The organism is Leptospira weilii serovar Ranarum str. ICFT, from assembly GCF_000332415.1.
GTDB classification, from domain to species: Bacteria; Spirochaetota; Leptospiria; order Leptospirales; family Leptospiraceae; genus Leptospira; species Leptospira weilii_A.
Genome location: NZ_AOHC02000029.1, coordinates 1 through 115,097, shown reverse-complemented (window position 1 = coordinate 115,097; position 115,097 = coordinate 1). Strand labels below are relative to the sequence as shown.

Genomic DNA, 115,097 nt, shown 5'->3' with positions numbered 1-115,097 from the left:
AAATCTCCGTTAGGCGCCACCGCAAGGGAATGGCCGTTGTGAGGAACACTTTTGTCGTGTCCCGCGATTCCGATCCGATTGACACCGAAAACGTAAGCCTGATTTTCGATCGCCCTCGTTTTTAAAATCAGTTCCCAGTGATGAATTCTCGAGGTCGGCCAGTTTGCGTGAACGGTAAATATATCCGTTTCTCCCGCGAGTCTCCGAAAGATTTCCGGAAAACGAATATCGTAACAGATAAAAGGAGTGATCCTAAAACCGTTCAGATCGTAACTTATGATTTCCGAACCGGAGTTATAGTGACGATCCTCTCCGCCGAAAGTAAACGGATGAATTTTAGAATAACGTAATACGATTTCTCCGTTCGGACTTACGACGCTGACCGTGTTGAACGGTTTTCCTTCCGGATTTTTTCGAATCCAACCCGCGCAGATCGTCGCACGAGTATCTTTTGCGATTTCTCTTAAGAAGGTTTCGGTCGAACCTTCGTCCGGTTCCGCGATCCTTTCCGATCTCATCGTAAATCCGGTCGCAAAGGTTTCGGGAAGCAAAATCAAATCCGGATTTTCGTCCGACTTTTTTTTAAGAGTGGAATGAATCAGATTTCGAACGTGTTCGTAGTTGGTTTCCCGGTTTTCCCAAGAAAGATCGCATTGTACGAGAGCGACGTTCAGTTCGCCGCGGTTCAATTTTTTTCCTCCTTCGGATCGTTTTCATCCTTCTGAACAAAAGTTTCGGTTTTGCTTTTATCGAAAGTTTCGGACTTGTTTTCGTTTTTACGAACGAAAGGTTTTTTCGAAACGCGATGGTATCGGGGACGAATCGTAATTTCGGTAAAACCTAAATTTTCCGGACTTGAAAGAGCATACTCGAACGCGTTCAAAATTTCGGAAACGTTCAGATAAGAATCCGGATCCGAATCGTTTTCGAAATCCAGTCGTTCGTAAAACTCGGTGTTTACGATGTCAGGGTTGATGCTTATCAATTTGACTCCCGACTTTCGGATTTCCTCGAATAAATTTAATCCGAAATGCCTGAGTCCCGCCTTGGTTCCGGCGTATGCGGCTCCTCGAACGGATTCTTTCAAGGCCGAGATCGAATGAATTTGAAAGATCCAACCTTTGTTCTTCTTTAAATCCCTTAGAAATAATTTCGTGATGAGAATCGGAGAAACAAAATTGACGACGAGCATCCTTTCCAATTCATCGAAAGGAATTTCCTCATGCGGAGAAAAATTACCCGAACCCGCGTTGTTTACCAAAATTTTCAGAGGAGGTTCTTTTTCTATAATATTCAATAATTTGAATTCGATTTCCTTTGTGTTCGAAAGATCCAATACGACGTGTTTATACAAAGGGGAATCTTTTAAAACGGATGAATTCGGTTCCGTTCTGGAAATCCCGATTACTTTGTAACCTTTGGAAACTAAAAATTCCGAAATCGCTTTTCCGATTCCTTGGGAAGAGCCGGTTACGATCGCCAAAGAGTAGTTAGTTTTTAAGTCGGGATTCATTCGGAGCTTGCGGGTAGTTTGTGGATTTTTTCCGGAGGAACGAAATTTTCGAGTTCTTTTTGGACGACTGCGAACATTTTTTTTTCCAACTCCTCCGGATACGATTTTACTCCTTCGCGAGTACTCATCGGAAGATAAAATAAGTAAGAATCCGGTCTGCGTTTTTTGGAATTCTTAAAATAATCCGAATTCATCCGAAAGGACCCAAGGCTGACTTCCCTCAGTTTTTCTCCCGGAATTTCCTCGAAAATTTTTCGAATCGATTCCGAATAAACGGATTTCCAATTCGGGACGTTCAAGATCGGATCGATACAAATACGAACCTGCCAACCCGCGTTCAAAGCGTCCCTGATATTTTTCAATCTGGATGAAAGTCTCGGAGTCAACGGTTCGTGTTCCTCGACCACACAATCCGGCGAAAGGGTCCAAGCGAGAATAACGTTCGAAGTCGGTTTCAGATCGGAGATGGATTTGAAGTTGGCGCTTTTGGTTCTGATTTCAACGATTAGGTCCGGATTCGAATTCGCAAACAAAATCCATTCTTTACAATATCCTAATGTATTTTCCAAAGCCAAAAGATCCGTATCGTAAGAAATACAAAGATAAAGGGGATTTGAAAGTTTGAGTTGTTCCTCGGTTTTTCGGATGTATTCTTCGTTGTTTACGAAAACCACCAGATTGGCGGAGGAATACATTCCTTGAAGATAACAATAAGAACAGTTGTAAGGACAATTCAAAACAAGAGCGTTGTAATAAAAGAATTTATAACCGAAGTCGGGAGCGACTCCCGAACCGGAATACAAAAATTGTTCTTTCCGTTTTGCTAATATGAGTTTCGGACTTCTTTTCTGGGCCTGAAAATTTTGAGAGGAGGGATTGAATACTTCCTTGTAGGAATCGATCGGGATCGTAACCGACTCGGGAAATTTGGAAAGAATCTCCGAAGTTTTCGGATGGTCCTTTGCGGAATCTTCCACATAAATATGAGAGAATCTTTTAGGACTGATAAAATTGTTTGAGTGCATGTAGTCCCTTTTTACCTTCCTCTCTCGTTTTGACTCCGATTTTTTCCGAGTTCAAGATCCCGTTTTGACTTTTCAAAATAGCAAGACCTTGTTTGGGAGAATTTCCGGTTCTGATTTTATAACCGATCATCCAGTCTTTCAACTGAATCGTTTCCGTTTCCGATAAACGTAAAATTTCGATTATATGCAAAAATGCGGATGTTTCATCCGGTTTTAAATCGATCTCGGCGCTTCTCGACACGGGGATTACAAGAATCGAATGAATTTTAGGAATCGTATCTTCGATGATCCGCGAAATCTTATCGGAAACGTTTGTTTCTCGGGAAGATTCCAATTTCGTAAAATGATCCGAAACCGTTTTTACGATCCGAATCCTATCCGAAGAAAAGAATTTTCTGGAAGCTTGAAAAAAACCGAAGGCTTCCATGTCGACTAACGTGTCCGGAAGTTCGGAAGTTTCGTTTTCGAATACGGGTTTATCTACGGTTAATAAAGGCGATTCGAGGATCGGAGATTTAAAAAGAATATCGGGATAAACGCTTTTGGACGAACCTTCGTCCGTGATTTTATGGATCAAAAAGGATTCTCCGATTTTGGAAAATACTTTCGGGGCGCCGCAGGTTCCGAAGTTCAAAATCCAGGAAGAATCTATGATCGAATTTTTGAATTCGTTTAACAAAAATGCGACGGACATGGCCGAATGAATTTTGCCCGTTCCGGAAACGACCAACGTATGACTTTCGTTTTGGAAGACCGGAAAGGGGGTTTTGTCCCGGAAAATTTTCAACCCCAACGTTTCGATCAAGGGTTTCGCTTCCGAGAAAAGTGCGACGGAAATAAAAATCATCTTTCTTTCTTGATATCCGGACGTAGAATTTGGGACAAGAGAGAAATCATCGATTTAAAAGAAAAGGAACCTTTTATGGATTTGATTGAAAATGTAAAAAGGGAATTTTGGCCGAAATTAAAATCCGTAATGTCCAAAATACCGTTTACGGAAGATCTTGTGGCCCTTTATTATTCCATGATGGATTCGGAAACACCTCTTCGAACCAAACTTATCATCGCGGGGGCACTCGCTTATTTTATTTCTCCGCTTGATGCGGTTCCGGATTTTATACCGGGCGCGGGATTTCTGGATGACGCGGGAGTGATTGCGGCCGTACTGGCAAGTGTTCAGTCCGCGATTCGAGAAGAACACAGAGAAAAGGCCAGAAAATTCCTGGAGAAAGAATGAGCTTAGACAACGAAATCAAAATCAGATACGAACATTTCCTGAACTTTGTTCCCAAGGTGATGGAATTTTTGGCGACCACTCAGGAAGAGGCCGATCTTGAAATTGTTTACAAAGGAGAAATCGATCTCGTAACGAAAGCGGATCAGGGATCCGAAAAGAGAATCATAGACGAAATCGAAAAAATGTTTCCCGAGGACGGTATCTTAGGAGAAGAAGGAACCGATAAAAAAGGAAGTTCCGTTTTTAAATGGATCATCGATCCCCTGGATGGAACTATCAATTATTCTCATAAACTTCCTTTGTACTGCGCATGTATCGGATTGGAAAATCAGGAAAACAAGGAGGTTGTAATGGGAATCGTTCCGCTTCCCGCGATGAACGAAATCTATCATGCTCGCAAAGGTTACGGGGCGTTTAAAAATCAAAAACGAATCGCCGTTTCGAATACGAAAGTTCTGAAACAATCCTTGCTCTGTACGGGATTTCCGTATGATCGAGAAAAGAAAATCGATCGTCTTATGTTTTTTTATAGAAACTTTTTATTGAAGACGAGAGGCGTTCGAAGAACCGGAGCCGCCGGACTTGATCTTTGTTGGGTCGCGGAAGGGAGGTTCGACGCGTTTTGGGAAGAGGGTTTAAAACCTTGGGACATGGCTGCGGCGTCCGTGATTCTTGCCGAAGCGGGGGGAAGGATGTCGACATACGACGGTAATACGTTTACTCCTTATATACCGAACTTAGTCGCGAGCAACGGACACATTCACGAAAAGATGATGGAAGGAATGGGAATGGGGGATTATCTTTACGATTTGAGTTAGGATCATCTCATAAGTAAATTATAATAGAGTGTAACGAAGTCGGTAGCTTAAACTAAAGTGTTGTTTGCCCGGATGTCGATCCATAGAGAGGCGTTTAGTAAGTTCGACGTTGGTTTTATATCCCGTATTTCGTAAGGTTTTAGGATAAATTTTTAATATAACCCCAATTTTGCGGACAATTATTTAATTTGAATATATAAAATTCATAAAGTATAAAAAGATATTTTATGAGCCCGCGTATTTTTTCTGAATCGTTCTATCGATCAATCGCAGCAATTTTTCCTTAACGGTTTTCGGATTAAAATTTTGTTCCACGTATTTTTTTCCGTTCGCGCCCATTTCGATCGATTCATTCGGGTGGTCCAAGATGTAATCCAAGGTCGCAAAAAAACTTTTTCGATCGGAATAAAAAAGTCCGCCGTTGCTTCTGAGGCAATGTCCTTTGAGAACGTCCGATCTACCGTTAACGAGCGCCGGTTTTCCGTTTAACCAAACTTCCATGAGAACGATGGAAAAACTTTCCAAAGGGGAGGAGTTGATCAAACACGCGCAACTCTGAAGAAGTTCGAGTTTGATCGGTTCCTCTACGAACCCCAAAAAATCTATATTTTGATTTTCTAATATTTTGCTCGGGATTTTGGAGACGATCTTTCCGGCGATTTTGAGTTTGTGAGGAAATTCCGTGTTCTTTTTCCATTCCACGAACCATTCCGCCATTTCCAAAAAACCCTTACCTTGATCCACGCGACCGACGTAGAGTAAAAAAGGGACCTCCTTAGAAGCGGACGAAATTGTTCTCGTATTGGAAACTTTCGAACGCTCTTGCGAATTCGAGCTTTGTATGTTTTTGGAAGAACTCGAGGTTTTGAAATTTTCGGATGGATTTGAACTTTCAAAAATATTAAACTTCCTTTTTGAAACCGATTCGTCCCAGTATCGATCCAAGTTGAGATTCATTCCGATGATAGAATACGTACTCGGTTCGTATCCGAGAACGTTACGAAAAACTTCCAATTCTTCCGGGGTGTTGAACGAATACGAGCTTTGGTCCGTTAGAACTTCCTTATATATCGGAAGATAAGCCGCCGCCTCGTCGTGAAACGTAGGAATTACGACGGATTTTTCGGCGACCAAAGGTAACCCGAAGACCAAAGGATAATAAAGATAACTCACAAAGAAAAAAAGGTCGTACTCGCTTTTTCTAGATTCGATAAATTGAATCAGTTCCGGAACGTAAGGGCCTTGTTCCCGTAACCAGTGACGGACGTTTTCCTTGTTTTGATGAGCCAAAATCTTTTTGGAAAGCCGATCGAATTTTTCTATGTTTCTTTGTTTTTCAACGGTGAACCGAAGAACCTTATATTTTCCGCCTAAGGAAGAGGATCTTTTTTCGAAACGAATCGGTTTGGAAAGATTTGTTCCTTCGTGAAATAAATTTTTTTCCTCGATCGGAATCGAATTTTTCCAAGTGATATAATCCAAACTGCGAGTCGTTAAAACCGTGATTTCGAAATCCGCGGCCAACAATTCCACGAATTGAAAGATGAGTTTTTCCGAACCTCCGGAAACCTGGTCCGAAAAAATCGGAGAAACGACCGCGATTTTTTTAAGAGAGGGTTTCAATGGTTTTCTTAAGAACGGATTTCGAATTCGTTTTTTTGAATTCTTTCAAACGAATGTCTTGGTTTGTTAAAATTTTATTTTGAAAGGAAAGATCGGTCAAAATCTTATCGAGCAAAATTGCAAGGTCCGGAAATTTTTTTTCCGTAAAAATAATTCCGGCGCCGTTCAAAGTTTCGGGAACCGCTCCTCCGGAATATGCAAGAATTGGAATTCTATGAACCATGGCTTCAATCAAAGGAACGCAGAAGCCTTCGTGTTCGCTCATGGAAACGAAAACGTCCGCTTCTTGATAGAGATTGTTCAATTCGACGTCGGAAAGAAAACCGGTGATCAACACGTTTTTTCTCAGATCGTAAAAGTCCAACATCCTTTCCAATTCTTCCCGATAAAGATACAACTCCCTCGAACTGAAACCCGCGAGATAAAATTGAAATCGATCCGAGATCATGGATTTATACGCGTAAGCAAGTCGGATTAAATCGTCCTGTTTTTTATTGGGAGTGATCCTCCCGACAAATAGGAACTTCTTGACGGGAGAATTGGACCTTTCGATTTTCGGGAAATTTTCGGAAAGTTGATACGTGATCGGAAGAATTCCTACATTCTGAAATTCTAATTCTTCCAATTCTTTTTGATTGAACTTGGAAACCGCAAAGACGAGATCGAATCTCTCTTTCATTTTTTTTAAATCTTCTCTTCCCTTTTTTAAAAGGTAACTCATTTTTAAGTCGTAGAACTCGAAAAAATGATGCGGAGTCACGTTATGATAAATCAGAACTCTGGGAGATCTGAAACTTCTTAAAAAATCGAAAACTCCCGAATGAATCGAATGATGATAGAATAAAATATCTTTCGGAGATTTACCGTATGTTTTATATTTTTTTACGAAAGGAAGTTTGGACGCGCCTATATTTTCGGAAAATATATCTCCTTTATATTCCAAATCTCTTAAGTAGTTTCGGATCTCGAGCATTTGATTGCTGATCGCATCGCCGGGATTAAAACCGGCCGAAAATTGCTGAACCTGTCTCATACCAGAACTTTCTCTCTGAAAAGGTTCTCGAACGGAAAGGAATTGTATTCTTCGACGATCTCTTGTTCCTTTTCAGAGATTCGTTCTCGTAACGTTTTTTTTTCCAAAAGGTTATCGATCAAACCTGCGAGCAGGTTCATGGCGGCGGAGGATTTATTTTTGAAAAGAATTCCCCCGGTTTTCATCGTTTCCGGAGTCGCCGCGGCGTAATAAGAGATCACGGGAATCCCGGCTCCGAACGCGTCCAAAACGGGAATGTTGAAACCTTCGTGTTCGCTCATACAAACGTATAAATCCATGGAGTTAAGAAAGGATTCCATTTCGGCGTCGTTCGCGTTCAGACGGATTTGAACGTTCCCCGTCAGTCGTTTGCGTAAGATAATATTCTTAAGAAAATTATAATATTCTTGGAAAGCCCGGGGAACGTTTCCGCAGATCAGGAGTTGAACGTTTTGTCTGAGTTTTAAAATCGATTCGAGTAATTCCAAAAGGTCTTCCGTTTTTTTATTGGGCGAAATCCTTCCGATAAATCCGATCGTAAATTCTCTTTTGTCCTTTGTGATTTTTTCCCGAATCGAATACTTTTTTACGATGGGAAGAACGAGTGTGTTTTCCGCTCCTAGGGATTGTAGGAAGTTCGCATTAAATCGGGAAGAAGGTAAAAACAAATTCGTTTCGTTTTTAAGCGAATACAATTCCAACAGGGAACGTTTTTCTTCGAGTTGAAGGGTGTTGTAAATTTCAGGACTTACAAAATTCTTAAAGTAACTCGCCGGAGTAAAACTCTGATAACGAAGGATTTTTTTTCCGGGAAGATTCCGGAACCAATTCAGAGGATAACCGGAACCTCCGTAGTTCAGTATGTGCACGTCGTTTCGGGAAAAACGGGAAGAAGTCGGATGAACTTCGATAGGAAAAGATTCTTTCGAAAAATTTTTGAGACAAACGACTGAGTTCGAAACTCCTAAGTTTTCGAGGACGTTTCTAATTCCTTTGATGTCGTTTCCGATTCCGTCTCCGTCCCGAAATTCGGTTACGTGTTGATAAACTTTCATTTTCGAAACGAAAGAACGGTGAAACCGTCTTCCGATTTTTTTTCTATGATGTTCCTAAAACCGAGTTGTTTGAGATAGTCCCGGATCAGAGGTTCCTGAATTTTAGTGAGTCTCAAGGGCAAAAACGGAGAAGGATAATTGGAATTCTCGTTTGAAAATCGGAAACGAATTTCCGTTCCGGATGAAACGTGGAGGCTGAGAGCTCTGAGGGTCTTTTCAATCAGCCAATGAGGATGAATCGATAAGTTTTCATATATTATAACTTTAGAATATTCTGAACAATCTTTCGGAATCGATCCCGGCTCTTCCAGTTTGACGTTTATCGTTACCGAATTTCCGATAAATTCCGAACAGGATTTGTTCCAACTGACCGAATCGAATTTGAAACCCGATTTTAAAAGTTGTTTGAGTATTTTTCCCCAACCCGGAGATAAAACTAAAATTTTTTCGGAAGGATCGATGGATTCCAATAGGAAATTTTCGCTTTCTTCAACCGAATCTTCCGAGTAAAGATTTTCGTTGGCCCAAAGAAATTCGGGTCTGACTTCTTTTCCGACGGCTTGGTTCCATTCTAAGAATTCGGAATAAAAAGATTCCATCTTTCTTTTTAGATTTTGATTTTCGCAGCGGATTAAAATCAATTCGTGTAACACACTGTAGAAAGCGCGGGTTCTGTTTTCGGAAAGTTTTTTATCTAAAAAAGAATAGAATTCCGCAAAACGAATCAAAAGCCATTTGAGCGGTCCGCGTACGAATCGAAGTTTAGGATTGGAAAATTTCGGAGGAGCGATTCCTTTTTCAAAAAGATGGGCGATTTCCGCCGGATCGAAATCTCTGTAACCCTCCGGACTTGGGGGTGAGAATTTCCAATGAGTGAGTTTTTCTATATCTTCTTTTGTGGAAGGATTTTTCTTGAGCTTGGATTCGATTTCTTCCATGATCTCGCGCACGTTGATCCTAGAATCTCTGATTTCGAATAGTTCCTGAAATTTATCTTCCATGCTCAAAAGGGGAGAGAATTTTATTCGATTGTTTTTTATTCATTTTCTAAAACAACAGTATTTTTACGGAAAAGCAAGAATTCTATGAAGTGCCTTATTACGGGAGCGGCAGGGTTTGTAGGCGGTTATCTGCTGAAGGAATTAAAACATTCCTATACCGATTTTTTAGGGATCGGAATTCAACCGGGACCCGATAGAGAAGGTGATTTTGAATTTCCTAGATCGTATCGATCCGTAGTTTGTGATATACGAAATTTAGATCAGGTTCGTTCCATCGTTCATGAGTTTTCACCGAACGTTGTCTTTCATCTCGCCGCACAACCTTTTGTTCCTAAGGCGGTGGAAGATCCCGGTGAGACGTTGGACATTAACGTACACGGAACGTTGAATCTATTGGAATCTTTACGTTCCCTAAAAAAGAAAATTCGTTTCGTTTACGTTTCCTCTTCCGACATCTATGGAAACGTTCCCGAGTTTTGCCTTCCCGTTCAAGAGTCCGTCTCTTCTTCTCCTCTCAATCCGTATTCTTCCTCGAAGTCTTGTGCGGAAATTTATTGCCTACAATATCATCGATGGATTCCCGAACTTGAAGTTGTCATTGCGAGACCGTTCAATCATACGGGTCCTAAACAAAGTCTTAATTTTGTGATTCCTAATTTTTGTTCACAGGTTTTGGAGGCTCTTAAACGCTCCGAGTCCGAAAGAAAAATTCTAGTCGGAGATCTATCGTCTACGAGGGATTTTTTGGATGTGAGGGACGTTGTGCGCGCGTATCGGATCCTGGCCGAAAAAGGGAAACCCGGAGAAATTTACAATATTTGTTCCGGCAAGGAAGTCGTAATCCGAGACGTGTTGGATAAAATCATTTCCGCTTCCGGTACGAAAATTCCAGTGGAAGTCGATCCTTCTCGTTTTCGTCCTGCGGAAATGAAACGTCTTTTCGGAGACAATAACAAACTTCAACAACTCGGATGGGAACCTAATTACGATTTAACGGATACGATTCGGGACGTTTATCAGTGGTATCGAACGATTTGAACGGTTCCCGGCGTAGCCCGGGAAATTCGACGGTATTTAAGAAAACCGATATATTCCTGTTTTATAATATTCGTTGCATAATGATTTTTCACGAAATCGATCGATCATTTTATCCGCCGTTTTTGTCGCAGATCGGGTTCCTAACGTTTATCCGCCGGTCTCTGAAATTATGAAACGTCCTTTTCTTTTTCCTTACACGATCATTCTATTCTGTCTTTGTCAATGCGGGTGGAACATGAAAAATCAAACCTTGAACGAACAGGCAAAAATAAAAGAATATTTACGAGCGGAAATCGAAAATAATAAGTTTCCTGCGATCCAATACGTAGTTGTTTCCGATTCCGAGATATTTCAGTTTAACGAAGGCCTTTCGAATGTTTCGGAAAATACTCAAATCACGAATGATACGACGATGATGATTTATTCGATGACAAAGGCGATCACGGCGATTTCGATTCTTCAATTGGTCGAACAAGGAAAAGTATTTCTCGATGATTCGGCGATTCAATATATCCCTGAAATTCCTTACGGAAAAGAAGTGACGATACGCCGTCTTTTATCCCAAACTTCCGGAATTCCAAATCCGATCCCTTTGCGATGGGTTCATCTTAGAGAAGAGCACACAACTTTCGACGAACAATCGAGTTTACAATCCGTTTTATCCGCGTATCCGGAATTGGAATTTAAACCGGGACAAAAATATCGTTATTCTAATATTTCCTATTGGTTGCTCGGACGAATCGTCGCAAAAGTATCGGGACTTTCCTTTGAAAATTATGTGCGTAAAAATGTTTTTCAAAGATTGAATCTCAAAGAACACGAAGCGAATTTTATTATCCGGGATTCGTCCAAACATGCGAAAGGATATTTGCCCAAATGGTCGATCTTGGATATTCTGAAATCATTTTTAATCGATAAAAAATTTATAGGCCCGTATGAAAACGGCTGGTTGCTAATTAACGATCATTATATGAACGGGCCTTCTTTTGGCGGAATGATAGGCTCCGCATATGCTTTCGGTTTGATCCTTCAGGATTTGTTGAAGGATCATTCCAAACTTCTCGGAGCGAACGGAAAAAAACTACTTTTTGAACCACAACAAAATCTCGCGAACAAACCGGTAGAAATGACCTTAGGTTTGCATATTGGGTCTCGGAATAAAAAAGAATACTACTTTAAGGAAGGAGGAGGAGCCGGATTTCACTCTGAAATGCGTATCTATCCGAAAGAAAAGATCGGGACCGTTCTTATCGTAAACAATGGAGCCGCCAACGCCGATTCTTTGATGAACACATTGGACAATGTATTCTTGAAATGATTCGAGCTTGTTTTGTTCTCTAAAATAGAAGTTCCGGTAAAATTTTCAAAAATCCATTCTAAATTAACGTGAGTTGTTCGTTTGAACTCAATGTTGCTGCCTGCGGTCGCAACATAAGGAAAAAATCGCAAAAAGATTTCTTTGATTGAAAAACAAATCCGAATTCCTTTTTCAAAACGGACTGCGGAAGCCGCCTAAGATGGATCAAAATATTAATAAATTCTAATGCTTTGAAATCAAGGAAGATTTTTGCGGTCGTACGAAATTTAAATGTTACGTTGGAAAAAATCTCAAAGTTATCGTACTGAAGCCGCAACCGCGTTTTGCGGTTAGGTTTTTATCTCAGAGAAGTGAGCTCTCTGTAAGCGCGGACGACACCGTCGGCGATCGTCTTTGTAAACGTCAGAGCGACTCTCGCTTTTTCGGAAGCGATCATCACTTCGTGAGCGTCCACCGAGTTCGGATCAAAAACCATTTTCTGAGTCATTTCATCCGCGTCGACTTGAAGATCGTTCACCGAAGTCAGCGCATTTTTCATGGCTTCCGAAAAACTTTCCGCGACGTAATCGGGAGAAACGGGTTGTTTTACGTCTTTGTAATGTCTTTCTTCCGTAATGGATACGTTTACCTTATCGCCTTTCGGGCTGAGAGGATGCGCTTTGCCTCCGTTGTAACCGGAGTTATACGTATACCAAAGAGAAGAATTAGAATTGATTTCCATGATTAAGCTCTACCTATTTCCAAAGCCTTGTTGAACATCGCTTTAGACCCGTTGATCATTTGTACGTTTGCTTCGTAGGATCTGGACGCCGAAATCATATCCGTCATTTCCGTTACGATATTGACGTTAGGCATCTCGACGTATCCTTTTTTGGGACCGATCTGAATCGAGTCCGGGTGAGTCGGATCGTAAACCAATCGAAGAGGGGTCATGTCCTTTTCGATCTTCATCACCTTCACACCTTTTCCTTCCCCCGGAGAAACTCCGAACGGATACACGGGACTATTCCATCTGGTTCGGAGATTGATCGGAGTCATCACGACTCGGTCTCTTCTAAAAGGACCGTCCCCGTTCGTATTGCGAGTTGTAGTCGAGTTTGCTATGTTATTGGAGATAACATCCATTCTCAATCTTTGAGCGGATAAGCCGGTTGCGGAAATATTGATCGATGAAAAAAGTCCCATGTCTACTTCCTAAAGTGTAAAAGTATGTCTCATTAAAATAAATTCAAGAAGATTAAATCCGAATTTTTAAGCCATTCTCATGACCTGTTTGATGTCCCTGTAGTTTTGATTGATTCTTTCGGACATCATCATGTATTGCATTTGAGAATTGGAGGCTTCCACAACTTCCTTTTCCACATCTACGTTATTTCCGTCCGCTCTCATCGTCGTTAGGTAGTCGATGTTTGCTTTCGGTTGAACTTCTCGATAATCCAAGGGTTTGAAGAATTGAATGTGGCGTTCGTCCGAGATTTGGGTCGGAGCCTCTTTGATTGCTTCGATTTTTTCGGATTCGATCGCTCTTTTTATCATCGATTCGAAGATTACCTCGGATCTTTTGAAATGAGGAACGTCCGCGTTCGCGATATTGTCCGAAATCACTTTTCTTTTGAAAATAGAGTTATTCATTCCTCTTTCCAGCAGATCCTGGGTTTTCATAAAATGGGTTTTCTCAAACATTATTTTTCTCCCCTCCAAAAAATCGGTTGAATTTGCGATTTCCAGGAGAGATTTTTTGAGTGAAAAAGTTTTTTTCCGAACTTACAAAAATATACGGAAAACTTTGAAATGAATTTTCATGTCGGAAACACCCGAAACAATCGAAATCACTCCGGATCTTGCGACCCTCTTTAACGATTATTATGCGTTCAGGACGGTGCTCATGGACGCAGTCGCTAAAAAACCGAAAAATATCGTTCTCAATCTGGGTGGTATTCCTATGATGAATTCCGTTGCCATCAGTTCTTTAGTCTGGTTCTTAAAGAATGCCCGTTCGCAAGGTATTTCCTGTACGATCAGCGCGATTCATCCCGATCTTCTCAATACGTTCGAGATTCTAAACTTAAAAGAATATTTGGACGCTCAGTAATTCCCCCGAATTGCAATCCTTAGAAAGCAATTCATTGAATGCAGAGGGCAACTCGCTGAGTTTTTACTTTATCGAATGCCAAGTTGAGGAACTCAGTATCACAATTTTCTACGGGTCGCCGTGTCAGATTCTTGCGAATTCTTTTTATCTTACGGAGTTCTTCGTTTTGTTCGAAACGATTTTCATTGGACAACAAGAGCCGGATCTCTATGTTTGAATCTATGAAAAAAATCGTCCTCATTTCTTCTTTGATTCTGTTCCTATTCGCCGCTTGTAAAAAAAAAGAAGAGTTGATTTTGGGAAATTGGGCAAAGGTCAAAGAATGTTCCGAAAAAGGGGAATGCGCCGATATAAATAAGGAAAAAAGAAACCGTCTCCAAATTTTTCCGCAGGGTCTTGCAAAGTACGACACTTTTCATCTTACGTATAAAATGCAAGGAGACGATATCCATTTCAATCTGGCCGATCTTGCGTTTGAGTTGGAGTATAAAATCCTAAACGTGAACGAAAAAGAATTACGACTTCTTAATAAAAAAACCCACGGTGTAGAGTATTTTGAAAAAAACTAATTCGTATAACACTTTCATTTTTTCCTGAGTGATTCGGTTCGGATAAAAGGAACGTATGAAACGTATCTTTCATTTACTCCTATTGTTGTTCTTTTTTTCGTGTGTTCTTTTTGCAAACGACGAAGACGAAAGTTTTCCCGACAATTCCGCCTCCAATCAAGATAACGTTCCTTTAAGCCCGACCGAGGCCGCTCGACGTAGGGTTCAAATCGCCGCTTTGAACACGGAGACCGTAAATCTCATCCGCGCCAACAATCTTTCCAAAGCTTCCGTTAACATCGATAAAATCAAAAGATTGGATGGGAATTCGGTTGAATATCATTATCTGAAAGGTTCTTATCTTTACGCGCAAGGCAGATATCCTCAGGCGAAAACTTCTCTTTTGAAGGCGATTCAGATTCATCCGGGTCACGACCCTTCTTACTATTTGTTGGGAATGGTTTTTGTTCAAAGAAACAAATGGGCGAGGTCCCTGGAATACTTTCAGAAAGCGGTGGAGCTTTCCAATTACAATCCGTTTTATAGAATCAATTTGGCGCTCGCTTACTTTGAGACCGGAAATTATCTTAGAGCCAAAGCGGAAGCGGAAAGAGCGATTGAGCTCAAACCGAATTTTAGGGCCGCTAAACTTCTTCTTTTAAAATCCAATTTTCTTTTGGGCAACAAAGCGGACGCTTATTCTCAGTGTGTGGACTTCGTTAAGGAAGGATTTGTTTCTCGGGAATATATGTTGATCCATGCAAGACTTGTAATGGACATTCATCAGAATTACAGAAAGGCGATTAAGATTTACGCTCAATACGGGGAACTCCCTTTTCAGGAGAAACGATTCTTAGCTCACGCGTATTACAATACCGGAAACTATCGCGCGGCGGCGGCGACCTATCAAGCTGTGGTTCAATTGAAAATCGCCGATGAAGAAGACAAAATCGAATACATTCGTTCTCTTTCCTTCATCAAAGATTATAAAAGATTGGAAACGTTTGTGACGTCATGGCTTCAGGAGGAACCGGATAAACGAAGAAAGGTTCAAGAGGCTTTGGATATCGCCGAACTTTTGAAAGAAAACGATTCCAAAGTTTTCCACATGTTTCCTTCCCGTTCGCCATACTGAGCGCCGCGCCCGACAAATCTTTTTCGATTGAACGCCTAATACAACGAAGTTATTTTGGCGATCTCGTATTTTAAACAATACTTATAGAGCAGGTAGAAACTTGAAACATTTTCCGAAGATTTTTTGCAAAAATTCGATAGAAAAATCCTGATCGCAGACATGCTTTTGCAATATTATTTTTTACTTATACATGGTATATCTTTTCTTTTCCTCCTGACTAAAGATTAGGATTTCGTAACATTCCGTTTTGGTTTGCCTATCTCGTCGTTTGTGTCGGATTTATTTCTATTTTTTCCAAACTTCTCTCGTTTTTTATGGAAAAAAGAAAAGCAAAGGATTTTTCCATAGCGATTATTTTGTTTTTCTTTTCGATCTATTATTCAATCGGAATTTATAATCTATACTATTGCTTCTTTCAATTTCGATACGTTTTTTATATTTGGGAATCACCGATAAAGGTTTGGAAGAAACGTCTTCTGAATCGATTCAAAAAGAATTTAAAAAAAATTTGAGAGAAATGATTAAATCAGCTCAAACCGATACAACGGGCGAAAGAGAACAAATCGAAACTCTTCCGAGTAAAACGGAATATAAGGACGACGGATTTTTTCATACATTCACCATTCGTTGGATGTCGTATCTTATGTTGATTATGTTATCTATCCCTATATATGTATCGATAGGTTATATATTTTTTTATACCGGTTATGAAAGTTTATTTTTATATCAAAATAGGAACCCTACGATCTTAGAAATTATCGTTATGCTTTTTTTTCTATTCGGAATAACGGGTATTGTTTTGATTTCGTTCAATCAAACCGTTATCAAGTTGAATCGCGCTTCCTGTATCATTTACAATTCCCCGATCCGGCGGCGGCCGATCAAAAAATTGGAACTGACGTCTTTTAAAGACTATTCTATAAAAGAAAATCCTACGTTTTTCGGGAACGAACTTTGGGCGAAAGATTTAGAAAATAAAGATATATTTATGGAGAGATTTGATTCCTACGATCAGGCGATTTTTTTTAAAAGATTTATAAAAAACATAACGCAACAATAGAGTAGAGTGATGAAACATTATAAAAATAATTCGATCCAAAATTACAAAATCATTGCGAGATTTTGGAAATCAATGATTTCAAATTAAAAATACATACGCCTCTGATCCGGAATTTTGTCGAAACGTTAGACGCGTTCCTTGATTTCAATTCTTCCGTTTTGTAGGAATCCGTATCAAATAGATCACGACGAGAATTCCGATCAGACAAACGAGAAACTTCACCGCTAAAATCGGAATAAAAAAGAACACGCTCGTTCCGATCGTCACAAAAATCATGGAAATCGCTATGATCTTGGCTCTCAGAGGAATCATTTTGTGAATTCTCCAGTCGCGAATGTAAGAGCCGAAGTATCGATTGTTCATGAGCCAGTTGTAAAATCGATGAGAAGCCCTTGCGTAACAGGCTGCTGATAAAAGCAGAAACGGCGTGGTGGGAAGAATCGGCGTGAAAATTCCGATAATCCCCAAAGCCAAAGAAACGGAGCCGGCGATAAAGAGTAAAAACCGAATGATCTTCGATCGATGCAAACGGACCTCGTCGCTGTAATCTTTTTTCTCCATATGGAATAGAATCGATATCGTATATTAGAATTCAATTCTTTATTAAGAAATGATACATTACCGTTTTCGTATAAGTTTGTCCGGCGGTTCCCGTTTTTCCGTATGACAACTAATCTCCAGAAACCTCAAGGATTGTACAATTGAAAGAAGTTAACCGCTTCTTGATCCGCGTTCGGTTTTGCCGCCACGTCGTTTGCGTCGAATTTGGACGATACCACCTTGGCCTCGTCAAAGCTATGATGTGTGTTCGGATAAACGGTCATTGCGATCGAGTTGTTGGTCGCTGCGCTTGCGCCTAATGTTTGTGCTCTTGAGATTCTTGTATTACAATATCCGCCAGTATAAAGCGGGTCCGCGCCCGCCGCGAGAATCTTAATATGCGTGTAAGGCAGATAAGTACTTGTGGAAATTCCCCCGAATGCGTTATTCAATCCACAACCGGGATAGAAGGAAATTACGGCCTTAAACGGCCTTTGATTTTCGGAACGATATTGCGAAGTGGAATTCGTATCGACCGTGGAGAACACGCTGCTTCCTCCGTGAGACCATCCGAGTAAAACGATTCGATCGTTGTTGACGATCTTGGATCTTTTTACATAGTCTAACGCCGCGTAGGCGTCGGTCGGTCTGTCGGTTACTTCCGAAGTTCCGACGTTGGCTCCGTTACTACATTGATTTTGAGGAGCGTTTCTTGAGGTAAAACTATCGATTAGGAGAGTAGCGTAACCCAAATCCTTTCCTCGATCGGCCCATTCCGTATAGAGCGAAGAAACACCTTTGGTTGTGTCGCTATTTGAATGTGCTCCCGCACAACCGTGCATCATAACGATCAACGGAAACCGTCCCATTCCCGCAGGTTTTGAAAAGTAAGCTTCCAAAACGAATTTTTGGGTCGGATTATAGATTTTAAATTTATAGTTTGTAAGTTCCGCTTCTTGATCGATTAACACGGGGCCTGAGATTAACTTTGAATCTCCATTTGTTGCGCGATCGCAACGGAAGCTGCCGCTAAAAGTAAAGCTGAGTCTTCGTTTGAATTTTTACAGTTGAAAAGAAAAAAGAGAAGGATCAGTCGTGGATTGATTCTAAGTGACTTCATGTGAGATACAACAAGCTCAAGGGAAAATCTTTCGTTGAAAATGAAAAATACTTGAAATTGTCAAAAAGTGAACACGACACAAAAAAGGACGATTACAAAAAAATAATTCGAGTATGAATGGTAAGCTTTGTTTCAGATGATTCGAACTTCATCGCGTAGTAGCTTTTCTGTATAGCAAATCGTTTTAATGCGAATTCTTAAATATACATTTTTCCCAAAGATCGAAATAAAAAAATACATTTCCCGTGTTGATTTCTTTGGGACGTTCGCTTTCGCTCAACCATTGTGATTCTAAAAATTGCTTAGGAGAGGCAATTATATCGCTCCAGTTATGTCCTGGAAAAACCGTCAATTCATAATGGCTCATGTCCCAAGAACCATAAGTATTCAATTCGGGTAACCAAACCAATATTCCATCGGGCTCATAGCTTGTTGATGCCAAAAGGATATCTAATGCAAGCAATTCATAATATCCCTCTTTTTCTTCGTTTGGATCTATTTTATGAATGATTTCCGCAACGTCCATTTCGTCATTGAAGGGGGAAACGAGAAGGTTGATCCACTTTAGTTGTTCGATTTTTCTTAACAAAACAGTATCCGGACTGTTATCCGTATCGCCTAGGCTCCAAATGATATTATTATTTTTGCAAGTTTTTAAATATAAAATCAGATCCGTTGGAACGTCGGGAAAGGATTGGCGATTTTTTGAATCATAAGCTGATCCGGAAAAATAAATTGTTTGGCTCTTAAAAGTCATGTTGAGTCCGGATCAAGAATCACTGATAACTTTCTATCGGCAAACAGGAACAAACCAAGTTACGATCTCCGTACACGTTATCCACCCTTCCCACGTAAGGCCAAAATTTATGATCTTTCAACCAGGAAGCGGGATAAGACGCGCGCTCCCTTGAATAAAGATGATCCCAACGATCCGAAGTCGTCATAGCCGCGGTGTGCGGAGAATTTTTCAGAGGGTTATCGGTTTTGTCTAACGTTCCGTTTTCAACGTCGATGATCTCCCGGTGAATGAGAAGCATCGCTTCGCAGAATCGATCCAATTCTTCTTTGGATTCGGATTCGGTCGGTTCGATCATAAGCGTTCCCGGAACCGGAAAAGACATCGTAGGCGCGTGGAATCCGTAATCGATCAATCTTTTTGCTACGTCTTCCACTTCGATCCCCGCGGATTTTTTAAAAGGTCTTACGTCTAAAATACATTCGTGCGCTACAAAACCGTTTTTCCCCTTGTAAAGAACCGGATAAACTTTTTCCAAACGTTTCGCAATGTAGTTTGCGTTTAAGATGGAAGTTTGAGTGGCGTTTGTTAATCCTTCCGCACCCATGAGCGCGATATAAATCCAAGAAATCAAAACGATACTCGCGCTTCCCCAAGGAGCCGCGGAAACCGCTCCGTGTTCGTTACCGGTTGTATTGTCCACCAACACGTGACCCGGTAAAAACGGAACGAGGTGTTTTGCGACTCCGATCGGGCCCACACCCGGACCTCCGCCTCCGTGAGGTATGCAAAAAGTCTTATGTAGATTGAGATGGCAAACGTCGGCGCCGATTTCTCCCGGACTTGTTAATCCGACTTGCGCGTTCATATTCGCGCCGTCCATATAAACCTGACCGCCGCGAGAATGAACGATAGCGCAGATTTCTTTTACGGATTCTTCAAAAACTCCGTGAGTGGAAGGATAGGTGATCATCAAAGCGGCGAGATCATCCTTGTGTTCTTCCGCTTTGATTTTTAAATCGTCCAGATCTACGTTTCCATTTACATCGCAGGAGACGACCACAACTTTAAAACCGGCCATTGCAGCGCTTGCAGGATTGGTTCCATGAGCCGAGATCGGAATCAAACAAACGTTTCTATGAGATTGGTTCCTACTTTCGTGAAATCTACGAATCGCCAAAAGACCGGCGTATTCTCCTTGGGAACCGGCGTTCGGTTGTAAGGAAACTCCCGCAAAACCCGTAATTTCGCAGAGCCATCTTTCCAATTGTTCAAAGATGATTTTGTATCCTTTCGTTTGATCCGCGGGTGCAAACGGATGAATCGCGCCGAATTCGGGCCAAGTAACGGGATACATTTCCGTGGTCGCATTGAGTTTCATCGTACAGGAACCGAGGGGGATCATTGATGTCGTGAGGGAAAGGTCTCTGGATTCCAATTTACGAATATAACGAAGCATTTTCGTTTCGGTATGGTGAGACTGGAATACCGGATGAGCGAGGTAAGAAGTATTTCTTTGGAAAGAATCGGAAACGTTCGGAGAGTTTGCAAAAAGTTTTTCTATGTCTACATTCTTCACATCGAAAATGTCGAACAGATCCTTGAGGTCTTCGACATTGACGGTTTCGTCTAACGCGATTCCGATTCTACCGTCTTTGTATTCCCTCAGATTGATCTTTTTAGAATTTGCTTTTTGCAAAATCTCTTTGGATTTATTCCCGGCCTGAATCGTAATCGTATCAAAAAAAGAATCGTTTGAAATCGCAAAACCCGCCGACTTCAAGGCGTTTGCGAGAATGGAAGTGAACTTGTGAACTCGAATCGCGATGTCTTTGAGTCCTTCCGGTCCGTGATAAACCGCATACATCGAAGAAATCACCGCGAGTAAAACCTGAGCCGTGCAGATATTGCTCGTAGCCTTATCCCTGCGAATGTGTTGTTCTCTGGTTTGAAGAGAAAGTCTGAGCCCCGGATTTCCTTGAGAATCCTTGGAAACTCCGATGAGTCTGCCCGGCATACTGCGTTTGAATTCGTCCTTGGTCGCAAAGTAACCCGCGTGTGGTCCGCCGAATCCGAGAGGAAGTCCGAATCTCTGAGAGGAACCGACGGCGATATCGGCCCCCATTTCTCCCGGGGATTTGAGAAGAGTCAGCGCTAGAAGATCGGCGGCGACGATTGCGACCGATCCTACGTTATGCGCTCTTTGGATAAAAGAAGTATAGTCGATGATTTTTCCGTCGGTCGCCGGATACTGGAGCAGTACTCCGAAGAAGTCTTCGTTGAGTTCTACGGTTTCGTGGCTTCCGATTTGAACCTCGATCCCGAGCGGATTGGCTCTTGTAACGACAACGTCGATCGTTTGAGGATGACAGAGTTCCGACACGAAGAATTTTTTAGCGGTTTCGTTCTTACGAACGGAATAAGCGAGGAACATCGCTTCCGCAGCGGCGGTTGCTTCGTCGAGAAGAGAAGCATTCGAAATTTCTAATCCGGTCAGATCGATAATCATCGTCTGAAAGTTTAAAAGCGCTTCGAGGCGACCTTGAGAAATCTCGGCTTGATACGGAGTATAAGCCGTGTACCAACCCGGATTTTCCAAGATGTTTCTTTGAATCACTCCCGGGATGATGCAGGAGTTATAACCCGCTCCGATGTAGGAACGAAAAACTTGATTTTGAGAAGCGATGAACTTGAGGTCCTGAAGAATCTTATGTTCGGTGGAAGGTTTCGGTAAATCCGGATTCTTTTTCAGACGAATTCCGGCGGGAACCGCTTTTGCAATCAATTCTTCCAAAGAAGAAAGTCCCAACTCTTTCAGCATTTCGGCGGTTTGTTGTTGGTTCGGCCCGATATGTCTTCTGGGAAAAGTATCCAAAGGATCTGGGCCCGCTTTTGCAAGATTTGTTTTGGTCTGGTTCTGGAGAGTGGAGTTCATGTTCACCTGCTTCTAAATTCTCTATATTAGACTTTACTGTTATTCAAGTCCGGCGACGAGCGTTTTGTATTTTTCCGGACTTAAAAGTTTTTCCAATTCGGAAGGGGAAAAACCTTTCACTTTGATCATCCAGGAATCGAACGGTTTGGCGTTAACGTCGCCCGGATTTTTGGAAAGAGCCGGATTGGATTCGACGACTTCTCCGCCGATCGGCGCGTATAAATCTTCCGCGGCCTTAACCGATTCGATCGTCCCGAAAGTTTCAAATTGTTTGATCGTTTTTCCCGCTTTCGGAAGATCCACAAATACGATATCTCCGAGAGCGGACTGAGCGAAGTCCGAAATTCCGATAAGAGCCGTGTCTCCTTCCACTTTAACCCATTCGTGTTTTTCCGAAAAAAGATAACCTGCGGGTGCTTGTGTTTCTGCCATAATTCGTTTTTCCTAATTTAGTTTTTTCTGATACTGCCTGGAATAAAAGGTTTTGTCGTTATAATAGCTTGTTTGGGTTGTTCTCGGATTTCAATCTGAATCGATTCTCCGTCTTTGATTTTTTCGGTTTTGATCAGAGCCAAACCGATTCCTTTTTTTAAAGAAGGGGAGAATGTTCCCGAAGTCGTTTTACCGATTTCATTACCTTGAGAATCCAGAACTCGAAAGTTTTCTCTCGGAACTCCCGCTTCCGTTAATGCGAACGAGACGATTTTGGACGCGACTCCGTTTTTCTTTTGGGAAAGAATTTTCTCGGATGAAAAATAAGAATTCTTCTTTTCCTTAACGATCCAACCGATTCCCGATTCGACGGGAGTCCATCGATCGTTGAGTTCGTGTCCGTAAAGAGGATATTTGGCTTCGATCCTCAGAGTGTCTCTGGCGCCGAGTCCGCAAGGAAGAAGTCCGTACGGTTTTCCGGAAACTAAAAGTTCGTTCCAAAGTTTTAATCCGAGAGGAATGGAGGAATAAATTTCAAAACCGTCTTCGCCCGTGTATCCCGTTCTGGAAACGAGGATCTCCTCTCCTTGATATTCCAAAATTACGAAATGGTAATATTGAATCGAATCCAACTCTTTGCCTAAGAATTTCGAAAAAATCTCGTTTGCTTTCGGACCTTGCAAAGCGATTTGATGCCAGTTCAAACTTTGATCTTCCACACGGACGTCGGATTTCGGAAGGTGTTTGAGTAAGTGTGCCGTCACCGCTTCGTAGTTGGAAGCGTTGGAGCAGATCATATATTTTTCCGGGGAGAATTTGTAGATCGTCACGTCGTCCACAAGCCCGCCGTTTTCATTTAAAACCGCGTTGTACTGAACTTGAAAATCGGAAAGAGAAGCGACCGAGTTGCAAGTCAGAGATTCTAAAAAATCAAGAATGGCTTTCGGGTCGCCGGTAACGAAAATTTCTCCCATGTGAGAAACGTCAAAGAGCCCGGCCGCTTCTCGGGTCGCGTTGTGTTCCGCGATAATCCCGGAATATTGAACGGGCATGTCCCAGCCCCCGAACGGAATCATTTTAGCGCCGAGTGCGCGATGGGTTTCGTAAAGTGGTGTTTTTTTATCTTGGGACATAAAGCTTTCCAGATACCAATTTTTACTAGTTCCGTATTGGGACAAATGGATTTTTGGGAAAAATTTTCGGTCTTTAAATCGAATTTAAGCTCGTTTTTAAGCGTGGATTTTGATTCGTTCTTTTTTTAAAACGACTCTGATTTATGGATCGTTTGCGACCGGGGCTAAAAAACGGTTCTATCCGGGCGATTTTGGATTTAGGACAAATAACGTAGTAAAACGAATTAAAAAATTATCTTTTTATAATGTTCTTTCAAAAGATAAAATCGAAAACTCGACTTGACTAAGTGATAATTTGATTGCGTAAAAATCTCAAATTTATATGTTTGTTTTGCGGAGTTCCCAAAACTTAAGACAATCGCAGAGGTTTGCGGCGATTTCTATAAAATCGGACGGTTTTGGAACAGGCGCTTGATTTTAATTTATCAAAAGGACAAACTGTGAGGTTCTTATGAAAAAAATCCATGTCGTTGCGTTAGTTGTAGCTTTAACGTTATTTGTATCCCGGTGTTCCGAAGTTTCCCCGCGCCAGAAATGTTACGAGGACAATTATTGTAAGTCGGCCGATTCGGATTGTTTTGCTGCTTCTTTATTGATTTCTTCGTTGTTGGAAAGCGGTTCAAAAAATTCGAGCGGTTCTACGACAAGCGCTAACTCTTCGAATTCTTTTTTGAGTACTTTGTTCAATCCTCTGCTTTGTGTGGGATCCAAAGCGACTTGCGAAGCGGATTGCGATAAAAAACATCCCTTTTGATCGAATCGATTCGGAATGTATTCCGGAGCGGTTTATTTCTTCGGTAAAATCAAAAGAATTTTTCCTTTGGTTTGAATCCTTCCGGCTTTCTCTTCCGCCGTTTTACCCGTTCCTAAAAAATAATCCAAACGACCGTGTCCCATAATTTGAGATCCTCGATCGTGAACGAATACGATTCGGTTTTTTTCGGATAAAACCCCGGATTCAAAAGAGATCAAGGCCGGAATCCCTAAAGGAATGTTCGGGTCCATGGCTACGGATCTTTTAGGAATCAACTCGATTCCGCCGCTTCCACGAGGCGCGGTGGGTTCTCTTTTAAAAAAGACATATCTCGGGTTTTTGAAAATCGCGGCCTCGACTTCTTTCGGAAATTCCAGAATACAATCTCTTAGATCGGATGGAATTAAACTCTTGCAGATTCCTTTTAAGGATTCTGCGGGGCTTAGATATTCTTTTCCGTTATCGGAAGAATAAGTGATACGGAACGGATCTTGATCGGGCGTTTTTACGAGAGCCGAACCTTCCAACTGGGCGAGATGTAAATCCGTGATTTTTACGAATACGATCGTTTTTGATTTGTTCCATCGGACGGAAGGGTCCGACAACTCCATCCTCGTTTCGTAAGGAACAAAAGTTCCGTTTACGATTTTTCCGACCGATTTTCGATTTCCTTCTTTTTTTACGATCAAGTCGGAGGGTTTTTCCAAAATCGGATGAATGAATTCTCCTTCCGGACGAAACTTTCCTTCTATTAAAACTTCATAATATGCCGTGATCTTTCCCCGAACGGCGTCCGCCGTTTCAAGGATAAGGAACGAATTTTGAAATTTGATATTTCTCGATTCCCAGTTTTTTTCCCGGAGAATCGTTTCGAAATATTTTAAGGAATGTAACATTTCATTTTTATTATATGAAATATTTCGAATTTTCACGCTCCAATCCGAGGGAAGTCTTTTGTAATACGATTCGGATTCTTTTAAGGCTCGATGTAAGGAATCTAAATCTTCCGTATGTAAAACGAAGGGCGCTTCTTGAAAGGAAATAAATCCGGATTCTTCCAAACCTTTCGTTTCCGACCGAAACGGGTTTATGAGAACGAAACAGATGAAAACGAATAAAAATCGCATTCTTATCTTATATGGATTCGGGAAAGAGCATCAATTTGTATTCGGAAGGCGTCATTCCCGTTAAAGTTTTAAAGGATTTTTCCATTTCTCTACCGGAAATAAAACCCGCTCTGTGTGCGATTTCCGATTGTTTCAAATCGGTTCTGGTTTTCAAAAGGTGTTTCGCTTCTTCCACTCTGTACTCGTTGACGTAACTTTCAAAGGATGGAGTTTTCGAAAATTCCCGAATGAATCGGTCCAAATCGAGAGGTGTGATTTTGAGAATTTCGGCCAGATCTTCCTTACTCAATTCGGGATTTTTGAAGATTCTTTCGACTTTCAATAGATGGTCCAAACTGAATTGAAGCGAAGGAGTTTTGTTTTGAAACTCCGCGTTGGATAGTCGAACGGGAGCCTTTAGTTTTTCCTGCATCTGCCGGATATCGTAAGCACGGCTCAAAAATTTTCTTTTTACGAATTTTTCGCGATCGCTAAGGCTTATCATCACTATGATATAAATCGAAGGAATGGACAATGCGTAGGCATGAATGAAGTATTCGTGATACTTTATAAAATCTAAATAGTATAAAATCGTAATTAACACGCTTCCGACGATCGTAATCATACAAAGGGCGATTTTTCGAGCGGGCGCAAAACTCCGAATCACCGAGAACGTCGCGATTGTGATTAGTGTGGAAACACATACGAAGGTCCATGAAAAGGTTTTTACGACCATCGGGCGATTTGCAATGAAAGAGGAAAAGATCGCTAAAAATACGATTGAGATCGCGCTTCCTGATAAAAGAGATCGAAAAATTTTATGGAGCGAAGAAGGGGAAAGAAATTGAACCATGAAGTGAGCGGAACAAGCGAGGGCCAGAAAGGCAAAAAGCGGGGGAGTTATATTTTGAAATTCAGGCGCGTTGGGCCATAGATATTTATAACCGTTTGCAAAACAAGCCCAACCTTCCAACGTTAGGAACACGAGAAACCCGACGATGTTCAAATAGATCGGGTCGAGAGTTTGACGATAGACGAAACCGGTCAACAAAACGACGAACAAACTTAGTACGAGAGAAAAAAGGATCAAAAGGTTTCTATAATAATTTCCCTTTTGATATTCCAAACCGGATTCCAAAAGAATCGGGAAGTTGATGATGGAAGACGTTTTGATCCAGAGATAATATTTACCGTCGTCATTTTGAACCTCCAAAGGTTCCAAATGAAAAACGGGATAATAATCGTCCACGGACCTTTCCGCGTATTGAAAACGATCTCCGGAAATTTGAACGGACGAATTCGTAAAAAGCGCCGCTCCGTCCAGCGTCACTTGAGGAATTCTTACGAAACATCTGGACCTAGGATATTGTTTGATGTTGAATCGAATCCAAACCGATTCTTTGATAAAACCCAATTCCAAAAACGAAGTTTCTTTCGGTGAAAAATCGAGATTCTTTTTAGGTTTTTTCGGAACCTCGTTCGATACGTCCGAATCCAGAGCCAATTCTATTTGATCGAACTCGCAGGTTTCGGATTCCGGAGTGGAATGAAGAATTTTTGGAGAGATGAAAAACAAGAATAGAACGAATAAAAGAAAATAACCGCTGAACGAGGTTTTGAATTTCAGTAAGCGAATAAACATCGAATCAATTCTTCTTGTTTCCTAAGTATACGGCCTAAGCCCGTTAATAGTATCAAGAGTAATCTTTTCAGTCAAGATTTCAAAAAAAATTAGATCGTAATTTTAAACGACTTTATAAGATGAATTATAAACCGGAAAAAATAAGGTTCGGAGCCGCGTTGTTACAAAGTGAGAACAACATGGATAGACTTTACAAACACAAAGTCGGATTGTGGAGGTTTGGGATAAACGTTAGGTTACTGTTTCTTTTTTGATTCTTTCTTTTCTTCTCACATAAACCACCTTGTCCAGTTCCGCGACCACCTTACCCGTTTTTGCGTCTAAGATTTTCGTTTGAAAGAAGGCGTCTAACTTTCTTTTTTCATCCGCTTCTTTTCGAATTCTTTCTATCTCTTCGCGAGAAATCTCGAAATCCGCATAAACCTTACCGACTCCGGGTGTGACGAATCGAATCGTTGCGGCCTTGTCCCAAACGATGTATTCGTCTCCTAAATTTTCCATAAGAATCAGCATGTAAAACGGATCACACATGGAATAAAGCGAACCACCAAAGTGAGTACCGACAAGATTCTTGTTCCACCAATGAAGTTTCATCGAAAGTCGAAAATGAGTAAAATCTTTGCCGATTCTTTTGTATCGAATCCCGGCCGCAAAGTAAGGGGGATAGAAGTTAAAAAAATAAAATCGAAGTTTTTTCCAAAAATTCATATAGTTTGATACCAAACATTTTAGCTATTTTTACCTTTTATTGTAGAGTAGGTTGATTTTGAAATCAGAAAATAAGCGATTTGTAATGAAAATCGTTTAAAATGTTTTTTTAAAAAAGGAAAGCATCTTGATTTTTCGAAACGATCTTATAGAACCATTGACTCGGAGGAGTTTGTATCCCCGCTCTTTTTAAAAAGGTTTTTTTCGGATCGAGGGTTTCTTTTTTTGAAAGCGAAAAATGATTTTTAAACTTTCTACTTTAAATCAAGAATTCGATCCAATGGATAAACGGATTTACTTTGAGTTTCGCTTGACCTTCATTCGAAGTCGGATTCGGCCGAGTCTTTGAAAATTTTTCTTGCCCTCTTGTTTCGAATTCTTATAACCTCCTTTCATGCAAAGAACGATCGCCCTCGTCGGAAAAAAAGGATCCCTGGAAAATATTCGTTTGGAAACCGAAACTCTTCCCGAGCCGGATGAAAACGAAGTACAAATCGAAGTTTGTTCGATCGGATTGAACTTCGCGGATTTATTTGCAATTCAAGGATTGTATAGCGCGACCCCGAAAGGAAGCTTTATTCCCGGACTTGAATATTCAGGAATCGTAATTTCTACCGGAAAAAAAGTTAAAAACGTAAAAAAGAAAGATAAGATCATGGGTGTGACCCGTTTCGGCGGTTACGTTTCTCATTTGAATATCGATTCAAGATACGTTTTTAAACTTCCTTCCAAATGGGACTTCGATCAAGGCGCGGGTTTTCTCGTGCAAGGATTGACCGCCTATTACGCGTTAGTCGTCTTGGGGGATCTTAAAAAAGGACAGACGGTTTTGATTCACAGCGCGGCGGGTGGCGTGGGAATTCTCGCAAACAGAATCGCAAAAAAATTCGGGGCGTTTACGATCGGATCGATCGGAAGTTCCTCCAAAATCGATCTTCTCAAAAAAGAAGGTTATGACAAACAAATCGTTCGTTCCGGTCGATTTAAAAAAGATCTCCAAGAATCTCTTTCCGGTAAAGAACTGGATCTTGTTTTGGAATGTATCGGCGGAAAAATTTTTCAGGAAAGTTACGATGTTATGGCTCCGATGGGAAGAATGATCGTTTACGGCGCCGCGGATATGATGGGAGGGGGCAGCGGAGTCAACTGGCCTCGGCTTGTTTATAAATATCTTTCCAGGCCGAAATTGGATCCGATGCGGATGGTTTCGGATAACAAAGCGGTTATGGGATTCAATCTGATTTGGCTTTATGAAAAGGTTGAAAAATTAACCGGACACCTGAACGATCTCGTCAAACTCAATCTCTCTCCGCCTCACATCGGTAAGACGTTTCCGTTTGAAAAAATCGACGAGGCTCTGAAATACTTTCAATCCGGCGCTTCGGTCGGAAAGGTCGTATTGAAAGTGAAATCGTAAACGTTGACGATCCACGTTACGAGCGGTAGTATTTTGAAAAGCTCTTTGTTTCGAGATCGGACTTTGCTTTACAATTCGAAGTTTTCTTTCAACCTGGAGGTAGAGTGAGTCCATCTTCCTTTTCCGAAATATTTCATTCTTACAGAGTCGAGTTTGAGAATTTTTTGGATTCTCAAACTCTTTCGATACTTTCCAAACAGTCCGCTCCCGAACTTTTTGAAGCGATGAAATACAGTCTCGTCGCCGGAGGCAAACGACTCCGCCCGGTTTTGGCGTTGGCCGCTTTCGGCGGACTTCAAAACGAAACGCAAAACGTTCTTCTACTCGGATCGTCCTTGGAATGTATTCATACTTATTCTTTGATCCACGACGATCTTCCGAGTATGGACAACGACGATCTTAGAAGGGGATTGCCGACTCTACATAAAAAGTTTTCCGAAGCCACCGCGATTTTGGCGGGCGACGCTCTCAATTCTTTTGCGTTTTATTTTGTTTCCCTGATTCAAGGAGAGAACGGTGATTGTTTACTACATCGAGATTTATTAGAAATTTTGCATGCAGGTTCCGGCGCCCCCGGAATGGTTTCGGGACAGATCTACGATTTACAAATGGAAAGGGAGAATACAAAGGGGCAAAATTCCAAGAACGAACAAGAAAAGATCGCAATGGTTCAATTGACTCATCGTTTGAAAACGGGCGCCCTCATCAAAGCGGCCTTACTTTTAGGAAATCGTCTTCGTAAAGACTGGAAAAAAAGGGAAGAGCCCTTATCCAAGTACGGAGAGGATCTGGGTTTACTGTTTCAAATCACCGACGACATCTTAGACGTGGAAGGAACCCGGGAAACCTTGGGAAAAACTCCGGGTAAGGATCAAAAAACGGGTAAGATCACCTATCCGTCGTTATTCGGAATGGATCGTTGCAAACAAATGGTCGAAGAACTTCAAAAAAATCTAATTCTTATCGCTTCCGATTTCGCGGACAAAGAGGGAACGTTCTTTCGGGAACTTCCGATTTACATTGGCCAGAGAAAAAATTAGGCTCGATATTCTTCTTTTAAATCGGGGACTTGCACAATCTCCGGAAAAAGCGAGAAGTTTGATTCTTTCCGGCTCCGTATTGGTAAACGAACAAAAGATAACCAAAGTCGGATTAAAATTTCCGAATGATTCGGAGATTCGTATTCTCGACGTTATACGAGAATACGTGAGTAGGGGAGCGTATAAATTATTGAAAGCTTTCGAGGTTTTTCCGTTCCAAGTCGATGGAAAACTTTGTGTGGATCTCGGAGCTTCGACGGGCGGCTTTACACAAGCGCTTTTGGAAAAAGGAGCTTGGAAAGTTTTTGCCTGCGACGTCGGTTACGGTCAATTGGCCGAAAAATTGAGAAATCATCCTTCCGTAATCGTGAAAGACCGTTTTCATCTGAAACAATTGTCTTCCTCCGAAATCGAATGGGAAACGAATCGTTTTCAAGCGCCTCGTCCCGAGTCGATCGTGATCGTTATGGATCTGAGTTTCATTTCTCTCAGATCCGTTTTTCCGGCGATCCGAAAATTGAAAGAGGAAAAACACATTCCAAAATTAGAATGTGTTACTTTGATAAAACCCCAGTTCGAAGCGGATAAAAAAAATCTTATCAAAGGAGTTTTGAAGGATTCCAAAATTCGACTTCGAATCGTTCGTTCCCTTTGCAAATATCTCAAAAAAGAAATCGGCGCCGCCGTTTTGGGTTTGGAATGGTCTCCGATCGAAGGTAGAGACGGAAATAAGGAAATCCTTTTGTATTGGAAATTGTAATACGGTCCTTAAGGAATCGGATTTACGATTTTTTATCGATTTACATTTTGATTCGAAAAAATATACGGTGTAATTCTTTCACGGGTCTTATGGAGCAAAAAACAGAAAATAAAAAAGAAGAAATTCTTCCGTTCAACGGATTGCGAGCGTTTGCAATTATCGTCGTATTCGTATATCATTATTATTTTTATTCCGGATATACCGCCGCCAATAAGAACTCCATCCTTGAGGCGTTTATTGAAATGCTTCATCATTTTGAAGTGAATTTGTTTTTTATTCTCAGCGGTTTTTTAATTTCCATGGCCTTATGGAAAGAATGGTCGGAGAACGGAAGAATTCGTTATCTGGATTTTTTCTTAAAACGAAATTATCGGTTACTTCCCGTCTATTATCTTTTTATCACGATCAGTTATTGGATCAATCGAGCCTCTTATTCTTTCAGCCAAAAATGGGTGGCGACAAAGGAGTTGTCCGTACCCGATAAATTGACGGCCTTACACGTTATGGAAAGCACGGATAACGGTTTGAGAAACGCTTGGGGTGATTTCGTTTTTCTCGGAAATTATCTAAGAGGGCCCAACATTCATACTTGGTTCCTATCGATCATAGAACAATTTTATCTGATATTTCCTTTTTTCTGCGGGTTCGTTTTGTTTAAACGGGATTTTTTTACGAGACAATGTATTCTTTGGTGTTTATATTTGATTCCCGGAATATTAAGAATTTATATTTATCTCAATCCGGATATTTTTGGAACGGATTATGAAACCTTGGTTTTTCGTCCCACACATACCCGCGCGGATTCGATCGTGATAGGTGTGATCCTTATGGATTGGATCGTCAATCGCGGAGATTATCTTAAAAAATATCTATCGGGTCGTATGATAAGTTTTTTATTGATTTTATTACCCGTTTTAATTTTAGTTTTTGTGAATTTAAAAAGCGAATCCATCTATTCCTTTTTTTCGGGAACGGTGCGATTCAATTTGATCGATTTCGTTTATGTTAGTATTCTTTTATCGGTGATTTTGTTTCCGAACACTTTTTTAGCGAAAGGGTTAAGCGTGAAATTTTTCGCCCCGATATCCAATCTAAGTTATACGATTTATATATGGCATTTGCTTCTTTCCTTAATCTCCTTCGGCGCGTTAAAACTCTTATTACCCGATCTTTTTGAAACCGGTCTGACGTTTTTCGTTTTAAGCCTTTTGTTGAGTTTTCTTTTTACCTTAGGGGTTTCTTGGTTGATACATCGATACGTCGAAGAACCCTTGAGCCGCCTTTTTAAAAGGATTTTTTCGTCTTCGTCCGGACGACATTAACCGCTCTTTGGAGCCGTCTTCGTCCGAGAAACGTTAACCGTCCTTTGGAACCGTTGCGATGATTTCGAGAAATCCCCGCGCAAAGGATCGAAGCGGGGTCAATAAATTTATGATTCGATTTTTTTTTGTATATCAATAGATTTGAAATTTATTGACCTAAGCAGAGAGCCTGGTGGTCGGGCAATTTCGAAAATTTTTTCTTGTCTAAAAAATCGCCCGACCATGCGCCCGGTACTTTAAACTTTCGTTAATTTCTATTTTTGAATTTTATTTTTTTATTCCGGATTCATCTTCAATACGTACTTCGAGTCCTTTTCGATTTGAGACTGAGTGAATCGAATCGAGCGGTGTTCTCCGTTTAAGAACATACGGATCTGATCTCCGTAAAAAGGAGAACCCAAGTTCCCCGAGTTTCCCGTCGGTAATACCGACCAGGAATTTTCAGGATGTGCAAGATCGATAATTCTCCGTTTGGAAGGCCCTACACGAGGGGTCATCTTCGGATTGATTTCCTTTTGATTCATCAGGTTGACCGCGGATTCTCCAGAGGCGACGGGGAAGGGGCCTTGATTGAAAATCAAACCGAGAACGGGAACCTTTCCCATCGGATGTTCGAACGTGATTTCGTGGGCCTTTTCCCATTTCCAGGAAGAAGGCGCGCCTCCGAGTTCTTTGGATAAATAACGAACCGTTTGTGCAAAAGAACGAATGAGAATCTCTCTCCTTGTTTCCCTGCGATCCGGAGTGGAAAGATCGTCCCAAAAATCGGACTTCGGATTAGCAAGAATCGATTTATACGCGTTCCAACGTTCCGCGCTCTGACCGAAAACTTGAAGATCCGATTTTCCGAATTCGTCCGTCCACAAATTTAACATTACGAATTGATTGAGCGTGTGAAAGATCGTGGCGCCCGGTGAGTCTAACGTGTTTTCTCCGTCGAACTTCCGATAAATATCCAGAGCTTCTCGAAACACTCCCGCCCAATTCTTATCTTCCTCGATTTCCAAAGAAATCAAAGGAACGATCGTCCTCGCGGAAAATGAATGAACGTCGGTCTGAACTTTTTTCACGTCGTCCACGGACCAATTTTTTTTGTTAGAAAGAAGTTCGTAGATTCTTCTTCCCCGATCCGATTCTTGCCAATAACCTTCGGGTTTTCCGTAACCTTTGAGTTCGTAAGTAGGAAGATGATTTGCGGTGAGAATGATTCCTTCGGGCGGGTTGATGAGTTTAGGATTTTGAGCGAACGAAAGATAACCGATTACATCGTCTTCTCCCGAAGCGCCGTCTAAAATTTTACGAGTGTTGATTTTCTTTTTACGAATCGGAAACCTTCCCACTCCCCACCAAGCGATGTTTCCGTTCGCATCCGCATACGAAACGTTCAGACCGGGCGCGGGCAAAGCGGAAACAACCGTGGAACATTCCTGCAAAGAAGAACAACGTCCTAGGGAATAAATCGTTTCCAAGACGGGAACAGGAAGATGATGAAGGATCCAATAAAGAGAAACAACCGGTCCCGAATATCCCACGATCGGCTTGGAAAGAATCGGACCGTGAGAAGTCACTTGAATCGTAATTTCCCGCGGCTCTTCCCCTTTGACGGGAATCGATTCCTTCAGGACTTGAACCGGAACCCAGTTTCCTTTTTCCTTTACAAAGTTCGGTTTTGTAGGATGGAGAAGCTCTTCGTAAAGATCCATATCGTCGTTTTCGAGCATTGTCAAGGCCCAAGCCTTTTTCGCGTTATGCGCGATTAAAGGAAAAGGAACGATGGGAAGATGATATCCGTAGGTCTCGTGATCGCCCGCTTTCAAATGAACTTCATACCAGGTTCCCGGATTGGCGTAACCGATATGCGGATCGTTTGCAAGAAGAGCCCCGCCCGTCGCAGAACGAGAAGGACCGATCACCCAAGAGTTACTTCCAAAAAAGAGAGGAAGATCCTTTAAGATGTCGTTCGTTTTTCGAATCATTCCCGCGAACTCGGAAAGATTCCTAAATTTTAATTTTTCAAATTTAGATTCTTGTAATTTAGAGTTTACTAAAATATTACGAAACGTCGGACGATTTTCAGAAAGGGCTTTCGGAGAATACGAAGGTTGATTCTCTTGGATTGAAAACGGATCTTCCGCATCGTGTCTGGGAAATACTTCGTTTACGTTTCGATTCGGAAGTTTTCTTTCCAAAATGGTATAAAGAGAATCGTTTCGCAAAGCCTCCGCAAAAGAAAAAGATAATAAGGATAATGCGCTCAATACGTCGAGTCGATCGAAAGGTTTCGGTTGATATCCCAAAATCGTAAATTCGATCGGAAGCGGTTCCGTTTTTAAAAAGAAATTGATTCCATCCAAGAAAGAATCCAATTCTTTCAGGATTTGAGGGTTTCCTTTTACGGATTCCTGCAACATCTTTTCCGCCGTTCTCCTTAAAAGAACCTGTCTCAAAAAAGTATCGGTTGGAACGAGTTCGGCTCCTAAAACTTCGGACAATTCTCCTCTGGCCGCCCTTCTTAGGATTTCCATTTGAAACAGACGATCGCTTGCGCTTACGTAACCTAACGCGAAGTAGGCGGAGGAGGAATCTTCGGATTGAATATGAGGAACGCCGTAGGAGTCCCGAACGACGGAAACGGGTTTTGTAAGTCCGGGAACTTTCAATTCGCCCGACAAACGCGGAGCTTTCCGGAAAATTAAAAACGCGAATGCCATTTTTGCAAGAATGATGAGGACAAGGAACCCGATCAAGGATCGACGGACCCAAATCGGCGTTCGATTCCAAAGTTGCGATATCGTACGGATGATGTTTTTCATAGTCTAACCGGTTTCTGTAGTTCTAAAAAGGAGTTTAAGGCCGGGAGTTTTACAAGTTTGGATCTTATTTTATAAAACTCATCCAAAGAAAATAACGTAAGTATTTTACTTTTTCAAATTCGTTTGCCGTGGGAAATTCCGGTTTTAAACAAGGCGTAAAATTCAAATTTGTAAACCTCCGTTTCTCGCTCCTTTCGGGACAGGAGCTTATCCAATCCGATTTCAGATGGCAAGAAAAGTTTTTAGTAAGAATCGTTTTTTCCAAACCCTTTTGGATCCGATTTGAATCGATACGTGACGATAATACCATCGACCCCGATTTGTCTTAAAACGACGTTGGTTGTTGTTTTGAGACGGACTTCTTGAGTAAGAATCGGACGAACCTAAAAAACAACCCGAAGATCACTTTCTCCTTTCGCAAACTGATCGAAGAGTTCAAAGAAGAATCCGATCCTTCCCTTCCGAAGAAATGGGGCGGCCTTCTTACGGTTACTATGATTCTAAAAATATATTATTATTTTCTAATGTTATTCGGAAGTGTTTCGGCACAAATCGTTTGGAATTTCATTTCGAAAGAAACGAGGCGATTCGGTTACGATCACGGTTTTCGAACGGTTCGAGCGATTCGCCCAAGATTTCAACCGTCGAACTCACGTTTTTAAGGAAAATACGATCGAAAGAAAAGGCCGCCCGCGTTTCGAGGTTTTAGCGGAAGTAGGTTTTAGGACTTTACGAATTCCCACAAATTTCAGGGCGGTTCCGCTTCGCGGACCGGGCTCGCAGCTCCGGTCGATCCACTGGGATTCGTCCTCTTGAAAAACTCTTTCCGGATTTGCAGTGGATCGACCCCGCTTTGATCCCTACCGCAGCGAGGTGAGGATCCGGTCGTGGGAACTCCCACGTTTCCAGTGGCGAGTGATTAGGTTTTAGGACTTTACATTTCGCAAATTTAGGGCTCGCAAGTTCCGGTCAATCCACTGGAAACGTTCCCCCAAATTTCAATCGAATGATAAACTCGGATCTTTTCGCGCCATTATGGATAAAATCGGAAAAACTTTTGTAAAGTCCTAAAAAACCGAGTTGCTTGACATAGGCTCGCTTTCCAGTTTTTTGGTCGGTATGAATCAGAAAACTGCAAAACTCCTCAACAAATACGCAGAACTTAAGGGCGTAAGCTCCAAACAAATCAAAAGAGAATGGTTGGTTTTGAACGAACATCAAAAAGATCAAAAAAGACAGGAAATTTTGAAAGAGCTGGTAAAATAAACCGGCTTTTCTCAGTCTCTTCAACCTGATCCGGTCAACTTTTAGAACTTACAGCTTGTCCTTAACGGATTTCTTATATCCAAAAAGTTGAATGTTGTAAGAGCTTGTCTCTTTTGGGATGGATTCTTATAAAGCCGGACAGATCTCATGGAAGAAATCGAACTCACCAAAGAATTCCGCTTCGACGCCGCTCACCTCCTTCCGAACGTACCCGACGGCCATAAATGCAAACGACTTCACGGTCATAGCTTTCGTTTCAAACTTCATCTCAAAGGAAGGATCGATTCAAAAACGGGTTGGTTGATCGACTACGCGGAAGTCAGTAAGATCGTAAAACCGCTCGTCGAAAATCATTTGGATCATTATTATCTGAACGACGTTCCCGGACTTGAGAATCCGACTTCCGAAAATCTTTCCATCTGGCTTTGGAATCATCTCAAACCGCTTTTACCTTTGCTCTATAAAATCACTCTCAATGAAACCTGCACGAGCGCTTGTATTTACGAAGGTCCGAAAGGATCGGCTTGAAGAAGGTCGTTTTGAATTCCGGAAAAAATAAGAATTCAAATCGAAACCATTCCGATTCAAAGACGGAGTCTTCCAACAACAAAGCGGTCGTACTCTTATCGGGCGGATTGGATTCTACGACTTGTTTGTATCAAGCGATTGCCGATGGAAAACAAATCCAAGCGCTTTCTTTCGATTACGGACAAAGACATAAAATCGAATTGTCTTATGCGAAGAAGATCACCCGCAAATTAGGAATTCCTCACACGATTCAAAAGTTAAAACCCGAATTGTTTTTAGGCTCGTCGTTAACTCAAAAGTCGATCCGGGTTCCTAAAAATTCTTTGGGAAAAGACGAGATCCCCAACACTTACGTACCGGGACGTAATATTCTTTTTCTTTCCTTTGCGGTTTCACTTGCGGAAGGGACGGGTTCGGATTCCATCTATATCGGAGTGAACGCCATGGATTATTCCGGTTATCCGGATTGCAGACCGGAGTTCATCCAGATGTACGAAAGGGCCATTCAACTCGGAACCAAAAAAGGAAACCAAGGTTCCCCGATCCAAATCGTAACTCCTTTGCAAAATCTTTCTAAGAAAGAAATCGTTCTTCTCGGAAATCAACTGAAGGTTCCCTTTCACCTTACATTCTCTTGTTATGATCCGAAGAACGGGAAAGCCTGTGGAAAATGCGACGCCTGTCTCTTGAGAAAAAAAGGTTTTCAGGAGACCGGAGTTTCTGAAAAGTGATTTCATCGGTTTACCCGGCCTTCCCAACCATCTTCCGGGAAGAAATCTCTGATTAGGAAAAGTTAGAATGGAACAGTTCGTAGGTTACCTGACGATCTTCTTATTAGCCGTATTCGTTGGTTTCGAGGTCATCACTAGAATTCCTCCTCTTTTACACACTCCTCTTATGTCGGGTTCCAACGCTATTTCCGGAATCACGATCATCGGAGCGATTCTCTCTCTTCATTCCGTGAACGGTCCTCTGATCAACATCATCGGATTTATCGCCATGGTTGCCGCTACGATCAACGTTGTAGGCGGGTTCTTAGTAACTCATAGAATGTTAGGAATGTTCAAGAAGAAAGAAAAGTAAGAATATGGAAAAATCGATCATCAATTTAGTTTATCTTCTCTCCTCGATTCTTTTTATCGTCGGGTTGAAACTTCTTTCTCATCCTAAGACCGCGGTTCGGGGAAACTTTTTAGGTGCGGTGGGAATGTTCTTTGCGGTTGCGGCTGCGCTCGTTGAAAAAGGTCTCGCCTACGAATATATCCTCGCAGGATTTATCGTTGGAACCGCCATCGGAATTTATCTTTCCGTAAAAGTGGAAATGACCGGAATGCCTCAGCTCGTTGCGGCATTGAACGGTTTTGGCGGACTTGCTTCCTTCCTCGTTGCGGGCACCGCAGTGATGGAAGTTCTTCATCAAGGAACCAACCTCGCAGTTTTAAAATCGTATCAGTTTACGATTTCCACCGCCGCATCCGGAATCATCGGCGCCGTAACTCTTACGGGAAGTTTTGTGGCTTACGGAAAACTCCAAGGACTTTTGTCCGAAAAAGCGGTTCGTTATCCGGGCGATCAACTTGTAAAAATTCTTTTCTTTCTCGGTTCCATCGCTCTCAGCTACTTCGTTGTAACACAACCGGAAAGAATTGAATGGTACTGGTATGTAGTCGCAGTCGGTTCCGTTTTGGGAATTCTTCTCGTAATGCCGATCGGTGGAGCGGATATGCCCGTTGTCATCGCGCTTCTGAATTCTTATTCGGGAATTGCGGCTTCCGCTACGGGATTCGTGCTGGGAAACAACGTTTTGATCATCGCCGGTTCTCTCGTGGGCGCTTCGGGAATTATCCTAACGCAGATTATGTGTAAGGCGATGAACCGTTCTCTTACAAACGTTCTCTTCGGAGGACTCGGTGCAGCGGTCGATACTTCCAAAGGTGGAGAAGACATCTACGCCGGAAAAACCAAAAGTACTTCTGCGGAAGAAGTGGCGATGCTCTTGGATATGGCCCAGAGAGTCGTCATTGTTCCGGGTTACGGAATGGCGGTCGCACAAGCGCAACACGCTGTAAGAGATCTTTATAATATTCTAACAGACAGAGGAATCGACGTAGAGTTTGCGATTCATCCCGTTGCAGGAAGAATGCCGGGTCACATGAACGTTCTTTTGGCGGAAGCCGATATCCCTTACGACAAGATGAAAGAAATGGACGAGATCAATCCTTCTTTCGAACAAGTCGACGTGGTCATCGTCAACGGCGCGAACGACGTGGTAAACCCTCTTGCTAAAACGGATCCAACCAGCCCGATCGCGGGAATGCCGATCTTGGACGTGGACAAGGCAAAAACCGTCATCGTTATTAAGCGAAGTCTAAGCCCTGGATTTGCAGGAGTTCCTAACCCGCTTTTTATCCAAGACAATACTCTCATGTATTTCCAAGACGGTAAAAAAGCGACTCAGGAAATCGTAGCCGCTCTGAAAGAAGTCTAACGTTTCCATTCTTTATTAGAATGATGGAAAGCCGGGCCGTAAAAGGTCCGGCTTTTTTATTAGAGTTATTGAAAAATTAATTCTCCATTTGTTTTTGTTTCATTGAAATGGACGATTGAAGCAGTTTTGTTAATCGCGATTATTGAATTTTTCAACAACTCAATTATTCAAGAATCGTAAAAATTTGGATCATCGTTTATTAAATTTTTTTAAAATTCATTTTCGACGATTTGTATTTTATTCAAAACAAACGATTGAATGCTAAGAATTCCGGGATTTTTTTGTATTCTAACACGGATTCATTTCTTTTTGTTTTTGAAAGAACCACTTTCTCTTTTCTAAAATTCTTTCTTCAATAACGCCGTTCTGTTCAGTTTGTCGCATAAAACCAAATCCGCTTTATAAAGTGGCGGGATCAATCCTTTCCATCTTTGTAGAATTCTACTTTCTTAAACAACGATTTGTATACCCAAGAGGTATCATGGAGTCTTTAGAACAAATTTGGGCCAGACCGATTATCGAAAGTAAGAACCCCGTAGTAGGGCTGGAAAAACACCTTCAATTTCTTGTTGAAACCCCTGACTGCACAAAGCTTTTGCACTATCTGCTTCAGTTTGTCGACGATGTCGCTTTGGTGACATCTCGACCTCCAAAAAACCCACAAGCAATGCCTACAGAAGTAGAATCTCCTCGTTTTTATGCGCCTGATCATAATCCAGTTCTACGTGTTCGTATGTTTGCGGGTAAAAAAGAACTTCTCATTGGCGCACCGGATCCAAATTCAAAGAGTGATTTTCCGTCTCTGGAAAAAATATGGAAGCACGCTCGAAGGCTTGAAATCAATACTACGGAAGGCGACAATGCAATCGTCTTATTGAGTGAACACGACGACGATCCATGGTATGAGGCTAGTCCACTTGAAGGTGAGGATGATGAAATTGTAGAGCGGTTTGCCGAATGGGGACCTGCCCCAATTAGCAATAGCTCTTACGGTGCAAGTGTGGGGCCTTTTTACGTTTACGATAATTCAGGGCCAACAGGTTTTGCAGGCGAACCCGCGCTTAGAAAAGTCAGCCGACCTAGCTGGGACAGTGATTTTAGGGATTTCGGTCAACGCGGTACGGATCTGGTAGTCAGTGAGCAGTTGAATTTGAACTTCGGCATTGGTGGTATCTTTCTACGTGTTTGGGCTCGCGAACTTTTGAGCGGACATATTAAACTGGAAGATACATTCACTTCTTTTGAAGCGTTTCTCACAAAGGTTCAAGAAATAGGTCCTTGATATCTCGTTGATCGTGGTGCTGGTCGTTATGTTGAAGTGAGAAGCAATCCAAATAGAGAAAAAGATAAAATATGGTTTCGCGAAGGTTTATTAAGTGATGTTCCTAACAAATTCGGGGATACACGTTTTGCAAACGGAAATGAAGAGATTGCACGTCAAGAGGTGAAACATTTTGAAAGTGTAGGGTTTAAGCGCATAACATAAATAGTTCGAACTTTTGTAAATGCAGCTATAGCAGCTTTTTAGAATCGAAACCTTTACATTGACCACCTACGGAGAAAATTCTTCATTTTTACGGATTTTTTTTAATACACACTGTGACGGAAATCATAACGAGATGTAAAAAGAAGCGATGGATTTTATCGAGAATACGATCAACGAAAAATTTGTTATAGTCGGTAATTTTATGAATGATCAGTGGCTCGGATCGTCTTATATCGAACCGAATGATAGCAACTCAGGAAATCGTCGCAGCTCTTAAAGAAACCTAATCCTTTTCATTCCTTCTAAGAATGTCTCGAAACCGGGCCGTAAAAAGTCCGGGTTCCCAATTGGAAATCGTAGAAACGATACTTAAAGAGATTTCCTAACTTCCATATCCCCTTTCGAAATCGTGGGTTGCCTTTCCGATCAAAGAAAATTAGAACGAAAACGTATCCGGATAAAAACAACATTTGTAAATTTGGAAATCATTTCCATTGCGATTTGGTTCATCTCAATCGGATCGCTTTATCTTTTCTGAAAATTCTTATATTCTCCGTAAAACGCAGCTTGACGAATAAAAACCAAATTTGCATTATAAAATGGAACGATCAATTCTTTCGTTTTTTGTAGAATGTTACTCTCAATCTTGTATAATACTTGCAGCATGTAGCTGAACCGATAAGATGCAAAATCCAGAGCCGCTATAAGAGAACGAATAAGAAACACCACTTAACGTATCAAGACAACAGGTCCGATAAATTCTCGCCCCTTATTGGTGTTCTTCACCGACAAAGCGTGCTGCAAAGAGATAACAAAAGAACAAGATAAATTTAGATAATAATGAATTGGAAAGTATGGAACAACCAATAAATTACTATATTCTTGATGGAGTTTCTGATTGCTGGGATTGTCCATATATCGGTGAGATTCCGGAGGAACTTGATATGATTAATGCTATGCTTGGCAAAAGAATTGAAGTCAAGAATTTCCCCATCCGTTTACCAGTAACAATCGCTGATGAATCTGAAGTTGTATATCCAGATATAATGACTGCAGACCTGCCATTATTTTCGAATAAACTGAAATTAGTTTTTGATAGTTTAGGAATAAATAATATCAATTATTATCCAGTGGAGCTTATTGATGAACAATCAAATAATACAAAAGCTCATTATTTTCTCGGTATTATATTAGATCTTATAGATTGTATTGAGAGTGGAACAGAAAGAAGCCCTGCAGGAAGATTCATTTTGAAAAATCCAGTTATCGATTCTGCTCGTGTAAAAAATCATCGATTGTTTCGACTAGGCGAAGAGCCGAGCCTGATCATTGTAGACTCTCGTATAAAAGAAACAATTGTTGCGGCTAACCTTGTAGGTGTTTCGCTGAAAAAGTTGGAAGATTATGTGAGTTTATGATCTATAAAACCGAACAAATATGTCGACCTTGATTTATGTTAAAACAATAGTCGGATAAGAAATATTTATGCATTTTTTACAAACAACTTATTTTATACGGCATACCCTTGATTTGACCAAAAAAGCGTTCGATCAACTTTTCGATAAAGATAAAGCGAAGATAACGTCTCTGTTGAAGAAAAAAGAATTATAGAACCATCCATGAAACACCGCCTAACATACAAAGACGACAAGTCCGATAAGTTCTGGAACATAGAAGTTTCCGGAAATTCCTTCACGGTAACTTACGGAAAAATCGGAACAGCAGGACAAACGCAGACCAAAACGTTTGGAAGCGAGGAAGAATGCGCAAAAGAAGCGAACGAATTGTTAAGCGAAAAGCTGAAGAAGGGGTATGTGGAAGGAGACGCGACTCTTGCTAATACGAAATCTAATACCACAAACACAGAAAAGAAGAATAACGAGCTCAAGGCCGATTACCTCAAAGAATGGCAAGCTATTGTAGATGCTAAGGATTTGCACAAGGCTCTGATCGAACATTTTTCATATCTCGTAGACAATCCTAAATACGATCGATTGCTGGAAGCTATCATGCAAAAAGTGCAAAGCGCCGCAGTGGAAGAAAATTCTCTCCAAATCTTATTCCCAAATGATTTTGTATTGAACGCGAGCGCGCCTTCTTCCATCGAAGAATCGGGAACATGGCCGGAAAGTTTTAAGAAACTAATCGAAGTTCACGAACTCATAGAATTCGGAGATTCTAAAAACCGACACATCGATCGGGATCTTGTTTTAGGAGATCACGGTTCCTTCTCCGATGAATTTATAGACGACGAAGAATTTGAAAACGCGGAAAGTCCGCTGATAGACGATCAGTCGGATTGGTGGATCTATCATCCGGAAGAAAAAAACGAGCAAAATCAACCGATGCTTTATTATGTTTCCCACGAAAGCGCTGGCGTAAAAGAAAATTTTCCGCATAACGTCGGTTCGTTGTTTCTAAAACGACTTGCGGATCGTTTGAAGATCGACAAATCATTTTATCCGAAATCGGAAGATAACCGTTCGACCGAACTCGAATTGTTGAAAGACGTTACGCTCCCTTTTTATATCATGAAAGCCGAAAGTATCGGAGAAAATAAAATCGCGGCAATCTTAAGCCGGGACGATCAAAGGGTCTTTGGAATTTTAGATACTTTTAATTTAGAAGACGTTAAACTGATCGGAAAAACGGAATTTCCAAGTTCGCGTGACGGTTTTAACATGAAAGTTTCCGGATCGAAAGCGATCCTCTTCAATCAAATGACGAGTCTTTTGAATCCGCTTGTATGGATCGACATAAGCGATCTCGCTTCTCCGAAAGTCGGCGGTGTCATCGATGAAAAAGGAACGGAAGCCGCGGCGATTTATCAGGATCAGGTGGTCTACAAAACCTCGCAGTTGTTCCATCTAAATCTTCTAACCGGAGAGAAGAAAACGTTTAAATCCCTTATCCGTGCAAAGGAGCTTTTGATCGATGAAGATGTTATCGTTGTACAAAATCAAGACGAGATTCAAGTTTTGGATCTTCAGTTCAATTTGATCAGCCAGGGCAAGGTCAATTCGGGATTTCCCAAAACTATTCTTTTTCCGGAACTCAAATGGATCGTTAGCCTGGATGATTCTTTACAAGTTCTTAGTTACGCGGGCAAAAAAATTCAAAAACAAAAACTTCCCTCACTCAAAGGTCATTCTTTCAGACGGCCCTATTTCATTTCCGGAAATTCGATTTGGTTCCTTACAACTGCGGATATAGAAGAGGAGGTTAAATACAATTTAGTGCGTTTGGATTTAGAACGTGAAGAAATTCAATTTACGGTTTTTCGTATTCCCAACGATTTAGAATACGACGAACGAGCGATCGAAATCGTTTCCGATGAAATCAGAATCTATCTGAGAAATAAGACTTTAGTTTATCGTTTGGAAAACGTATAAGTAATTATATTTTCATAATATAATTAATTCTTAATAATATGCGCTAACCGATCCGGATAATCGCTGATCATTCCATCCACTCCCGCATCGATCAATTTTTTCATATCTTCCGGATCATTTACCGTCCAAGGGATTACGGATATTTTATGAGAATGAACTTCTTGCACGAATTCTTTCGTTACGTATAAAAAATAAGGAGAAATGATATCAGCCTTTACTTCCAATGTTTTTTGAAGAGCTTCTTGGCGAGTTCCGTTTCCAAGTCCCAATTTCATCATGGCTCCTTGAAAATAGGTCAGAGAAAAAAGAGCGCTTGTTTTCAGTTTTGGATTTATCTCTTTAACAATGGGAAGCGCCTGTAAATAAAAAGATTGAATCGTAGTTCGATCCGTAACCTTCGCATTCTCAACGGCTTGAACCAATAAATTTACGTGTTCTTTCACTTTTCCTATTGGAATTTGAGAATTGCTGTCGTCTGGAAATTTTGTTTCGACGTTAAATTTTAATTTCGATCGATTCGGATTGTTCTTTTCGAAGTTTGCAACCAGAGCGAAAAATTCTTCGATCGTAATCAACTCGGTTCCGGGAACGGAAACTTGTTCCGGATATTTCGGATTCTTTTTCGTTCCACAATCCAGTTCCTTCAATTCGGAAAGAGTCAGTTCGTATAACGAAGTCGATACGATCGGTGTTCCGTCTTTTTTCTGGCAAATCTCAGGGTTCGTTTCCGAATCGTGATGAATGACGATTTTCCGATCCTTGGTCAAGACCGTATCCAATTCCAGAGTAGTCATCCCGTATCGAATCGCTTGTTCAAAAGCAGGCCATGTATTTTCGGGTCTTAAACCTCTTGCGCCCCGATGTCCCTGCAAATCCAAGTTTCCATCCAGAGGTTTGTCGATAATGGGCGAACTGGAATCGGAACAGGAGTTTGCCGAAAAATAAAAAATTAAAACGAATAATACTTCTAAAAGGTATCTAACTTTGATTTTTGAATTCATCTTATTACGGAATTCTTTTTGTTTTCGGATTGGTGGAAAGCATTTTTTAAAAAACCGTCGACTTGTTTTTTCACTTTCAAAAGTCAGCATATTCATATTTTCATAATATTCCTTTCCACTCTTTTAAATTCACTTTACGGAGTGTCCTAAAACTTGCCGAGCGCTTCATAAAAAGCGAAGGCTCTGAGTTTACTTTTACTTTATCGGAAAGATCCAGTCGGTAACTCGGCGCTGTTGTATTCTTATACAAAAATCGTTGACGGAACGATAAACCAATGTTCTTTGAAAACGGATTTTAACCGTTCATCGGACTTTATCGTTCAAACGGTTTGTTTCGGCAAACCGGACGATTTTTCATTTTAGAATCGGTTTCGGTTTCAAGTCTCAAAAGGTTAAACGAATATTCGATTTTGTCGATGATCGGATTCTCGTCGCACAAAACACCGATTCAATCCATAAGGAGAATTTTATGTACACAAAATCGTTCCTTGTGATCGCGGTTTGTATAATTCTTGTAAACCCAAGGAGCAGAATGAGTCAAAATCAACCCAACTTTCCGGACTTACGGAAATCCGATTCGTTAAGGAAATCGAAAATATCGAAGTAAGACGGAATCATCAAAACGTTTTACTTTGAGTTGAGATTTAGGATGTATTTTTAATCTTTGGAATTTCAATCAGAGATGACGTATTTCCGCGGGTTGTTCCCTCCAGTTGTTATGAAGTCCGTTTGCGTACCAAAGAGGCGCCGTAATCAATTCTTCGAGATCTACGTTATCCAGAGTCGCTAAACTAACGCTGATAAATGCACCGCCCAGTTCTTCAAGATGGCCTTCCGTGAACATTCTCACTCCGCAGTTTTTACAGAATTTGTGAGTTGCACTTTTGGTTCCGAATTGATAGGTACTAAGATCGTTTTGACCGGAAAGAAGACGTAACACTTCCGGTTTTACCATAGAACTCCAATTTCTTACCTTGGAACAAAAAGAACAATTGCATTTGCTGGTTCCCTTGGAAAGATCAAGATCCAACTCGTATTGAACCTTACCACAATGACAACTTCCATTATACTTCTTCAGACTCATATTCCATTTCCTTAATGATATAAATTCGTTTTTCAAAAGCAGAATGGGTGGATCCTTACATCAATTCAAGTCGAAAAGAGGTTTCGGCAGAAAAAGATTTTTATGATAGGATCGAGTTTGAATCGGAGTTTAACCCGAAACCTCAAGAAAATAAAGGAATAAACGTGAGAATTTAGTAAGTTTGGTGCGGATCTAAAATCGCGAAAGGGAATATTCCTTCCGAATCGGCGCACATTTTCAAGTGAAATTCCAAAGTCGACTCAAATATACAATTTAAAAAAACTGAATATTATAGATTGAATCTATAAACGATTTCATCTCGTAAAGGTTTCCCGAAAAAAAACGGTTCCACATCGACGACAATATTAGGAAAATCTGTTTCAGAGTCGAAGAAGTCGGTTTTGAAATTTTCATAATACAATCCCCGAAAAACATTTCTCCTCTGATTTTTTACTTCGTGTAAATCTCGTTCGTTTTAATCGTTTGAGAATTTAATTTCCGTTCCATCAATATGTGTTATAAATATGTGATTTTTAGGTCGTTTCTAAATGCAATGCCCGAACATCGGCGTTTAGGATTTTTTGCAAGGATGGTGAAAAATTGTAAAATTTGAGGAATTTTTTCTTTTTTCTGTTGACTCAATTTGTGCGCTGCAATATAAAAGGATTGTGCGATGCACAAGAAATGATCTCAAGGAGAAAAATTGAATGGAAAAGCAAATTCTAGATGTTCTGAATGCGGGTCTTGGACTCATCAAAGCTAGTCAAGAAGGTCTGGGTAAAGCGAAAGCTGATCTTGAAAAAACCTATTTGGAGCTTGTTACAAAAGGGGCTTCCGACAATTCCGAAGCGACCGTAAAAATCCGCGAAACCGTTGATAAAGTAATCAACGACATCAAGGAAGTTACTTCCGTTGCCGGAAAGAACTATGAAGAAACCAGAGCTAAGATCATAGAAAACTACAACAAAATTACCGAAGAGATCAAAAACAAAATCCCTGAAGGCCAAATCGAAGTTGTAAAAGCAAAAATCAACGAAGTGGCTGAGGCGATCAAAAACACCACTGCCGGAAAAGCTACCGCTTCTAAATAAGAATCGTAACTTTCTCTCTCGGGCGGGTTTCACCCGCCTGAACCCTTTCCTATCTCCTTTTAAAACTTACAGTGTGTTTCAAAACTCAAATTTTCTTCCACAGAGATTCGGATCTACAAATATATTCATAAAATAGAATATGATTGAGAATATTAAAAACCGTAACGATTTGAAACGACCGCTCGTATTTGCCCATCGAGGTTTCAGCGGAGAATTTCCTGAAAACACGATGATCGCGTTTCAAAAAGCGATTCAGGCGAAAGCGGACTTGATCGAATTGGACGTCACTCTTTCCGAGGATAGGGAAGTTGTGGTCATTCACGACGACGATTTAGATCGAACGACGAAGTTGGTAGGAAACGTTCGGAAGTTCGAAGCTGAAATATTAAACGAACTGGACGCCGGCTCTTGGTTTTCTCGAAAATTCAGAAAACAAAAAGTTCCCTTGTTAAAAGACGTATTACGTTTGATCCAAAGATCTAAAACCGATCTGAACATAGAAATCAAATCGACCGCTTTGGATTTTTACGGTCTGTCCCAGGACTCAAATCTTCCGTTGCAAAGAAATCCGAATCCACAAACCCCCACAACGTTTGTTTATGAGAATGAAAGTTCGATCGAATATCTTATTTTGAGTTTGCTCGACCGGTTTCAATTGTTACCTCGAATCGTGGTTTCTTCTTTTTCCTGGGAATGTTTGGAAAGAATTAGAAATCTCAATCCGGAAATAAAGTTAGGCGTTCTTGTGGGAGACGGAAGCGGAGACGTTTCCGAAGCGATCGTTTTCGGAGAAAAGATCAAGGCGTGGAGTATTCATCCTTCTACGGAAGACGCTTCCCAAGAAAATTTAAGATTGATATCGGAAAAAAATTTCCTAAGCGTTGTTTATACGGTCAACGAAGTGGAAGAGATGAAACGATTTTTAGATCGGGGAGCGGACGGTCTTTTTACGAATTTTCCGAAATCGATGAGAACCTTGGTTAAGAAAAAATATTCACGTTAGTCGCTTTTGATTCGTTTTTTCCGCAAATATGGGAGTTGCCACACTTTCGGTAGCGAAGGCGACCGTACGCGGCCGAGATGTTAGGAATGACTGTTGTAAAGTCCTAGAACCTAAATCCTATTCACTAAAATCTCGCTGCTCGAAGAGTGGGAACGTTATGCGTTTTACAATAAAAATCCTAATTCTTGAAATCTAAAAATCCGATCTCTAATTTTTAAAATTTATCCGCTAATCCCTTTCTTTTCTCAAGCGTCACGGTATATGGAATTCAGTTTCTTTCCACCGGATCTATGTCCGTGTTGATCCAATATTCGTCGCCGTAATTGAAGAATAATTCTTCTCCCGCTTTTACTTTTCGGATCGCTTCAAATCTTGCTGTTTTCCAACGAACGGATACGACAAGTTTTACGTTCGGTTTGGAGCTGTGATTCATAAAACGAGTATAATTGCTTTCTTTTCCTTCTCCGTAAATCCAATGATCCTTACAGATCCACAGTAAGTATTTCGATTCGCAATATTTGGAAGAATTAGCCGTTCTATCCGTAAGGATTTTACCGGTATAATATCCGATCGTATCGCCTTTATTTACGTTTTCTTTCGGAAAAAGTCCCATCCCGATTCCGGGAATCGACGAGGCTTTGATTTCAAAATCCTTTTCATTGAAGATGCGGGAACGCGAATACTTTTTACGTAATTGCATTGGTGAAACTCAAACTCCTAAATGCGAAAAGAATAAACAACTTGCCCCGAAACTTTTGGAACGAGTTCTCATGCTATCATTTCCGATAGAGTATAAAATTTGCAACTGAATTCTTAACGAAAAGATATCTTTCGCGAACGACTATCTCCGGGTTTGCTCGATTTTACGGTTTGTCGCAATACACAAAGGAACGATCTTCCTCCGATTCCAAACTTATCGATCCAATGAAGAGGTTTTTATAAGAATCGGAACGATATGTTTTATAAACACCGCCGCTTTAACGTAAGTTATTCGGGTCTATTCATAAAACGTAAAGTAGGGAGGACGACGTTTATATTGCGATATCGAAACCGTTCCGTCTTTGTTTTGTTCTTTATCGATCCTTCGGCAAGTTTTGGGACACATTCTCGCCGATTATGGACCGGAACTTTCGGAAACAAACATAGGATCCTCGAAACAACTCTAAAACTTCTTGTCATAGAAAAGCGCTAACGCGAGCTTATTCGTATGGAAAAACCCTACAGAAAGAACGTCGGGATGGTGGTATTCAATTCTCGCGGAGAGGTTTTGGTGGGGGAGAGACTGAACTTTCTCGGTTCTTGGCAGTTTCCTCAAGGTGGAATCGACGAAGACGAGGATCCGACAACGGCGGCTCTGAGAGAGTTGTACGAAGAGGTTGGAATCGATTCCGGAAAAATCGTAGCCGAGTATCCGGATTGGATCGCCTATGATTTTCCGGAAAACCTTCCTCTCAATCGTCATCTTCAAAAATATAGGGGACAACTTCAAAAATGGTTTCTGATCCATTGGAACGGAGAAGTGGACGAATGTAATCTGGATATTCACGAAAGGGAATTTGAAACGGTGCGTTTTATCCCCATCGAAGACACGTTGGTTACGGTTGTTCCTTTTAAAAAAGACGTATATTATAAAATTGTAAAATATTTCGACCCTAAGATCCGAACTTTTCTGCAAGAGGGCGGAAACAAATTATGACGGAAGAACGATCCGTTTTCATTCCTCCGGGAGGGCCTCCTGGAGCGATTCCGGGTTTACAAACGGTTTTCGGCGCGGTCGGCGAGAATGGTCTGCGAAAACTGGTTTCCGATTTTTACGATCAAATTCCTTCAAGCCCGATCGCTTTTATGTTTCCCGAAAGTTTGGAAGAGAGTAAAATGAAATCCGCCGATTTTTTAATTCAGGTTACAGGCGGCCCGCCTTTGTATTCTCAAAACTACGGACCTCCGAGAATGCGTACAAGGCATCTTCCGTTTCCGATCGATGAAAAAGCGAGAAGGGTTTGGCTTTCTTGTTATCGTAAGGCTCTGGACGATTGTGAGGCGGAAGTTTTTATCAAAGAAATTCTTTGGAATTTTTTTAAGGACTTCTCGGCTTGGATGGTGAATCTGGAAGGCAAAACGGAGGAAGAAGATGGGATCCAAAAATAATTCAAGAGCGAAGATTCTCGCTCGTGGAAAGGTTCAAGGCGTCGGATTTAGATATTACATTCTTCAGAGAGCCCAAGAAGGTTGGCTCAGCGGATATACCCAAAACCTTCCGGGTGGAGAGGTCGAAACGATTGTGGAAGGCGATAAGATGTTTATCGAAGATCTCTACAAAGCGATTCAAAGAGGTCCGAAAGGTTCCGAAGTAAAGGAAGCTCTGATCACTTGGGAGGATCCGAAAGGGAATTTTAGAACTTTTGAAATTAAGAAGTAGGGTTTTTCTCTTTGGAATTCCACTACCAAAGAATTTTTAATCCGGAAGATTCATATTTTTTAAAATGTTTATCTTTTGTGATCAGGGTTAAACGATTTGAAATAGATTGCCATATTATGAATCGATCAAATGGGTCTGCATGTTTGCCGATCTGTAATCGACAAAAGGAAGCGAAAACTTCGGGTTTATCCTCTAAGAACTCAAATCCGGATTCTATAATTTTTTCAGGTAATTCTTCGGGTTTAATTTGATTGAGTTCCAGTTTTCCAATTGCGAATTTTAATGAAATTTCCCAAAGAGAAATATTACTGACGAAGATCCGGTTGGATCTATTGGAAATTGCAGTTTTTATTTTAGAAGAAAGATTTTTCGGTTCAAAAAGTGACCATAAAAGTACATGCGTATCTAAAAGGAAGGTCATGAATCCAAAAACTCCTCCTCGGTTATTTTAAAATCTTTTTTCATTTTAAAAGAAGATTTTCCATTTAAAATTCCCAGCTTTCTCGGCTTTTGCGAATAGTACTTGGAAAAAGGAATAAAAATTCCTATAGTTTCATGTTTTCTTCCAAAGGAAACCGCAATTTCCTCACCGCTTTTAACGGCCTGGATGACTTCGGAAAATTGAGATTTAAATTCCGCTACCGTCATGGTTTTCATAATTTGATTTTGCTTTCAAAAGTGACAACTTGTCAATTAAAAAAATCCGATGATTTGAGTTCGATTTTTTAGATTTTAAATATTCGGAGAGACGGTTCGATGCTTTTAATAATTTCTAATTTCGATTCCGTTAGAGTTGTAATGAGCGAAGTGATTGCGGAAAGTCGGTTGTTTTTTGATCGGGTTAGGACTTTACATTTTGCAGAGTAGCCCCGTTTTACGGGAATTCTTTTTCGCCAACCCCTAACTCGCGTTCAGGTTCCATAAAAAGACCGGCATTAAAACACAATAATCTTGTTTTAAATTTCAACGTGTTCCTTTGTTTTTAAAATTCGGCGCCTCCTCGGTGACTGAGTTCGAATCGGTTTGGATTTCTCTAAGCCATTCCGCTAGAATTTTCTCCAATTGTTTTTTTCGGTCTTCCTTGTAAGCGATTTCTCTGTTGAGTTGTTCGAACTGAACGATGGATTCTTGGTGTTCCAAGGTGGTTTCGATCAATCCGTAAATCCCCAAAAAGCTCAATATCTTTGAAAACCAGGAAAGGTTTTCCTTATAACAGGCATATTTCAATTTTATCAGAGCCGATTCAAAGATCGGGTTCGTATACAAGGATCCGAGGTTGTTTTTTTCTTTTTTCAAAAGATATAAGAAATTCTTAATAAGATCTTTTTTGAATGCGTATTTTTCAGTCATCAATTGAATCAAGGAAAGAATCACGTCCTCTTTTCTGCTGCAAAAACACTCGGTCTTTTTCCCTTTTTCGTACCAATCGCAGGAGATACAATCCGGATCTCTTCTGAGATTGTCCACTATGGAATGGGAGAATTCCCGATCCTCGTCGATATTGATCGTGATGAACTGGGACAAGGTCCGGTTTTTCATGGACATCATCGTCTTTAACATTTTGATCGATTTGAGTTCCTCGACGGAGATACGGAGATTTCTTTCCCGATCGTGTTTTTGCGAGATATAATTTGCGAGTATTAGAAAATCCTGAAACGTTTCCGGAATCAGGCCGCTTAAATTTTCCCCGATGATTTTTAATTCGTCCGAAACGAATTTTTCTTCGATACCCGAAACGGGGCCGGAATAATTCTCGTCGACCACGATGTTTTTTCGGTTTTTCGAAATCAGATTCCACGCCTCCGGGTATTTCTCTTTCAGCTTTTTGGAAAACCGGTTGAGATAATATTCCTTTAAAATTTCGAACGCTTTCCCGGCAAGTTCGTCCGTTACGTGAAATAATCCCGTCGTTTTTGTAACCGCAATATATTCACTTTCTTGAATATTTTCCAGAATAAATTGCACCGAATCTTCGACCACCTCCTCCTTGAGAAGTTCTCCGAACGTAAAAGATTGGATCCAATGTTCGATACTGAACGATTCTTTGACGAAGACGCCTTCCGCCGTTTCCGCGATCAAATATTCGAATATGGAAATCAGTTCGCTGATTTGGAAAGGCTCACATCCCAAAATATAGTTCTGAATTGCGAATGCGGATTTACTCAAACTGTTTAGATATATCTCTTTTAGATTTTTCCGGTTGGAATTTTTAAATTCCTTTTCCGAAACGAGACAGAGACAAACCATAAGTTGATTCGTTTCGGATAAAAATTTAAATTCCGGAAAAACAAGGATCAAATTTTCTTTTGAAAGTTTTTTTAACGTGTTTATGTAAATCGGTTTGGATCCCTCGTTCTTCCGTACCTTTAGGATTTTACCGGAAAAAAATCCTTTCAAAGTCGTGTGATTGCGAATTTGATAGAGGATCTCGATCTCCTTGGGGTTTAAGGAGATCGCCTCTTGATCGGTCGCATCGGTTTCGTTTTTCAGATACAAATACGAAGGCATGAGGTTTTCGTATTTCTCATAATCGTAAAGTGAATCCAAACGCCGCACCTCTTGCGATGAATTTTAGGATGAAGTTTAACGATTTTATACTATTTTGAAATCAATAATAGCAAAAAAATATTCGAAAGTTCTATTAAAAGTTATCTCAAAAAGAACTCCGATTCTTTTACCCGAGAAAGAGTTTTACGATGGAACCGAATTAATAGAGTCGTTGAAAAATTAATTCTCCATCCGTTCCTGTTTCATCGAAACGGTCGATTGAAGCAGTTTTGTTAATCGCGATTATCGAATTTTTCAACAACTCTATTATATACGAAAACTCTTATCAATCCTTTCTTTATAAGAAAAAGTTCCAAAGCGTTAGGGATGTGGAGCGTGCGTAGCAGTCGTCTCGTTAGAGACGACCGAAGGCGAACGCCTGAGCGCGGAACAAGCCCGGCCTGCGTTTGTTACATTGAAATTTTGTTTTACGATTGATCCGAGCGCAGGCAACGCCCGTTTTGATATAATCCGTTTTTTGAATGTTTTTTGTCCGAACCGTTTTAGGTTGCTCTTGTCGATAAACGTCTTATACGATGGGATAAACGTTCGTAAATCGTTTGATACTTTCGGAACTTCCGAAGAGAAGTAGGATTTCCTTTTCTCTAAAGATCGTTCCGGAATCCGGTAAAAAAACTCCGTCTTCTTCCGATTCGTTTCCGTTCGATTCCGCTTTTCTGACCGCGACTAAGTTGAGTTGAAAATTTTCTCTTAGATTGAGTTCTTTCAGTTTTTTTCCGTAGAGATGCGGTGAAATTTCCACTTCGAAAAGACTGTATTCTTCGCTTAACAAAGTCGCTTTTTTTACGCCTTGATAACTGAGTTGTTCCGCCATCGAAGCGGCCGCTCTTTCCTCGGGATTGAAAAGATTTTCGATTCCGATCATCTGAAGAATTTTTCGATTCAATTCGGAATGATAACGAATGTGAAGGGATTTCAGATTCATCTCTTTTAAGTTGTAAGCGGTGGTGATGAGGGATTCGAAATTTTCCGCGAGTGCGACTACGATCTCGTCCATATCTTCCAGATCCAACTCTTCCAACGAGGATCGATTGCTCGTATCCACACAAACGGCGAGGGCGCAGCGGTCCTTGATTTCTTCGACTACTTTGATGTCCTTGTCTACGGCGGTCACCTCGTGTCCGTTTTCGTTCAGATAGATTACGAGAGTTTTGCCGAATTCTCCCAAACCGATCACTGCGATTCTTTTTTTGAGAGTTTTATTTTTTCTTTTGATCGCCATACGGTATCTCCTTTTATCCGACTATGATGGATTCTTCCGGAAATCTAAGTCCGGATTTTTTTTCTTTCGGAACCAAGGCGATCAGGATGGTCAACATTCCCACTCGTCCGCAAAACATCACGAGGCAGATCAAAAGTTTTCCCGCCGATGTCAAAGAGGAAGTGATTCCTCTGGAAAGTCCCGCGGTTCCGAATGCGGATACTACTTCGTAACAAAGATCCAAGAATGCGGAGTTTTCGGTGCAGGTTAAAAAGAAGATTCCGAAAAAAATCAGAAACAAGGATATGAGAATTCCCGCGGACGCTCGGGAGGTCGTGCCGGAAGAGATCCTTTTTCCGAAAACTTCCAATTCTTCTTTGCCTCGTATATGATTGAATAGGTGAAGTACGGAAATCGCAAGCGTCGTCGTTTTGATCCCGCCTCCGGTTCCGTTTGGGGACGCGCCTACCCACATCAAAAAAAGACTCACGAACACCATAGGAGTTCCCATTTTAGAAATACTTAATGTATTAAAACCCGCGGTTCTTGTGCTGACGGAATAAAAGAGGGAATGAAACGTTCCGTCGATCGCGCTCAGTTCGGAAAGTGTATTGTTCCTTTCCAACACGTAATACGAAACCGTTCCGAATAAAATTAAACCGACGGACATCGTAAGAATCAACTTGGCCCCGAGTTCCATTCTTTTGGGATAATCTCCGATCTTAAACGTCCAGTGAATCAGATGATGCACCGTCGGAAAACCCAAACCTCCGAGTACGATCAGGACCATCACTAAGGATAAGAATTCTTTTCGGTTCAACATCCAATCCGTTTCAAATCCTTGTGGGAACGTGGAAAAACCGGCGTTGCAAAACGAACTCACCGAATGAAATAAGGAATGGAAAATTTTATTTTTAAGATCCGTTTCGTTTTCGTCCGGATAACAGATAAAAATCAATAAAACGCCTACCGCTTCTATGAGAAAAGTCTGAGCCGCAACTTGTTTTAAAACGGACGAAACCCGTCCCACACTTTCCTGACTGAACAGATCCTTGATCAGAAGTTTGTTCGTAACGCTGACCTGGCCCGCCAAAAAGATCGCAAAAAAAACGGTCAGTGTCATAAGACCCAGTCCGCCGATTTGAATCAAAATCATCAGAATCGTTTGTCCCGTTCCGGTCAGTTGAGACGCGACGGAAATCGTACTCAATCCGGTAACACAAACCGCGCTTACGACCGTAAAAAAAACGTCTATCGTAGGAATCGGAACCGTTTGTGCCCTCGGCAAGGATAACGCTAAAGTTCCGAGCAGGATCAAAATTCCAAAACTTCCCGTGGTCACCAAGGAAGGACTGATTTGTCTGTAATTGAGAAGGTCCGTTTTTCGGATCAATCGGGAGAAGTTACTGAACAAAAGAAAAAGCTGGCTCAAAGACAAAAAGGCCAAACTCGCATCTTCTCCGCTCAAAGAATTTAAAGTCAGGAATTCGTAGATTTCCTGGCTGATGATTTCTTGAAATACGATTAGAAAAACCACGATCGCTTCCGTTTTGTGGGTTTTCAGATAATCGAATAAATTTCCGATCACGAAAATAAACGATAGGGCTTCGTAAACGACTAAGGAAACGACGATTCCGTTTACGAGCAGCCGGATCCAATGAGTCCATTCGTGAGGATAATAAAATCCGTAGATCAAAATCAAAAGACAGAGTGAGATGATTCCGCAGATCGAATAATAGATTCTTAAAGGAGGATATATTTTAGATCGATAAAAAAGATTGATCTTGCGTCTAACATTCAATAATTTGAATATAATTTCTTTGACGTCGTTCATTAGAAGCTGAAGTTAAAGAGCGGAATCTCCAGTTTATATTCTCTTCCGGGAACGACGGAGGCGCCCGCGCCGGAGATCGGTAGGGAATTTCCGAAGCCGAGAGAATCCGCGGACGTTGGTTCCACCGGAGGAGACTCGGGTTGATTTTCCTTTTTCATGGATTCGTATTCTTTCATATCGTGCCAAGCGTTTGCAAAAGCAAGGCTCGTTCCGAAAGTAAAAATGAATACGGAACCGCCGAAGGTTTTTTGAAATTTATGCGTGCCTTGTACTCTCGCATTGGCGGCGATCGCATATCCCAGACCGAGGGTGATCGGAAGGGTCATAAAGAAGATGATGGAAAAACGACGAGACGTGCTTTCCGTATATTTTTCCTCTTCGTCATGAATTTGATTTTGTTTTTTCTTTTTGTCGGTTTGTTGCGCCTGTCTTTGAAGAATCGCTTCCACGTTGATATTACCCGTAAGAGGATTGATTAGATTTTCCTGTTTTCTTTCCGTGTTCGGATTTGTGGTCCTACGTAAGCCGCCACCGGTTGTCGGAAACGGATTTTCAAAAGGAACTTGTACGTTTTTGGGAGAAATCAAAGGGGGTTTTTTAAAAACGGGAGGAATCGTATATTCCTGATAAACCTCTCTGGTCGGAGAGTCCTTATAGTTTCTCAGATTGAAATCGTAAGGATCGGAGAAGTCGCTTTGGCTCTGAGAGAACAGTACGTTCGGATTTGCAAATGAAAGAATCAGAAGAACGGCCTTAAGTTTTATACACGCATGAAAGTGAAATAAAACCCGTCCTTGAAAAAAATCGGCGCTAGAGTTTCGAATCTTTTTCAGTACGAACGCGATGTTGTTTGTATGTACAAACGTTTTACGGTTTCGAAAGAAATTCGATAAGTTCTTGCGGATTTTCCGTACGTTCAGCATGGCCTTTCTTCTAAAATCCCTTATACACGGACCGAGGCAAGAATTTTTAACGTAAAATCAAGAGGTCGATTTTCTTCCGCTTAAAATTTCGGAAGTATATAAAAACGAATTCCGTCTCACGGTTTCCAAGATCTCCGCGCTGAGACCGATTTTTGCGGCCTTTGAGTATTCTTCTTCGATCGTGGTTCCGAAAATTCCGGGATCGTCCGTGGAAATCGTGAACTTCATTTCGTTTTTTGCAAAACGAAGAATCGGATGCGACTCGGGTTTTTCGACCATTCCGATAAATTCGTTGGAACTCGGACAGGACTCGATGATCGCGTCGGTTTGTTTGATTTTAGACATGCAGTAATTTTGAAAGCCGATACATTCCTCCCAAAACGAGGGATCGTTTTCTAATATTATATTTTCCTTATGTTTTAAGGAATCGATTTCGTTTCCGATTTTTTCCCTCGAAGGAGTTTCAAAGTAAGAATCCAATTCCTCCTTTCGATCGTAATACAACCGAAGTTGGTCCAATCTTTCCGATTTGGATTCTAAAATTTTATCTTTTATCTTTTCGGAAGGATGAAGTCCGAGTGCGATCGCGTGTCCGAGACGATGCGCCCCCCATTGTGCGGATTCCAAAACCCATCTCGAAGCGGACAAAATCGATTTGTCCTGAAAACTTTCTCCGACGTGATAGAGAATCGCAAGCGCCGTGTCCTTTTCGGCTTTGTTGTCCTTATGTACGGTCTCGAAAAATTCTCTTTTTTCTTTGGGAGGAAATCCTTCTTCAATATAACAAAAATCTAATCCTACTAAATAGTCCCGGAGCAAATCGTTCTTTTCCATAAGATTTTTCAAGAGAGAATATTCCCGAAACACGTCCCCGTTCCTGTGCAAAGAGATCGCAAGTTTGCCCTTTGCAAGTCCGCCCGTTTTTTCCTCTCCGCGCGCAAGTCCCTCGCAGGCCGCGACGGTTTTTTCATAGATTCCCTGTTCCGTATCCGAAGGAGAATACAGGATCCTATATTCTCCGTAGACCACACCTTGACTGAATTGGTCTTCTACGATCCGTGTGGCGACTAACGCGATTTCGGCGGGATCAAACTTGGACAAGGCGATGATCAGATTGAATTTGGCTTGAAACTCTATAAAGGGACCTCGGTGATTGAACTGATAGAGTTTACGGAAAGAATCGGGGTCCTTATAGTCTTCGAAAAAAGTTTCCGTGGAAATTTTTTTACCGAAACATTGTTGATACGAATTCGTAAAAATTTCCCAACGAGGATTCGGATTGGATTTTCCCATCTCGTAGAGAAATTGAGAAGGAATCGATCCGTAGAGGTGATTGTGAAGATCGGCGTATTGTTTCATAAATTTTTATCGCCGCGATTCATTCAAATTAGACAAACGAGTTCGAGGCATGGGCGGTTTGATTTTTTCACAAAGATATACTTTGCTCGTAACAATTCAACAGGAACGTTCGTAAAATTTTTATACGGACTTCAAGATGAAATTTTTACCTTCTTGCAAGTAATAAGAATCGTAAGTCAAAAAGAAAGTTTTTTTGAAAATAGATAGTTTTATTGTTTCTTCCTAAAATCTTGGAAGAACCGTGAGAACCTTACATCATTTAGCTCATACCTTTTATAGGAACATTCGTCCGAGTCTTTTGAATTCCATGATCTTAAAACTCGCGGTGCCGGTCGTGTTCGGGATGCTCAGTCAAACCGTGGTTTGGGTGACGGACACGATGATGGTCGGAAGGCTCGGAAAAAATTCAATCGCTTCGATTGGAATCGGAGGGATCGCTCACTTTACGGTGCTTGCGTTTCTGATGGGATTTTCGATGGGAATTCAAGTGATCGTCGCGAGAAGATTCGGCGAGAAGAACGATTCGGAAATCGGTAGGATCGGAGTTACCACTTTGTATCTTGTTATCCTTTTCGGAGGTCTTCTGTCGATCGGGGGAGCGGCGATCAGCGATCGATTGATGAGTTTTCTGAACAAGGACGAGATTGTAAGAGGACTTTCGAGCGAATATTTATATTTTCGTTTTCTGGGGACGATCTTCTTCTTTCTGCTTTTTACTACGAGGGCGTTTACGGACGGTTTGGGGATTACGACTGCCGGACTTGCGTCCATGATTATAACATGTTTTACGAATATATTCTTAAACTGGGTGTTGATCTACGGCAACTTAGGTTTCGAAGCGATGGGAGTCAAAGGAGCCGCGATCGCTTCTTCCTTGGCGGGAGGCGCGGGGTTATTCGCGTTTCCGTTCTACTTTTATTCCAAAGGTTTGGGAAAGTATTTTTCCCACGTTTCCTGGGCTTTCAGCTTTGCGCACTTTCGGGAAATCTTAAAGGCGAGTACCGCGCCTGCGCTTGCGGAACTTCTCAATAACGTTTCTTTTATGATCTTTACGGAGTTTGCGACGATCGTGGGGACGACCGCGTTAGCCGTAACCAATATGCTTTTTAGTACTTTGAGTCTTTCTTTTTTACCGGGATATGCTTTCGGAATTGCGGCTACTACGATTCTCGGACAAGCGCTCGGAGCCGGAAAATCGAAACTTGCATATCACGGTGCGTTTCGATCCGCTTTTTTTGCGGCTTGTGTGATGGGAAGTATGGGGCTTGTGTTCATACTTTGGGGAAAGGAGATGTTGTCTTTTTATACGAAGGATCAGGAACTGATTCGGGAAGCATATTCTCCTTTGGTCATTTTGGGAGTTATTCAGATCGTGGACGCCTATCACATGGTCATTGCTTGCGCGCTTCGGGGAGCCGGACTTCAGGACTTCGTGTTCAAGGCTTATACGGCGGCGTCTTATTTGGTGTTTCTTCCCACGGCTTATTTTATGGGAATCTACTTAGGAATGGGATCGACCGGATTGTGGTCCGGGATCGTGGCTTGGGTAATCGTTCTTGCATCGGTATTTGTCGTTCGTTTCCGCAGAAGGGACTGGGTTCATAATCCGGTTTGATCGGCCGGATGTCGGGGACCGGACTTTACAAGTTAAGAAGGTTTTTGGAATCAGAAGGATTAAAAACGCACGCTTCGAGGAGTTAGGAACTAGGAACTAGGAGTTAGGGGTTAGGGGTTAGACTTTAACAAAGTACAATCTTCCTCTTCTGTAAATTACAGTCGTAATTCCGACAGATTTATCTTAAGATCCAAGTAACTTGTGGGTTGGTGATGGAGTACAATAGAATGTTAATCTTTCTTGCCAGACGGGGTTTTTGGGTTTTCCTGGTCTGAAGATGAAAAAAGCGCTCATAACCGGGATCACGGGGCAGGACGGATCTTATCTAACTGAATTTCTTCTCCAGAAAGGATATCAAGTTCACGGGATCGTCAGAAGATCCAGCATGTTCAATCGGGCGAGAATCGAACATTTGCGTGGGAACTCCAATCTTGTTCTGCATTACGGAGATCTTACCGATTCGAGCAACCTAAACCGGATTCTGGAAAAAGTTTCACCGGACGAGATTTACAATCTGGCCGCTCAATCCCACGTGGGAGTTTCCTTTGAAGTTCCCGAATATACGGCGGAAGCGGACGCGGTCGGAACACTTAGGATTTTAGACGCGATCAAACAGATCGGAGTGAAAAGCCGTTTTTATCAGGCGTCTACTTCCGAACTTTACGGAAAGGTGCAGGCGATTCCGCAGACGGAAACAACTCCTTTTTATCCAAGGTCGCCTTACGCCGTCGCAAAGTTGTATGCGTATTGGGCGGTCGTAAATTACAGAGAGGCGTTTGGAATTCACGCTTCCAACGGAATTTTATTCAATCATGAATCTCCAAGAAGAGGAGAAGGTTTTGTAACGAGAAAGATCACGATCGGAGTTGCCAATCTTCTCGCAAAAAAGGGCGGGCCGATCCAACTCGGAAACATGGACGCAAAAAGAGACTGGGGTTATGCTCCGGACTACGTCGAAATGATGTGGATGATGCTCCAACAACCGGACGCGGACGACTACGTCGTTGCGACAAACGAAACACATACCGTAAGGGAGTTCGTGGAAAAGTCTTTCGGATTTACCGGAATCCAAGTGCGTTGGGAAGGGAAGGGTGACTCCGAGAAAGGATTCGACACAAAGTCCGGACAACTACTCGTGGAAGTGAATCCTAAATTCTATCGTCCGACCGAAGTCGATATATTGATCGGAGATCCGGCTAAGGCGAAAAAAAAGTTAGGTTGGGAACCGAAGGTTAAATTCGAAGAACTCGTCAAGATCATGACCAAGGCGGATTGCGAATCGGTCGGAATCAAACTCTAAAAGTAAGAGTTCCCACACTTCGAGTGACTAGGAGTGAGTGGATAAAAGTGGGACTTTACAACAGTTGAATCGTTGTCATTGGATCTCCTTTATATGACAACTTTTTCTAGGACGCTACAGACACTCCTAAAACCTATTCACTAACTCCTAGCCACTTGAAACGTCCTTAGCGTTTTTTAGACTAACACTCCGTAAACGATCACAAAAACCCCCGCTAAATTGGCAATGACTCCGATTGCGCCCAACGATTTGCCTAAGATCGGATTTTCTTGAAATTCGTCCTTGATACCCTGAAGCCAATTGACCGTATCTTTCAAAGCCAGGAATGCGGAAGAGATCGCGAAAAGGGAAGCGCCGATTAAAGCCAGAGTTTCGGAAAAGTTTGCATGATGAAATGCGACTACCAACCCTAAAAGCATAGCGCCTTGCATCAACGACCCGATATGCGCCGCTTGTAAATAACGCGAAGGGAACTCCGCTTTTTTTCTTGCGAGAGCATAAGGAAAACCGGTTAAACTGCCATAGGCAAGATTTAAAACACCGGCAACGATTAATATCTTTTCAGGAAGGAACATATTGTACCTCGTTTTAGCGAAAAAAAAATTAGTCGATAGTATGGATTGCGTCTATAATTAAATTTACTAAAACATTCAAACTATTTGAGTCCGTTTCTCAAAATTCAAATCGAAGTCCTCAATTCAACTTCGATGAGACTAACGTCTCACAATGAATTGTCCTCGAACTATCGATCCTTTTCTAAAATGAAAGTTTGCAAGAAGCAATTCGCAAACTTCTTTATTGTGTTTAGTATGATCCTTTTGCAAACTATTCACTACGATAGTTTAAATTTTAATAAATAACCATCAGATGTAACGCAAGAACTATCAAAATTAGGCCCAACGCAGATGAATGAAATTCCAATAGAATAATATTTTTCATTTACAGAGTCTTCTTGTTCAGAGATGGAATCATAAATGTTTAACATATAAGATATGCAGATATCGGATCATCACTGTTTACTTGAAATATTTCAAATTAGATTATTTTAATATTACTTTACAAAGCGGTAAAAAATAGGGAACTCGGTCCCATACATTTTTCGTCGTATAATTGCCATAAAAAAAACCCCGCCGAAAATCGACAGGGTTCTTTGTTCCATTTCGATTGAAAGAAAGAGTTAAGGTCTTACTGAAATCACTTCGTCCTTGTTGACAAGGTTTACGATGTGTTTGTATTCAGGAGAATCTTTTCCGTATTTCAGCTCGGTTGCTCTTAAGAGGTGAACGTTTTTCTTGTAACGGTATTTGAACATCTGGTCTTCGGATGCTCCGCCGTTTTTCTTGATCATGTTCTCTTCGAAAGCGTAACAACTTGCCAAATACTTATGAGCAGGGTATTCCTTTTCATTTTCATCGATCTCGATATAGAGTTCGAGGATAGGGATACACTGCGGAAGATTTTGTAAATCATACTCAGTGAGAATCCATGATCTGTAAGTATCGGACAGAAGTCTTTTGAATTCCGGTCTTTCTCTCAAGTCCGGATTTTTGATTTCATCCAAATGATTGATCGACTTGGTGAAATAGTTTAGAGCCTGTTGTTTTGCAACGAGTTTCTCGCGTGATACGACACGATCCTCTCTTGCTTTACGATCGACCTTTTGCCAGTACCATTTTTCATCGAGACGTTTTTTCTCGGCTTCTTCTTTACGGTATTGTTCGACGGATTCTCTCATTTTGAGAATCGTGTTTACTCCCGATTGGTAGTTGGATAATGCCAGCCTAAATTTGTTGTTAGCGAATGCCTTGGAGAGCTGGTGGAGTTCTTGGAAATTTTTATCATAGCCCTTAAAGTCAGGGTTTTTCCACAGAGCTTCTTGTTCCTGGATTGCTTTTTTACGACGTTTCTGCTCTTCCGTGAGGTTCTTGTCATCGTCTTCGGGAACCAACTCGCCTTTTAGCAGCTCGTCAATTTTTTCTACAGCTTCATTGGCTTGCTAATTACCGCCCTGATTGTTTTGCTGAGCTAAAACAGACAGGTTGAGTCCCAGCACGGCCAGAAGAATGAATATGCTTTTCATCACCTTCATAATGCTCACACCTTTTAATTCTCTTTCAATGGTATTAGGGAAAAGGAACATCCTGCGCCTTCTCTCCTGTATATCTATCGGACTTCGGTTCTCGGATATAAACTAAGAACGAATTTTTTTTCCACTTTAATTCCGGAGAAGGGACATAAAACCGCTGAATCCGGGAATTTAGAAGAATCTTTTGTACTTTTTGGAAAGTTTTCCTTAAGTCAAAAACTTTCCCTACTTTCTACACTTCCTTTGATTTTTCCAGCAGATTCTGTTTTCAGAAAAGGTTTTCCTTCTTCCTTTTAATGAAAAAATTGGAATTACCAGTATGATTCTTAAGAATTACACACCCGTCCGAGAAGGAACTCCCGATTGTCCGCAGTGTGCGGGAGTGGGATTTTCTCTTACCGAGAATGTTTCCGGAACCCATTCGGGCGTTCTTTCGATTTGTCATTGTATTTCCGAAAATTGTCCCTGCAAAGGCAAACCTCCTTGGAGGGTTTACGACGAGGCGCTCGGCAAAATGATTCCTTGTGTTTGTCACAACGCGAGAATGGAACTCGGGCATTTGGAAACTATATTCAAAAAATCTGGAATTCCTCCCAAATATATTTATAGGACTTTGGACCAAACCGATCACAGCGCTTCGGTTGGAATTTCCTTTACGATCGCTCATAGCTGGGCAAACGACCTTGTTCATAAATGGATCGATAGGGATTTTAAACCGCACGGATTGTATCTTTGGGGAGGTCCGGGAACCGGTAAGACGCTTTTGGCGTGTATCATACTCAACGAATTGATTTTTCGATATAAAACAAATTGCAAGTATGCAAAGATCAACCGGGACTTTCTCAACACGCTGAGGGAAACGTATCAAAAAGATTCCGAAACTCACGGGATGGAAAAAACCATCGAAACGTTGTTTGCCGAAGTCGAAGTACTGGTGCTGGACGATTTTGGGGTTCAGAAAGAATCCGATTGGTCGAACTCGAAATTGTACGATCTCATCGACGCAAGATACGAACAGGAAAAACTCACCATTCTTACATCCAACACTTCGCCGGCGGAATGGAAAGATAAAGCGGAAGGAAGAATTTATTCCAGGCTGCGAGAAATGACCGAGGAAGTACATTTGGAGTGCGCCGATTATCGTCTGAAACTTTCGGAATCGGGGGGCAGGAAATGAAAGAAGCGTTTCTTTCCTTGGGATCCAATCTCGGAAATCGAGCGGAGTTTTTAAAGATCGCGGTTCGTAAGTTGAAAAATACGATCGAGATCGAAGTTCTCAAAGAATCGCAGCCTTTGAACACGATCGCCTTGGAAATAACGGATCAACCCGACTTCTTAAATCAGATTCTAAAAATTGAAACTAGTTTCAACCCCGAGGAACTTTTGGAAGTTATCCTTCGTATCGAAAAGGAAATGGGTAGGGTTCGAGAGATCGACAAAGGACCGAGAGAAATCGACATCGACATTCTTACGTACGACTTCGTTACGATACACACTCGCGATTTACATCTTCCTCATCATTCTCTTTTTACGCGTCCTTTTATCCGAGAAATTTTGGAAACGATCGGCGAAGGTTCCTTATACGAACGTTTTACGGGAGGCGACTATGAAAAACATACATAAGATTTTTTCTCCTGAAAAGAAAGGGAAAGAAAAAATTTCCCTAGTTACGTGTTACGATTTCAGTTTCGCGAGAATTCTGAACGAAACTCCGATCGATTCGATTCTCGTAGGCGATTCTTTGGGAATGGTGTTTCAGGGAAATTCAAGCACACTTCCGGTGACTCTGGAAGAGATGATCTATCATACCAAAGCGGTTCGTAGGGGCGCTCCCGATAAATTTCTAATCGCGGATCTTCCGTTTTTAAGTTATCAAACTTCCATCGAAGAAGGAATTCGTTCCGCCGGAAAAATGATGAAGGAAAGCGATTGCGACGCGGTAAAAATAGAAGGCGGTTCGGATTTTATCTGCGAGTTAGTCGCCATTCTCAAACAAATCGGAGTTCCCGTGATGGGACATTTGGGACTGACTCCTCAGAGTGTTCACGTATTCGGCGGTCATAGGGTTCAAGGAAAGGAAGAAGAATCGAGTGCGAAACTTTTTCGCGAGGCGATTTCTCTTTTCGAGTCGGGAGCGTTTTCGATTGTTCTCGAGATGATTCCCGCGGAACTGGGACAAAGAGTCAGTCGAGAAGTGGGAGTTCCCACAATCGGAATCGGTGCGGGCCCCGATTGTGACGGACAAGTTCTCGTATTAAACGATTTGCTCGGATTGGATGCGAATTTTCAGCCTAAATTTTTGAAGAAGTTTTCCAACCTGTATTCTATCGTAAGAGACGCGATCGGGAATTATGATAAGGAAGTAAAATCCGGAGAGTTTCCGGGGAAAGATCAGAGTTTCTGATGAATTCTTGACGATAATCGGAAACATAGAAGGTTGTTAACTTAAGGGAGAATATCCCATTTTGGAGTGAAGTGTGGACATAGTCGAGTTAGAGAAAGGCCATCCGGAAACGGAAAATAAAATCAAAGAACTGGCAAAAGAATGCGGGAACCAAACCGAAATCATTCGAGGCGCCGCCGTATCCGATACGATTCATTTCATCGGAGATACCCGCAAAATTTCCGAAAAAGAAGGTTATGTCAAAGAGCTTCCGGGGGTTGCCAAAATTTGGAACGTGTCCATCCCTTATAAAAACATCGCAAAAACCGCGGCCGGTAAAAACGGAGAAGTGGTTCACAGAGAAACCAGAATCGTGGAAGTCAAAGGTCCGGACGGACTGGTTCGTAAATTCGGAACGGGAAAACATATCTTTATCGTGGGACCGGATTCTCCCCAAACCTATGAACAAACTTTGACGATCGCAAAACAAGCGGTCGAACTCGGTAAAAAATACAATATCTTAGATAGAATTATCTTTCGAGGCGGAGCGTTCAAACCTCGTACTCGTCCTACCGACTGGAGAGGACTTGGTTGGGAAGGGATTGCGATGATGGATAAGGTAAAGGCAGAGACCGGTCTTCCTTACGTGACCGAAGTGATGGATCATACCATGGCGGAAGAAGTCGCCAAACACGCGGACATGATTCAGATCGGAACGAGAAACGCGCAGGACTTTGAACTTCTGGAAGCGGTGGGAAGAACCGGTAAGCCCGTGATTTTGAAACGAGGTTTTGGAAACGAAGCGGTGGAATGGTTTTCCGCGGCGGAATACATCGCTAATCAAGGAAATTTGAATATTATACTTTGCGAAAGAGGTGTGAAAACCCTTTTTATCAAGGAAGGTTATTGCAGAAACACTCCGGACTTAAACGTAATCACTCACGTAAAAAATCAAACGATCCTTCCCGTGATCTACGATCCTTCTCACGTTGCGGGAGACGACAAAATCGTGATTGCCAATCTTCTCGCGTCTCTTCCTTTTAATCCGGACGGTTCGATTACGGAAACTCTGCACGTGGAAGAGTTTAGAAAAGAACAGATGTGCGACGCGGCTCAGGCATTGCTCATGAGCATTTACGAAAAAGCGGTTCAATCCATTTTGAAATACGAGGAAACGATTCGTCCGATTACGGACGACGCGGATTCTTATTTCCTAAAACGAAAATCGGGAAAATAAGATAAACGCAGGAAAAAAATCGGGAAAGTAATTTTAAAGAATTATGATATTCTCTTTTACGGGATATCGTACGATTCTTTGGATTTTATTGGCGGGCGTAGTAGGTATAGTGGTTTATACTGTGATTTTCAACCTACAAACTCCAAAAGCGTATTTTCACGGTTCTCGACGTGGAAATACGCTCTTTTTCGAATATGATCACGATTACACGTCGAATAGTTTTGATGAAATTAGAATCGAATATGAGGGCGAGGAAGGACAACAAATCGTTCCAATAATTAAACATGATGAAAACGTAAAAAATATACAGGAAGCCGGCGAGTTTGTGATCGAAAATTTTCATGCGAACGTAAAAAGTATAAATGTTATTTACGCTCTTCAATATGATCGGTTCACTGCTCCGTGCATTCTTAATCAAGAAGAAACGATTTTTATCGATTGATTTGTATAAAGAGTATAGTTTTTGAAAACGAAGTTATTGAATCCCGAATTTCTTTTTAAGTTCGTCTCTCGTTTGTTCCCAAACTGCGGACGTTTTTAAACTCAGGTTGTAGGACAGGTTCCGATCTTCGGTTTTGAGAAGGGTTTCGGCTTCGGCGACCAAGGCTCTTAAATCTTCCAAACCGAAGTTAGCGGAAACCCCTTTGGTTTGATGAAGTTCCGCCTGGAGTTCCGTATCTTTTTTTTCTTCGGTAAAACGAACGATGTTTTTGACTCGAACTTCCATGTTTGTAAGAAGGGACTCGACCATTTCTTTAAGCCACGCGGCTTCTTCCTCATCGTCTCCTTGTTTCAGAGAATCCAGTCTGTTCCAGTCCACAAGCATGTTCGCGACCTCGTTCTAGGTTTTTCCTTTTTTACACGTTAAGAAAAGCAACTTTTCAGTAAACATTGCACTTGTTCAAGACATCTTTAAAAGCTTGAATAAAAAAGCCGAGTCGATTTTTGTATTTTAGAACCCAAGTGAGGTATAAATGAAAATACATCCGACTGCCGTTATCGATCCGAAAGCGGAATTGCACGAATCCGTCGAGATCGGTCCTTATTCCATTATCGAAGGACACGTTTCCATTCAAGAAGGCGCCGTAATTGAGAGTCACGTAAAGATTTGTGCGGGTTCCGAAATCGGAAAATTCAATCGTTTCCATCACGGCGCCGTGATCGGAGCGATGCCTCAGGATCTGGGATTCAATCAACAACTTTTAACTAAAACCGTAATCGGCGATCATAATATTTTTCGGGAATATTCGAATATTCATAAGGGAACCAAAGAGGATTCTCCTACCGTAATCGGCAATAATAACTATTTTATGGGAAGTACACACCTCGGTCACGATAGTATTCTAGGAAATCATAATATTCTTACGCACGGTTGTGTGTTAGCCGGCCACGTAACTTTGGGAAATTTTGTGTTTATTTCCGGCCTGGTGGCGGTTCATCAGTTTTGTTTTGTCGGAGATTACGCGATGGTCGCGGGACTTGCCAAGGTCGTTCAAGACGTTCCTCCTTATTCCACGGTCGACGGAAATCCGAGTACGGTTGTGGGCCTAAACAGCGTAGGTATGAAACGGGCCGGTTTTTCTCCGGACGTAAGAAACGCGATCAAACACGCTTACAAAGTCATCTACCATTCCGGAATACCGACCAGAAAAGCCTTGGACGAACTCGAAACGTCCGGAAATTTGATCGATCCAGTTAAGTATATTATAAAATTCTTTAGAGATAGCGACCGGGGAGTGACGGATCACAGGTGAGATTGTTAATTACGGGAGGCGCCGGTTATATCGGAAGTCACGTAGTCGCGCTCCTTCTTGAAAAAAAACACGAACTTTTAATCGTAGATAATCTCGAAAAAGGGAACAAAACGAATCTTTTTTCGGGACCGGAACTGATTCAAGGAAATATCCAAGACGATTTTGTATTGGAAAAGGCCTTTTCAAAACCGATCGACGCGGTTTTTCATTTCGCCGCGTGGAAAGCCGCCGGCGAATCTATGACCGATCCTTCCAAATACGCTCTGAATAACATCAACGGAACTCTCAAACTACTCGCCTTTATGGAAAAGGCGGGAACGAAAAAGTTCGTCTTTTCCTCCTCGGCCGCGGTTTACGGTTCTCCGGAATATCTCCCCATCGATGAAAAACATCCGGTTCATCCTGAAAATTATTACGGTTATACGAAACTCGCGATCGAACAGAACTTGAGATGGTACGAAACTCTCAAAGGATTCAATTTTGCCGCATTACGTTATTTTAATGCGGCTGGTTACGATCCCAAAGGAAGAGTTCGGGGTTTGGAAAGAACTCCCGCGAATCTTCTTCCGATCATCATGGAAACCGCGTCGGGTATGAGAAAAGAATTCGAAGTGTTCGGGACCGATTACGAAACTCCGGACGGAAGTTGTGTTCGGGATTATATCCACGTAACCGACTTGGCAAAGGCGCACGTTTTGAGTCTGGAATATCTGGATTCCGAAAAAAAATCCCTTACGGTCAACTTAGGTTCCGAAAAGGGATATTCGGTTTTGGAAGTGACTCGTCTTGCGGAGGAAGTGGTAGGTAGGCCGATCCCTCATAAAATTTCGGGAAGAAGAGCGGGAGATCCCGCAAAACTTTTGGCTTCTTCGGCGACGGCTCAACGTTTGTTGCAATGGACTCCGGAATACAGCGAGGCTAAAACTCTTCTCAAAACGATGTGGGACGTGTATCAAGATCCGGCTTAAATCAACGAATCGATCCGCACTCGGGATTGATCGAAGTTACGTATTCCAAAGGGAGGTTTTGTAAAAATTCTCCTCCTGAAAATTTTCCTTTGAATTGAATTTTTCCCTCTTGAAACAATCGAACCCAGTCGTCCTGTAATTTGTTTGCGATCGGCGCGTAAGACCAATGCCATTTTTCCTCGTTGTATCCTTTGTTGCCTCTCGAAGTTTTCGGCGTATAAGGTTGACAGAACCCGAAACGTTTTGCGTTTTTCGACATCCAGTTGTAGAACTTTTCACCTCTTCCGCCTTTTTCAAAATAAGAATTTTCTAATGCGTTTAGATCCACGTCCGTTCCCCAGTGATGTCTCGAAGTTCCGGGGGCGCTTGAAAATTCCAAAATCAAAGAGATGATTTCCCGAGGATTTTTTCCTTTTACGGGTTCTCTCATCTTTCTTTTTCCGGAATACTTTTCCTCCCAGATTCCCTTTTGATCCTTAAAGGAACGGAAGGCGGACACGAGGAACGGTTTTTGTTTTTCTTCCGGATTTTCCCTTTGATAAGACCGAACCAGTTCCAAAAGTTTTTCTAAAACTTCCTTTCTAAGATAATGAACTCTGGTTTCTCCCGGATTGGAATAAGCGGTTAATATCGTTTCCTGTTTGAAGTCGCCTAAGACGTAGGCTTCGTTGGAAACGTTTCCAGTTTGAGAAAAAATCGCATTTTGAAAAAGGAAAATTAAAATTGTCGAATACAAACTCTTCATATCTGTTTGTCAGGATGCAAAATTCAAAGTCGCTTGCAATGGGTTTTTGCCGAAAATCATTCGCAAAATTAAGGGATTCCATTCGAGCCGATTCTTTTCTAAACGCCGTAATAAGGGATTGAAATATTATAGAATCCGGTATGTTTGGTGAATCCGCAACGACCGCAAGATACTTTTGATTTAAAGAAATGTATCCATAAGCGTGTCGAGATACGGATCGATTTTAGTAAAAAATTCGAGGGAGATTTCCAATGAAAAAACGTTTCATCGCTTTTCTGATTCCTTTTCTTTTGCTTACAAATTGTTATCTTTTTGATACGACCGGGTTTTCCATTCCGGATACCGTTTCGGGAAAAGAAGCGAAAGATCAAATTCTTACCAGCGCTTTGATCGGAGCGGTTGCGTCTCCCGATAACACCGCGATCCTTGCGTTGATTTCGCCCCAGCTTGCAAAAGTGGAGGAGGGTCGTTATTACAAAAAAGCGGAGGTGGATGATTGTGCGAATATGGCTTTGATCATCAACATAGTCACGATCAATATCGGCGGTTTTACTTGTAATCTGGAACCGAGGGAATACGTTATCTGGAATATATACTAGTGGATGGAAATCAGGAATCAGTGGATAGGTAATTTTCAGAATAAGGAAATTATTCTTTGTTAAAGTCTAATGGCTCTATTAGGAAAATGTAACTGAGTTCGAAGGGCCGCATCCGCGAAAGCCAAATAACAAACTGAGATCAAAGTCGGGCGGAGAAAAGGCTTTCACGGACCGCGCCGACTCCGGGCTCGCGGGAACCCGCTCGGTCCTCGCGCACGATCATTCCATCGTGTTTTGAAACGATCGAGAGGCGCTCGGACCAGGCCCTGCGTGTCGCTTGCGGATTGTAAAGGCAGAATTCCGAATTATTTTTTCGGAAAGTATTTCACACCGTCTAAACCAATAAAATCTTCATCTTGAGTCCATAACGTCGCTTCCTAAGTTATAACATTAGTGATAACTATAACTATGGATTTGTGCAAACATTGTTTAAACGTAATTTCTTAAAAGTGTGCGAACTTGGGTTAACGGAACAACCCGAGTTTAAAAATAAACAATTTGAATTCAAAATTTCGAACTCACGTTAAAATAAAAATCAACCGAGTAAAAAGTTGCAATCACTCGATGTCGCCTAACGAAAGAGACTTCTCGACGTTGCGTGTCCAAGCGCTTGTGCGCGACGGGCTTGGCACGAGGTTCGAGCGACCTTAGTCGCGTCTTGCGAACCGAAGTGACAAAGCAATGTGCCGAAGGCCGGAGTGAGCGCGAGCGGGAACCGTGAGTCGCGAACGCAGTGAGAAGCCGTAGTTATCTGCTGTGCCCCAGACGTAATGCATAGGCTCTTTGAGCTCATCGATTTTTTGAGGAATATAATTCGCTAGTCAATCTATTTAAGATCTCATAGCATAAATTAAGATTTCCTATTTTTTTTACTTCATTTATATCCAGTTTGGAGATAATATTTTCTATTATTTTAGGTTCTATTTTATCATGCGGTGAAAGCAGTATAGTCACCTTTTTTATTGATTCTTCAATCGTTTTTAATAGCTGTTGATGTAAGGCGTAAATATTTTTAAATATTTTCCAATCTACTTCTTTATTATTATTTAGAATATTTTTTAACTCTCTGGAAATAAATTCCGCCAGTTTAGCACCTTTAATTTCCATAGTTTTAATTGATTTATTTTTTAAACGTAGTCGAATTGAGTGTCGATATCCGTATTTTTTTAATTGGTTATCGGGTTCGATTAAAGAGAATCCAGTTCCATCCAAGTCAATTACTTCTTTTATTACAAAATCCTTTGTAGTATCTTTGAAAAAAATATAACTTTCCTTTACTAATTCTTCGTTATTTAAGTGATCATTGAATATAGTTAATGTTTCCAAGGTTTTTGTTTCAATTTTGGAGGATAAGGATTGCGCTATTAACTGATAGTTGTATTCTATCGAATTAGCGTTTCTATTTTCGATGTCGAATAAAAGCCCCATATCCAAGAGGTCATAAAGTATTTTTGTCCAATCGATAATTAAATCAATAAGACCTAATTGTTTAATATAAGTATTTGAATTTTCGTTTAATTTATGGTTTGAATTGAGCTCAGTTAGTGAATATTCGCCAGCTAGAAAATAATAAATAGCTGTGGATCTTTCATTGGTGAAGTCAACCAATGGAATAGGTATTTTAGATACAGATGTGGTAAATAATTCTAAGGCATCTCCTTTAACCTTGCAATTTCCGCTTTTCAGCCAGTTTAAAACATTATCAGAAATTAGTATTCCGAATATATATTTTAGAGATTCTTTGGTTCCGGATTTAGAATTAATATAATATGTATCTGTTGCGCTATAAAATGGTAAATTGGTATAAGCGAAACTATTCCTTTTCGTTCTGTAAGATATCATTATTTTTTCATTTTCAAATAAACTTTTTTCTCGTGGCCACCATAAATCGAACCATCTTATTCTATCATTTTCTACCTCTCGTCTCGTTATTAAGTAATCCTTATACCTAGAAATGTGATCTTTAAAGGCGGGAAAGTTTTCTAATGAGTCTATGTTCGGTGTATACAAAATGTAGTCGTCTGTGGAAAACTTAATAAAGGATGTTTTTATATTTGAATTTTTATAAAATGGAAATATTAAATCTTTTTCAATTTTTTTTGATTCAAGAATATCTTTCGATAAAATGAAAACTCCTTCGTTTTCTGTAATATGATATTTGTCGATACTGGCTTTAGATAATTTTGAAAAAATCTTTCTTGTATCAACTGGACCCGGTACAACTCCTTGATTTACATTACATAATTTTTCTAACTCGACAATATTATCTGATAACTGAATTTCATCTTTTGTTTTTTTATAAATATACCATGCTTTATCATCTAATTCCCCCTGTCCGATAGCACTGTTATAAACATCAGCAATTTCATTTCTAGAGAAATTCCCCAGAGAAAATGAATTCTTTTCGGGATCACTAAATAAATCAAACTGTTCTTTATTTAACAATAGCATCTGCCATCGATCATAGTTTGTTATGACAGTTTTTTTTGTTGTGAGAGTTTCTGTTGGATCCAACACCCAGTCTTTATTAAATTGAATTATTTTAATTCGATTATTACTTCTTTCGTTTTCATCCTCACATCGTTCTAAGACGAAAACGATATTCTCTTGTCCCTTAGCCTCAGGAAATAGCTTTATTCCTTTAAAATCTATTATTTCTAATATTTTGCAAGTGTTAAGAATGTAATTTCTTAGATTACTACCTCCATCAGCTGTTAACCAATACTGTGTAGTAATGAATGAAAATTTTCCTCCATCTCTAAGTTTACTTATTCCTAAAATAATGAAATAATATAAATAATCACTTTTCCCTTGGTAGAATTTCTTCCAATAAGGATGCTCTTGTAAAGGCTTGAAAATCTCTTTGTGTCCACTTTCACCTACATACGGTGGGTTCCCGACAATAATATCAAAATCATTTTTATTTACTAATTGAATGAATTTTTTCTCTTTAGGTGAAGCTGTTACGTGCAAATTCGTGCTTCGCAATGTTTCACCATTACTTTCAAGATGGTTATATATTTGCATAAGTGAATCTTTGATGTATACATTTAGAGAATGTATTTTCTTCTGGGCAGTCTGAGGTAATTGTTTGATAAGTGGAAGTATTTGGACAATTAAATTGACTTCACACAAAAAAGCAGCAAAGGCAGTTAGCTCAACGCCATACAAATTATTTGCAATATTAATTTTGGCTTCGCCTTCTCTGTTCAATGAAACCTTTCGAATTCTCCTTGCTGCTTCTACAAGGAATCCTCCTGAACCACAAGAAGGATCTAGTAATGATTTATTATTAATATTTTCAAAATTTCTGCTTGAGAATCCGACTCTATTTAAGATGAATTCTACTATATAATGAGGTGTATAATACTGACCTTTTTCTTTTCTTTCTTCTAAATTGAGGTAATGTTCGTATAAGTCTCCAATCAAATCAAAGTCAATTTCTGAAAAATTTACTTTGCTTAATTCAAATAAGATTTCAATAAATGTATTCTCATTCTCAATATAAAAGTTGTATACGCTTTCCTCAAAGAAGCTAGGAATGAACTCTGAAGCGTCAATTTTGGCATCAGTTAAAATCTTCTTAAGTGTGTAGCTGAACGGAGGCTCAGTCTTTATTTTAAAACCACCATTGTAAAGACTTCTTGAAATTAAATCATTATCCTCTAAAATACGAATAAGTATTAATTTAATTAAAAGAACATAAGATGCTTGTTTTACGAATTCTTCTAAGAGTATTCTTTCCTTCTCGTCCTCATCTCGAATCTTTAATTCATACTTTATTTTCTCTAGCTCAAATTCTAGTTGTTCAAACTCATAACTATCTTTGGCCAAATTTGAAATTTGATTTTCAATATCATTGCGGATAGAGTATAAAGAATTGTAGATGGTCGCTTTTAATAGGTCCTTATCTGGTTTGATTAAATCGATTTTTTCTCTGTTCTTTATTTCATTAATGTATGAATCTTTGGAGATTTCTCTAAATTGGAAAGTTTCATAAAACCAAATAAAATTATCAAATACGTCCCCTGTGAAAACAGAATCCTTTGCAGTGTTGTACAATTCCACGAGATCAATAGATTTATCCTGAACATGCTGAATTTGAAGATTTCCATTTTCATCATATTGTTTAACGTAAAACTCGAACTTTTTTAAATTAAATAGTATTCCGTATTTGTATCCTTCAAAGGTACGAAGATACCTGGAAATTTGCGTTGACGGAGTTTCGGATGTATTCGAACTCGTTGGTTCTATTGTTACACCGGTTGATTTTGCATCTAGTATGAAAAGGTTTGTTTTAAAAGTTCGAAAGTCTGGTTTATCCCCCCCTTTAAAATCCTGCTGAATTATGTTCACTCCAGACTTGTATCCGAGAAAATCTAGTATTTTTAAGAGTAAAGGCGTAACAACAGTATCTTCATCACCCTTGGTTTTACGTTCAAAATCCCTTAAAGTCACATATTTGAGGAAATCGATTTTTTGACCAGATTTATCAAAAAAACGATCTTCTTGCAAAATTTTTACAAGTAAGGTTAGGGAAGCTTTTGCACTCATAGTGACATAATGTAGATTCTTTAGCTTAGGATCAAATGTTAAAATTGTGCTAAAATGGGGAAGTGAATTTCTTTACCCTTCTCTTGAGTCATACATTTGGGCATTGCAGATAACTCTCACGAAGCGATATTCGTTTGTCTTCTGAAGTTTGACGGCAAGTTCATTCGTTTAGAACGATTAAGAGCTTGTCCGCCAACCGTCCGATTTTATCGGATGGCCGCAAATCTTCTGCGATTGTTTTATGTTTCGGGACAAGTTCTAATTCGAAAACAACAATCTTCCTTCGCTAAATCTTCCTCGAATTTCCTCTTTTTCCAAATCTCCCGGATTTCCGAACAAGGCTGCGTCTTCTCTCGTAAGTTCGATCAGTTTGGAATCTTCTCTCAAGTCCGCGATTTTGAAATCCGGAAGACCGCTCTGACGAACTCCCATCAATTCCCCCGGACCGCGGAGTTGAAGATCGATTTCGGATAACGCGAAACCGTCGGAAAGATTTACCATCGCATCCAGTCTTACCTTTGCGTCTTCCGTAACTTTTGAATCGGTCATTAAAATACAAAAACTTTCCTGATCCCCGCGACCGACCCGACCTCTCAACTGATGCAGTTGGGAAATACCGAAACGGTCCGCGTGTTCGATCATCATCACGGTTGCGTTGGGAACGTCGATGCCCACTTCGATCACGGTTGTGGAAACGAGAATTTGAATTCTGTTTTTGGAGAATTCTTTCATGACTCGATCCTTCTCCGTCGTTTCCACTTTTCCGTGAACGAGCCCCACTTCGAAGTCGGGAAAAATTTCGTGTTTCAAATGTTCGTAGGCTTCTATGCAGGATTTAAGATCCACCTTTTCCGATTCTTCCACCAACGGATAAACGATGTAACACTGTCTTCCGGAAGAAACATACTTGCGGATGGATTTATAAACTCCCTCTCTTCGATTTTCCTGAAACCATTTGGTTTGAATCGGCATTCTACCTTTGGGTTTGGACTTAATCGTCAAAAGATCCAAGTCCCCGTAAAGAGTGAGACAAAGAGTTCTAGGAATCGGAGTCGCGGTCATCGCGAGAATGTCCGGGTTTTTTCCCTTGGAACGAAGAGTTTCCCTTTGATCGACTCCGAACTTATGTTGTTCGTCTATGATCACAAGGCCGAGTTCCGAAAAAATCACGTCTTCTTGAAACACGCTATGTGTTCCAATGACAAATAACGTGTCTCCCTTTTTGATTCTATAGAGTTTTTCGTATCGGTTTTTTTTGGGTTCCTTACCGACAAGAAGTTCGATCCCTAAAAACGGCATATTTCCCAAAAAGGAAAGAACGGTTTGATAGTGTTGTCTTGCGAGAATTTCGGTCGGCGCCACCATACAAACTTGGATCTGATTGTCCATATAACGCAAAGCCGTTAAAAGAGCGACTAACGTCTTTCCCGAGCCGACGTCCCCTTGTAAAAGAACGGCGATCGGTTGGTCTTTTTTTGTGAGGTCCTTGATTTTTTGAAGCGCCGAATTTTGATCTTCCGTAAGTTGAAACGGAAGGTTTTTTCGAACTTCGTTTGCGGTTTCCGATTCCGGCAAAGGCCAGAGAACGCGTTTGATTTTTTCCCTTTCCTTTTTTTTGTGTTCGATCAAAAGATTGAAGTAAAACAATTCCTCGTATTTCAGTCTGTATCTCGCGACGTCCAAAGAACTTTCATCCGTCGGAAAATGAATTTCACGATACGATTTTTCTCTCGGAATCAGATCTCTTCGTTTAACGATTTCGTTCGGAAGGATTTCGGGAATTTTCCCTTTCAATTTTTCTAATGCAAGGTAAAGAATTTTTCGAAAACCTCTGGAATCCAATCCTTCCGATTTTAAAGCCTCGCCCGAAGGATACAAAGGAATGATACGACCCGCGTGGATCATTTCCGGAAGTTCCGCCAATTCCTCCTCGGTTTCTTGTTGTTCTTTTTTTTGGGTGCTCGCGGAACTTATCGTATAAGTCGGTTTGATCGCGCTCGTTAGAATTTCATAGTCGGGATGAATGAGTTGAAATCCCCGGAAGTATTCGAGCTTTCCTGTGGCGACTAACGTGGTTCCGGGTTGAAAAATTCTTTGGAAAAAATTCACACCTCGAAAGAATACGATCGAAATCCTTTCGTTGTTTCTGGTTTTTGCCCCGACTACGAGCCTGGATTTTTTACCGTGGGCCAGATAAGCGTCCACTACTTCTACGATCAAGGTTACGGTTTCGCCCGTTTTTAAAAGAACGTTATCCGTAAGATTTCGATCCAAATATCTTCTCGGAAAAAAGTTCAAAAGATCCTGAAGAGTGGAAATACCGATGGACGCGAGGGCCGCCGCCTTGGAAGCCCCGACTCCTTTGATGACCGTCAGCGGTAAAAGAAGTTCGCCCTTGTGTTCCGATTTAGAGACCGAGTTCTTCATCGTTGATTGGCGTCGGAGTCCATTCCGGATCGGGAGTTTGAGGATTGACGTTTCGATTTTCGGCGGGAGTTCGCAAAGACGAAGAATTTTGATTCTCCGTTAAGGACTCTTCCCCTAAACCGAGATAACAATATCTGCATCCGTAAATTCTTGCGTGTCGTTTGATACCCGGAGACGGTGGTTCGGAAATGATTGCATATAAATATTCCGTTTTTTGCAAGTATTTACCGCAGACGGGACAGATTCTGGGTTTGGGGAGATTCGGATCCCAATTTTTACCGTAAACTTTTTTAGGATCTCCGTATTCTTTCGATACTCCGTTTTCGGCGTCTCGCTTTTTTTCGGACTTGTCGATCCTTCTCGTGTCCACCGAGTAAAGAAGATGAAAAAAAACCGCAGCCACTCCCAAGCAGAGCATAACGGTTAAAAATCCGGTCATTGTTTTAGATAGTCCTTAATTTTCGCGGCCATCGTGGAAGGAAGGCCGATTCCTTTGTCTTGCAATCTATGAGAATATTTATGAAACGAATACGTGTGTTGAGAAGTCTGAACGATTCCGTCGAAACAACCTTCGATGGATTCTTCCAACGATTGACTCAAAGGAATATTGGAAGCGATCCGTTGTTCGAATTTTCGTAGGAGTTTGCGGTTTACGCCTCTGCAAATCGAACGATAGAAACAGAAACGAATTAATATTTCAGAATCGGCTTGTTCTTTTTGAATGTCTTGTTCCAACTGATTGAGATTGATACAATCCACGATTTCGAGTTTATACGCGTCGGTATTGTGTTCGTAGGTGACGAGATTCATAAACAAATGTTTGAATAAGGAAATCTTATAACAATCTTCCATTCCACACTCGCCCATTTTTGAATTTTCACATTGAGTGTACATCACAATATCGGTGTCCGATTGAGCGGTCGCCTGACCGAAGTTAAGCGAACCTAAAATGTCGAACGCGACTACGTCTCCGCCGAAGTTGATCAATTTGGAGAATTTTTTAAAGTCTTCGATTCTTTCCCGAGAGACGTTGGTTTCGTGAGACCGGAAATATCTTTTTAATCCGGTGAACTTTTGGATGATTGGATTGTTTTTGAAACCTGAGATCGTCATTGGTTAGACTCTCACAAAATCTTCCGCCGACACCTCCGAATCCTGGCTTACAAACGTAACGGAAGGAACGTTCCTCTTACAATCGACATCCATTAAGAGGCGAATTTTGTGGTCCACCAGTCTATTCAATTTTACGGTTTCCACAAGCCCATTTTCTAAAAATATCTCCGAGAAAAATCCTCCGGGTTGAAAACCGAAAACCGAATCCACGGCTCCGAAGTTGGAAGGATTTAAGAATACGGTTTTTCCCTTTTTGATAATACCTTGATCTTCGTGAACGTGGCCCGAGACGACGAGAGTTGGGGCGTAGTCGTCCAAGTATCTTCGAATTCCTTGAGAACCCACGTTGCCGTAGTTTGGAATCTTATCTAAAAATCCGTAAGGCGGGTTGTGAATGACGACTATGTCCGGTTGTTCTTCTTTGAAAAAATCCTCAGGCTCGCTGTAACTTTTGCCGTTGCGTGTGTACTCGTGAAACTTAACCGCCAACTTTTCTGGAATTCCGGAAGTGAGGATCGGAGCGCCGCCGTAACCGGCAAACTTATAACCGTCCTGTTCGAACGTTTTTCTGTGAATGTCCCTTTCATACAAGGCGCTGTACTGAAGATCTATGTCGTAGTTTCCCGGAAGAACTCTCACGGGAGCGCGGGAATATTTTTGAATGAGGATTTCTATGAGTTCGTATTTTTCCTTCATCGTTTTTGCAGCTTGATGAAAGAGGGTTCTGTATTCTTTAGACTTTTCTACTATATCGGGACCGTATTTGTCGGGAAAACGGATCGCCCTTGTCGCATAATCATAAGCGTTGATCTCTTCTTTTTGATCTTTGGAGATTCGATACATCTCCTCTTGGATGGTGCAGAATTCAATGATACGATCGGTGCTGAAGAACGCTTTGTAAATGATATCTCCGGAGAAAAGATATAAATCGGCCGTTGTTTGCTGAAGAATTTCCTTCAACCCTCTAAGACCGTCATGGATATCAGTCAGATAGATGATCTTCATTTCAATCGATCCGGAGTTTTACCGTTTCTTTTACGTTACAATCTCATAATAAAAAAGAGAAGCTGTAAACTCAATTTAGAAACGGGATACGGAATGTCCAACCTTTCTAAAGATTAGTCTCTCCACAAAAGGAGAAGTGAGTCGTGATTTTCGGAAATCGGTTCGATTCGAATGTATTCCGGGCCGAAAAAATCGAGAAGAGGTTTGAGAATCGTTCCGGATTTTACAAATAGGAACACGTTACCTTTTTCGGGAATTACCTTTTGAATGGTGATTTTTCCGGCGAGGTCGGGAATCTCCGAAAGAAAATAATCCATGTTCACTGTGATTAAATTTCGAATACCAGTTAGACGAAGAATTTCGGGAATTTCCTCGACGATGGTTTCTAAAATCAATCTTCTATGAAATTGAAATACTTTCGAAAACATTCGGATGGGATCCAACTTTTTAGGGGTGTGGCTGAACAAACGAAAGGAATGAATTTGAAGACGAACCTGATTTTGTACCACTTTAACGGGTGTTAGCCTAACGTTGTAATCGACCGAATCCGTTTTTAAAAATCGGGACCAGAACAAACCTTGGATCGAAAAATGTCCGGTTAAAATGAGAACACCGTTTTCGGAATCAAACTCAAGAGATTCGAGAGGGTCGTCCGATTCCGCGATTTTTTTCTTTAGGATTTTATTCAGAGAATGGAGTTTGAGAGTGATTTTATAATTGCTCTTTTGGTTTTCCTTATCGGAAGAATGTCCCGTAAAAAGATCGAAGGGATTGAAACCTATGAGTTTCCTCAAATCGAGCATGGGAGATCAAAAATAGTTTGCGGGTAAAGAAGAGTAAACTAAATTATTGATTCCAAGTCGGGAATGACGATTTCGGAATCGATTCATGAAAGAATTTTTTTCGACACGAACCCGTCAATGAGGAGCTTTCATGAAAATCGGAGTGATCGGATCGGGAAGTTTTGGAACCGCGTTGGGAAGTCTTCTTGCGGATAAGGGATACGACGTTACTCTCTGGTGTAGAAATGATTCTCAAGTTGAAAGTATCAACCGCGATCACATCAATAACAAACACCTTCCCAGTTTTACTCTTCCTGAAAAACTAACGGCGAGTCAGGATCTAAGAACGGTCGTTCAGGGAAAAGATATGATCGTATCTTCTCCGCCCTCTCACGCGTTGACCGAAATTTTAAGAGAGATCCGGGAATATTTACCGGAAAAAGTTCCCATCGTATCCGCGAGTAAGGGAATTGAAAACGGAACACTTCGTCTTGTTTCCGAAATTTTCGAATCGGAACTTCCCGAAAAATACCACGCCTATCTTTCGTATTTATCCGGACCTTCTTTTGCGAAAGAGATCATCCAAAAAGTACCGACGATTGTCAGTATCGCTTCTAAGAATGAAGAGACCGCTCGTAAGGTTCAGGAGATATTCAGTTTTTTGTATTTTAGAACGTATTGGACTCCGGACGTCATCGGAGTGGAAGTGGGAGGTTCCTTGAAGAACGTGATCGCGTTGGCGGCGGGAGTCAGCGACGGTTTAGGTTTCGGACAAAACACAAGAGCCGCTTTGATCACGAGAGGACTGAACGAAATCACAAAGATCGGTTTGAAGTTGGGCGCGGATCCGATGACGTTTCTCGGACCTTCCGGAATGGGCGATTTGATTTTGACTTGTTGCGGAGAACAATCCCGAAATCGAACCGTAGGTTTTCGATTGGGAAAGGGAGAAACTTTGGAACAAATTCTTTCCAGTATGAACGAAGTGGCGGAAGGAGTGAAGACGACTCAGAGCGCTTACGAACTTTCTCAGAAGTTGGGGATTGAAATGGCGATTACGAACGAGGTTTATAAAATGCTTTACGAAGGTAAGAATCCGAAAGAAGTTGTGAAAGACCTTATGAAACGCGATCTAAAGAGAGAAGGCGTTTCAGCCTGATCGACCTTGAAGCTCCTTTCCTTTCAATTCCGTCTTTTCCTATTCTTGAGTTTTGTATGTTCGCATTCGATTGCGGCTCAAACCAAACAGGAATTCGGATGGGCGAAAAGTTCGGAAGGTTTTTCCTTCAATTTAAACGGAAAAACGGTTTTTCAATCCAAGGACGAGATCAATTCCTTTCCCGAAAATCTAACTCTGTTGGAAAAAACGGATTATCTCCTTTTTGCGGGAGAATATTTTATTCTCAACAAGGACGTACGTCGATACGAATCCTTGCTCAAGCTTACGACTAACGCGGAAAGCGAACTGGTGTTAGGCGGAATTTTTCTAAGAATATTCAAAGAATTGAATTTTAATTCCAAAGATTCTTCCCGTAATTTACTGATTCAGTTTTCCAAGAACGAAAGTTCTCCGTATCTCAAAGAGTTGGCGGAAGGTTTTGATCTTACGGTTTTCGAAAAAAAAACCTCCGAAAATTTAAAATGTTCCAGAAAGTCGGTTTATTATTCTCTGTGTAAAACCCTACGTTTAAAAAAATATCTTTCCGATTTTTCTCCGAAAGCCAAATCACACGAAAGGGAATATCTGAATTTAAACCGAACTCTGGCTCCGTTTTTGGAAGATCCCGAATTGAAGTACATTCCTTTTTTGAGTAACGTTATCTACAACATCGCGGATCAACTCGCCGAACTCGGACTTTCCAGGGAGTCGGTCCATTTTCAAAAGATTCTCATCATCTCCGAAAATTTGAGCGGAAGAATCATAGGATATTCCTATGAAAAACTCGCTTATTACTATCTGATCGGAGGGGATTTGATTTCCGCCGAGAAAGTTTTGGATTACATTCTCAAACATCATCCCGATTTGAGGACTTCTTATAAAAATCATCTGTATCTAAAGTTAGGCACCATCGCTTATCTCAATCAGGAATATAAGAAATCTCTGGATTACTATTTGAACTTGGATTTTTTGGAATGGTCCTCCACGATTTTAAATCCTTTTTTGGGGGAACCGATTTCCATCAACAGCGCGAGGGATTTGATTTCGATGGCGATCTGGAGATCTAAAAATTCCTTCAAAGCGGTGGACGCGCTCAAGTCCGTTTCCACTCCTAAGAATTTAACCGAAGACGATTTGTTTACTCGTCTCAGGATCGTTCAGATTCTGATGAACGACGAACCCGAGGTCGCCGGAAAGATGGCGACTGAAATCACTTTCCTCGCTCAGAGTAAGGGATGGAAACGAGTGGAATATGCTTCCACGTTGTTGAACGGATTCATTCATTATAAAAAATACGATCTGAGAAAAGCGATCATAGAATTTACGAAAGCGTATGGAATTTTAAAAACCGCGGACCCCGTTTATACGGAGGAATGGATTCGACTTACCGGTTTGTTTTATTCCCATAAGGAATCGAAATCCTTAAAAACCGTGAAGGGCGCTTTGGATCAAGCGGTCGCGATTACGATTCAGAGAAGGCCCGACGATATGCTCCTTCAGTTGAAGAATTATCTTCCGGTCGTTTACGGTGTAAGAGAGTTTACGGACGCTGCGATCGGCTATTATATCCTCCACGGTCATACGACGGAACTTCTGGGTTTTTTGTCCCGTTTGGAACAGAAAGAGGCGATGGGCAACACGACTTATCCGAACACTCTCGTTTCCATCATCGATACGAGCCGAAGGATTTCCTCCTTTCGCGGATTTTATCCCGGACCCAAAGAACATCTCAGTTCGAGTCGATCCGCAATTCGCCAAACAGAGGTTATACGACTTTTGGACGAAATGGATCCGTTTCGAAATCAAGAAATCAAAAAATCGCATAGTCCCGTATTGAGCGTTTTTGTGAGAGATAAAAGGACTTATATCTTTTGGAAACCCGGCGATTCTCAGGAATTGGAATTGAAGGAGATTCCTTCCGAGTCCGCTTCTTCGTTTACGGTTCAAGTCGTATTAAAATCTTTGATCGAATCCTTATATAAAAGGGACAACGTTCAGATTTATTTGAACGTTTCGGGAATGGAATCCTTCGATTATCTAAAGAAGGAATTTCCGGATATCGATTTTAGATTGTTCGCTAAATTCAGCAGAAAGGACGACAAAGTTAAGTCGGAACGCATTTACGTCTGCGATTGTAAAAATACGGACAACCTATCCAATTCCAATTTCGAAAAGGTAGGTTTCACTTATTTCGAAGGAAATAAATTGCTCGCCGGAAATCATTCGATGATGATTTGGAACTTGAAAGTGGAAGACAATTCCGCGGGAAGTTTAAACGAATATTCTTGGAGTTGCGGAGAGGAACAGATTCGTTTTTCAAGGTTACACAGACGTTATGATTTTAGAAACACTCCGCAGAGATTGGTTTTTACGAGAGATTCCTTGAGCGGTAACGGTTGGAAAGGAAGGTCCGAAGACTTTTTGGATTGGGTTTCTTTTTGGATCAATTCCGGAGTACATAGAATGTACTATATCAAATCCTTGGACTTAAATTCGGAATCGGACATAAACCTTTTGGAAAAACTTTCTCAGGAAACGAACGAACCGGAATCGTCGTTTCGAGGAATTCGGATTCGAAAACATATCGAATGAATGAAAGTTTGTTTTTTTCAAAACATTAGTTCCATAAAATCGAATGTTTTTTTCTTTTAAACGATCGACATTTTTCGCCAATTCAAAGACTCTATCCAGTAAGTCACATGGACCCCGAAGGTAGTCAGTTCTACATTTCAACGATATTCAATTTCCGTTCCTTAAACCCAAACGCCGGGTTCATCCTAAATTCACGCAATCCTAGATCCAATCTGATTTTTACACTCCCACAATGGAACTAATCGGCTTTTTTATTATCGTTCTACTTATATTTGCAAACGGATTTTTCGTTTCCGCCGAGTTTGCATTGGTTTCGATTCGTCCTTCCCGTTTGGAGGAATTGATCAAGGAAAATAAACCTCTCGCGCTCGTTACAAAACGCGCGGCTCAAAAACTGAACGACATGTTATCCGTATGCCAGGTCGGAATTACGGTCGCCAGTCTTTTGTTAGGTTGGGTCGGGGAAGGATACGTTTCGAGATGGTTGACTTTTCTTTTGGAAATGTTCGGTTATTCCACGAGCGAGGCGACGATTCACGGTTTGGCGATCACGGTTTCGTTTACAATCATCACGTTTCTTCATATTCTTTTGGGGGAACTTCTTCCTAAAACCATCGCGATTCAGAACACGGAAACGATCGCGCTTTTTATCAGTATTCCTTTATTCTTTTTTTATTATATATTTTATCCGATTACGTTTTTCTTAAACGAAATGACTTCCTTTCTTTTGAGGCTGATGGGAATTCAGGCGAACAAAAGCAGGATGTTGCATTCTCCCGAAGAGTTGATGATCATCATCGAAGAACAGAACAAACAGGGTAAGATCGATCAGGAAGAATTTCAGATCATCCAAAACACGTTTCAGTTTTCGGAACATCAGGCGAAGGACGTGATGACTCATCGTTTGAGCATCATCGGAATTCCACACGATACCCCGATGGACTCTTTGATTTCGATCATCGCCGAACATCATTTCTCGAGATATCCGATCTACGAAGGAAATACGGATAAGATCATAGGAATCATTCACGTTCAGACGTATCTTACTTGGTTGTCCAATTCCAAAAAGGGAAAAAAGGAAAAAGTCACCGCGATCATGCAAACTCCGATTTTTGTCCCCGAAGGTCTTTCGATCGAAAAGGTGATGCAGAAACTGAGAGAAAACAAGCAGCACATGGCGATCGTTATCGACGAGTACGGCGGAGTTTCGGGCCTTCTTACTTTGGAAGATATCATCGAAGAAATTTTCGGTCAGATCCGGGATGAAACCGACGATCACGAAACGGATCCGTTTCCCGCACAACATTCGGACAGTTTTGCGATCGACGGAGAAGCCGAGTTGGACGATCTGAAGGAAATTCTCGTAGGAGTTCAAGAAGAAGAAATCAAGGACATTCGTACGATTGCCGGTTTTATCCTCGGTCGTTTGGAGGATATGCCGGAAGAAGGTTCCACGATTCCCCTTCAAACCGGAACTCTAACCGTGGAAAAGATGGAAGGAAATAAAATTCTTTCCGTACGTTTTACGAGAGTCAGTTTAAACAACCGGGCTCAGTCTAAAAAATAAAATCGGAAACCTATGTCCAATCCTGGAAAAGAAATACTCATTGCGGTTTCAGGAAGTATAGCGGCCTATAAAGCCTGTGAACTCGTACGCAATCTCACAAAAGAAGGTTATCCGGTGAGTGTGATTATGACGGCGCACGCAACCGAGTTCGTCGGACCGATTACGTTCGAGGCGATGACCGGCAAAAAAGTTCGTATAAATGAATACGAACAGGGAATGGCTCATATAGACGCGAAAAATTCCGCGTCGGTGATCGCAATCGTTCCTGCGACCGCGAATATCATCGGCAAAATGGCGAACGGGATCGCGGACGATCTGGTAACCTCCACTTATCTTGCGGCGAATTGTCCGGTGATCGTAGCGCCCGCGATGAATCCGTTTATGTATGCACATCCGGCAGTTCAAAGAAACTTAAAACGTTTAGCCGAAGACGGGGTGATTCTTGCGGATCCTTCGGAAGGTGTGGTCGTTTGCGGAGACGAGGGTTACGGTAAGTTAGCCGAAATCTCTCTGATTCAAAAGTTGATTTTGAACGTGTATCGGGGAAATTCTTAGAGTAAGAGAAGTCGGAGTGGGATTTTCCAAAGCAATCATTACATCCGGACCGACAAGAGAATGGATCGATCCGGTTCGATATATTTCGAACGCTTCTTCCGGTAAGATGGGTTTTCATATCGCGGAAGCGATTTCGAAATGGATTCCCGAAGTTGTTTATATCCACGGTCAAGTATTAGAAAATTATAAAATTCCTAAAGGAACGAAACAAGTTTCCGTGGAAACCACATCCGATCTTTGCGGCGCGGTTCTTGAGGAGATTCAAGCGGATACGATTTTGATTATGGCCGCGGCCCCGGCGGACTTTCGTCCACTCGATAGTAAGGAATCAAAAATTAAGAAGGAAGACGGAAGTGAGACCCTTTTTCTGGAGCTTGTCAAAAATCCGGATATTTTGAAAACGGTCAGTTCTAAAATCGCCGAAGAAAAAATTTCCGGTTGTTGCCTGGTGGGTTTTGCGGCGGAAACGGATTTCTTGGAAGAATACGCCAGAGGCAAACTTAAAAGTAAGAATTTGGATTATATCGTCGGTAACTACGTCGGTAAAAACGAAAAAGGTTTCGGTGAAGTGGATACGACCGTGTTTATTTATTCCTCCGCCGGTAAGGCGATTGAAATCGGTCCGTTTTCCAAGAAAGTCGTTTCCGAAAAGATCGTCGAATTTTTGCGAGTCGAAGCCGAAAAATTTTTCGTGAAATTGTAGTTAGGCGGAAGTTTTGGTGAATTTTACGCCTCATCATTATTTGAAATTTAGATTAAATAACGTGAGCTCGGTATAACAAATGCGAAAGCGATTGAAGCGGAGTCAATAAATTGAAACGAAAGGCGATATATTGTATCACGTTTCTTTATTCATACGTTTTATTGGGACACATGAAGAATATGATAAAATTAGTGCTGAGGATATTTAAATGGAAATTAAACCAATAAAATCTACCAAGGATTACGATTTCGCTCTCAAAGAAATAGAAAGACTTTGGGATACAAGGAAAAATACGCCTGAATATGATAAATTAGATATTTTAATAACGCTTGTCGACGCTTACGAAAATAAACATTTTCCTATTGAGACTCCAGACCCAATTGAAGCAATAAAATCTGTTATGGAAGAAAAAAATCTCAAGAACGTCGATTTAGGTAATTGGATTGGCGGTCGGAGTCGGGCAACTGAGATTCTTAACAAGAAAAGAAAATTAACTTTAGATATGATACGAAAGATTAATAAAAAATTAGGGATCTCTACTGAAATTCTTATAAAAGATTATAAAATTAGGTAGTGCCGGCCATCCTGTGTAAATAACTTTCTTAGAACGAATCCAGTTTCAATCGATCCCCGAAAATAATCGAAAACTGATTCATCGCTTTTCCCCAATCTTAAATTGGCATAGTCCGTTTTTTAGAATATGATTTCAAAGCTAAATAAAGAAGTTTGATCGCCGCTTCATCTGTAGGAAACGAACCCCGCCAGTTTTTCTTGGTCTTGAGCGAGTAGGATTACCGATTCACAATAGGTTTCCCAATCGGTCCGTCCGGAAGCAAAGTCGAAATAGATGGATTCCAATAAGAGAAAAAACATAATCACCTCTTTTCTATAGGATCGAACCGAATTCGGAATTTCCTTGAGTTCTTTTTCTTGTAGAAGATAATAGGGGAGCTTCTTTCAGTATTCATATGTCGCTTGTTCTTTCCGAATCTCGGATTCGAATCCTAAAACAAACCTTGGAGTCCTCTAAAATACCCTTTAGGTCGGAAGTCCGGCTGGGAGTTTTGTCTTCGTTTAAGATCGGCGGGGTTTGTCCGGTGGTTGTCGAACCCGAGAATTCGACGCAGGTCTTGGAAGCGCTTTCCATTTTTTATAAATCCGAAATACCTTGGAAGATACTTGGAGGAGGTTCGAATCTTTTGATTTCGGATCATCCCGATAACTTTATCGTTTTACGTTTGTCGGGGAAATTTAAGGAATTTGAATCCTTAGGAGAAGGAAAATTTAGAATCGGCGCCGCCACGAACACGACGCCTACATTTCGACAAATTTCGCAATTGGGTTATACGGGGGCCGAGTTTTTGAGCACGATTCCGGGATGGACGGGCGGGGCGGTCATTCAAAATGCGGGTTGTTACGGCGGAGAACTTTTCGACTTGATTCAAACCGTTGAATTTTTGAGAAACGACGAAGTGTTCGTTCGTAAACCCGCCGAAATTAAACACGGTTATCGATTTACCGAATTCTTAAACGCAAAAGATTCCATCATTTTGGGAATCGAGATTCTCTTGAAAGAGGGAAATTTAGAGGAAATCGAAACTTCTTTAAAGGATAAAAGGGACAGAAGAAATTCTTCCCAACCTGAAAATAAAAAAAGCGCCGGTTCCGTTTTTAAAAATCCAAAAATCTTTCGAGAAGACGGAAAAGAAATCAAAGCATGGGAGTTGATCGATCAAGCCGGTTTGAGAGGTCAAGTAAAAGGCGGCGCTCGGATTTCTCCCGAACATTGTAATTTTATCGTAAACGTGGGCGCTGCAACTGCGGCGGACGTAAACTATTTGGTTGAACTCGTTTTAGATAAGGTCCATCAAACGACGGGAGTTCTCTTAACTCGAGAGATCGAATACTTCGGCGATGTGCCTTGATTTTCTTTTGCGGAGTATTAGATATTAGAGTTATGTAAAATAGAAATCTTTCTGATTCTTTTACGCCGATTCCATTGATTCGTAGAGATTTATTCTTTAGACGCGTACATGGAAAGATCGGCTTCGTGAATCAATTCATCCAATTTCTGAAGAGAACCGACGGATGTTCCCCAAGTAAAATGAAAAGGAGGATCGTTTGTTTTACATTTTCTCAAAAGAATCGACATCGCTTCCCGGAATCTTTTTTCGGTTTGAACGATTTTTTCCCGATTCTCATGTTGAACGAGAACTAAAAATTCATCCCCGCCGATTCTAAAAATCTTATCCGTTCCGCGAATCACGTAACGAAGGACATTGGCAAAATGACAAAGAACTTGATCCCCCGTTTTGTGGCCGTAAGTGTCGTTTATCATTTTAAAATCGTTTAAGTCGAGAAGAGCGACTAACGCAAGATGATCGTCCATTCTTCTGCCGGACCATTCATCCCTGAGATGATTTAACTTGTTACGATTGAATACTCCCGTTAAGGCGTCTCGAAACGCAAGAACCTTCGTTTCTTCATATTGATTGGAGTTAGCTAAGGAAATCGCCGTAAAATCCGCGATCGTTTGAAGAATGACTAAATCTTCCGGTGAAAAAGACGAGCCGTCGAATCGATTTACCAATTCGATTACACCGTAAATCCGCTTCCTGAAAATCATAGGGACTGCGATGATCGTTTTCGTTTCAAAGCCGGTTTGTTCATCCACTTTCCTGGAGAATCTCGGATCATTTCTCGCATCCTCCGCAAAAATCGGAGATTTTGATTGAGCAACCGAACCGGCGATTCCTTCCCCGGATTTTAATCGGATGTTCCGGATACGATTGAGTTCAATACCTTCCGCGATTAGAAAAAATAATTCTCCGGAATGTTCATCGTATCGCATAAGACTCCAATTTTCAGGACTGAAAAATAAACGAACTTCTTCCATTACGGCGTCTAAAACTTCTTGTTGTTCCAGAGAGGAGGTAATGATTTTTCCAATCGAGGAATATAACTTTATCAGTTCCGGTTTCGAGTCTTTTGGGGTCATCGGCGTTTTTTGCTCTCTGTCATTTTTTCCGTTTCGATACGAGCCTGCATTTTAAGAAATGAAACAGTTATCGATCAAGATATTTCCGGAAAAATCGACATATTTTATTTCATTAAGAGTATAGTATTACTTTAAGAACGGCTCCGTGTTTTGATCGGAAAATTTTTGAATGAACCCAAGATAGTCACAATGAGAATAAAGTACCGCTTTTTCGGGGAACGACCTTTGAGCGGCATTTAAAATCGGCCCCCAAAACGTCGCGTTTTATCGGAATCGTCTCGGATTGGAGGATGGTCTTTACGTTTCGGGATAAGTTAGGATTTGTTATGGGATAAATTGAGTATATTATTAAAAACTAAAGTTCTTCTTAGTCGGTTTCCTTAAGCAGAACGTCCTCGAATTCGGAACCTCTGTGCGGAAAAGCCTGTTCGTAAAATAAAGCCGCAAACAATTCGAAATCCTCGTCGATAGGCAAAGAGTTCTCCTCCCAATACTCGTTTCTTCGTTTGATCAATACGGAAATCGTTTCGTCTTCGAGTGAAAATTCCTCTTCTCCTTCGTTCAATTTTCGAATCAGCCAGTTGAGATTGTAGATCGTGTAAGGCCCTAAAAATTCCAAGGTGGCAATGGTCGGTTCCCGTTTCATCAGGGCTTCCGTATGAAACAAAGGGATTCTCAAATCGTATGCGTCCTTCGTTTTTAAGAAATGTTTGTGATTTGCCGAGATCGATTCCAAAAAAGGAAAAGTATTTATATAACTGTTTCGAATCAAGGTTTCTTTTTCCGGATGACGAAACATCACATCGAGTACGTCTATAAATTCTCCCTTTGAAATCGCCTCTCTTAAGATTGTATCCGCGGGTTCCGGTCCGACGATCGGATCGATTAACTTTACGAATAAATATTTTACTTCATAGGCAAATCTGGATTCTCTAGGAATGTAATATTCGATCCAAATCGGTTCTTTATAATATTGAATGAGTTCTTTTTTGGGGAGATCCGGAGTTACGCTGAGAGATTTTAATTTCTTAACGTCGTCCGTGATTACTTTTTTTCCCTCAACCCTCGTTCTGGATTTTTTGATCTGCCGTAGTTCCGACTTATTAAGTAAAGGTTTGGGTTTGAACGGCTCCATAGTATGTATATCGGTCCCCAAGAAAACGAATCTAAATCAAGATTCACGAGGTTAAAAAAAATACGCGATCCAGATTCTCAGGAAAAAACTAAAAGGATTCATCATTCCCGAATCGGCAAAACGAATGACTCCGGATCGATCCAGAATTACGAAAGACGGATACGAGTTGATCCTCCATTCTTTCAAAAAAGAAACGTTCGCCGGAATGATCTTAAATCGAAGATCTTTTTCTTTTACGTATCGATTCAGTTCCTCCGAGTTTTCGCCTTCTTCTACGCTGACAAAGGAGAAGCGGGAACTGTTTTCCAATTGATGAGAATACCATTTGATCAAAGGAAGATTGACGGAACAGACTCCGCACCAAGTCGCCCAAAAGTAAACGACGGTTACTTGATTTTCGGAATCGTATCGGATTCCATCGAAAGACTTCATCCCGTTTAGAGAGACGGACGGTTTTAAATCGGATGCCTTGAAGATTGAGAGTGCGATCGTAATCGATAAAAACAATAAAATCCAAAACGCAACCTTGCCGCTTTTGTTTAAGATTTCCTTCATATCTTTTGAATTCGTTTCTCTCCGGAAATGTTACATCCGATTTTTCTTTTTCAAAGATCGAATCGAATTTGATTTCCGAAATCGGAATACATGATCGTTATCACCAAAACGACCCAGATCAAACCGGCGAGTAATACTCCCCAATCCGAAAGAATCGCCTTCGTCGGGTTATGCCCCATATTCTTAATGTAGATGATGTACAAAGATCGAAAGATCGCATAAACTACGATCGGGATCGTATAAATCAAACGATCGGTTCCGAGATTCGCAATCGTAGACGGACTCGTTACGTATAGAACGTAACTCATCAACGTCATCGTCGCTACGATTCCGAGCATCATATCCAGAAAGCCGGTCGAATACTCGTCTAAAATTTTACGATGACCTTTCGCGTTTCCTTCCAAGATGATGAGTTCCCCTCGTCTTTTGGAAAATCCCCAAAATAGAGCGAGCATAAACGTACACAATAAAAGCCAGGAGGAAAACGTAACGTGAATGATTACGGAACCGGCGATCGCACGAATCACGAATCCGATGCTGATGCTCATCACGTCCAAGATCACCATGTGTTTTAAAAACTTACTATAGAGTATGTTGAATACGAGATAAAAAGCGACAAGGCCGAAAAAGAACGGATGTAATAGATATGCCAGAATCAAAGATAAAGGAAGAATGATCGCGGTGATAAAAAGCGCGAAAGAAGGATCCAACTTGCCCGAAGCAAGCGGTCTATGTTTTTTTTCGGGATGTAACGCGTCTTCTTTACGATCCAAATAATCGTTCACGACGTACTGGCAACTGGCAACGAGAGAAAAAAGAAAAAATGCCGCGATCACTCTTTGAAGGGATTCGGGATCGGTCAGCTTCTTAGCGAAAATAATGCCCGCGAAAATGATTACGTTCTTGATCCACTGATGAATCCGGAGCAATTTCAAATATTGTAAGAGCATACTCGGTTACATTCCTTACAATCCCTCAATTCATCAAGGAAAATCCAGGTTCTTAAAGTCGCCCAAGAAACTTGGAATTGTCTCAAATCTCGATTTTGTATCGGAATTCGGATCTTAAAAGTCACGTAAATTCGATTCCATTTTTAACGTGTGTTCGGCGGTTGAATTTAAACGTATGATTCGAAGTCGTTCAAAACATGGAAGAATCATCCGACTTGGATTTTCAATCCGTCGTCTTTGCCTCCGAGTTCACCCAATCCCGAATGACCCGTAAACGCGATCAAAAGAGTGAACGTTCCTACTCTTCCCATAAACATCAGAGCGATGTAGAGAAATTTTTCCACGTCGTTCGTATAGGCCGTCATACCCAGACTCAAACCCACGGTACCGAACGCGGACATCACTTCAAAAAAAATGGTTTCGATTCCGTGGTTGTTTCCGTTTGCAAGTGTGATCAAAAACATAAAAAGGACGAGGGACAAGGTGGCAAGAAAGTAGATTCGAGTGGAGATCGCCACCGAATTTTTGGAAACGTCCTCTCCCCAGGCCTGAACCCTCGCCTGCGGACGAATTACGTTTTTCAAATATAAGATTAATATAAAGAAGGTGGTGATCTTGATCCCGCCCGCGGCTCCTTGCGGTCCGCCTCCGATAAACATCAAAGCACAAAGAAGAACGTAAGTCCCGCTTCGGATTTCGGTTACGTCGAACGTGTTAAAACCGGCCGTTCTCGAAGAAACGGAAAGAAAAAAAGAATTGAACAACTTTTCCGAAAACGCCATTTTTCCGATCGTTTCGATATTATCGTATTCGATGAGTAAAATCGAAATCCCTCCGATATGAATCAAAACCAAAGAACCCAATACGATGATCGCCATCTGCATTCGATTCGCGTCCCCGAATAATTCTTTTCTATAAACTTCCAATCGTTCTTCCAACCGTACGGAAGTTGCGATCACGAAGATATACCAAGCGGGGGGATCTTCTCCCAATAGAACGGTCCTTCTCATCATAAAAGTTTCCGTCACCGCTTCTATTTTTCCCATAAACTTTTGTATGATTTCTAAAATCGACTTTTCGATAAAGATGATCACTGGAAATCCGATCCCGCCCATCACGATTAAAAACTGAACGATCAACAAACACAATGGATCTTTCGCCAAAAAACTCAGATCGTCCACGATGGAAAATCCGGCGTTGTTAAAAGCGGAGACGGAGGTGAACACGCTTAGAAAAAATCGGTTCGGGATTCCCGGAAGACGATCCGTCTCGGGCATAAAAAAATAAAGAAGAGTGGCGCCCACGGCTTCGATCGAAAGTGAAATATTAAAAAGGGATAAAAGCATTCTTCTTACATAAGAAGCCTCGGTCTTATCCTTTCCGGGAGGGATCACTCCGGAATGTGGTTCGGGTTTTTTGTCCCGCATTCTTTTTGCAAGGTGAGCGTCCGTCGCTTCGTAAACAAAGGAAGCGAGACGAGTACTCCTCGACAAACCTCGAACCACCAACACCCCGATTAAAACCGTAAACGTGATAATCCCCAAACCTCCGATCTGAATCAAAAACATCATGATGAGTTGGGTGGAGCGTTGTAGTTCGGACAACAAAACGGGAGAAAGTCCGGTAACACAAATCGAAGAAGTGGCGAGATACAAACAAATCGTATAACTCAGACGACCGGATTCGGAAACGTAAATCCCTAAGGATCCGATCAAAATCGCGGTCGCAAAACCGAGGCAGAGCGTCCTGGCTACGGATAACAAAAGAAACGCTTTCGCAATTCTGTTTACGTTTCTTTTGATGAGTTTAAGCGGATGCATGGTTTTAAAGTTTGAAAGCAGGTTTCAAAAGTCTAACGTACAAACGTCGTTTTGTCCGAGACGCAAAAGATCATCCTTTTTGAAAACCGTTCCCGGGCAAATGAAAAATGCGGTGAAACCTATGGATCCCTCGATTTGGGTTTACAAACCCGCCTTTTTTTGGAATTTGGTAAATTGGGGACTTTCTTCAAGCGCCCTTTACCGGTGATTTCATCGGAAGTATTTGCAATCTTTTATAAGAGGAATGGCCATGAGCACTGCTGTTGCCGAATTCAAACCGAGCGAAAAACTCATCAAAACCAGAAACATTGGGATCTCAGCCCATATCGATTCCGGAAAAACGACCCTTACCGAAAGAATCCTGTTCTATACAAACAAGATCCACGCCATCCACGAAGTTCGTGGAAAGGACGGAGTCGGTGCAAAGATGGATAGTATGGACCTCGAAAGAGAAAGAGGGATCACCATCCAGTCTGCGGCTACTTATTGCCAGTGGAAAAATCACACGATCAACATCATTGATACTCCGGGCCACGTTGACTTTACCGTGGAAGTGGAACGTTCACTCCGGGTTTTGGATTCTGCGATTTTGGTTCTTTGTGGGGTGGCGGGAGTTCAGTCTCAGTCGATCACTGTGGACCGCCAGATGAGACGTTACAACGTTCCTCGTGTTGCGTTTATCAACAAACTCGACAGGACCGGGGCCAACCCTTTCCGAGTCATCGATCAGCTGAAAGAAAAACTCAAACACAACGCCGTGCCGGTTCAAATTCCAATCGGTCTGGAAAACGACCTGAAAGGAATCGTAGATCTCGTCAAAATGAAAGCTTTCTACTTTGAAGGCAAAGACGGTATGGACATCCAGGAAAGAGAAATTCCGGATGATCTCAAAGAACTCGCACAAAAAAAACACGAAGAACTTTTAGACGCGGCTTCTATGTTCTCCGACGAATTGACCGAAGCCCTTCTCGAAGGAACTCCTACAGAAGAGATGATCAAAAAGGCGATTCGCACCGGCACGATCGAACTCAAAATGACCCCCGTTTTTATGGGTTCCGCTTTCAAAAACAAAGGAGTTCAAAAACTTCTGGACGGAGTTTTGGATTATCTCGCAAGCCCTGTGGACGTTAAGAACAAGGCTTTAGATCAAGCAAACAACGAAGAAATGATCGTTCTGGAATCCAACTTTGAGAAACCTTTGGTTTGCCTCGCATTTAAACTCGAAGACGGACGTTACGGTCAGCTTACCTACGTGAGAGTTTACCAGGGAAAACTCGCGAAAGGTATGACCATCTACAACATGTCGAACAACAAAAAACACAACGTAGGTCGACTTTGTAGAATGCACTCGGACGAGATGGAGGATATCGAATCCGCCGAAGCGGGTGATATCATCGCGCTTTTCGGAATCGATTGCGCTTCCGGAGATACTTTCACGGACGGAAAATTAAAAGTTTCCATGGAGTCCATGTTCGTTGCGGCTCCGGTGATCTCTCTTACGATCGAAGCAAAAGAATCGAAACACTTAAACAACTTGGCGAAGGCTCTCAACCGTTTTACCAAGGAAGACCCAACGTTTCAAACGCATGTGGATCAAGAGTCCGGTCAAACCATCATCAAAGGAATGGGAGAACTCCACCTCGAAGTTTATATCGAACGTATGAAACGCGAGTACGGTGTGGAACTGATCACGGGCGCTCCGCAGGTTGCGTATCGCGAAACAATCACATCCAAAGCCGATTTTGATTATACACACAAAAAACAAACCGGTGGTCAGGGGCAGTTCGGTCGTGTTGCCGGATATATGGAACCGATTCCGCTTGAAGAAACTCTAAATTACGATTTCGTAAACAAGGTTGTGGGCGGTTCGATTCCGAGAGAATACATCCAGTCGGTGGACAAAGGATTCAAAAGTTGTTTGGAGCGCGGATCTCTCATCGGGTTTCCGATCATCGGAGTTCGTTGCGTAATCAACGACGGCGCTTACCATGACGTGGATTCTTCCGATATGGCGTTCCAGATCGCGGGGCGTTATGCGTTCCGTCAAGGATTCAACAAAGCCAATCCTCAGATCTTAGAACCGATCATGAAAGTGGAAGTGGACGGACCCTCGGAGTTCCAAGGAGCGATTTTAGGATCTCTGAACCAAAGACGCGGTATGATTTTGAACACAACCGAAGAGGATCACTACTGCAAAACCGAAGCGGAAGTTCCTTTGGCGGATATGTTCGGATATTCGACCGTATTACGTTCTTCGACTCAAGGAAAGGCCGAATTCTCCATGGAATTTTCCAGATACGCTCCGGTTCCAAGAAACGTAGCGGACGAGTTGATGAAAAAATATAAGGTTCATCAAAAAGACGAAGATTGATCTTAGAATCAAATTTTATCTCTTAAAAAAGGGCCGTAAGGCTCTTTTTTTTATCCGCGTATCTTTTCGGAATACGGCTTCCTTTTTTTATTTTCCGCGCGTTCATCGCTTCCCGTTTCGAGATTTTCTGCCGATATTGAAAGAAATGAACCGCGTCCTTCCAAGTTTCGGAATTCTGATGCTTTTTTTATTTCTTTCCCGTATCTTTGCGGCCGGGTCGCAGAATCCTTCTTTTTACACCGTCCAAAAGGGGGATACGTATTATTCTTTGGGAAAAAAATTCAAAGTCGATTATCATAAAATTATGGAATGGAACGAAAAAAAAAATACGGATTCCTTACAACCCGGAGAAAAACTGAAGGTTCAAGGATCTTCCATTCGGGAAAATGAAAAGTCGACGAAGGTAGAAAACGAAAAACCCGTTTCTAAAAATATAAAATCGATCCCGGGGGAATCCGTCGAATTTTCTAAACCCGCTTTTAGATTTCCTTTGAAAAGCCGAGCTCCCGTACAAAATCATTTTACCAAACTCAGTTTCGCTCCTCACAAAGGAGTTTTGTTCAAGGCATCGAGGCACAACGAGGTTCGTCCGGCCTCTCCCGGAAAGGTCTTGGTAGTGAACGAGATGGAAGGATATAAGAAATACGTGATATTGGAACATAAAAACGGTTATTCTACCGTGTACGCGAATTTAAAAACGGTTTCCGTAAACGAAGGAGAAACCGTGGATTCTTCCAAGATATTAGGTTCTTTGGAATCCGGAAAAGGGCTTTACTTTCAGCTTAACCGCGGAAGTTCCGCGATCGATCCCGGTTTACAAATCCGATAACTCGGACTTCAAAAGATATGGAATACGAACTCGTAAACGCCTGCATCGTAACCAAGGATCGATGGATTCCGAACGGAAGTATCGTGGTTAAGGACGGCGTGATCGCTTCTGTAAACGCGGGTGGTCCGCCTTCCGGAAAAAGAATCCGTCTAAATCTGAACGGGCTTTACGTGTATCCCGGACTGATCAATGCACACGATCATCTTTTGAGTACGTATCTTCCGAGAGTGGCGCCGAGCAAACCGTACTTAAATTGGCTTCCCTGGGACAACGATCTCAAATCTTCCGTCGTATTTTCCGAAAGACAACAACTGGATCCGGAACAACTTTATCTTCTCGGTTCTTATAAAAATCTAATCTCCGGCGTCACTTCCGTTCAGGATCATATTCCTCATTTTGTGCAGGATCCGTTTGTGGAAACCATGCCCGTAAGAATTCTCAATCGATACGCGTTATCTCACAGCATTTGCACTTACTCCTTGAACTGGGGAGACGGACCCAAGGAAGAATATGCAAAAGCTCTAAAGCAGGATATTCCTTACGTCACTCGCATCGCGGAAGGATTCGATTCCGAATCCAGGGATTCTCTCAAAAATCTGCATAAACTGGGATGTCTCGGAGAACATACGGTTTTAATACACGGAATCGTGTTGTCCGAGTCGGACATCGTTTTGATCGCGGAAAAAAAAGCGCATTTAGTTTGGTGCCCGACAGCGAATCAGTTTTTGTACGAAAGAACGGCGGATATACGCGATCTGTTAAAACACGGAGTTAACGTCAGTCTCGGAACGGATTCGAGCATTTGCGGTTCGCTCAATCTTTTGGAAGAAATTAGGACGGCGAAAAAATTTTATCAGACGGAATACGGAGAGGATCTTTCTCCCAAAACGCTTTTTGAAATGGTTACTTCCAATCCCGCAAAGGCTTTTAGAATCGAAAAACAACTCGGAAGTATAGAAGCGGGAAAAATCGCGGATTTATCCATCTTAACTCGAAATTCCGAAGATCCGTACGTCAATCTCTGCGAATCCGATCTAAATAGTATTCGCCTTGTTATACGGGACGGAATTCCCGTTTATGGAGATGTAAGTTTGGAATCTTTTTTTGAAGAATCCGAGGTGGTTGTGGAAAGAGTTCGTATCGATCATATCGAAAAATATTTAGTTGCATCTCCGGGAAAGCTCCTGGAATCCATTGTCATGTCCCTTGGTTATAAAAAGGATTTGGCTTTTTTCCCCGTACAGAAAGAATTTGATAACTTTAAGTAGGTAATCCATTTGGCCGGTCCGATCATCAGAAATTATAAAGGCGGATCCATCATTTATTTTGAGAAGGACAAAGCCGAGGATATTTACGTCCTGAGAAACGGGCGTGTCATACTCACTTTCCCTGCGGTGGATACGGGACAAGAAGTCAAAGAAGACGTTCGAATCGGAGAATTTTTCGGAGTCAAATCCGCGCTCGGAAAGTATCCGAGGGAAGAAACCGCCCAGGTACTCGGAAGCGCCACCGTTCTCGTTTTTAAGCCGAACGAATTCGAACAATTTGTCGCCGAAAAAACTCATCTTATACTCAAGATGATGAAAGTTTTTTCCAGCCAACTCAGACAGGTTCATAAAAAACTCAAAGAAATCTTAGGCCAGTCCGATACGCGCAATCCCGCATTCGAATTGATGAACGTGGCGGAAGTTTTTTACAAAAATAACAATTTTCCGCACGCGATATACGCTTTTGAAAAATATCTGCAACACTATTCGGGAACGACTTACTCCGGTAGGGCCACGGAACTCTTAGAGCTTGCAAAAAGAAACAGCCCTTATCCTCTGAACATGCCGCCCTTGGTTTTTGAAGGAAGCACAAGTAGAGTAACTCCCGAAACGCTTCAGAACATCATGAAACCCGCTGTGGAAAAGTCGTCGATCACGGCGGGCGTGGACAATTCGATCACATCCCTTTACAATAGAGCGCACACTCTCGTAAACGTCGGAAAACACACGGAAGCGATGATGATCTACAAGGACCTTCTCAATAGAACCGATTTCAAATTCGATTCGGAAAAGAAGTTGGTGGAGAAATCTCTCTTTCAACTCGGAGTTTGTCTATTGAAACAAAACGATTTGGATAACGCAAATTCCTCCTTTTCGACTTATATCAAAAAATATCCATCGGGAGAATCGATCAAGGAATGCCTTTTTCATCTCGCGGAAATTTCCGAACTCCATGGAGACCGTCAGAGAGCGAGGATGTTGTACGGTAAGGTGGCTCTTCTGCCTCCTGAAAAAGACAGCATCTCCCAAAAGTCCAGGCAGAAAGCCAAGGAGATGAGTCTCTGATGGATCTAATGCTTGAGTCCATGTTTTCCAAATTCGGTCAGACGTACGAACCGAATCAGATCATCTTTTGTGAAAACGAACCCGGAAATAATTTTTATCTGATTCAATCCGGAAAGGTTAAGATCGTAAAAACCGTTCCGAATCCGACCAAAAAAGAAGACTACTTGATCAAAACTCTCGATATCCTCGAACAAGGGGACATCTTCGGTGAGATGGCGATCTTAGAGGAACAACCCAGATCCGCGACTGCGATCGCAATCTCCGAAGTGAAGGTGTTGAACTTCAACCGCGCTAACTTTGAACTTTTGATGACCAAAAATCCTATGTTGGCGCTCAAGATTCTCACGATCTTTTCGGTCCGAATCAACGACGCTAAAAGAAGACTTTTGATTCTTTTGATGGACGATATTCAAGGAAAGGTCGCCGACGTTTTTTTGATGCTCTATGAAAAGATGCACGCACACAGCGACTTTAAGGAGATCGTTCTCAACGTTTCTCAACACGACGTGGCTGAATGGTGTGCGCAACCTGTGGGCGAGGTTCAAAAAGTTTTAAATACTCTTTCCAAAAGCGGTAAGATCGAACTCTACGAAGACAAAATTGTTATACACAATATCGCCGACTTCCAAAGAATAGTCTCACAAAAACGGAAACCGAATTCTTAAACGCTCCCGTAGCTCAGGTGGACAGAGCAGAAGTTTCCTAAACTTTTGGTCGGAGGTTCGAATCCTCTCGGGGGCGCCAACCTAATGTTGGCGAGTTTGAAAGAATGAGTGAAATCTCTTAACTTGGGCGCCGGTCCCTGAACTTCAAACACATGCAACATCCAGATTCCATCCTTGCTCTTTTAAAAAAATCGGAAGAATTCTTAAAAAAGAAAGAAATCCAGAGCGCTCGTTTGGACGCGGAAATCCTCTTAGCCGACCTCCTCAATCTTCAAAGAGTAAAACTTTATGTGAACTTTGAACGGCTTCTTACGGAAACGGAAAAGAACGCGTACAGAGAAAGAATTTTGGAACGTTCCAAAAACAAACCCACGGCTTACATAACGGGTCAAAAAGCGTTTTACAATTCCGTGTTTTTTGTAAACGAGAAAGTTCTCATACCGAGGCCCGAAACGGAAGAACTCGTGGAAAAGATCCTACATGATTTTAAGGGTGTCGAAGACCGACAAGACGTGTTGGATCTTTGTACGGGAAGCGGTTGTATCGGAATCAGCCTGAAACTCGCGCGAAAGGATTGGAATCTTACGTTAAGCGACATCTCAAAAGACGCCCTTGAAATCGCCCGAAAAAATACGACTCAAATCCTGGAAGATGAAAACTCCATTCAACTTTTAGAAAGTGATTTGTTCGTTTCGATTCCTGAAAAACTCAAGTTCGATTTGATCGTCACAAATCCCCCTTATGTTCCTATTTCGGACAAAACGGAAATGATGAAGGACGTGGTCGATTACGAACCTCATCTCGCATTGTTTCTGGACAACCCGAAAGAATTTTTATTCAAATTGATCGAAGAGACCCGTCCTTATCTGAAAGAGAACGGGAAATTTTACATGGAAACGCTTCCCTCTTTGGCGGGGATTTTCGTTTCCGATTCGATCACAAAAGGTTGGAAGGAAGGAAGAGTAGAGAAGGACCTTTCCGGAAAGGAAAGATTTGTCGTTTTGACGAAATAAGTCGGAGAAACTATATTCAATAATTAGAATATATTTTCAGTCGAAAAGATTATAACGCAAAATGCAGTAAATCGCGCGAAAGCCGTCTTTCCAGCCGATTTTTTTACCTTCCGCGTAAGTTCTTCCGTAATAGGAAATACCCACTTCAAAGATACGAACGTCCGGAATTTTTGCGACCTTCGCGGTGATTTCCGGCTCGAAGCCGAAACGCTTTTCTTTGATATCGATGGACTGAATGATTTCTCTTCGAAACGCTTTGTAACAAGTTTCCATATCCGTTAAGTTGATATTGGTGAACATATTGGAAAGTGTAGTGAGCACCATGTTCCCGAGGCGGTGCCAGTAATAAACGACTCTATGCGGACGTCCGCTCAAGAATCTACTTCCGAATACGACGTCCGCCTTACCTTTGTAAATCGGATCGATCACTTCCGGAATTTCAAACGGATCGTATTCCAAATCCGCGTCTTGAACGATTACGATATCTCCCGTCGCGGCTTTAAAACCGGTTCTAAGAGCGGCGCCTTTTCCTTGATTGACTTCGTGAAAAATAATTTGATCGGCCAGTTTTTTAAGAGCGGGAGTTTGAAGAAGATCTTTTGTTCCATCCTTGGAACAATCGTCCACGAGAATGATTTCCTTGTTTTTGATCGGGATTTTTTTTACCGTTTCCAGAATATTACGGATCGTATGTTTCTCGTTATAACAAGGAATGACGATGGAAACTTTCATATTTACCCCAGGCCAGTGATTTCGGCCATCCGAAAATCCCGGATAATCGAATCGGCTCGTGCTATTATTTTTTCAAGAGCGATTCCGAAAACCAAATTCTGATACGATTCCGCGGCTTTCGGAAATTCTTTCTCGTCGACTTTGACGGAGAGAGTTTGAGAAACTCTTTTCTTTTCCGTACATTCCTGAACGGAAGTGATGATCCCTTTCAGAGCGATACAAACTTCCTTCAAAATATTCTGACCGTCTTTTTCCATCGCGCTTTGATTTCCATTCGCGTCCAAAAGAGCTTTAACGTGTTCGCCGATTCGGATCGAAGGCAACCCTCTTCTACTGATTCCCATTCTTTCTATAATGGCGATCATATCCTTGAAGATCGAAAACTCGGGAGTTCCTTTGAAGATACAAGTCAGAGCCGGTAATTCGGTTTCGGTAAAGGAAAGAATCGCGCCGTAAAAATAACGGATCTCCGGTTTTGCCAAAGGATGAAAATCGATCCTCTGATATTTTTTGAGTTTTGTTTCTTGTTCTTCGAGGATCTTATTGATCGTTTCTCCCTTGGCCGCCTGTTTTTTATCTTCCAGTTCCTTGTGTTTGGTTTTTAAGGTTTCAATAAATTGAATCTCGTCTCTGAGAAACTGGGCCAGGTTTCCTTTTTGTTGAAGGATCATCGTAAGTCTGGACTCGAACGCTTTCAGATCGAAAACTTTCGGATTTTTTTTGGAATTATCTGAATATTCCGCTCTGAGTTTATCCAGAACGGCTTTGATTTCGGAGCTTTGTAAGGGTTCCATAGGAGTGTTTCCTATTCAGTATCGGCCCATTTTCCCAAAGAGATAAGCAAAGAAGATATATCTTCCGAACAATACAGAAGCGCGGTTCTGGAATCCCGGAACATTTGCTGGTGATTGTAAGGAAGTAGTTTGATATGATTGTCGTTTTTGGTGTTAAGAACGTTCAGGGCGTTCAAAACCATCTTTTTAAGTTTTTGAACCAAACCGAGCATCATTTCCTGCATTTCCCAAAGAGTTACGAGTTTGAGTTTTTCGGCATCGGTACTTTTGGACTGTAGGATCTGCTTTCTGGAAGATTCGTATTTAGAAATGTAATAGTTAACGGATCTTGGATACGTGGTGAGTTCTTTGTAGTAGTTCAGAATCTGATCGAGTTTCTGAAAAAATTCCAAGTCGAATTCCCGGTTCAAATTACCGATGATGTTCTTATTTTCGGAAGGATCTCCCGTGACTTCGAAAATCTTCGAATTCTGAATGTTGTTGAGAACCGAATGGATTCTTTCCTTGATCTTTGTAAGTTCCGAAATTCTTTTTTCGATGGCATTTCCTTCGACAAAAGAAGAAGTCGAACCGTATTCCATTTTTAACGAGTGGCCGCCTAAGTCTTGTTTGGTGGCGGAACCTTCCGTTATGTTGAGATCCATTTTTCCCAAATCCAAATTTTCTTGGGATATACGATGATCCTTAACGGGTTTTTGAAATGTATTTTTTTGAATCTCGGTTTCCTGGATCGATTGGGCGGAATCCGGTCTCGGAATTTTTACGGAAGATTCTTGTTGTGTTTTGGTCATGATTTCCTGTAGGGAAGCGACCTTTTTTGCGGGAACCGGTTTTGTTTCTTGTCGACTAGGATGAGTCGGATGGGGAACGTGTTTGTGTTTTTCGGCTTCATTCGGAGATTCTAAAGTGATTCTCACGAATTCCGCTCTTCGAGTGTTTCGATTGAATCGAAGGGCAAAGCGGTTTCCTTGTTTATCGATAAATTTTTGATTGAGTTGGTTCAGAGAAAGCGCGTTAGGATCCACCGAAGCAATGGAATCGATTTCGATGTATTCGGATCGTTTTAGCATGACAGTTCTTCCTCAAACGGGATTTCACCCGGCGGAAGACGGTTTGCCGGATCGAATCCGTCGTGTTTGTCGAAGGAAGAGGAGTTCGATTTTCGATTTGAACGTAAGTAAAAATCCAGATATACGTTATACAAAATCTCTTCCATCAACAAATCAAGCGAGCGAAAACTATGGAAACAATGATTAAAAATCTGTAAATAAGAACTTTCCCGAAGGATAAACGAGACGGAAATTTTTTCTCTTTCAGTCGACAAAAAACACCTCCCGGAATCTTCGAAGTCTTGTAGAAGTAGAATTCCCAATTCTGCAAGTTCCGATAGATCAATTGCTTCTTCTTGAAGACGGGAAAAAAAGTCCCGATCCAATAAAATAGTCAAAAAAATATTTCCAAAACGATTCTGCCTCATTTTTGCCCCTCCTTTTGTAGCGGTTCCGGAAGTCGCGTCGCTCGGAAGGATTCATTTCTGTTATTGGTATATGTTAACCGATCGGAACCTTAGATGTGGGAACTCACACGAGGTCTTCAGTTCTTTCGAAAAATGTGGGAACTATTACATTTATGAGTTTAACAATCAAATTCATACGGAGGCTTCTCAGAAAACCCGTAATGAGACTGAATCTGTGGGAACTACCGCGTTTTTGAGGTTTTAGTAGAGAGTCTTAAAAGAATTCATTTGACAGAGGTTAAGGAACCGAAAAGCTGGAAAAACTTATTCGATAGGAAGTGTAGGCCTTGGCTAATATCAAGTCTTCAGAAAAGGATATTCGGAGAACGAAACGTAGAAATGCGGCTAATTCTCAGAATAGATCCAGGCTCAGAACTCAGGCTAAAAAAGTTCTGAAAGCCATCAAAGAAAAAGACCAAAAAGCGGCGACAGCTCTTTTTACGGAGTACACCTCTCTTTTGGACAAAGCTGCAAAAACAAATCTGATCCATTCTAAAAACGCAGATAGAAAAAAAAGCAGAATGGCAAAACGCCTCAACTCTGTAGCAGCTTAAAATAACGGAATGATAAAGGGCGATTAGCTCAGCTGGTAGAGCGCCTGCCTTACAAGCAGGATGTCGGCAGTTCGATCCTGTCATCGCCCATATACTTTCTCCGGAGTTCCTACCGTTCCTAAAACCTCTATGAATACAAAAAGCCCCGTATTCAATCATCCGGATCTTATGGTTTCCGTTTCCGGAATTCGAGGAATCATTCCCACAGGGCTTTCCCCCGAAGTTATTTTTGACGCGTTGTGTGCTTTCGGCACTTGGATCGAAGGATCTAAAATTGTAATCGGTCGCGATTCCAGACCCTCCGGACCTTATATCGAAAACATAGCCTTAGGTTTGATGCAAGCGATGGGAAAAGACGTTTTGCAACTCGGAATCGTTCCGACTCCGACCGTAAAAGCGGTCGTCAATCTTTCCAAAGCGGGAGGCGGAATTATGATCAGCGCCTCTCACAACCCGATCCACTGGAACGCGTTTAAATTTATAGGTCCCGGCGGATTTTTTACCGGAGCGGCGGATTTGGAACAGATTCTGGATACGGTTCGAAATCAATCGTATCGACAGATTCAGTACAAACCTTCTTCTAAAATCGTTTCCGGAAAAGAATGGTCTGAAAAACACATCGAGTCCGTTCTCAAACGAGTGAACGTAAACGCGATTCGAAAGAAAAAATACAAGGTTCTTGTAGATGCAGTCAACGGAGCCGGAAGCAGCTTGGTTCCTGAACTTCTGGAAAAACTCGGTTGTAAACCGATCCTACTCCATTGCAGCCCGGACGGAACGTTTCCCAGGCCGCCGGAACCGACTCCGGACGCGCTCAAACAAACTTCTCGCAAGATGAAATCTTCCGGAGCGGATATCGGATTTGCTCTGGATCCCGACGCCGATCGGCTCGTCGTTCTCACTCCTAAAAAAGGGGCCATCTCCGAAGAATACACTCTTCCTTTGAGTTTTCTTTCTCTCACGTTGGGGAAGATGCCTAAAAAAGCGAACCTGGTCGTAAATCTTTCCACGAGTTTTATCAACGAGTTCGTGGCGGGACAATACGGTGTTTCCGTTTCTCGTTCCAAAGTCGGAGAAGCCAACGTAGTATCCGAAATGCTTCGCCAAAAATCGACTTTCGGTGGAGAAGGAAATGGAGGAGTGATCGATCCCGCCATCGCTTCCTTTGGAAGAGATTCTCTTTCCGGAATCGCGCATATCTTAAACGTGATGGCGACGACTGGGAAGACAATCGATTCTATCTTGGAAGAACTTCCCGCAATTCATATGCAAAAAACGAGTTTTCAGGTGGCGGGAAAAAATCTCCAAGACATCTATTCCAAGTTCAGCGGAGAATTTTCGACCTTTTCCGAAGAGACTCTGGACGGTTTACGTCTGGCGTCGGAAGATTCTTGGATTCACATTCGTCCGTCTAACACCGAGCCGATCATCCGAGTCATCGGCGAAGCGAGGACCAAAAAAGACCTCAATTCTCTGCTGGACCGCGCGGGAAGTCTCATGGAGAATGCCTGAATATGTGTGGAATCGTCGGTTATGCCGGTAAAAAGAATGCGGAATCTGTACTGGTAGTAGGTTTGATCTGCCTCGAATACAGAGGTTACGACTCGGCCGGGATTGCGGTTTTGGATCAGGGCGATATTTTGGTTCGAAAGGCAAAAGGGAAGATCAAAGACCTGGAAGCTTACCTGCGCGAATTTCCGGCTCCGGGAAACGTAGGAATCGGTCATACCCGTTGGGCGACTCACGGGGAACCGAATCAAATCAACGCTCACCCTCATACCGATTCCAATTCGACCGTCGCGGTGGTGCATAACGGAATCATCGAAAATTATCTCGAACTCAAAAGCGGATTGAAGAAAAAAGGCCACGTATTCCAGAGTTTAACCGACACGGAAGTAATTCCTCATCTGTTGGAAGAAAGTAAAAAAAGCGGTAAATCCAACAAAGACGCATTCTTGGAATTGTTCGGAAAAATCCACGGTAAATGGGCGGTTGCGACCGTATTTGAAACCGAACCCGATCGTGTGTACTTTGCTCAAGACGGAGCCCCTCTTTTAATCGGAAAAGGAAAAGGAGAATACTTTTTAGCCTCCGATATTTCCCCCCTTACCAGAAACTGCGAAGAAGTTTATTACGTAAACTCCGGAGAATGGGGTTACTTTTCTCAAAACGAATTCAAGTTGTTTGATTTTGAAGGAAAGGAACTGACTCCCGTTTTCAAAAAGCAGGAACTCCGCTGGGAAGACCTGGACAAGGGCGGTTATCCTCACTACATGATCAAGGAGATCCACGAACAAGCGGGGATCTTCCGTAAAATTATCCAAGAAAGAATATTAGACAACGGTGAAATTGTTTTTCCGGAAATCAAACTCAACAAAGATGTACTTTCCAGAGTCAATAGAATTATTATTCAAGCGGCGGGTACGAGTTACTACGCGGGAATGATCGGCAAACACTATCTCGAGAATTTCGCAAAGATCCAAACCGATACGGAAGCGTCTTCCGAATTCCGTTATAGAAACCCGGTGGTGGAAGGTGACACACTCATCATGGGAATCTCTCAGTCGGGTGAAACCGCAGACACGTTAGCTTCCATTCACGAAGCGAAAGCGAAGTTCATCAAAGTAATCTCTCTTGTGAACAACGTAAATTCCACCATTGCGAGGGAATCCGATTCTTATATCCGGACCGACGCGGGTCCGGAAATCGGAGTCGCGAGTACGAAGGCTTTTACGGCTCAAGTTTTGAATCTTCTTTTATTCTCCATTTATATGGCCAATCTCAAATGGTTGATCAGCGACGAAGAGAAAAAAACTCTTATCGAAGAAATCAGATTACTTCCCTCTAAGATCGATCGGATTCTTGCGCAGGCAAGTAAAATCGAAGAGATGTCTTCTCACTTCACTACCGCAAAAGATTTTATCTTTTTAGGAAGAACTTACAATCATCCCGTTGCGCTTGAAGGCGCGTTGAAGTTGAAGGAAATTTCTTATATTCACGCATCCGGTTACGCGGGCGGAGAATTCAAACACGGACCGATCGCCTTGATCACCGACGAAGTTCCCGTTGTTTGTATCGCTCCCAAATCCGAAATTTATACGAAGATGGTTTCCAACATTCAGGAAATCAAAGCGAGAAAGGGAATCATCATTTCGATCGTGACCGAAGGGGATCACGAAGCGAAGTCTCTTTCGGATTATTGTTTTGAAATTCCGGAATGTTCCGAGATATTAAGTCCGATCTTGAACGTGATTCCTTTACAATTACTCGCATACTATTCCGCGATCGCTCGGGGTTGTCCTCCGGATCAACCGAGAAACCTGGCTAAGTCCGTAACCGTAGAGTAAGTTTATGCCTAAGGTTCAGAGAATTCTCATCGATGAAAGAGAGGTTCCTGTAGGTTTACGCTCCTTAACGCGCATTCGATCTTTTTCCGAGATTCGCAGCGGAATTTTAAATACGATTCAAAGAACGAAGGAACTTCATCCGGACGCGAAGATTTTTTACGCGCATTCAAATCCTGCGTTTCAAAATGCTTTCCTAGAAAGAAATCCGAAACTGTTTCCAACGGATGACAAGGACGTGGATTTGGTTTTATCACCCGAGTCTTGTTTACCTTGGAATTTAATCAACGGAACCGCAAAGAACATAGAAGACGATCTCGAACTGAGCAGAGAGGTTCGGAAATGGATTCGAAAACTCAAAGTGAAGTCGAATCACTTTCACGTTGTCGGAAAATCAAAACACTTACACGTTCATCCTTCCGCGACCGTTTATCCGGGAGTTGTATTTGATACGACCTCGGGTCCGGTGATCGTCGATAAGGACGCGAAGATCACTTCTTTTTCATTCATCGAAGGCCCGGTTTATATCGGGCCCAATTCTCAGATCGATAGCGCAAGAATCACCGGCGCGACGAGCATCGGTGCTACTTGTAGAATCGGCGGAGAAGTGGGGACCTGTTTGATCGGAGATTTTACGAACAAACACCACGAAGGATTTTTAGGACATTCCATTCTCGGGAGTTGGGTGAACATAGGCGCGCTCGCGACAACGTCCGATCTAAAAAACAACTACGGAATCGTAAAAGTTCGGGAAGAGAACGACGAATGTATCACCGGTTCCATCAAGTTCGGTTCCGTGATCTCGGACTATTGTAAGATCGCGATCGGTGTGATGTTGAACACGGGAACCGTAGTGGATTTTGGATCGAACGTCGTATCTTCTCGAATCGGCGGATATGTTTCTCCGTTTACTTGGGCGGAATCGGGGCAACCTTATATTCTGGATCTGTTTCTAAGAGACGCTCGAAAAATTATGGCGAGAAGAAACAAAGAACTCACGTTATCCGAAACCGAACTGATCCGCATTTTATACGAATCTAAAGTAAAAAAATAAAAATCCGGAGGGTTTTGTGGAAATCATAGAATCCAAAATACGTACGTCCTCGTCGGAGTATAAAGAGAATTATGAAGATCTAAAACAAAGAGTGGAATCATTGCGCGGACTGATTCGTAAAATCGAGTTAGGCGGCGGTGCAAAAGCGATCGAACGTCATAAAGGAAGAGGAAAATTGACCGCAAGGGAAAGAATTTCCTCTCTCATCGATCCGGAAACTTCCTTCTTGGAATTTTCTCCTCTGGCTGCGGAAGGGGTTTATCCTGATGTCGTTCCTGCGGCGGGAATTTTGACCGGCATCGGAAGAATTTGCGGAGTTGATTGTGTGATCGTCGCAAACGACGCGACCGTAAAGGGCGGAACGTATTATCCTCTTACCGTAAAAAAACATATTCGCGCGCAGGAGATCGCGCTTCAAAATTCTCTTCCTTGTATTTATCTTGTGGATTCCGGAGGAGCCTTTCTTCCGATGCAAGACGAGGTTTTTCCGGATAAGGATCATTTTGGTAAAATCTTTTACAATCAAGCCAATCTTTCTTCTTTAAAAATTCCGCAGATCTCTGTCGTGATGGGAAGTTGTACCGCGGGCGGCGCGTATATTCCTGCGATGTCCGACGAATCCGTGATCGTAAAAGGAAACGGTACGATTTTCTTAGGCGGTCCTCCTCTTGTAAAAGCGGCAACCGGAGAAATCGTAACGCCGGAAGAATTGGGCGGAGCCTTGGTTCACAGCACGATTTCCGGTGTTACCGATCATTACGCGGAAGACGACACACACGCGATTGAGATTACAAGAAACATCGTTTCCACTTTGTATCTTGCGGGTAATTCCACACAAAGAGGCGGGATCAGTTGGGAAGAACCGTTGTATCCTTCGGAAGAAATTTACGGAATCATCCAAAAGGATATTCGTAAATCCTATGACGTTCGTGAAATTATTGCGCGGGTTGTGGACGGTTCTCGTTTTCAAGAATTCAAAAAGTATTATGGAACCACACTTGTAACGGGCTTTGCAAAAATTTACGGAAAGATGGTGGGAATCATCGCAAACAACGGCGTTTTATTTTCGGAAAGCGCGCTCAAAGCCTCTCACTTCATTGAACTTTGTAATCAAAGAGGAATTCCTCTTTTGTTTCTTCAAAACATCACCGGCTTTATGGTCGGTAAAAAATACGAGAATTCGGGAATCGCAAAAGACGGAGCCAAAATGGTGAATGCGGTTTCCACTTCCGTTGTGCCTAAATATTCGGTTGTGATCGGAGGTTCTTACGGTGCGGGAAATTACGGGATGTGTGGTCGGGCTTTTAATCCAAGATTCTTATGGATGTGGCCGAATTCGAAAATCTCCGTGATGGGTGGGGAACAGGCTGCTAACGTTCTCTTAACCGTAAAGATGGAGCAGTTGGAGAAAGAAGGAAAAAAACTTTCCGACGCGGAGCAGTTTGCATTTCGTAAGCCGATCTTGGACGACTATGAAAGCAGGTCTTCTTGTATCTATTCCTCCGCAAGACTTTGGGACGATGGGGTAATTGATCCGGCTAAAACAAGAAATATTTTAGGAATAGCGCTTTATTCGGATCATTCTAAGAGGTTGGAAAATCCTCGTTATGGAATTTTTAGGATGTAAAAAAATTGTTTTCAAATTATAGCTCGATTGTTTTAACCGTGGAATGTGCGTTCAGTATGCCATAAAGAAGTTGTTTTCTTTTTTATTTTTGTTCCTTGTTTTTTCTACATTCCTTAAGGCAGAAACCATCTTAATGAAGGACGGAACCATACTCAAAGGAAAGGTTTCTTCTCAAAATGCACACAATCTTACCGTTAAAACCGAAGATGGAAAAAGCCAGGAAATTCCGAAAATTCGAATTTTAAAAGTCGTTTATAAGGACGATGTCTCGAAGGAAGAGGCTCTTCGAATCAAAAAAGAAGAGGAAGCCAAACTCGCAGAAAAGGAAAAAGAGGGTTTAGAGTTCGCCAAAAAAGCAAAACAAGAACTTCTTGAAAAAGAGAGTAAGTCTGTAGAGGCACAAAAGAAAGAAGAGGGACGTTTGGCTCGACTTCAGAAACGGGGTTTAAGTCCTTGGGATGTCGCATGGAAATCTGCGGTTTTTCCAGGTTGGGGCAATGGGTCGATGAAAGAAAGACGTCCGCGATCGTTTATTCGATCCTTTTTATAGGATCGTTTTATTTGGCCTATCGGGAAAAACAGATTTATCAGAATTCCGTGAAAGACTTGAATCATATGAATAACCCGTACGAAACCTGGATTCCTGTTCCTTCTTTTTCGGATCCAGTTGCGCTTTATCTCTATAACAAACCTTTTGAAGACCAGAGAAAAAGTGTGAACCGAAATTATCATAATTTTCAATTATCCGCTGCACTGATCGTTTTGATTTATGCTGCGAATGTTTTTGACGCTTATTTTTTTCATCCTCGATTTACAAATTTTGCCACTTCCCATTTGATTTTGGATTATAATCCGGTGGCTCGTCTGGGTTCCGATTCAACTGCAAGCATTTCAACTTCGACAGAAAGTCTCTTAAAATTTGGCTTACGCTTTCATTTAGAATAAGAGCAGTTTTTAGATTTTATTAGCATCTTCCACAGAGAAAAAGCAATTTTTTTAAAATTGCCTATATTTTAAGCAAATTGGAGACTTTTATTCGTTGGGAATTTTGCATCTTTTGTAGTTTCCATTCGATTTCCACCCGTGTTTTGTTTTGCTACCGAAGAAATGTGGGAACTCCTGCTTTTTAGAGCCATTCTTTCATTTTCTGAGAATTTTTAATTTATTTTTCAGTTGGTATCAATTTTGCATACAAGGGGTATCAATTGATTTGGGGATAAGAATGATTATGAATTGGACCAAGAGACTACTCTTATTACTCACTCTGCTTCTTCCATTTGTTTTATTTGGACAAGAGGCGGCTGTTCCTGCCGCAACGCCCGTAGCAGATAAGGGAGATACGGTCTGGATGATCGTCGCATCGGCCCTCGTGTTTTTTATGATTCCCGGACTCGCGCTGTTTTACGGCGGTCTCGTAAGATCTAAAAACGTCCTTTCAACAATGATGCATAGCTTTGTTGCGATTTTGGTTTTAACGCTTCAGTGGACCATCTTCGGATACAGTTTCGCATTTTCGGGAACCAATCCTTATTTCGGAAATTTTGATCTCGCTTTCCTGGCAGGAATCGACGAGAACACTTTGGAATTAACGATTCCTAAATACGTTCACTTTCTTTTTCAGGGAATGTTTGCATTGATCACGCCCGCCTTGATTTCGGGAGCGATCGCTGAAAGAGTAAAATTCGGCGGTTATGTAGTTTTTATTCTTCTTTGGTCCACTCTTGTTTACGATCCCGTTGCACACTGGGTATGGGCAGCGGACGGTTGGCTCTTTAAAATGAGCGCTTTGGATTTTGCGGGAGGAACCGTGGTTCACTTGATTTCCGGGATCGCGGGCCTTGCAGCCGCAATCGTTCTCGGAAAGAGAAAGGGAGAAGGCGCTCTGATCGCTCCGAACAATCTTACTTATACTTTGATCGGCGCCGGTTTACTCTGGTTCGGTTGGTTCGGATTTAACGCGGGGTCCGGTCTTGCCGTCAACGGAATTGCCGCGAGAGCGTTTTTGGTTACGTTGATTGCGCCTGCGGCCGCAGGTGTCGCTTGGATCGTAATCGAATACCTGCATACGAAAAAGGCGACCGCGCTCGGCGCCGCTTCCGGTATCGTAGCCGGTCTGGTTGTGATCACTCCCGCTTCCGGATTTGTAGGCGTTCAAGGAGCGATCATTATGGGATTTCTCGTAAGTCCCGTATGTTACGGCGCGATTCTTTTAAAAGGAAAACTCGGATACGACGATAGTCTGGATGCCTTTGGAATTCACGGTGTGGGTGGTGCGTTAGGCGCAATTCTTACCGGAGTTTTTACTCTCACTCTGGGCGCAGGTGTTGCAAGCAAAGGGGATCAGATTCTGGTTCAAATTATCAGTGTCTTCGCGACCGGAGCGTATTCTTTCATCGTATCGGTAATCCTTGTGTTTTTGATCGATAAAACGATCGGATTCCGTATTTCCGAGGAGAAAGAAATCGCCGGTCTGGATTCGGAGATCCACGGTGAAAAAGGTTACATCCTTTAATTATCTGCCGAAGAATTTTGAATAAGGAGATTCTATGAAATTAATCGTTGCTATCATTCAACCTCATAAATTGGAAGAGGTAAAAGCGGAATTGACTAAGAACGAAATTTACAGACTTACCGTAAGCGACGTTCAAGGATACGGTCAACAAAAAGGAAAGACCGAAGTTTTTAGAGGCCATGAATACCAAGTAAATCTTCTGAGAAAGGTTCGTCTTGAAATCGCCGTTAACGATGAATTTGTGAAACCTACCGTGGACGCAATTCTTAAGGCTGCAAAAACCGGAGATGGAAAAATCGGAGACGGAAAGATCTTCATCACTCCTCTGGAAGACGTGATTCGGATCCGAACCGGAGAAAGAGGAAGTTCCGCGATCTGATTCTTCTTTGAAATTTGGTAAATCAAGCCGGTTTATGTCCGGCTTGATTTTTAGATTTTAGAAACCTGGTTTGTGATCGGCTCTTGCCTTTGAATTTTACGGATCTAATTTTCTTTCTTGCTCAGAGTTCGTCCCAAATCTTTGGAATTGGGAATCCGTTAAAAGTTTGCGTTTT

The 115,097-nt window shown here is 41.6% G+C and carries 106 protein-coding genes, 2 tRNA genes and 4 pseudogenes (1 of these 112 running past the window's edge); 61 read left to right on the top strand and 51 right to left on the bottom strand.

Annotated elements, in window-relative coordinates; all coding sequences use genetic code 11:
• The 4 genes in view from LEP1GSC060_RS09505 to LEP1GSC060_RS09490 are tightly spaced (each overlapping or abutting the next) and all read right to left on the bottom strand, a layout consistent with a single transcriptional unit that may run on beyond the window.
• A protein-coding gene (locus LEP1GSC060_RS09505) for a carbon-nitrogen family hydrolase (RefSeq protein ID WP_003001661.1) crosses the window boundary here: on the bottom strand, positions 1-689 show its 5' portion. 154 nt of this gene lie to the left of the window's left edge; 689 of the gene's 843 nt are visible here — the first part of the coding sequence; the start codon lies at positions 687-689; its stop codon lies beyond the left edge, outside the window.
• Positions 686-1,513, bottom strand: coding sequence for an SDR family oxidoreductase (locus tag LEP1GSC060_RS09500; protein WP_003001788.1), 828 nt, complete (start codon positions 1,511-1,513; stop codon positions 686-688). Before LEP1GSC060_RS09500 ends, LEP1GSC060_RS09505 begins: the two co-directional genes overlap by 4 nt.
• The gene (locus LEP1GSC060_RS09495) at positions 1,510-2,538 is read right to left on the bottom strand and encodes an SPL family radical SAM protein (RefSeq protein WP_003001727.1); all 1,029 of its coding nucleotides are present in this window, start codon (positions 2,536-2,538) and stop codon (positions 1,510-1,512) included. The genes LEP1GSC060_RS09500 and LEP1GSC060_RS09495 overlap by 4 nt, the downstream gene beginning before the upstream one ends.
• The gene (locus LEP1GSC060_RS09490; RefSeq protein ID WP_036096006.1) at positions 2,510-3,385 is read right to left on the bottom strand and encodes a 5'-methylthioadenosine/S-adenosylhomocysteine nucleosidase family protein; all 876 of its coding nucleotides are present in this window, start codon (positions 3,383-3,385) and stop codon (positions 2,510-2,512) included. Before LEP1GSC060_RS09490 ends, LEP1GSC060_RS09495 begins: the two co-directional genes overlap by 29 nt.
• A 75-nt stretch (positions 3,386-3,460) precedes the next feature.
• On the opposite strand from LEP1GSC060_RS09490, the gene LEP1GSC060_RS09485 reads away from it, so the two are divergent.
• On the top strand, positions 3,461-3,775 hold the full coding sequence (locus LEP1GSC060_RS09485) for a YkvA family protein (RefSeq protein WP_036096019.1): 315 nt from the start codon (positions 3,461-3,463) through the stop codon (positions 3,773-3,775).
• Positions 3,772-4,593 (top strand): inositol monophosphatase family protein, encoded by an 822-nt coding sequence (locus LEP1GSC060_RS09480; RefSeq protein ID WP_003001873.1) that lies wholly within the window; start codon positions 3,772-3,774, stop codon positions 4,591-4,593. The genes LEP1GSC060_RS09485 and LEP1GSC060_RS09480 overlap by 4 nt, the downstream gene beginning before the upstream one ends.
• A 225-nt stretch (positions 4,594-4,818) precedes the next feature.
• Here LEP1GSC060_RS09480 and LEP1GSC060_RS09475 read toward each other — a convergent pair whose 3' ends face one another.
• Genes LEP1GSC060_RS09475 through LEP1GSC060_RS09460 form a run of 4 tightly spaced genes read right to left on the bottom strand, consistent with a single transcriptional unit; the run spans position 4,819 to position 9,305 of the window.
• Positions 4,819-6,216, bottom strand: a complete 1,398-nt coding sequence (locus LEP1GSC060_RS09475; RefSeq protein WP_003001992.1) for a glycosyltransferase — start codon at positions 6,214-6,216, stop codon at positions 4,819-4,821.
• Positions 6,200-7,249, bottom strand: coding sequence for a glycosyltransferase family 4 protein (locus tag LEP1GSC060_RS09470; protein ID WP_003001906.1), 1,050 nt, complete (start codon positions 7,247-7,249; stop codon positions 6,200-6,202). The genes LEP1GSC060_RS09475 and LEP1GSC060_RS09470 overlap by 17 nt, the downstream gene beginning before the upstream one ends.
• A complete protein-coding gene (locus LEP1GSC060_RS09465) occupies positions 7,246-8,304 on the bottom strand; it encodes a glycosyltransferase family 4 protein (protein WP_003001770.1) in 1,059 nt (352 codons plus the stop codon). The genes LEP1GSC060_RS09470 and LEP1GSC060_RS09465 overlap by 4 nt, the downstream gene beginning before the upstream one ends.
• Positions 8,301-9,305: an LIC_10202 family protein gene (locus LEP1GSC060_RS09460; RefSeq protein ID WP_003001705.1), complete on the bottom strand. Its 1,005-nt coding sequence runs from the start codon at positions 9,303-9,305 to the stop codon at positions 8,301-8,303. The genes LEP1GSC060_RS09465 and LEP1GSC060_RS09460 overlap by 4 nt, the downstream gene beginning before the upstream one ends.
• An 84-nt stretch (positions 9,306-9,389) precedes the next feature.
• Here LEP1GSC060_RS09460 and LEP1GSC060_RS09455 point away from each other — a divergent pair, with 84 nt between their 5' ends.
• Both LEP1GSC060_RS09455 and LEP1GSC060_RS09450 read left to right on the top strand, forming a co-directional pair.
• Positions 9,390-10,343, top strand: coding sequence for a GDP-mannose 4,6-dehydratase (locus LEP1GSC060_RS09455; RefSeq protein ID WP_003001880.1), 954 nt, complete (start codon positions 9,390-9,392; stop codon positions 10,341-10,343).
• 169 nt (positions 10,344-10,512) lie between these two features.
• Positions 10,513-11,661, top strand: coding sequence for a serine hydrolase domain-containing protein (locus LEP1GSC060_RS09450; protein ID WP_036096017.1), 1,149 nt, complete (start codon positions 10,513-10,515; stop codon positions 11,659-11,661).
• A gap of 337 nt (positions 11,662-11,998) precedes the next feature.
• Here LEP1GSC060_RS09450 and fliE read toward each other — a convergent pair whose 3' ends face one another.
• The 3 genes from fliE to flgB form a co-directional block, all read right to left on the bottom strand.
• Positions 11,999-12,382, bottom strand: coding sequence for a flagellar hook-basal body complex protein FliE (gene fliE / locus LEP1GSC060_RS09440; protein ID WP_003001858.1), 384 nt, complete (start codon positions 12,380-12,382; stop codon positions 11,999-12,001).
• 2 nt (positions 12,383-12,384) lie between these two features.
• The gene (gene flgC, locus LEP1GSC060_RS09435; protein WP_003001718.1) at positions 12,385-12,846 is read right to left on the bottom strand and encodes a flagellar basal body rod protein FlgC; all 462 of its coding nucleotides are present in this window, start codon (positions 12,844-12,846) and stop codon (positions 12,385-12,387) included.
• Between the two features lie 66 nt (positions 12,847-12,912).
• A complete protein-coding gene (gene flgB, locus LEP1GSC060_RS09430) occupies positions 12,913-13,344 on the bottom strand; it encodes a flagellar basal body rod protein FlgB (protein ID WP_036096003.1) in 432 nt (143 codons plus the stop codon).
• Positions 13,345-13,462: 118 nt separating this feature from the next.
• Between flgB and LEP1GSC060_RS09420 the strand changes: the two genes are divergently transcribed.
• From LEP1GSC060_RS09420 to LEP1GSC060_RS09400, 4 genes and pseudogenes are all read left to right on the top strand, one after another.
• Positions 13,463-13,753: an STAS domain-containing protein gene (locus LEP1GSC060_RS09420; RefSeq protein WP_003001948.1), complete on the top strand. Its 291-nt coding sequence runs from the start codon at positions 13,463-13,465 to the stop codon at positions 13,751-13,753.
• Positions 13,754-13,974: 221 nt separating this feature from the next.
• Positions 13,975-14,322: an LIC10301 family lipoprotein gene (locus LEP1GSC060_RS09410; protein ID WP_155119659.1), complete on the top strand. Its 348-nt coding sequence runs from the start codon at positions 13,975-13,977 to the stop codon at positions 14,320-14,322.
• A 55-nt stretch (positions 14,323-14,377) separates the two neighbouring features.
• The gene (locus LEP1GSC060_RS09405) at positions 14,378-15,436 is read left to right on the top strand and encodes a tetratricopeptide repeat protein (protein ID WP_003001708.1); all 1,059 of its coding nucleotides are present in this window, start codon (positions 14,378-14,380) and stop codon (positions 15,434-15,436) included.
• Positions 15,437-15,606: 170 nt separating this feature from the next.
• Positions 15,607-16,496, top strand: a pseudogene (locus LEP1GSC060_RS09400) (hypothetical protein).
• Positions 16,497-16,640: 144 nt separating this feature from the next.
• Here the strand turns inward: LEP1GSC060_RS09400 and LEP1GSC060_RS09395 are convergent.
• The 6 genes and pseudogenes from LEP1GSC060_RS09395 to gcvT form a co-directional block, all read right to left on the bottom strand.
• On the bottom strand, positions 16,641-17,057 hold the full coding sequence (locus tag LEP1GSC060_RS09395) for a YbaN family protein (protein WP_003001755.1): 417 nt from the start codon (positions 17,055-17,057) through the stop codon (positions 16,641-16,643).
• A 125-nt stretch (positions 17,058-17,182) separates the two neighbouring features.
• Positions 17,183-18,156: pseudogene (locus LEP1GSC060_RS09390) on the bottom strand (dienelactone hydrolase family protein).
• 184 nt (positions 18,157-18,340) lie between these two features.
• Positions 18,341-18,523: a hypothetical protein gene (locus LEP1GSC060_RS20830; protein WP_155119661.1), complete on the bottom strand. Its 183-nt coding sequence runs from the start codon at positions 18,521-18,523 to the stop codon at positions 18,341-18,343.
• A gap of 409 nt (positions 18,524-18,932) precedes the next feature.
• Positions 18,933-21,827 carry an aminomethyl-transferring glycine dehydrogenase gene (gcvP, locus tag LEP1GSC060_RS09380; protein ID WP_003001920.1) on the bottom strand — a complete coding sequence of 965 codons (2,895 nt, stop codon included), beginning with the start codon at positions 21,825-21,827 and terminating at the stop codon, positions 18,933-18,935.
• A 39-nt stretch (positions 21,828-21,866) separates the two neighbouring features.
• Complete coding sequence (gene gcvH / locus LEP1GSC060_RS09375; protein ID WP_003001839.1) at positions 21,867-22,259, bottom strand: glycine cleavage system protein GcvH; 393 nt, start codon at positions 22,257-22,259, stop codon at positions 21,867-21,869.
• A gap of 17 nt (positions 22,260-22,276) precedes the next feature.
• Positions 22,277-23,392, bottom strand: a complete 1,116-nt coding sequence (gene gcvT / locus LEP1GSC060_RS09370) for a glycine cleavage system aminomethyltransferase GcvT (RefSeq protein ID WP_003001680.1) — start codon at positions 23,390-23,392, stop codon at positions 22,277-22,279.
• 451 nt (positions 23,393-23,843) lie between these two features.
• On the opposite strand from gcvT, the gene LEP1GSC060_RS20320 reads away from it, so the two are divergent.
• The gene (locus LEP1GSC060_RS20320) at positions 23,844-24,146 is read left to right on the top strand and encodes an LA_0364 family Cys-rich lipoprotein (protein WP_036096000.1); all 303 of its coding nucleotides are present in this window, start codon (positions 23,844-23,846) and stop codon (positions 24,144-24,146) included.
• A 32-nt stretch (positions 24,147-24,178) separates the two neighbouring features.
• On the opposite strand, the gene LEP1GSC060_RS09360 is transcribed toward LEP1GSC060_RS20320, so the two are convergent.
• The 3 genes from LEP1GSC060_RS09360 to LEP1GSC060_RS09350 form a co-directional block, all read right to left on the bottom strand.
• Positions 24,179-25,273, bottom strand: a complete 1,095-nt coding sequence (locus tag LEP1GSC060_RS09360; protein WP_003001845.1) for an MltA domain-containing protein — start codon at positions 25,271-25,273, stop codon at positions 24,179-24,181.
• 7 nt (positions 25,274-25,280) lie between these two features.
• A complete protein-coding gene (locus LEP1GSC060_RS09355) occupies positions 25,281-26,894 on the bottom strand; it encodes a 7TM diverse intracellular signaling domain-containing protein (protein WP_003001665.1) in 1,614 nt (537 codons plus the stop codon).
• A 231-nt stretch (positions 26,895-27,125) separates the two neighbouring features.
• Complete coding sequence (locus LEP1GSC060_RS09350) at positions 27,126-27,602, bottom strand: DUF4442 domain-containing protein (protein WP_003001686.1); 477 nt, start codon at positions 27,600-27,602, stop codon at positions 27,126-27,128.
• A 394-nt stretch (positions 27,603-27,996) separates the two neighbouring features.
• Here LEP1GSC060_RS09350 and LEP1GSC060_RS09345 point away from each other — a divergent pair, with 394 nt between their 5' ends.
• The 4 genes from LEP1GSC060_RS09345 (at position 27,997) to LEP1GSC060_RS09330 (ending at position 32,141) form a co-directional block, all read left to right on the top strand.
• Complete coding sequence (locus tag LEP1GSC060_RS09345; RefSeq protein WP_003001853.1) at positions 27,997-29,019, top strand: synaptic vesicle VAT-1 family membrane protein; 1,023 nt, start codon at positions 27,997-27,999, stop codon at positions 29,017-29,019.
• Between the two features lie 104 nt (positions 29,020-29,123).
• Positions 29,124-30,059 carry a polyprenyl synthetase family protein gene (locus LEP1GSC060_RS09340; RefSeq protein ID WP_003001974.1) on the top strand — a complete coding sequence of 312 codons (936 nt, stop codon included), beginning with the start codon at positions 29,124-29,126 and terminating at the stop codon, positions 30,057-30,059.
• Complete coding sequence (locus tag LEP1GSC060_RS09335) at positions 30,040-30,819, top strand: TlyA family RNA methyltransferase (protein ID WP_003001867.1); 780 nt, start codon at positions 30,040-30,042, stop codon at positions 30,817-30,819. The genes LEP1GSC060_RS09340 and LEP1GSC060_RS09335 overlap by 20 nt, the downstream gene beginning before the upstream one ends.
• 89 nt (positions 30,820-30,908) lie before the next feature.
• The gene (locus LEP1GSC060_RS09330) at positions 30,909-32,141 is read left to right on the top strand and encodes an acyltransferase family protein (RefSeq protein ID WP_036096015.1); all 1,233 of its coding nucleotides are present in this window, start codon (positions 30,909-30,911) and stop codon (positions 32,139-32,141) included.
• Positions 32,142-32,416: 275 nt separating this feature from the next.
• On the opposite strand, the gene LEP1GSC060_RS09325 is transcribed toward LEP1GSC060_RS09330, so the two are convergent.
• Positions 32,417-34,954, bottom strand: a complete 2,538-nt coding sequence (locus tag LEP1GSC060_RS09325; protein WP_003001851.1) for a penicillin acylase family protein — start codon at positions 34,952-34,954, stop codon at positions 32,417-32,419.
• 362 nt (positions 34,955-35,316) lie between these two features.
• Between LEP1GSC060_RS09325 and LEP1GSC060_RS09315 the strand changes: the two genes are divergently transcribed.
• From LEP1GSC060_RS09315 to LEP1GSC060_RS09275, 9 genes are all read left to right on the top strand, one after another.
• The gene (locus LEP1GSC060_RS09315; protein ID WP_003001814.1) at positions 35,317-35,616 is read left to right on the top strand and encodes a hypothetical protein; all 300 of its coding nucleotides are present in this window, start codon (positions 35,317-35,319) and stop codon (positions 35,614-35,616) included.
• Positions 35,617-36,073: 457 nt separating this feature from the next.
• Positions 36,074-36,220, top strand: coding sequence for a hypothetical protein (locus LEP1GSC060_RS20315; protein ID WP_046690929.1), 147 nt, complete (start codon positions 36,074-36,076; stop codon positions 36,218-36,220).
• Between the two features lie 147 nt (positions 36,221-36,367).
• Complete coding sequence (queD, locus tag LEP1GSC060_RS09305; protein WP_003001647.1) at positions 36,368-36,748, top strand: 6-carboxytetrahydropterin synthase QueD; 381 nt, start codon at positions 36,368-36,370, stop codon at positions 36,746-36,748.
• Between the two features lie 11 nt (positions 36,749-36,759).
• Entirely contained in the window at positions 36,760-37,479 is a 720-nt protein-coding gene (queC, locus tag LEP1GSC060_RS09300) for a 7-cyano-7-deazaguanine synthase QueC (RefSeq protein WP_036096013.1), read from the top strand.
• Between the two features lie 67 nt (positions 37,480-37,546).
• Positions 37,547-37,831: an NAD(P) transhydrogenase subunit alpha part 2 gene (locus LEP1GSC060_RS09295; protein ID WP_000434762.1), complete on the top strand. Its 285-nt coding sequence runs from the start codon at positions 37,547-37,549 to the stop codon at positions 37,829-37,831.
• Positions 37,832-37,835: 4 nt separating this feature from the next.
• Positions 37,836-39,236, top strand: coding sequence for an NAD(P)(+) transhydrogenase (Re/Si-specific) subunit beta (locus tag LEP1GSC060_RS09290; RefSeq protein ID WP_003001877.1), 1,401 nt, complete (start codon positions 37,836-37,838; stop codon positions 39,234-39,236).
• Between the two features lie 481 nt (positions 39,237-39,717).
• Positions 39,718-40,518, top strand: a complete 801-nt coding sequence (locus LEP1GSC060_RS09285) for a hypothetical protein (protein ID WP_230458315.1) — start codon at positions 39,718-39,720, stop codon at positions 40,516-40,518.
• 1,070 nt (positions 40,519-41,588) lie between these two features.
• Entirely contained in the window at positions 41,589-42,140 is a 552-nt protein-coding gene (locus LEP1GSC060_RS09280) for an imm11 family protein (protein WP_036096011.1), read from the top strand.
• 201 nt (positions 42,141-42,341) lie between these two features.
• A complete protein-coding gene (locus LEP1GSC060_RS09275) occupies positions 42,342-44,114 on the top strand; it encodes a WGR domain-containing protein (RefSeq protein ID WP_003001971.1) in 1,773 nt (590 codons plus the stop codon).
• Positions 44,115-44,137: 23 nt separating this feature from the next.
• Here the strand turns inward: LEP1GSC060_RS09275 and LEP1GSC060_RS09270 are convergent, their stop codons facing one another.
• Both LEP1GSC060_RS09270 and LEP1GSC060_RS09265 read right to left on the bottom strand, forming a co-directional pair.
• Positions 44,138-45,115 (bottom strand): glycerophosphodiester phosphodiesterase, encoded by a 978-nt coding sequence (locus tag LEP1GSC060_RS09270; protein WP_003001699.1) that lies wholly within the window; start codon positions 45,113-45,115, stop codon positions 44,138-44,140.
• Positions 45,116-45,791: 676 nt separating this feature from the next.
• A complete protein-coding gene (locus LEP1GSC060_RS09265) occupies positions 45,792-46,199 on the bottom strand; it encodes a GFA family protein (RefSeq protein ID WP_003001689.1) in 408 nt (135 codons plus the stop codon).
• Between the two features lie 707 nt (positions 46,200-46,906).
• Between LEP1GSC060_RS09265 and LEP1GSC060_RS09260 the strand changes: the two genes are divergently transcribed.
• Together LEP1GSC060_RS09260 and LEP1GSC060_RS09255 are read left to right on the top strand one after the other, a co-directional pair.
• Entirely contained in the window at positions 46,907-47,290 is a 384-nt protein-coding gene (locus LEP1GSC060_RS09260; RefSeq protein ID WP_003001954.1) for a phasin-related domain-containing protein, read from the top strand.
• 139 nt (positions 47,291-47,429) lie between these two features.
• Positions 47,430-48,293, top strand: a complete 864-nt coding sequence (locus LEP1GSC060_RS09255) for a glycerophosphodiester phosphodiesterase (RefSeq protein ID WP_003001896.1) — start codon at positions 47,430-47,432, stop codon at positions 48,291-48,293.
• Between the two features lie 268 nt (positions 48,294-48,561).
• Here LEP1GSC060_RS09255 and LEP1GSC060_RS09250 read toward each other — a convergent pair whose 3' ends face one another.
• Positions 48,562-48,993, bottom strand: coding sequence for an SET domain-containing protein (locus tag LEP1GSC060_RS09250; RefSeq protein WP_003001711.1), 432 nt, complete (start codon positions 48,991-48,993; stop codon positions 48,562-48,564).
• A 507-nt stretch (positions 48,994-49,500) separates the two neighbouring features.
• Here LEP1GSC060_RS09250 and LEP1GSC060_RS09245 point away from each other — a divergent pair.
• Genes LEP1GSC060_RS09245 through LEP1GSC060_RS09235 form a run of 3 tightly spaced genes read left to right on the top strand, consistent with a single transcriptional unit; the run spans position 49,501 to position 50,712 of the window.
• Positions 49,501-49,989 carry an RNA pyrophosphohydrolase gene (locus tag LEP1GSC060_RS09245; RefSeq protein ID WP_003001774.1) on the top strand — a complete coding sequence of 163 codons (489 nt, stop codon included), beginning with the start codon at positions 49,501-49,503 and terminating at the stop codon, positions 49,987-49,989.
• Positions 49,986-50,441 (top strand): globin domain-containing protein, encoded by a 456-nt coding sequence (locus tag LEP1GSC060_RS09240; protein WP_003001998.1) that lies wholly within the window; start codon positions 49,986-49,988, stop codon positions 50,439-50,441. The genes LEP1GSC060_RS09245 and LEP1GSC060_RS09240 overlap by 4 nt, the downstream gene beginning before the upstream one ends.
• Positions 50,425-50,712, top strand: coding sequence for an acylphosphatase (locus LEP1GSC060_RS09235; protein WP_003001668.1), 288 nt, complete (start codon positions 50,425-50,427; stop codon positions 50,710-50,712). The genes LEP1GSC060_RS09240 and LEP1GSC060_RS09235 overlap by 17 nt, the downstream gene beginning before the upstream one ends.
• A gap of 22 nt (positions 50,713-50,734) precedes the next feature.
• Here the strand turns inward: LEP1GSC060_RS09235 and LEP1GSC060_RS09230 are convergent, their stop codons facing one another.
• The 6 genes from LEP1GSC060_RS09230 to LEP1GSC060_RS09200 form a co-directional block, all read right to left on the bottom strand.
• Complete coding sequence (locus LEP1GSC060_RS09230) at positions 50,735-51,133, bottom strand: type II toxin-antitoxin system VapC family toxin (RefSeq protein WP_003001951.1); 399 nt, start codon at positions 51,131-51,133, stop codon at positions 50,735-50,737.
• 542 nt (positions 51,134-51,675) lie between these two features.
• The gene (locus LEP1GSC060_RS09220) at positions 51,676-53,220 is read right to left on the bottom strand and encodes a hypothetical protein (RefSeq protein ID WP_036095989.1); all 1,545 of its coding nucleotides are present in this window, start codon (positions 53,218-53,220) and stop codon (positions 51,676-51,678) included.
• A 568-nt stretch (positions 53,221-53,788) separates the two neighbouring features.
• Complete coding sequence (locus LEP1GSC060_RS09215) at positions 53,789-54,502, bottom strand: potassium channel family protein (RefSeq protein ID WP_003001723.1); 714 nt, start codon at positions 54,500-54,502, stop codon at positions 53,789-53,791.
• Between the two features lie 13 nt (positions 54,503-54,515).
• A complete protein-coding gene (locus LEP1GSC060_RS09210; protein ID WP_003001817.1) occupies positions 54,516-56,315 on the bottom strand; it encodes a TrkH family potassium uptake protein in 1,800 nt (599 codons plus the stop codon).
• Positions 56,315-57,238, bottom strand: a complete 924-nt coding sequence (locus LEP1GSC060_RS09205) for a hypothetical protein (RefSeq protein ID WP_003001938.1) — start codon at positions 57,236-57,238, stop codon at positions 56,315-56,317. The genes LEP1GSC060_RS09210 and LEP1GSC060_RS09205 overlap by 1 nt, the downstream gene beginning before the upstream one ends.
• A 57-nt stretch (positions 57,239-57,295) precedes the next feature.
• The gene (locus tag LEP1GSC060_RS09200; protein WP_003001887.1) at positions 57,296-58,597 is read right to left on the bottom strand and encodes an amidohydrolase family protein; all 1,302 of its coding nucleotides are present in this window, start codon (positions 58,595-58,597) and stop codon (positions 57,296-57,298) included.
• Between the two features lie 241 nt (positions 58,598-58,838).
• Here LEP1GSC060_RS09200 and LEP1GSC060_RS09195 point away from each other — a divergent pair, with 241 nt between their 5' ends.
• The gene (locus tag LEP1GSC060_RS09195) at positions 58,839-60,212 is read left to right on the top strand and encodes an MATE family efflux transporter (RefSeq protein ID WP_003001645.1); all 1,374 of its coding nucleotides are present in this window, start codon (positions 58,839-58,841) and stop codon (positions 60,210-60,212) included.
• A 277-nt stretch (positions 60,213-60,489) separates the two neighbouring features.
• Positions 60,490-61,512: a GDP-mannose 4,6-dehydratase gene (gene gmd / locus LEP1GSC060_RS09190; RefSeq protein WP_003001945.1), complete on the top strand. Its 1,023-nt coding sequence runs from the start codon at positions 60,490-60,492 to the stop codon at positions 61,510-61,512.
• A 176-nt stretch (positions 61,513-61,688) separates the two neighbouring features.
• On the opposite strand, the gene LEP1GSC060_RS09185 is transcribed toward gmd, so the two are convergent.
• Together LEP1GSC060_RS09185 and fcpA are read right to left on the bottom strand one after the other, a co-directional pair.
• Entirely contained in the window at positions 61,689-62,087 is a 399-nt protein-coding gene (locus tag LEP1GSC060_RS09185; protein WP_003001702.1) for a hypothetical protein, read from the bottom strand.
• A gap of 602 nt (positions 62,088-62,689) precedes the next feature.
• Positions 62,690-63,601: pseudogene (fcpA, locus tag LEP1GSC060_RS09180) on the bottom strand (flagellar coiling protein FcpA).
• A gap of 316 nt (positions 63,602-63,917) precedes the next feature.
• On the opposite strand from fcpA, the gene zapE reads away from it, so the two are divergent.
• The 5 genes from zapE (at position 63,918) to LEP1GSC060_RS19960 (ending at position 67,660) form a co-directional block, all read left to right on the top strand.
• Positions 63,918-64,775: an AFG1/ZapE family ATPase gene (gene zapE, locus LEP1GSC060_RS09175; RefSeq protein ID WP_003001674.1), complete on the top strand. Its 858-nt coding sequence runs from the start codon at positions 63,918-63,920 to the stop codon at positions 64,773-64,775.
• A complete protein-coding gene (folK, locus tag LEP1GSC060_RS09170; protein ID WP_003001766.1) occupies positions 64,772-65,221 on the top strand; it encodes a 2-amino-4-hydroxy-6-hydroxymethyldihydropteridine diphosphokinase in 450 nt (149 codons plus the stop codon). Before zapE ends, folK begins: the two co-directional genes overlap by 4 nt.
• Positions 65,205-66,002, top strand: a complete 798-nt coding sequence (gene panB / locus LEP1GSC060_RS09165) for a 3-methyl-2-oxobutanoate hydroxymethyltransferase (protein ID WP_003001721.1) — start codon at positions 65,205-65,207, stop codon at positions 66,000-66,002. The genes folK and panB overlap by 17 nt, the downstream gene beginning before the upstream one ends.
• A gap of 73 nt (positions 66,003-66,075) precedes the next feature.
• Positions 66,076-67,218, top strand: a complete 1,143-nt coding sequence (locus LEP1GSC060_RS09160) for an N-acetylneuraminate synthase family protein (RefSeq protein ID WP_003001856.1) — start codon at positions 66,076-66,078, stop codon at positions 67,216-67,218.
• An 88-nt stretch (positions 67,219-67,306) separates the two neighbouring features.
• Positions 67,307-67,660, top strand: a complete 354-nt coding sequence (locus LEP1GSC060_RS19960) for a hypothetical protein (protein WP_196221636.1) — start codon at positions 67,307-67,309, stop codon at positions 67,658-67,660.
• A gap of 33 nt (positions 67,661-67,693) precedes the next feature.
• Here LEP1GSC060_RS19960 and LEP1GSC060_RS09150 read toward each other — a convergent pair whose 3' ends face one another.
• The gene (locus LEP1GSC060_RS09150; RefSeq protein ID WP_003001729.1) at positions 67,694-68,044 is read right to left on the bottom strand and encodes an Hpt domain-containing protein; all 351 of its coding nucleotides are present in this window, start codon (positions 68,042-68,044) and stop codon (positions 67,694-67,696) included.
• A gap of 148 nt (positions 68,045-68,192) precedes the next feature.
• Here LEP1GSC060_RS09150 and lpxA point away from each other — a divergent pair, with 148 nt between their 5' ends.
• Together lpxA and galE are read left to right on the top strand one after the other, a co-directional pair.
• Positions 68,193-68,972 (top strand): acyl-ACP--UDP-N-acetylglucosamine O-acyltransferase, encoded by a 780-nt coding sequence (lpxA, locus tag LEP1GSC060_RS09145; RefSeq protein WP_003001763.1) that lies wholly within the window; start codon positions 68,193-68,195, stop codon positions 68,970-68,972.
• The gene (galE, locus tag LEP1GSC060_RS09140) at positions 68,969-69,940 is read left to right on the top strand and encodes a UDP-glucose 4-epimerase GalE (protein WP_036095984.1); all 972 of its coding nucleotides are present in this window, start codon (positions 68,969-68,971) and stop codon (positions 69,938-69,940) included. Before lpxA ends, galE begins: the two co-directional genes overlap by 4 nt.
• 1 nt (position 69,941) lies before the next feature.
• Here galE and LEP1GSC060_RS09135 read toward each other — a convergent pair whose 3' ends face one another.
• Positions 69,942-70,685 carry a M15 family metallopeptidase gene (locus tag LEP1GSC060_RS09135; protein ID WP_003001796.1) on the bottom strand — a complete coding sequence of 248 codons (744 nt, stop codon included), beginning with the start codon at positions 70,683-70,685 and terminating at the stop codon, positions 69,942-69,944.
• A 251-nt stretch (positions 70,686-70,936) separates the two neighbouring features.
• On the opposite strand from LEP1GSC060_RS09135, the gene LEP1GSC060_RS09130 reads away from it, so the two are divergent.
• Positions 70,937-71,284, top strand: a complete 348-nt coding sequence (locus LEP1GSC060_RS09130) for a TIGR04452 family lipoprotein (protein ID WP_003001744.1) — start codon at positions 70,937-70,939, stop codon at positions 71,282-71,284.
• A 789-nt stretch (positions 71,285-72,073) separates the two neighbouring features.
• On the opposite strand, the gene LEP1GSC060_RS09125 is transcribed toward LEP1GSC060_RS09130, so the two are convergent.
• The 6 genes from LEP1GSC060_RS09125 to LEP1GSC060_RS09100 form a co-directional block, all read right to left on the bottom strand.
• Positions 72,074-75,838 (bottom strand): N-6 DNA methylase family protein, encoded by a 3,765-nt coding sequence (locus LEP1GSC060_RS09125; RefSeq protein ID WP_003001827.1) that lies wholly within the window; start codon positions 75,836-75,838, stop codon positions 72,074-72,076.
• 258 nt (positions 75,839-76,096) lie between these two features.
• Positions 76,097-78,265: an ATP-dependent DNA helicase RecG gene (gene recG / locus LEP1GSC060_RS09120; protein WP_003001692.1), complete on the bottom strand. Its 2,169-nt coding sequence runs from the start codon at positions 78,263-78,265 to the stop codon at positions 76,097-76,099.
• Positions 78,246-78,704: a hypothetical protein gene (locus LEP1GSC060_RS09115; protein ID WP_003001837.1), complete on the bottom strand. Its 459-nt coding sequence runs from the start codon at positions 78,702-78,704 to the stop codon at positions 78,246-78,248. The genes recG and LEP1GSC060_RS09115 overlap by 20 nt, the downstream gene beginning before the upstream one ends.
• Positions 78,701-79,378, bottom strand: a complete 678-nt coding sequence (locus LEP1GSC060_RS09110; protein ID WP_003001738.1) for a hypothetical protein — start codon at positions 79,376-79,378, stop codon at positions 78,701-78,703. Before LEP1GSC060_RS09110 ends, LEP1GSC060_RS09115 begins: the two co-directional genes overlap by 4 nt.
• 3 nt (positions 79,379-79,381) lie before the next feature.
• The gene (locus tag LEP1GSC060_RS09105; RefSeq protein WP_003001671.1) at positions 79,382-80,383 is read right to left on the bottom strand and encodes a metallophosphoesterase family protein; all 1,002 of its coding nucleotides are present in this window, start codon (positions 80,381-80,383) and stop codon (positions 79,382-79,384) included.
• A 113-nt stretch (positions 80,384-80,496) separates the two neighbouring features.
• Complete coding sequence (locus tag LEP1GSC060_RS09100; protein ID WP_003001922.1) at positions 80,497-81,186, bottom strand: hypothetical protein; 690 nt, start codon at positions 81,184-81,186, stop codon at positions 80,497-80,499.
• Between the two features lie 130 nt (positions 81,187-81,316).
• On the opposite strand from LEP1GSC060_RS09100, the gene LEP1GSC060_RS09095 reads away from it, so the two are divergent.
• From LEP1GSC060_RS09095 to LEP1GSC060_RS09070, 6 genes are all read left to right on the top strand, one after another.
• Positions 81,317-82,324: an NAD(P)H-dependent glycerol-3-phosphate dehydrogenase gene (locus LEP1GSC060_RS09095; RefSeq protein WP_003001909.1), complete on the top strand. Its 1,008-nt coding sequence runs from the start codon at positions 81,317-81,319 to the stop codon at positions 82,322-82,324.
• 6 nt (positions 82,325-82,330) lie between these two features.
• Positions 82,331-84,916 (top strand): tetratricopeptide repeat protein, encoded by a 2,586-nt coding sequence (locus LEP1GSC060_RS09090; RefSeq protein WP_003001864.1) that lies wholly within the window; start codon positions 82,331-82,333, stop codon positions 84,914-84,916.
• 232 nt (positions 84,917-85,148) lie between these two features.
• A complete protein-coding gene (locus LEP1GSC060_RS09085) occupies positions 85,149-86,483 on the top strand; it encodes a hemolysin family protein (protein WP_003001811.1) in 1,335 nt (444 codons plus the stop codon).
• Positions 86,484-86,495: 12 nt separating this feature from the next.
• Entirely contained in the window at positions 86,496-87,038 is a 543-nt protein-coding gene (locus tag LEP1GSC060_RS09080; RefSeq protein WP_003001843.1) for a phosphopantothenoylcysteine decarboxylase, read from the top strand.
• A gap of 16 nt (positions 87,039-87,054) precedes the next feature.
• Complete coding sequence (locus tag LEP1GSC060_RS09075; RefSeq protein WP_003001760.1) at positions 87,055-87,741, top strand: phosphopantothenoylcysteine decarboxylase domain-containing protein; 687 nt, start codon at positions 87,055-87,057, stop codon at positions 87,739-87,741.
• 208 nt (positions 87,742-87,949) lie between these two features.
• Positions 87,950-88,315 (top strand): helix-turn-helix domain-containing protein, encoded by a 366-nt coding sequence (locus LEP1GSC060_RS09070; RefSeq protein ID WP_036095980.1) that lies wholly within the window; start codon positions 87,950-87,952, stop codon positions 88,313-88,315.
• 28 nt (positions 88,316-88,343) lie between these two features.
• Here the strand turns inward: LEP1GSC060_RS09070 and LEP1GSC060_RS20545 are convergent.
• Positions 88,344-88,502 (bottom strand): annotated as a pseudogene (locus LEP1GSC060_RS20545) (IS256 family transposase); the annotation flags it as partial.
• Positions 88,480-88,614 (bottom strand): hypothetical protein, encoded by a 135-nt coding sequence (locus tag LEP1GSC060_RS20740; RefSeq protein WP_003001884.1) that lies wholly within the window; start codon positions 88,612-88,614, stop codon positions 88,480-88,482. The gene LEP1GSC060_RS20740 and the pseudogene LEP1GSC060_RS20545, both read right to left, overlap by 23 nt.
• A 95-nt stretch (positions 88,615-88,709) precedes the next feature.
• Here LEP1GSC060_RS20740 and murB point away from each other — a divergent pair, with 95 nt between their 5' ends.
• Positions 88,710-89,666, top strand: coding sequence for a UDP-N-acetylmuramate dehydrogenase (gene murB, locus LEP1GSC060_RS09065; RefSeq protein WP_003001932.1), 957 nt, complete (start codon positions 88,710-88,712; stop codon positions 89,664-89,666).
• A gap of 89 nt (positions 89,667-89,755) precedes the next feature.
• Here murB and LEP1GSC060_RS09060 read toward each other — a convergent pair whose 3' ends face one another.
• The 5 genes from LEP1GSC060_RS09060 to LEP1GSC060_RS09040 form a co-directional block, all read right to left on the bottom strand.
• Entirely contained in the window at positions 89,756-90,739 is a 984-nt protein-coding gene (locus LEP1GSC060_RS09060; protein WP_003001683.1) for a sensor domain-containing diguanylate cyclase, read from the bottom strand.
• A 367-nt stretch (positions 90,740-91,106) separates the two neighbouring features.
• Entirely contained in the window at positions 91,107-91,874 is a 768-nt protein-coding gene (locus tag LEP1GSC060_RS09055; protein WP_003001926.1) for a hypothetical protein, read from the bottom strand.
• Between the two features lie 51 nt (positions 91,875-91,925).
• A complete protein-coding gene (locus LEP1GSC060_RS09050; protein WP_003001782.1) occupies positions 91,926-92,429 on the bottom strand; it encodes a thioredoxin-like domain-containing protein in 504 nt (167 codons plus the stop codon).
• Positions 92,430-92,479: 50 nt separating this feature from the next.
• On the bottom strand, positions 92,480-93,379 hold the full coding sequence (locus LEP1GSC060_RS09045) for a decaprenyl-phosphate phosphoribosyltransferase (RefSeq protein ID WP_003001821.1): 900 nt from the start codon (positions 93,377-93,379) through the stop codon (positions 92,480-92,482).
• Between the two features lie 206 nt (positions 93,380-93,585).
• The gene (locus tag LEP1GSC060_RS09040; protein WP_003001752.1) at positions 93,586-95,199 is read right to left on the bottom strand and encodes a TrkH family potassium uptake protein; all 1,614 of its coding nucleotides are present in this window, start codon (positions 95,197-95,199) and stop codon (positions 93,586-93,588) included.
• Positions 95,200-95,449: 250 nt separating this feature from the next.
• On the opposite strand from LEP1GSC060_RS09040, the gene fusA reads away from it, so the two are divergent.
• The 7 genes from fusA (at position 95,450) to prmC (ending at position 102,410) form a co-directional block, all read left to right on the top strand.
• Positions 95,450-97,570: an elongation factor G gene (fusA, locus tag LEP1GSC060_RS09030; protein ID WP_003001747.1), complete on the top strand. Its 2,121-nt coding sequence runs from the start codon at positions 95,450-95,452 to the stop codon at positions 97,568-97,570.
• Between the two features lie 145 nt (positions 97,571-97,715).
• Positions 97,716-98,399, top strand: coding sequence for an LIC_10271 family cell wall hydrolase (locus LEP1GSC060_RS09025; protein ID WP_003001942.1), 684 nt, complete (start codon positions 97,716-97,718; stop codon positions 98,397-98,399).
• 17 nt (positions 98,400-98,416) lie between these two features.
• Entirely contained in the window at positions 98,417-99,667 is a 1,251-nt protein-coding gene (locus LEP1GSC060_RS09020; protein ID WP_003001847.1) for an amidohydrolase family protein, read from the top strand.
• Positions 99,668-99,676: 9 nt separating this feature from the next.
• Positions 99,677-100,732, top strand: coding sequence for a tetratricopeptide repeat protein (locus LEP1GSC060_RS09015; RefSeq protein ID WP_003001792.1), 1,056 nt, complete (start codon positions 99,677-99,679; stop codon positions 100,730-100,732).
• Positions 100,732-101,397 carry a Crp/Fnr family transcriptional regulator gene (locus LEP1GSC060_RS09010; protein ID WP_003001650.1) on the top strand — a complete coding sequence of 222 codons (666 nt, stop codon included), beginning with the start codon at positions 100,732-100,734 and terminating at the stop codon, positions 101,395-101,397. The genes LEP1GSC060_RS09015 and LEP1GSC060_RS09010 overlap by 1 nt, the downstream gene beginning before the upstream one ends.
• A 2-nt stretch (positions 101,398-101,399) precedes the next feature.
• Positions 101,400-101,476 (top strand) — tRNA-Arg (locus tag LEP1GSC060_RS09005).
• A 73-nt stretch (positions 101,477-101,549) separates the two neighbouring features.
• Entirely contained in the window at positions 101,550-102,410 is an 861-nt protein-coding gene (gene prmC / locus LEP1GSC060_RS09000; RefSeq protein WP_003001798.1) for a peptide chain release factor N(5)-glutamine methyltransferase, read from the top strand.
• A 36-nt stretch (positions 102,411-102,446) separates the two neighbouring features.
• Here prmC and LEP1GSC060_RS08995 read toward each other — a convergent pair whose 3' ends face one another.
• The 4 genes from LEP1GSC060_RS08995 to LEP1GSC060_RS08980 are packed head-to-tail and all read right to left on the bottom strand — an operon-like array spanning position 102,447 to position 105,413.
• Positions 102,447-103,142, bottom strand: a complete 696-nt coding sequence (locus tag LEP1GSC060_RS08995) for a glycosyltransferase family 2 protein (RefSeq protein WP_003001955.1) — start codon at positions 103,140-103,142, stop codon at positions 102,447-102,449.
• Between the two features lie 2 nt (positions 103,143-103,144).
• Complete coding sequence (locus tag LEP1GSC060_RS08990; RefSeq protein WP_003001889.1) at positions 103,145-103,936, bottom strand: hypothetical protein; 792 nt, start codon at positions 103,934-103,936, stop codon at positions 103,145-103,147.
• An 11-nt stretch (positions 103,937-103,947) separates the two neighbouring features.
• A complete protein-coding gene (locus LEP1GSC060_RS08985) occupies positions 103,948-105,006 on the bottom strand; it encodes an LIC_10450 family protein (protein ID WP_003001936.1) in 1,059 nt (352 codons plus the stop codon).
• The gene (locus LEP1GSC060_RS08980; RefSeq protein ID WP_003001652.1) at positions 105,000-105,413 is read right to left on the bottom strand and encodes a hypothetical protein; all 414 of its coding nucleotides are present in this window, start codon (positions 105,411-105,413) and stop codon (positions 105,000-105,002) included. The genes LEP1GSC060_RS08985 and LEP1GSC060_RS08980 overlap by 7 nt, the downstream gene beginning before the upstream one ends.
• A 326-nt stretch (positions 105,414-105,739) precedes the next feature.
• Between LEP1GSC060_RS08980 and rpsT the strand changes: the two genes are divergently transcribed.
• The 10 genes from rpsT to LEP1GSC060_RS08935 all read left to right on the top strand — a co-directional run bounded on the left by rpsT (position 105,740) and on the right by LEP1GSC060_RS08935 (position 114,922).
• Positions 105,740-106,006 (top strand): 30S ribosomal protein S20, encoded by a 267-nt coding sequence (gene rpsT, locus LEP1GSC060_RS08975; protein ID WP_003001834.1) that lies wholly within the window; start codon positions 105,740-105,742, stop codon positions 106,004-106,006.
• Positions 106,007-106,023: 17 nt separating this feature from the next.
• Positions 106,024-106,096 (top strand) — tRNA-Val (locus LEP1GSC060_RS08970).
• A gap of 39 nt (positions 106,097-106,135) precedes the next feature.
• Positions 106,136-107,518 carry a phosphoglucosamine mutase gene (gene glmM, locus LEP1GSC060_RS08965; protein ID WP_003001741.1) on the top strand — a complete coding sequence of 461 codons (1,383 nt, stop codon included), beginning with the start codon at positions 106,136-106,138 and terminating at the stop codon, positions 107,516-107,518.
• 2 nt (positions 107,519-107,520) lie between these two features.
• Positions 107,521-109,353 carry a glutamine--fructose-6-phosphate transaminase (isomerizing) gene (glmS, locus tag LEP1GSC060_RS08960; RefSeq protein ID WP_003001939.1) on the top strand — a complete coding sequence of 611 codons (1,833 nt, stop codon included), beginning with the start codon at positions 107,521-107,523 and terminating at the stop codon, positions 109,351-109,353.
• Between the two features lie 4 nt (positions 109,354-109,357).
• On the top strand, positions 109,358-110,404 hold the full coding sequence (locus LEP1GSC060_RS08955; protein ID WP_003001977.1) for a GlmU family protein: 1,047 nt from the start codon (positions 109,358-109,360) through the stop codon (positions 110,402-110,404).
• A 16-nt stretch (positions 110,405-110,420) separates the two neighbouring features.
• On the top strand, positions 110,421-112,031 hold the full coding sequence (locus LEP1GSC060_RS08950) for a carboxyl transferase domain-containing protein (protein WP_003001804.1): 1,611 nt from the start codon (positions 110,421-110,423) through the stop codon (positions 112,029-112,031).
• Between the two features lie 43 nt (positions 112,032-112,074).
• Complete coding sequence (locus tag LEP1GSC060_RS08945) at positions 112,075-112,581, top strand: LA_0442/LA_0875 N-terminal domain-containing protein (protein ID WP_420805477.1); 507 nt, start codon at positions 112,075-112,077, stop codon at positions 112,579-112,581.
• Positions 112,497-112,976, top strand: a complete 480-nt coding sequence (locus LEP1GSC060_RS18960; RefSeq protein WP_155119656.1) for a hypothetical protein — start codon at positions 112,497-112,499, stop codon at positions 112,974-112,976. Before LEP1GSC060_RS08945 ends, LEP1GSC060_RS18960 begins: the two co-directional genes overlap by 85 nt.
• A gap of 283 nt (positions 112,977-113,259) precedes the next feature.
• Positions 113,260-114,543 carry an ammonium transporter gene (locus tag LEP1GSC060_RS08940; RefSeq protein WP_036095976.1) on the top strand — a complete coding sequence of 428 codons (1,284 nt, stop codon included), beginning with the start codon at positions 113,260-113,262 and terminating at the stop codon, positions 114,541-114,543.
• Between the two features lie 34 nt (positions 114,544-114,577).
• The gene (locus LEP1GSC060_RS08935) at positions 114,578-114,922 is read left to right on the top strand and encodes a P-II family nitrogen regulator (protein ID WP_002619748.1); all 345 of its coding nucleotides are present in this window, start codon (positions 114,578-114,580) and stop codon (positions 114,920-114,922) included.
• The last annotated feature ends 175 nt before the right edge of the window (positions 114,923-115,097 follow it).

Excerpts from the sequence above, each read along its gene's own strand:
- LEP1GSC060_RS09480 (WP_003001873.1), top strand. The coding sequence starts at position 3,772 with ATGAGCTTAGACAACGAAATCAAAATCAGATACGAACATTTCCTGAAC.
- LEP1GSC060_RS09050 (WP_003001782.1), bottom strand. The coding sequence starts at position 92,429 with ATGAAGGAAATCTTAAACAAAAGCGGCAAGGTTGCGTTTTGGATTTTA.
- lpxA (WP_003001763.1), top strand. The coding sequence starts at position 68,193 with ATGAAAATACATCCGACTGCCGTTATCGATCCGAAAGCGGAATTGCAC.
- LEP1GSC060_RS09350 (WP_003001686.1), bottom strand. The coding sequence starts at position 27,602 with ATGAATTTTTGGAAAAAACTTCGATTTTATTTTTTTAACTTCTATCCC.
- LEP1GSC060_RS09010 (WP_003001650.1), top strand. The coding sequence starts at position 100,732 with ATGGATCTAATGCTTGAGTCCATGTTTTCCAAATTCGGTCAGACGTAC.
- LEP1GSC060_RS20830 (WP_155119661.1), bottom strand. The coding sequence starts at position 18,523 with ATGAGCCATTATGAATTGACGGTTTTTCCAGGACATAACTGGAGCGAT.
- LEP1GSC060_RS09185 (WP_003001702.1), bottom strand. The coding sequence starts at position 62,087 with ATGTTCCTTCCTGAAAAGATATTAATCGTTGCCGGTGTTTTAAATCTT.
- LEP1GSC060_RS09110 (WP_003001738.1), bottom strand. The coding sequence starts at position 79,378 with ATGACGATCTCAGGTTTCAAAAACAATCCAATCATCCAAAAGTTCACC.
- LEP1GSC060_RS09040 (WP_003001752.1), bottom strand. The coding sequence starts at position 95,199 with ATGCATCCGCTTAAACTCATCAAAAGAAACGTAAACAGAATTGCGAAA.
- queD (WP_003001647.1), top strand. The coding sequence starts at position 36,368 with ATGGAAGAAATCGAACTCACCAAAGAATTCCGCTTCGACGCCGCTCAC.
- LEP1GSC060_RS20320 (WP_036096000.1), top strand. The coding sequence starts at position 23,844 with ATGAAAAAAATCCATGTCGTTGCGTTAGTTGTAGCTTTAACGTTATTT.
- LEP1GSC060_RS09055 (WP_003001926.1), bottom strand. The coding sequence starts at position 91,874 with ATGGAGCCGTTCAAACCCAAACCTTTACTTAATAAGTCGGAACTACGG.
- LEP1GSC060_RS09295 (WP_000434762.1), top strand. The coding sequence starts at position 37,547 with ATGGAACAGTTCGTAGGTTACCTGACGATCTTCTTATTAGCCGTATTC.
- LEP1GSC060_RS09020 (WP_003001847.1), top strand. The coding sequence starts at position 98,417 with ATGGAATACGAACTCGTAAACGCCTGCATCGTAACCAAGGATCGATGG.
- LEP1GSC060_RS08995 (WP_003001955.1), bottom strand. The coding sequence starts at position 103,142 with ATGAAAGTTTCCATCGTCATTCCTTGTTATAACGAGAAACATACGATC.
- gcvH (WP_003001839.1), bottom strand. The coding sequence starts at position 22,259 with ATGGCAGAAACACAAGCACCCGCAGGTTATCTTTTTTCGGAAAAACAC.
- recG (WP_003001692.1), bottom strand. The coding sequence starts at position 78,265 with ATGAAGAACTCGGTCTCTAAATCGGAACACAAGGGCGAACTTCTTTTA.
- LEP1GSC060_RS09360 (WP_003001845.1), bottom strand. The coding sequence starts at position 25,273 with ATGCGATTTTTATTCGTTTTCATCTGTTTCGTTCTCATAAACCCGTTT.
- LEP1GSC060_RS08980 (WP_003001652.1), bottom strand. The coding sequence starts at position 105,413 with ATGAGGCAGAATCGTTTTGGAAATATTTTTTTGACTATTTTATTGGAT.
- LEP1GSC060_RS09465 (WP_003001770.1), bottom strand. The coding sequence starts at position 8,304 with ATGAAAGTTTATCAACACGTAACCGAATTTCGGGACGGAGACGGAATC.
- glmM (WP_003001741.1), top strand. The coding sequence starts at position 106,136 with ATGAATACAAAAAGCCCCGTATTCAATCATCCGGATCTTATGGTTTCC.
- LEP1GSC060_RS09105 (WP_003001671.1), bottom strand. The coding sequence starts at position 80,383 with ATGAAGATCATCTATCTGACTGATATCCATGACGGTCTTAGAGGGTTG.
- LEP1GSC060_RS09215 (WP_003001723.1), bottom strand. The coding sequence starts at position 54,502 with ATGGCGATCAAAAGAAAAAATAAAACTCTCAAAAAAAGAATCGCAGTG.
- LEP1GSC060_RS09025 (WP_003001942.1), top strand. The coding sequence starts at position 97,716 with ATGAACCGCGTCCTTCCAAGTTTCGGAATTCTGATGCTTTTTTTATTT.
- gmd (WP_003001945.1), top strand. The coding sequence starts at position 60,490 with ATGAAAAAAGCGCTCATAACCGGGATCACGGGGCAGGACGGATCTTAT.
- LEP1GSC060_RS09265 (WP_003001689.1), bottom strand. The coding sequence starts at position 46,199 with ATGAGTCTGAAGAAGTATAATGGAAGTTGTCATTGTGGTAAGGTTCAA.
- gcvT (WP_003001680.1), bottom strand. The coding sequence starts at position 23,392 with ATGTCCCAAGATAAAAAAACACCACTTTACGAAACCCATCGCGCACTC.
- LEP1GSC060_RS08955 (WP_003001977.1), top strand. The coding sequence starts at position 109,358 with ATGCCTAAGGTTCAGAGAATTCTCATCGATGAAAGAGAGGTTCCTGTA.
- LEP1GSC060_RS09470 (WP_003001906.1), bottom strand. The coding sequence starts at position 7,249 with ATGAGACAGGTTCAGCAATTTTCGGCCGGTTTTAATCCCGGCGATGCG.
- LEP1GSC060_RS09330 (WP_036096015.1), top strand. The coding sequence starts at position 30,909 with ATGGAGCAAAAAACAGAAAATAAAAAAGAAGAAATTCTTCCGTTCAAC.
- glmS (WP_003001939.1), top strand. The coding sequence starts at position 107,521 with ATGTGTGGAATCGTCGGTTATGCCGGTAAAAAGAATGCGGAATCTGTA.
- LEP1GSC060_RS09460 (WP_003001705.1), bottom strand. The coding sequence starts at position 9,305 with ATGGAAGATAAATTTCAGGAACTATTCGAAATCAGAGATTCTAGGATC.
- LEP1GSC060_RS09490 (WP_036096006.1), bottom strand. The coding sequence starts at position 3,385 with ATGATTTTTATTTCCGTCGCACTTTTCTCGGAAGCGAAACCCTTGATC.
- LEP1GSC060_RS09455 (WP_003001880.1), top strand. The coding sequence starts at position 9,390 with ATGAAGTGCCTTATTACGGGAGCGGCAGGGTTTGTAGGCGGTTATCTG.
- LEP1GSC060_RS09130 (WP_003001744.1), top strand. The coding sequence starts at position 70,937 with ATGAAAAAACGTTTCATCGCTTTTCTGATTCCTTTTCTTTTGCTTACA.
- LEP1GSC060_RS09325 (WP_003001851.1), bottom strand. The coding sequence starts at position 34,954 with ATGAAAAACATCATCCGTACGATATCGCAACTTTGGAATCGAACGCCG.
- gcvP (WP_003001920.1), bottom strand. The coding sequence starts at position 21,827 with ATGAACTCCACTCTCCAGAACCAGACCAAAACAAATCTTGCAAAAGCG.
- flgC (WP_003001718.1), bottom strand. The coding sequence starts at position 12,846 with ATGGGACTTTTTTCATCGATCAATATTTCCGCAACCGGCTTATCCGCT.
- LEP1GSC060_RS09270 (WP_003001699.1), bottom strand. The coding sequence starts at position 45,115 with ATGAATTCAAAAATCAAAGTTAGATACCTTTTAGAAGTATTATTCGTT.
- LEP1GSC060_RS09100 (WP_003001922.1), bottom strand. The coding sequence starts at position 81,186 with ATGCTCGATTTGAGGAAACTCATAGGTTTCAATCCCTTCGATCTTTTT.
- LEP1GSC060_RS09255 (WP_003001896.1), top strand. The coding sequence starts at position 47,430 with ATGATTGAGAATATTAAAAACCGTAACGATTTGAAACGACCGCTCGTA.
- LEP1GSC060_RS08935 (WP_002619748.1), top strand. The coding sequence starts at position 114,578 with ATGAAATTAATCGTTGCTATCATTCAACCTCATAAATTGGAAGAGGTA.
- LEP1GSC060_RS09205 (WP_003001938.1), bottom strand. The coding sequence starts at position 57,238 with ATGCTGAACGTACGGAAAATCCGCAAGAACTTATCGAATTTCTTTCGA.
- LEP1GSC060_RS09260 (WP_003001954.1), top strand. The coding sequence starts at position 46,907 with ATGGAAAAGCAAATTCTAGATGTTCTGAATGCGGGTCTTGGACTCATC.
- LEP1GSC060_RS09420 (WP_003001948.1), top strand. The coding sequence starts at position 13,463 with ATGTCGGAAACACCCGAAACAATCGAAATCACTCCGGATCTTGCGACC.
- flgB (WP_036096003.1), bottom strand. The coding sequence starts at position 13,344 with ATGTTTGAGAAAACCCATTTTATGAAAACCCAGGATCTGCTGGAAAGA.
- LEP1GSC060_RS08945 (WP_420805477.1), top strand. The coding sequence starts at position 112,075 with ATGTGCGTTCAGTATGCCATAAAGAAGTTGTTTTCTTTTTTATTTTTG.
- LEP1GSC060_RS09045 (WP_003001821.1), bottom strand. The coding sequence starts at position 93,379 with ATGCTCTTACAATATTTGAAATTGCTCCGGATTCATCAGTGGATCAAG.
- LEP1GSC060_RS09210 (WP_003001817.1), bottom strand. The coding sequence starts at position 56,315 with ATGAACGACGTCAAAGAAATTATATTCAAATTATTGAATGTTAGACGC.
- LEP1GSC060_RS09245 (WP_003001774.1), top strand. The coding sequence starts at position 49,501 with ATGGAAAAACCCTACAGAAAGAACGTCGGGATGGTGGTATTCAATTCT.
- LEP1GSC060_RS09285 (WP_230458315.1), top strand. The coding sequence starts at position 39,718 with ATGGAGTCTTTAGAACAAATTTGGGCCAGACCGATTATCGAAAGTAAG.
- LEP1GSC060_RS20315 (WP_046690929.1), top strand. The coding sequence starts at position 36,074 with ATGAATCAGAAAACTGCAAAACTCCTCAACAAATACGCAGAACTTAAG.
- LEP1GSC060_RS18960 (WP_155119656.1), top strand. The coding sequence starts at position 112,497 with ATGGAAATCTGCGGTTTTTCCAGGTTGGGGCAATGGGTCGATGAAAGA.
- LEP1GSC060_RS09220 (WP_036095989.1), bottom strand. The coding sequence starts at position 53,220 with ATGCCTTCGTATTTGTATCTGAAAAACGAAACCGATGCGACCGATCAA.
- LEP1GSC060_RS09290 (WP_003001877.1), top strand. The coding sequence starts at position 37,836 with ATGGAAAAATCGATCATCAATTTAGTTTATCTTCTCTCCTCGATTCTT.
- fusA (WP_003001747.1), top strand. The coding sequence starts at position 95,450 with ATGAGCACTGCTGTTGCCGAATTCAAACCGAGCGAAAAACTCATCAAA.
- LEP1GSC060_RS09095 (WP_003001909.1), top strand. The coding sequence starts at position 81,317 with ATGAAAATCGGAGTGATCGGATCGGGAAGTTTTGGAACCGCGTTGGGA.
- LEP1GSC060_RS09355 (WP_003001665.1), bottom strand. The coding sequence starts at position 26,894 with ATGTTTATTCGCTTACTGAAATTCAAAACCTCGTTCAGCGGTTATTTT.
- LEP1GSC060_RS09485 (WP_036096019.1), top strand. The coding sequence starts at position 3,461 with ATGGATTTGATTGAAAATGTAAAAAGGGAATTTTGGCCGAAATTAAAA.
- LEP1GSC060_RS09495 (WP_003001727.1), bottom strand. The coding sequence starts at position 2,538 with ATGCACTCAAACAATTTTATCAGTCCTAAAAGATTCTCTCATATTTAT.
- LEP1GSC060_RS09125 (WP_003001827.1), bottom strand. The coding sequence starts at position 75,838 with ATGAGTGCAAAAGCTTCCCTAACCTTACTTGTAAAAATTTTGCAAGAA.
- LEP1GSC060_RS08940 (WP_036095976.1), top strand. The coding sequence starts at position 113,260 with ATGAATTGGACCAAGAGACTACTCTTATTACTCACTCTGCTTCTTCCA.
- LEP1GSC060_RS09235 (WP_003001668.1), top strand. The coding sequence starts at position 50,425 with ATGGGATCCAAAAATAATTCAAGAGCGAAGATTCTCGCTCGTGGAAAG.
- LEP1GSC060_RS09060 (WP_003001683.1), bottom strand. The coding sequence starts at position 90,739 with ATGACCCCAAAAGACTCGAAACCGGAACTGATAAAGTTATATTCCTCG.
- LEP1GSC060_RS09240 (WP_003001998.1), top strand. The coding sequence starts at position 49,986 with ATGACGGAAGAACGATCCGTTTTCATTCCTCCGGGAGGGCCTCCTGGA.
- LEP1GSC060_RS09250 (WP_003001711.1), bottom strand. The coding sequence starts at position 48,993 with ATGCAATTACGTAAAAAGTATTCGCGTTCCCGCATCTTCAATGAAAAG.
- zapE (WP_003001674.1), top strand. The coding sequence starts at position 63,918 with ATGATTCTTAAGAATTACACACCCGTCCGAGAAGGAACTCCCGATTGT.
- LEP1GSC060_RS09500 (WP_003001788.1), bottom strand. The coding sequence starts at position 1,513 with ATGAATCCCGACTTAAAAACTAACTACTCTTTGGCGATCGTAACCGGC.
- LEP1GSC060_RS09135 (WP_003001796.1), bottom strand. The coding sequence starts at position 70,685 with ATGAAGAGTTTGTATTCGACAATTTTAATTTTCCTTTTTCAAAATGCG.
- LEP1GSC060_RS09275 (WP_003001971.1), top strand. The coding sequence starts at position 42,342 with ATGAAACACCGCCTAACATACAAAGACGACAAGTCCGATAAGTTCTGG.
- LEP1GSC060_RS09410 (WP_155119659.1), top strand. The coding sequence starts at position 13,975 with ATGAAAAAAATCGTCCTCATTTCTTCTTTGATTCTGTTCCTATTCGCC.
- LEP1GSC060_RS09085 (WP_003001811.1), top strand. The coding sequence starts at position 85,149 with ATGGAACTAATCGGCTTTTTTATTATCGTTCTACTTATATTTGCAAAC.
- LEP1GSC060_RS09230 (WP_003001951.1), bottom strand. The coding sequence starts at position 51,133 with ATGACCTTCCTTTTAGATACGCATGTACTTTTATGGTCACTTTTTGAA.
- LEP1GSC060_RS09150 (WP_003001729.1), bottom strand. The coding sequence starts at position 68,044 with ATGCTTGTGGACTGGAACAGACTGGATTCTCTGAAACAAGGAGACGAT.
- LEP1GSC060_RS09115 (WP_003001837.1), bottom strand. The coding sequence starts at position 78,704 with ATGACCGGATTTTTAACCGTTATGCTCTGCTTGGGAGTGGCTGCGGTT.
- LEP1GSC060_RS08985 (WP_003001936.1), bottom strand. The coding sequence starts at position 105,006 with ATGCTAAAACGATCCGAATACATCGAAATCGATTCCATTGCTTCGGTG.
- LEP1GSC060_RS09405 (WP_003001708.1), top strand. The coding sequence starts at position 14,378 with ATGAAACGTATCTTTCATTTACTCCTATTGTTGTTCTTTTTTTCGTGT.
- murB (WP_003001932.1), top strand. The coding sequence starts at position 88,710 with ATGTCGCTTGTTCTTTCCGAATCTCGGATTCGAATCCTAAAACAAACC.
- fliE (WP_003001858.1), bottom strand. The coding sequence starts at position 12,382 with ATGGAAATCAATTCTAATTCTTCTCTTTGGTATACGTATAACTCCGGT.
- folK (WP_003001766.1), top strand. The coding sequence starts at position 64,772 with ATGAAAGAAGCGTTTCTTTCCTTGGGATCCAATCTCGGAAATCGAGCG.
- LEP1GSC060_RS09395 (WP_003001755.1), bottom strand. The coding sequence starts at position 17,057 with ATGGAGAAAAAAGATTACAGCGACGAGGTCCGTTTGCATCGATCGAAG.
- LEP1GSC060_RS09070 (WP_036095980.1), top strand. The coding sequence starts at position 87,950 with ATGGAAATTAAACCAATAAAATCTACCAAGGATTACGATTTCGCTCTC.
- panB (WP_003001721.1), top strand. The coding sequence starts at position 65,205 with ATGAAAAACATACATAAGATTTTTTCTCCTGAAAAGAAAGGGAAAGAA.
- LEP1GSC060_RS08990 (WP_003001889.1), bottom strand. The coding sequence starts at position 103,936 with ATGGAACCCTTACAAAGCTCCGAAATCAAAGCCGTTCTGGATAAACTC.
- LEP1GSC060_RS20740 (WP_003001884.1), bottom strand. The coding sequence starts at position 88,614 with ATGTTTTTTCTCTTATTGGAATCCATCTATTTCGACTTTGCTTCCGGA.
- LEP1GSC060_RS09200 (WP_003001887.1), bottom strand. The coding sequence starts at position 58,597 with ATGAAACAATACGCCGATCTTCACAATCACCTCTACGGATCGATTCCT.
- LEP1GSC060_RS09345 (WP_003001853.1), top strand. The coding sequence starts at position 27,997 with ATGCAAAGAACGATCGCCCTCGTCGGAAAAAAAGGATCCCTGGAAAAT.
- prmC (WP_003001798.1), top strand. The coding sequence starts at position 101,550 with ATGCAACATCCAGATTCCATCCTTGCTCTTTTAAAAAAATCGGAAGAA.
- LEP1GSC060_RS09450 (WP_036096017.1), top strand. The coding sequence starts at position 10,513 with ATGAAACGTCCTTTTCTTTTTCCTTACACGATCATTCTATTCTGTCTT.
- LEP1GSC060_RS09080 (WP_003001843.1), top strand. The coding sequence starts at position 86,496 with ATGTCCAATCCTGGAAAAGAAATACTCATTGCGGTTTCAGGAAGTATA.